Annotated in this window: 97 protein-coding genes and 5 pseudogenes; 45 read left to right on the top strand and 57 right to left on the bottom strand. The window is 59.2% G+C overall.

The window, feature by feature from the left end; all coding sequences use genetic code 11:
- From HMPREF2935_RS13155 to HMPREF2935_RS03175, 5 genes are all read right to left on the bottom strand, one after another.
- Positions 1 to 628, bottom strand: a 628-nt coding sequence (locus tag HMPREF2935_RS13155; RefSeq protein WP_168166285.1) for a siderophore-interacting protein, incomplete at its 3' end; no start/stop codon positions are given.
- Positions 629 to 1,429 carry an ABC transporter ATP-binding protein gene (locus HMPREF2935_RS03190; RefSeq protein WP_061920704.1) on the bottom strand — a complete coding sequence of 267 codons (801 nt, stop codon included), beginning with the start codon at positions 1,427 to 1,429 and terminating at the stop codon, positions 629 to 631.
- A 15-nt stretch (positions 1,430 to 1,444) separates the two neighbouring features.
- A complete protein-coding gene (locus HMPREF2935_RS03185; protein WP_070731965.1) occupies positions 1,445 to 2,449 on the bottom strand; it encodes a FecCD family ABC transporter permease in 1,005 nt (334 codons plus the stop codon).
- Positions 2,449 to 3,441, bottom strand: a complete 993-nt coding sequence (locus HMPREF2935_RS03180; protein ID WP_070731962.1) for a FecCD family ABC transporter permease — start codon at positions 3,439 to 3,441, stop codon at positions 2,449 to 2,451. Before HMPREF2935_RS03180 ends, HMPREF2935_RS03185 begins: the two co-directional genes overlap by 1 nt.
- A 4-nt stretch (positions 3,442 to 3,445) precedes the next feature.
- Positions 3,446 to 4,327 (bottom strand): ABC transporter substrate-binding protein, encoded by an 882-nt coding sequence (locus HMPREF2935_RS03175; protein WP_070731960.1) that lies wholly within the window; start codon positions 4,325 to 4,327, stop codon positions 3,446 to 3,448.
- Between the two features lie 373 nt (positions 4,328 to 4,700).
- On the opposite strand from HMPREF2935_RS03175, the gene HMPREF2935_RS03170 reads away from it, so the two are divergent.
- The 6 genes from HMPREF2935_RS03170 (at position 4,701) to HMPREF2935_RS03145 (ending at position 10,333) form a co-directional block, all read left to right on the top strand.
- The gene (locus HMPREF2935_RS03170; RefSeq protein WP_083313171.1) at positions 4,701 to 5,873 is read left to right on the top strand and encodes an MFS transporter; all 1,173 of its coding nucleotides are present in this window, start codon (positions 4,701 to 4,703) and stop codon (positions 5,871 to 5,873) included.
- A 102-nt stretch (positions 5,874 to 5,975) separates the two neighbouring features.
- Positions 5,976 to 6,902, top strand: coding sequence for an exodeoxyribonuclease III (locus HMPREF2935_RS03165; protein ID WP_070731958.1), 927 nt, complete (start codon positions 5,976 to 5,978; stop codon positions 6,900 to 6,902).
- 55 nt (positions 6,903 to 6,957) lie between these two features.
- The gene (locus HMPREF2935_RS03160) at positions 6,958 to 7,149 is read left to right on the top strand and encodes a hypothetical protein (RefSeq protein WP_049147434.1); all 192 of its coding nucleotides are present in this window, start codon (positions 6,958 to 6,960) and stop codon (positions 7,147 to 7,149) included.
- A 98-nt stretch (positions 7,150 to 7,247) separates the two neighbouring features.
- Positions 7,248 to 8,267, top strand: coding sequence for a tryptophan--tRNA ligase (trpS, locus tag HMPREF2935_RS03155; RefSeq protein ID WP_061920716.1), 1,020 nt, complete (start codon positions 7,248 to 7,250; stop codon positions 8,265 to 8,267).
- Positions 8,268 to 8,362: 95 nt separating this feature from the next.
- Positions 8,363 to 9,445 carry a YhjD/YihY/BrkB family envelope integrity protein gene (locus HMPREF2935_RS03150; protein ID WP_070732141.1) on the top strand — a complete coding sequence of 361 codons (1,083 nt, stop codon included), beginning with the start codon at positions 8,363 to 8,365 and terminating at the stop codon, positions 9,443 to 9,445.
- Between the two features lie 51 nt (positions 9,446 to 9,496).
- Positions 9,497 to 10,333 carry an RDD family protein gene (locus HMPREF2935_RS03145; RefSeq protein ID WP_062042072.1) on the top strand — a complete coding sequence of 279 codons (837 nt, stop codon included), beginning with the start codon at positions 9,497 to 9,499 and terminating at the stop codon, positions 10,331 to 10,333.
- On the opposite strand, the gene HMPREF2935_RS03140 is transcribed toward HMPREF2935_RS03145, so the two are convergent.
- Positions 10,302 to 11,588, bottom strand: a complete 1,287-nt coding sequence (locus HMPREF2935_RS03140; protein ID WP_070732139.1) for a D-alanyl-D-alanine carboxypeptidase family protein — start codon at positions 11,586 to 11,588, stop codon at positions 10,302 to 10,304. The genes HMPREF2935_RS03145 and HMPREF2935_RS03140 overlap by 32 nt on opposite strands.
- A 40-nt stretch (positions 11,589 to 11,628) precedes the next feature.
- Here HMPREF2935_RS03140 and HMPREF2935_RS03135 point away from each other — a divergent pair, with 40 nt between their 5' ends.
- Positions 11,629 to 12,513 carry an amidohydrolase family protein gene (locus HMPREF2935_RS03135; protein WP_246817770.1) on the top strand — a complete coding sequence of 295 codons (885 nt, stop codon included), beginning with the start codon at positions 11,629 to 11,631 and terminating at the stop codon, positions 12,511 to 12,513.
- A 99-nt stretch (positions 12,514 to 12,612) separates the two neighbouring features.
- Here HMPREF2935_RS03135 and HMPREF2935_RS03130 read toward each other — a convergent pair whose 3' ends face one another.
- From HMPREF2935_RS03130 to HMPREF2935_RS03115, 4 genes are all read right to left on the bottom strand, one after another.
- A complete protein-coding gene (locus HMPREF2935_RS03130; protein ID WP_070731954.1) occupies positions 12,613 to 13,851 on the bottom strand; it encodes a hypothetical protein in 1,239 nt (412 codons plus the stop codon).
- Between the two features lie 68 nt (positions 13,852 to 13,919).
- Entirely contained in the window at positions 13,920 to 14,408 is a 489-nt protein-coding gene (locus HMPREF2935_RS13815) for a C40 family peptidase (RefSeq protein ID WP_371326228.1), read from the bottom strand.
- Entirely contained in the window at positions 14,377 to 14,847 is a 471-nt protein-coding gene (locus HMPREF2935_RS13810) for a hypothetical protein (RefSeq protein WP_070731952.1), read from the bottom strand. The genes HMPREF2935_RS13815 and HMPREF2935_RS13810 overlap by 32 nt, the downstream gene beginning before the upstream one ends.
- Complete coding sequence (locus HMPREF2935_RS03115; RefSeq protein ID WP_061920725.1) at positions 14,844 to 15,128, bottom strand: hypothetical protein; 285 nt, start codon at positions 15,126 to 15,128, stop codon at positions 14,844 to 14,846. Before HMPREF2935_RS03115 ends, HMPREF2935_RS13810 begins: the two co-directional genes overlap by 4 nt.
- Positions 15,129 to 15,180: 52 nt before the next feature.
- Between HMPREF2935_RS03115 and upp the strand changes: the two genes are divergently transcribed.
- The 4 genes from upp to HMPREF2935_RS03095 all read left to right on the top strand — a co-directional run bounded on the left by upp (position 15,181) and on the right by HMPREF2935_RS03095 (position 19,000).
- Positions 15,181 to 15,816: a uracil phosphoribosyltransferase gene (upp, locus tag HMPREF2935_RS03110; RefSeq protein WP_070731950.1), complete on the top strand. Its 636-nt coding sequence runs from the start codon at positions 15,181 to 15,183 to the stop codon at positions 15,814 to 15,816.
- A 51-nt stretch (positions 15,817 to 15,867) separates the two neighbouring features.
- The gene (locus HMPREF2935_RS03105) at positions 15,868 to 16,191 is read left to right on the top strand and encodes a helix-turn-helix domain-containing protein (protein ID WP_062035772.1); all 324 of its coding nucleotides are present in this window, start codon (positions 15,868 to 15,870) and stop codon (positions 16,189 to 16,191) included.
- A gap of 113 nt (positions 16,192 to 16,304) precedes the next feature.
- A complete protein-coding gene (locus tag HMPREF2935_RS03100; RefSeq protein ID WP_062042062.1) occupies positions 16,305 to 17,486 on the top strand; it encodes a M20 family metallopeptidase in 1,182 nt (393 codons plus the stop codon).
- A gap of 65 nt (positions 17,487 to 17,551) precedes the next feature.
- Positions 17,552 to 19,000, top strand: a complete 1,449-nt coding sequence (locus tag HMPREF2935_RS03095; RefSeq protein WP_246817769.1) for an NAD(P)H-quinone dehydrogenase — start codon at positions 17,552 to 17,554, stop codon at positions 18,998 to 19,000.
- A gap of 111 nt (positions 19,001 to 19,111) precedes the next feature.
- Here the strand turns inward: HMPREF2935_RS03095 and HMPREF2935_RS03090 are convergent, their stop codons facing one another.
- From HMPREF2935_RS03090 to HMPREF2935_RS12590, 3 genes and pseudogenes are all read right to left on the bottom strand, one after another.
- Positions 19,112 to 19,378: a hypothetical protein gene (locus HMPREF2935_RS03090; RefSeq protein WP_160330553.1), complete on the bottom strand. Its 267-nt coding sequence runs from the start codon at positions 19,376 to 19,378 to the stop codon at positions 19,112 to 19,114.
- A gap of 94 nt (positions 19,379 to 19,472) precedes the next feature.
- A complete protein-coding gene (locus tag HMPREF2935_RS12940) occupies positions 19,473 to 19,988 on the bottom strand; it encodes a hypothetical protein (RefSeq protein ID WP_141756003.1) in 516 nt (171 codons plus the stop codon).
- A gap of 61 nt (positions 19,989 to 20,049) precedes the next feature.
- Positions 20,050 to 20,196: pseudogene (locus HMPREF2935_RS12590) on the bottom strand (short-chain fatty acyl-CoA regulator family protein); the annotation flags it as partial.
- A gap of 2 nt (positions 20,197 to 20,198) precedes the next feature.
- Here HMPREF2935_RS12590 and HMPREF2935_RS03085 point away from each other — a divergent pair.
- Positions 20,199 to 21,023, top strand: a pseudogene (locus HMPREF2935_RS03085) (citrate/2-methylcitrate synthase); the annotation flags it as partial.
- Here the strand turns inward: HMPREF2935_RS03085 and HMPREF2935_RS03080 are convergent.
- Together HMPREF2935_RS03080 and HMPREF2935_RS03075 are read right to left on the bottom strand one after the other, a co-directional pair.
- Complete coding sequence (locus HMPREF2935_RS03080) at positions 21,020 to 23,455, bottom strand: hypothetical protein (RefSeq protein ID WP_070731949.1); 2,436 nt, start codon at positions 23,453 to 23,455, stop codon at positions 21,020 to 21,022. The pseudogene HMPREF2935_RS03085 and the gene HMPREF2935_RS03080 overlap by 4 nt on opposite strands.
- A complete protein-coding gene (locus tag HMPREF2935_RS03075; RefSeq protein WP_062042040.1) occupies positions 23,445 to 24,131 on the bottom strand; it encodes an ABC transporter ATP-binding protein in 687 nt (228 codons plus the stop codon). Before HMPREF2935_RS03075 ends, HMPREF2935_RS03080 begins: the two co-directional genes overlap by 11 nt.
- Positions 24,132 to 24,528: 397 nt before the next feature.
- On the opposite strand from HMPREF2935_RS03075, the gene HMPREF2935_RS03070 reads away from it, so the two are divergent.
- Entirely contained in the window at positions 24,529 to 27,960 is a 3,432-nt protein-coding gene (locus tag HMPREF2935_RS03070; protein ID WP_070731947.1) for a pyruvate carboxylase, read from the top strand.
- A 53-nt stretch (positions 27,961 to 28,013) separates the two neighbouring features.
- On the opposite strand, the gene HMPREF2935_RS03065 is transcribed toward HMPREF2935_RS03070, so the two are convergent.
- Together HMPREF2935_RS03065 and HMPREF2935_RS03060 are read right to left on the bottom strand one after the other, a co-directional pair.
- Positions 28,014 to 29,783 (bottom strand): acetyl/propionyl/methylcrotonyl-CoA carboxylase subunit alpha, encoded by a 1,770-nt coding sequence (locus HMPREF2935_RS03065; protein ID WP_070731945.1) that lies wholly within the window; start codon positions 29,781 to 29,783, stop codon positions 28,014 to 28,016.
- Between the two features lie 151 nt (positions 29,784 to 29,934).
- A complete protein-coding gene (locus tag HMPREF2935_RS03060) occupies positions 29,935 to 30,786 on the bottom strand; it encodes a sulfurtransferase (protein WP_070731942.1) in 852 nt (283 codons plus the stop codon).
- 398 nt (positions 30,787 to 31,184) lie between these two features.
- Here HMPREF2935_RS03060 and HMPREF2935_RS03055 point away from each other — a divergent pair, with 398 nt between their 5' ends.
- On the top strand, positions 31,185 to 32,237 hold the full coding sequence (locus HMPREF2935_RS03055; RefSeq protein WP_070731941.1) for a Cj0069 family protein: 1,053 nt from the start codon (positions 31,185 to 31,187) through the stop codon (positions 32,235 to 32,237).
- 163 nt (positions 32,238 to 32,400) lie between these two features.
- Positions 32,401 to 33,483: a DUF4282 domain-containing protein gene (locus HMPREF2935_RS03050; RefSeq protein WP_070731939.1), complete on the top strand. Its 1,083-nt coding sequence runs from the start codon at positions 32,401 to 32,403 to the stop codon at positions 33,481 to 33,483.
- A gap of 88 nt (positions 33,484 to 33,571) precedes the next feature.
- Here HMPREF2935_RS03050 and HMPREF2935_RS03045 read toward each other — a convergent pair whose 3' ends face one another.
- The 16 genes from HMPREF2935_RS03045 to HMPREF2935_RS02970 form a co-directional block, all read right to left on the bottom strand.
- Positions 33,572 to 33,994 (bottom strand): DUF3151 domain-containing protein, encoded by a 423-nt coding sequence (locus HMPREF2935_RS03045; protein WP_061920742.1) that lies wholly within the window; start codon positions 33,992 to 33,994, stop codon positions 33,572 to 33,574.
- Positions 33,995 to 34,044: 50 nt separating this feature from the next.
- Positions 34,045 to 34,641 carry a Maf family protein gene (locus tag HMPREF2935_RS03040; RefSeq protein ID WP_070731938.1) on the bottom strand — a complete coding sequence of 199 codons (597 nt, stop codon included), beginning with the start codon at positions 34,639 to 34,641 and terminating at the stop codon, positions 34,045 to 34,047.
- A 23-nt stretch (positions 34,642 to 34,664) separates the two neighbouring features.
- Positions 34,665 to 34,859, bottom strand: coding sequence for an acyl-CoA carboxylase subunit epsilon (locus HMPREF2935_RS03035; RefSeq protein ID WP_061920746.1), 195 nt, complete (start codon positions 34,857 to 34,859; stop codon positions 34,665 to 34,667).
- Positions 34,860 to 34,872: 13 nt separating this feature from the next.
- The gene (locus HMPREF2935_RS03030; protein ID WP_070731936.1) at positions 34,873 to 36,207 is read right to left on the bottom strand and encodes a carboxyl transferase domain-containing protein; all 1,335 of its coding nucleotides are present in this window, start codon (positions 36,205 to 36,207) and stop codon (positions 34,873 to 34,875) included.
- 80 nt (positions 36,208 to 36,287) lie between these two features.
- Complete coding sequence (locus HMPREF2935_RS03025) at positions 36,288 to 37,589, bottom strand: metallophosphoesterase family protein (protein WP_070731934.1); 1,302 nt, start codon at positions 37,587 to 37,589, stop codon at positions 36,288 to 36,290.
- 119 nt (positions 37,590 to 37,708) lie between these two features.
- Complete coding sequence (locus HMPREF2935_RS03020) at positions 37,709 to 39,322, bottom strand: acyl-CoA carboxylase subunit beta (RefSeq protein ID WP_062042020.1); 1,614 nt, start codon at positions 39,320 to 39,322, stop codon at positions 37,709 to 37,711.
- A 161-nt stretch (positions 39,323 to 39,483) separates the two neighbouring features.
- Positions 39,484 to 39,735 (bottom strand): hypothetical protein, encoded by a 252-nt coding sequence (locus HMPREF2935_RS03015; protein ID WP_061920751.1) that lies wholly within the window; start codon positions 39,733 to 39,735, stop codon positions 39,484 to 39,486.
- A gap of 206 nt (positions 39,736 to 39,941) precedes the next feature.
- On the bottom strand, positions 39,942 to 40,244 hold the full coding sequence (locus HMPREF2935_RS03010; protein WP_061920753.1) for a hypothetical protein: 303 nt from the start codon (positions 40,242 to 40,244) through the stop codon (positions 39,942 to 39,944).
- 8 nt (positions 40,245 to 40,252) lie between these two features.
- A complete protein-coding gene (locus tag HMPREF2935_RS03005; protein WP_061920756.1) occupies positions 40,253 to 41,557 on the bottom strand; it encodes an inorganic phosphate transporter in 1,305 nt (434 codons plus the stop codon).
- A gap of 346 nt (positions 41,558 to 41,903) precedes the next feature.
- Positions 41,904 to 43,418, bottom strand: coding sequence for a maltose alpha-D-glucosyltransferase (treS, locus tag HMPREF2935_RS03000; RefSeq protein ID WP_062042017.1), 1,515 nt, complete (start codon positions 43,416 to 43,418; stop codon positions 41,904 to 41,906).
- Positions 43,415 to 43,600: a hypothetical protein gene (locus HMPREF2935_RS13460; RefSeq protein WP_061920760.1), complete on the bottom strand. Its 186-nt coding sequence runs from the start codon at positions 43,598 to 43,600 to the stop codon at positions 43,415 to 43,417. The genes treS and HMPREF2935_RS13460 overlap by 4 nt, the downstream gene beginning before the upstream one ends.
- A complete protein-coding gene (locus HMPREF2935_RS02990; RefSeq protein ID WP_070518461.1) occupies positions 43,600 to 43,965 on the bottom strand; it encodes a hypothetical protein in 366 nt (121 codons plus the stop codon). Before HMPREF2935_RS02990 ends, HMPREF2935_RS13460 begins: the two co-directional genes overlap by 1 nt.
- On the bottom strand, positions 43,965 to 44,786 hold the full coding sequence (locus HMPREF2935_RS02985; RefSeq protein WP_061920765.1) for a carbohydrate ABC transporter permease: 822 nt from the start codon (positions 44,784 to 44,786) through the stop codon (positions 43,965 to 43,967). Before HMPREF2935_RS02985 ends, HMPREF2935_RS02990 begins: the two co-directional genes overlap by 1 nt.
- The gene (locus HMPREF2935_RS02980) at positions 44,786 to 45,742 is read right to left on the bottom strand and encodes a carbohydrate ABC transporter permease (protein ID WP_062035752.1); all 957 of its coding nucleotides are present in this window, start codon (positions 45,740 to 45,742) and stop codon (positions 44,786 to 44,788) included. Before HMPREF2935_RS02980 ends, HMPREF2935_RS02985 begins: the two co-directional genes overlap by 1 nt.
- A 199-nt stretch (positions 45,743 to 45,941) precedes the next feature.
- Complete coding sequence (locus tag HMPREF2935_RS02975) at positions 45,942 to 47,225, bottom strand: ABC transporter substrate-binding protein (protein ID WP_061920769.1); 1,284 nt, start codon at positions 47,223 to 47,225, stop codon at positions 45,942 to 45,944.
- A gap of 174 nt (positions 47,226 to 47,399) precedes the next feature.
- A complete protein-coding gene (locus HMPREF2935_RS02970) occupies positions 47,400 to 48,392 on the bottom strand; it encodes an ABC transporter ATP-binding protein (RefSeq protein WP_070731932.1) in 993 nt (330 codons plus the stop codon).
- Between the two features lie 47 nt (positions 48,393 to 48,439).
- Between HMPREF2935_RS02970 and HMPREF2935_RS02965 the strand changes: the two genes are divergently transcribed.
- Together HMPREF2935_RS02965 and HMPREF2935_RS02960 are read left to right on the top strand one after the other, a co-directional pair.
- A complete protein-coding gene (locus HMPREF2935_RS02965) occupies positions 48,440 to 49,060 on the top strand; it encodes a hypothetical protein (protein ID WP_070518533.1) in 621 nt (206 codons plus the stop codon).
- A gap of 54 nt (positions 49,061 to 49,114) precedes the next feature.
- On the top strand, positions 49,115 to 49,945 hold the full coding sequence (locus HMPREF2935_RS02960) for a biotin--[acetyl-CoA-carboxylase] ligase (protein ID WP_070731930.1): 831 nt from the start codon (positions 49,115 to 49,117) through the stop codon (positions 49,943 to 49,945).
- Between the two features lie 110 nt (positions 49,946 to 50,055).
- Here the strand turns inward: HMPREF2935_RS02960 and HMPREF2935_RS13680 are convergent, their stop codons facing one another.
- On the bottom strand, positions 50,056 to 50,190 hold the full coding sequence (locus HMPREF2935_RS13680) for a hypothetical protein (protein ID WP_256365606.1): 135 nt from the start codon (positions 50,188 to 50,190) through the stop codon (positions 50,056 to 50,058).
- Between the two features lie 45 nt (positions 50,191 to 50,235).
- Between HMPREF2935_RS13680 and HMPREF2935_RS02955 the strand changes: the two genes are divergently transcribed.
- The gene (locus HMPREF2935_RS02955; RefSeq protein ID WP_062042001.1) at positions 50,236 to 50,676 is read left to right on the top strand and encodes a hypothetical protein; all 441 of its coding nucleotides are present in this window, start codon (positions 50,236 to 50,238) and stop codon (positions 50,674 to 50,676) included.
- Here the strand turns inward: HMPREF2935_RS02955 and budA are convergent.
- Positions 50,673 to 51,393 (bottom strand): annotated as a pseudogene (gene budA, locus HMPREF2935_RS02950) (acetolactate decarboxylase). The gene HMPREF2935_RS02955 and the pseudogene budA overlap by 4 nt on opposite strands.
- On the opposite strand from budA, the gene HMPREF2935_RS02945 reads away from it, so the two are divergent.
- Together HMPREF2935_RS02945 and purE are read left to right on the top strand one after the other, a co-directional pair.
- Positions 51,379 to 52,659, top strand: coding sequence for a 5-(carboxyamino)imidazole ribonucleotide synthase (locus HMPREF2935_RS02945; protein WP_070731928.1), 1,281 nt, complete (start codon positions 51,379 to 51,381; stop codon positions 52,657 to 52,659). The pseudogene budA and the gene HMPREF2935_RS02945 sit on opposite strands and share 15 nt — an antisense overlap.
- 77 nt (positions 52,660 to 52,736) lie before the next feature.
- Positions 52,737 to 53,237 carry a 5-(carboxyamino)imidazole ribonucleotide mutase gene (purE, locus tag HMPREF2935_RS02940; protein ID WP_061920781.1) on the top strand — a complete coding sequence of 167 codons (501 nt, stop codon included), beginning with the start codon at positions 52,737 to 52,739 and terminating at the stop codon, positions 53,235 to 53,237.
- Positions 53,238 to 53,260: 23 nt separating this feature from the next.
- Here the strand turns inward: purE and HMPREF2935_RS02935 are convergent, their stop codons facing one another.
- Entirely contained in the window at positions 53,261 to 54,238 is a 978-nt protein-coding gene (locus HMPREF2935_RS02935) for a LacI family DNA-binding transcriptional regulator (protein ID WP_062041992.1), read from the bottom strand.
- A gap of 31 nt (positions 54,239 to 54,269) precedes the next feature.
- Here HMPREF2935_RS02935 and HMPREF2935_RS02930 point away from each other — a divergent pair, with 31 nt between their 5' ends.
- From HMPREF2935_RS02930 to HMPREF2935_RS02900, 7 genes are all read left to right on the top strand, one after another.
- Complete coding sequence (locus HMPREF2935_RS02930) at positions 54,270 to 54,746, top strand: YdcF family protein (RefSeq protein WP_062041989.1); 477 nt, start codon at positions 54,270 to 54,272, stop codon at positions 54,744 to 54,746.
- Between the two features lie 104 nt (positions 54,747 to 54,850).
- A complete protein-coding gene (locus tag HMPREF2935_RS02925; protein ID WP_070731927.1) occupies positions 54,851 to 55,699 on the top strand; it encodes an aldose epimerase family protein in 849 nt (282 codons plus the stop codon).
- Between the two features lie 17 nt (positions 55,700 to 55,716).
- Complete coding sequence (locus HMPREF2935_RS02920; RefSeq protein WP_070518453.1) at positions 55,717 to 57,372, top strand: sodium:solute symporter family protein; 1,656 nt, start codon at positions 55,717 to 55,719, stop codon at positions 57,370 to 57,372.
- A 13-nt stretch (positions 57,373 to 57,385) separates the two neighbouring features.
- Positions 57,386 to 57,667 (top strand): LPXTG cell wall anchor domain-containing protein, encoded by a 282-nt coding sequence (locus HMPREF2935_RS02915; protein ID WP_061920792.1) that lies wholly within the window; start codon positions 57,386 to 57,388, stop codon positions 57,665 to 57,667.
- Positions 57,667 to 58,758, top strand: coding sequence for a galactose-1-phosphate uridylyltransferase (galT, locus tag HMPREF2935_RS02910; RefSeq protein ID WP_070731925.1), 1,092 nt, complete (start codon positions 57,667 to 57,669; stop codon positions 58,756 to 58,758). Before HMPREF2935_RS02915 ends, galT begins: the two co-directional genes overlap by 1 nt.
- The gene (galK, locus tag HMPREF2935_RS02905) at positions 58,751 to 59,989 is read left to right on the top strand and encodes a galactokinase (RefSeq protein ID WP_070731923.1); all 1,239 of its coding nucleotides are present in this window, start codon (positions 58,751 to 58,753) and stop codon (positions 59,987 to 59,989) included. Before galT ends, galK begins: the two co-directional genes overlap by 8 nt.
- Positions 59,990 to 60,091: 102 nt before the next feature.
- The gene (locus HMPREF2935_RS02900; RefSeq protein ID WP_053085486.1) at positions 60,092 to 60,484 is read left to right on the top strand and encodes a hypothetical protein; all 393 of its coding nucleotides are present in this window, start codon (positions 60,092 to 60,094) and stop codon (positions 60,482 to 60,484) included.
- A 584-nt stretch (positions 60,485 to 61,068) separates the two neighbouring features.
- On the opposite strand, the gene HMPREF2935_RS02895 is transcribed toward HMPREF2935_RS02900, so the two are convergent.
- Positions 61,069 to 62,109 (bottom strand): ribonuclease HI, encoded by a 1,041-nt coding sequence (locus HMPREF2935_RS02895; protein WP_061920849.1) that lies wholly within the window; start codon positions 62,107 to 62,109, stop codon positions 61,069 to 61,071.
- 289 nt (positions 62,110 to 62,398) lie between these two features.
- On the opposite strand from HMPREF2935_RS02895, the gene HMPREF2935_RS02890 reads away from it, so the two are divergent.
- Both HMPREF2935_RS02890 and HMPREF2935_RS02885 read left to right on the top strand, forming a co-directional pair.
- Complete coding sequence (locus HMPREF2935_RS02890; protein ID WP_256380766.1) at positions 62,399 to 62,908, top strand: RNA polymerase sigma factor; 510 nt, start codon at positions 62,399 to 62,401, stop codon at positions 62,906 to 62,908.
- The gene (locus tag HMPREF2935_RS02885; RefSeq protein ID WP_070731921.1) at positions 62,901 to 63,962 is read left to right on the top strand and encodes a hypothetical protein; all 1,062 of its coding nucleotides are present in this window, start codon (positions 62,901 to 62,903) and stop codon (positions 63,960 to 63,962) included. The genes HMPREF2935_RS02890 and HMPREF2935_RS02885 overlap by 8 nt, the downstream gene beginning before the upstream one ends.
- 3 nt (positions 63,963 to 63,965) lie before the next feature.
- Here HMPREF2935_RS02885 and HMPREF2935_RS02880 read toward each other — a convergent pair whose 3' ends face one another.
- On the bottom strand, positions 63,966 to 64,523 hold the full coding sequence (locus HMPREF2935_RS02880) for a TetR/AcrR family transcriptional regulator (protein ID WP_070731919.1): 558 nt from the start codon (positions 64,521 to 64,523) through the stop codon (positions 63,966 to 63,968).
- Positions 64,524 to 64,617: 94 nt separating this feature from the next.
- Between HMPREF2935_RS02880 and HMPREF2935_RS02875 the strand changes: the two are divergent.
- Positions 64,618 to 65,792 (top strand): annotated as a pseudogene (locus tag HMPREF2935_RS02875) (acyl-CoA dehydrogenase family protein).
- A gap of 346 nt (positions 65,793 to 66,138) precedes the next feature.
- Positions 66,139 to 67,089 (top strand): DUF559 domain-containing protein, encoded by a 951-nt coding sequence (locus HMPREF2935_RS02870; RefSeq protein ID WP_070518204.1) that lies wholly within the window; start codon positions 66,139 to 66,141, stop codon positions 67,087 to 67,089.
- An 84-nt stretch (positions 67,090 to 67,173) separates the two neighbouring features.
- Here the strand turns inward: HMPREF2935_RS02870 and HMPREF2935_RS13735 are convergent, their stop codons facing one another.
- Genes HMPREF2935_RS13735 through HMPREF2935_RS13800 form a run of 3 tightly spaced genes read right to left on the bottom strand, consistent with a single transcriptional unit; the run spans position 67,174 to position 70,520 of the window.
- Positions 67,174 to 69,357 carry a 3-hydroxyacyl-CoA dehydrogenase/enoyl-CoA hydratase family protein gene (locus HMPREF2935_RS13735; RefSeq protein WP_070731917.1) on the bottom strand — a complete coding sequence of 728 codons (2,184 nt, stop codon included), beginning with the start codon at positions 69,355 to 69,357 and terminating at the stop codon, positions 67,174 to 67,176.
- Positions 69,358 to 69,888, bottom strand: coding sequence for a thiolase family protein (locus HMPREF2935_RS13805; protein WP_371326226.1), 531 nt, complete (start codon positions 69,886 to 69,888; stop codon positions 69,358 to 69,360).
- A complete protein-coding gene (locus HMPREF2935_RS13800) occupies positions 69,885 to 70,520 on the bottom strand; it encodes a thiolase family protein (RefSeq protein ID WP_371326225.1) in 636 nt (211 codons plus the stop codon). Before HMPREF2935_RS13800 ends, HMPREF2935_RS13805 begins: the two co-directional genes overlap by 4 nt.
- Before the next feature lie 297 nt (positions 70,521 to 70,817).
- Between HMPREF2935_RS13800 and HMPREF2935_RS02855 the strand changes: the two genes are divergently transcribed.
- Together HMPREF2935_RS02855 and HMPREF2935_RS02850 are read left to right on the top strand one after the other, a co-directional pair.
- The gene (locus HMPREF2935_RS02855) at positions 70,818 to 71,981 is read left to right on the top strand and encodes an NRAMP family divalent metal transporter (protein WP_096336535.1); all 1,164 of its coding nucleotides are present in this window, start codon (positions 70,818 to 70,820) and stop codon (positions 71,979 to 71,981) included.
- A gap of 12 nt (positions 71,982 to 71,993) precedes the next feature.
- Positions 71,994 to 72,788 carry a putative hydro-lyase gene (locus HMPREF2935_RS02850; RefSeq protein WP_070731915.1) on the top strand — a complete coding sequence of 265 codons (795 nt, stop codon included), beginning with the start codon at positions 71,994 to 71,996 and terminating at the stop codon, positions 72,786 to 72,788.
- 216 nt (positions 72,789 to 73,004) lie between these two features.
- Here HMPREF2935_RS02850 and HMPREF2935_RS02845 read toward each other — a convergent pair whose 3' ends face one another.
- From HMPREF2935_RS02845 to HMPREF2935_RS02830, 4 genes are read right to left on the bottom strand one after another with little or no spacing between them, the layout of a single operon-like run.
- Positions 73,005 to 73,619, bottom strand: a complete 615-nt coding sequence (locus HMPREF2935_RS02845; protein WP_061920869.1) for a GntR family transcriptional regulator — start codon at positions 73,617 to 73,619, stop codon at positions 73,005 to 73,007.
- 57 nt (positions 73,620 to 73,676) lie between these two features.
- Positions 73,677 to 75,437 (bottom strand): acetyl/propionyl/methylcrotonyl-CoA carboxylase subunit alpha, encoded by a 1,761-nt coding sequence (locus HMPREF2935_RS02840; protein ID WP_070731912.1) that lies wholly within the window; start codon positions 75,435 to 75,437, stop codon positions 73,677 to 73,679.
- A gap of 9 nt (positions 75,438 to 75,446) precedes the next feature.
- Entirely contained in the window at positions 75,447 to 77,000 is a 1,554-nt protein-coding gene (locus tag HMPREF2935_RS02835) for a 5-oxoprolinase subunit B/C family protein (RefSeq protein WP_061920872.1), read from the bottom strand.
- Positions 77,000 to 77,761, bottom strand: coding sequence for a LamB/YcsF family protein (locus tag HMPREF2935_RS02830; protein WP_061920874.1), 762 nt, complete (start codon positions 77,759 to 77,761; stop codon positions 77,000 to 77,002). Before HMPREF2935_RS02830 ends, HMPREF2935_RS02835 begins: the two co-directional genes overlap by 1 nt.
- 231 nt (positions 77,762 to 77,992) lie before the next feature.
- Here HMPREF2935_RS02830 and HMPREF2935_RS02825 point away from each other — a divergent pair, with 231 nt between their 5' ends.
- Positions 77,993 to 79,033, top strand: a complete 1,041-nt coding sequence (locus HMPREF2935_RS02825) for an amidohydrolase (RefSeq protein ID WP_371326224.1) — start codon at positions 77,993 to 77,995, stop codon at positions 79,031 to 79,033.
- A 180-nt stretch (positions 79,034 to 79,213) separates the two neighbouring features.
- On the opposite strand, the pseudogene HMPREF2935_RS02820 reads toward HMPREF2935_RS02825, so the two are convergent.
- Positions 79,214 to 80,136 (bottom strand): annotated as a pseudogene (locus HMPREF2935_RS02820) (ribokinase).
- 272 nt (positions 80,137 to 80,408) lie between these two features.
- Positions 80,409 to 81,776 (bottom strand): hypothetical protein, encoded by a 1,368-nt coding sequence (locus tag HMPREF2935_RS02815; RefSeq protein ID WP_070731910.1) that lies wholly within the window; start codon positions 81,774 to 81,776, stop codon positions 80,409 to 80,411.
- Positions 81,777 to 82,300: 524 nt separating this feature from the next.
- On the opposite strand from HMPREF2935_RS02815, the gene HMPREF2935_RS02810 reads away from it, so the two are divergent.
- Positions 82,301 to 82,852: a hypothetical protein gene (locus HMPREF2935_RS02810; protein ID WP_061920882.1), complete on the top strand. Its 552-nt coding sequence runs from the start codon at positions 82,301 to 82,303 to the stop codon at positions 82,850 to 82,852.
- Positions 82,853 to 82,894: 42 nt separating this feature from the next.
- Here HMPREF2935_RS02810 and HMPREF2935_RS02805 read toward each other — a convergent pair whose 3' ends face one another.
- On the bottom strand, positions 82,895 to 84,865 hold the full coding sequence (locus HMPREF2935_RS02805) for a fructose-specific PTS transporter subunit EIIC (protein WP_070731908.1): 1,971 nt from the start codon (positions 84,863 to 84,865) through the stop codon (positions 82,895 to 82,897).
- Positions 84,866 to 84,996: 131 nt separating this feature from the next.
- Here HMPREF2935_RS02805 and HMPREF2935_RS02800 point away from each other — a divergent pair, with 131 nt between their 5' ends.
- From HMPREF2935_RS02800 to HMPREF2935_RS02790, 4 genes are all read left to right on the top strand, one after another.
- The gene (locus tag HMPREF2935_RS02800; RefSeq protein WP_129720980.1) at positions 84,997 to 85,245 is read left to right on the top strand and encodes a hypothetical protein; all 249 of its coding nucleotides are present in this window, start codon (positions 84,997 to 84,999) and stop codon (positions 85,243 to 85,245) included.
- 10 nt (positions 85,246 to 85,255) lie between these two features.
- Complete coding sequence (locus HMPREF2935_RS13795) at positions 85,256 to 85,471, top strand: IS1096 element passenger TnpR family protein (RefSeq protein ID WP_080970051.1); 216 nt, start codon at positions 85,256 to 85,258, stop codon at positions 85,469 to 85,471.
- 27 nt (positions 85,472 to 85,498) lie between these two features.
- Complete coding sequence (locus tag HMPREF2935_RS02795) at positions 85,499 to 85,909, top strand: hypothetical protein (RefSeq protein ID WP_223197716.1); 411 nt, start codon at positions 85,499 to 85,501, stop codon at positions 85,907 to 85,909.
- 62 nt (positions 85,910 to 85,971) lie between these two features.
- On the top strand, positions 85,972 to 86,442 hold the full coding sequence (locus tag HMPREF2935_RS02790; protein WP_070732135.1) for a gluconokinase: 471 nt from the start codon (positions 85,972 to 85,974) through the stop codon (positions 86,440 to 86,442).
- A 50-nt stretch (positions 86,443 to 86,492) separates the two neighbouring features.
- Here HMPREF2935_RS02790 and HMPREF2935_RS02785 read toward each other — a convergent pair whose 3' ends face one another.
- Positions 86,493 to 87,887, bottom strand: coding sequence for a GntP family permease (locus HMPREF2935_RS02785; protein WP_062039114.1), 1,395 nt, complete (start codon positions 87,885 to 87,887; stop codon positions 86,493 to 86,495).
- Positions 87,888 to 88,193: 306 nt separating this feature from the next.
- Here HMPREF2935_RS02785 and HMPREF2935_RS02780 point away from each other — a divergent pair, with 306 nt between their 5' ends.
- Both HMPREF2935_RS02780 and HMPREF2935_RS02775 read left to right on the top strand, forming a co-directional pair.
- The gene (locus tag HMPREF2935_RS02780) at positions 88,194 to 91,550 is read left to right on the top strand and encodes an exonuclease domain-containing protein (RefSeq protein ID WP_070731906.1); all 3,357 of its coding nucleotides are present in this window, start codon (positions 88,194 to 88,196) and stop codon (positions 91,548 to 91,550) included.
- A gap of 140 nt (positions 91,551 to 91,690) precedes the next feature.
- A complete protein-coding gene (locus tag HMPREF2935_RS02775) occupies positions 91,691 to 92,962 on the top strand; it encodes a Fic family protein (RefSeq protein WP_061920892.1) in 1,272 nt (423 codons plus the stop codon).
- On the opposite strand, the gene HMPREF2935_RS12935 is transcribed toward HMPREF2935_RS02775, so the two are convergent.
- The gene (locus tag HMPREF2935_RS12935) at positions 92,881 to 93,246 is read right to left on the bottom strand and encodes a hypothetical protein (RefSeq protein WP_141756002.1); all 366 of its coding nucleotides are present in this window, start codon (positions 93,244 to 93,246) and stop codon (positions 92,881 to 92,883) included. The genes HMPREF2935_RS02775 and HMPREF2935_RS12935 overlap by 82 nt on opposite strands.
- Positions 93,247 to 93,649: 403 nt before the next feature.
- Between HMPREF2935_RS12935 and HMPREF2935_RS02765 the strand changes: the two genes are divergently transcribed.
- The 3 genes from HMPREF2935_RS02765 to HMPREF2935_RS02755 all read left to right on the top strand — a co-directional run bounded on the left by HMPREF2935_RS02765 (position 93,650) and on the right by HMPREF2935_RS02755 (position 97,152).
- The gene (locus HMPREF2935_RS02765) at positions 93,650 to 94,489 is read left to right on the top strand and encodes a PTS sugar transporter subunit IIAB (protein WP_070731902.1); all 840 of its coding nucleotides are present in this window, start codon (positions 93,650 to 93,652) and stop codon (positions 94,487 to 94,489) included.
- Between the two features lie 9 nt (positions 94,490 to 94,498).
- Complete coding sequence (locus HMPREF2935_RS02760) at positions 94,499 to 96,073, top strand: PTS ascorbate transporter subunit IIC (RefSeq protein ID WP_070731900.1); 1,575 nt, start codon at positions 94,499 to 94,501, stop codon at positions 96,071 to 96,073.
- A gap of 104 nt (positions 96,074 to 96,177) precedes the next feature.
- On the top strand, positions 96,178 to 97,152 hold the full coding sequence (locus HMPREF2935_RS02755) for a nucleoside hydrolase (protein ID WP_070731898.1): 975 nt from the start codon (positions 96,178 to 96,180) through the stop codon (positions 97,150 to 97,152).
- Here the strand turns inward: HMPREF2935_RS02755 and HMPREF2935_RS02750 are convergent.
- The 7 genes from HMPREF2935_RS02750 to HMPREF2935_RS02720 all read right to left on the bottom strand — a co-directional run bounded on the left by HMPREF2935_RS02750 (position 97,149) and on the right by HMPREF2935_RS02720 (position 103,838).
- Positions 97,149 to 98,465, bottom strand: a complete 1,317-nt coding sequence (locus tag HMPREF2935_RS02750; protein WP_061920901.1) for an amino acid permease — start codon at positions 98,463 to 98,465, stop codon at positions 97,149 to 97,151. The two genes, HMPREF2935_RS02755 and HMPREF2935_RS02750, sit on opposite strands and share 4 nt — an antisense overlap.
- Positions 98,466 to 98,480: 15 nt before the next feature.
- Entirely contained in the window at positions 98,481 to 99,758 is a 1,278-nt protein-coding gene (locus HMPREF2935_RS02745; protein ID WP_070731897.1) for an arginine deiminase, read from the bottom strand.
- Positions 99,759 to 99,918: 160 nt separating this feature from the next.
- Positions 99,919 to 100,212 carry a hypothetical protein gene (locus tag HMPREF2935_RS02740; RefSeq protein ID WP_145914850.1) on the bottom strand — a complete coding sequence of 98 codons (294 nt, stop codon included), beginning with the start codon at positions 100,210 to 100,212 and terminating at the stop codon, positions 99,919 to 99,921.
- Positions 100,213 to 100,235: 23 nt separating this feature from the next.
- Entirely contained in the window at positions 100,236 to 100,463 is a 228-nt protein-coding gene (locus HMPREF2935_RS02735; protein WP_062041909.1) for a hypothetical protein, read from the bottom strand.
- A gap of 88 nt (positions 100,464 to 100,551) precedes the next feature.
- Complete coding sequence (locus HMPREF2935_RS02730) at positions 100,552 to 101,166, bottom strand: cation efflux transmembrane domain-containing protein (RefSeq protein WP_070731894.1); 615 nt, start codon at positions 101,164 to 101,166, stop codon at positions 100,552 to 100,554.
- An 11-nt stretch (positions 101,167 to 101,177) separates the two neighbouring features.
- Entirely contained in the window at positions 101,178 to 102,530 is a 1,353-nt protein-coding gene (locus tag HMPREF2935_RS02725; protein ID WP_070432400.1) for an MFS transporter, read from the bottom strand.
- 183 nt (positions 102,531 to 102,713) lie between these two features.
- Positions 102,714 to 103,838, bottom strand: coding sequence for a helix-turn-helix domain-containing protein (locus tag HMPREF2935_RS02720; protein ID WP_070497582.1), 1,125 nt, complete (start codon positions 103,836 to 103,838; stop codon positions 102,714 to 102,716).
- 112 nt (positions 103,839 to 103,950) lie between these two features.
- Here HMPREF2935_RS02720 and HMPREF2935_RS02715 point away from each other — a divergent pair.
- Positions 103,951 to 104,491, top strand: a 541-nt coding sequence (locus HMPREF2935_RS02715) for an amidohydrolase family protein (protein WP_141756012.1), incomplete at its 3' end; no start/stop codon positions are given.

The following is a 104,491-nucleotide window of genomic DNA, read 5'->3' as shown; positions in this document are numbered from 1 at the left end:
GGTGGGCGAGGGCGCCGATAAGTGAGGCTTCGTCGTGCGGGAGGAATTCCACCTTGACACCGGCTGGAGCAGCGAGTGCTTGGGCATCCTGGAAGTAGGGCACCGCAATGTGCACGGTGCCGGTCAGCCCCGCCGGCCATTCGTCGAGGATGCGGGCGATTGCAGGCAGTGCGGTTTCATCGCCCAGAATGTGGATTTCGCGGGACTCGCCGGGCTGGAATTCGATGCCGGGGCCTGGGGCGTCGGTGGCGTGGGGAGCAATCACGTAAATGCTATCGCCGGGTTTGGCCGCGTGTGCCCAAGAAGATGCTGGCCCGGTTTGCCCAGGGGCAGTATGCAGGACGAAGTCGACGGTGAGGATGCCGTTTTCGCGGTCTAAATCGCGTACAGAATATGTGCGCATCGCTCCGCGGGTAGCCGGGTCGAGCTTTTGCCAGGAACTGAACCAATCTTCTGCGGCAGGCAGTTCAGGCAGGCCGGCAGGGCCGGGGATGATCAGCTTGATGCGCAGATCGTGGATCGCACCTGCAGGGCCCATTTCTTTCAATCCAGACAGGCGTACGCGTTGAAAGCTTGGCGAAATCCGCGTGGAGTCGACGACGGTCGCGCGGAATGGTTGATAGGCCACTTATTTCACCCTCCTTTTCCCAATCGGCATGACAGCCGGCAGCCCCGAGACTGGATCATCAACGATGACCGAGTCAACACCGAACACGTCGTGCACGGTCTGGTGTGTCAAAACTTCCTGCGGGGTGCCTTGAGCGTAGACCGTGCCATCTTTAACAGCGATGAGCGCATCGGAGTACCGGGCAGCCAAGTTGAGGTCATGGATGACCATCACGATGGTGGTGTCATGCTTTTCGTTCAAGTCCACCAGCAGGTCGAGGACTTCGAGCTGATGCTTGATATCGAGATAGGTGGTGGGCTCATCCAAGAGCAAGATGTCGGTGCGCTGGGCTAGTGCCATGGTGATCCACACGCGTTGGCGTTGGCCGCCCGAGAGCTCATCGATGGAGCGCTGCGCCAGGCTGGCGACGCCCGTCAGCTCCATCGATTCTTCCACAATTGCGTAGTCTTCCTGACTCCAGCGGCCAAGCAGCCCCTGGTGCGGAGTACGCCCGCGGCCGATGAGGTCCGCGACCACGATTCCGTCCGGCGCGATTGGTGATTGCGGTAGCAAGCCCAGCGACGTGGCGAGCTGTTTGGTCGGGATGTCGGCAATCTCCTTACCGTCTAGGAAAATGTCGCCGTGTGTTGGCTTTAGCAGGCGGGAGAGCGAACGTAGGAGGGTCGACTTACCGCAGCCGTTTGGGCCGACGATGGAGGTTATCTTTCCTGGGGCGAGCGAGAGGGATAGATCGCTTAAGATGTCGTGCTCGCCGTAGCTTAGGGTGATTTCCTGCGCGGAAAGTTGTGCTGATTGTTTCATTGTGGCGACGGTGTCCTAACGGTTGGTACGGGTAAGCAAATAGATAAGGAAGGGAGCGCCGAGCGCACCGGTGACGACTCCGACCGGATAGCGGGTGCCGAAGAAGTATTGTCCGGCCATGTCCGCAGCAAGAACTAGGATGGCGCCGATGGCACCGGCGGGAGCGATCATCGAAGGTCCCTGACGGAAAAGCCGGGTGGCGATTGGCCCTGCCATAAATTCCACGAATGCAATGGGGCCTGTCGAAGCGGTGGCCACTGCGATGAGGATGACCGCACCGACAATTGCCGTAACGCGTACAGCGTTAAGGCGGAGGCCGAGTCCGACGGCGAGGTCGTCGCCAAGCCGTAGCACGTTGAGTTTGTGGCCGAGCATAACCATGACCGGCGCGATGACTACTACCGCCACGAGGAGGGGGAGGCCACGCTGCCAAGACATGGTGTTGAGTGAGCCCGTAATCCACCGTGTGGCCGTGGGCAGGTTATAAGACGGTGCTTTCGATAGCACGAAGTTCGTCCAGGCCTGCAAGATTGCGGACATACCGATGCCGATGAGAATCAGGCGGGTGCCAGTAAAACCTGACTTGAGCGACAACAAATAGATGGCTCCGGCAACAGCGAGGGAACACAGCAGCGACCAAATCGAGACTGTGGTTTGGGAAGCATTGAAAAAGACGATTGCCGTAATGCCTGCGGCTGAGGCGCCGGAGGAGATGCCGATGATATCCGGCGAGGCTAGCTGGTTGCGCAGCATGGTTTGGAAGGTCACACCGGCGATGCCGAAAGCGATTCCTGCAGCCACGGCCACGGTGGCCCGCGGCAGGCGTAGTTCGCCGACGGTAAAGGAAGCGCCGGGAACGGTCTCTCCGAGTAAGACCTGGAGGATCTTCTGGGGGCCGTAGAAGGTCTCGCCAAACATGAGTCTGGCGGCCCACAACACTACGATGAGAGCGATGAGCGCGCTAAGGCACCAGGCAAAAGAACGAGTGCGGGCACGGCGCTGCTGCTGGAGTGTTTGCATTAGAGATCACGCACCTTTGTGCGACGGACGATCCAAATAAACAATGGCGCTCCGATAAGCGGGGTGAGGATACCAACGGCAATCTCGCTGGGGCGTGCGACGATGCGGCCCAAAGTATCGGCTGCGACGAGCAGGAAGGCGCCGGCGAGGCCGGTCATCGGCAGGAGAAGTCGATGGTCGGTTCCTAGGGCCAAGCGCATCACGTGCGGGACGATAAGTCCCACAAAAGCGATGGGGCCGGCGAGCGCCGTGGCCGTGCCGCACAAGATGACTGCCCCGACAACGGAGATTAGGCGCGCACGCAGGACGTTGATGCCGAGGCCGGTGGCGACGTCGTCGCCAAGCGCAAGTGCGTTGAGCGCTGTCGAACAGGCCAACACGATGACAAGACCCAGCACTAGGAAAGGCAGGGCCATAGCGATATGCGGCCACTGGGCGCCGCCAACGGAGCCAATTTGCCAGAAACGGAACTGGTCCATGACATCGGTGCGGGGCAAAAGCACGGCGCTGACCAAGCTCGAGCAGGCCGCGGCTGTAGCGGCGCCGGACAGCGCGAGCTTTAGGGGAGTAGCGCCTCCGTGGCCTAGGGAACCGACGAAATAAACAAACGCCGCGGCCGCGAAAGAACCGATGATGGACACAATCATCGTCGGAACAGGGCGCGAGAGTCCGAAGAACGCGATACCCACGACCACAGCGAGGGAAGCACCAGACAGGATGCCGAAGATGCCGGGGTCGGCGAGGGGATTGCGGGTCATGGCTTGCAACGTGGTGCCCGACATGGCGAGTGCAGCTCCGACGAATAGTGCCAAAACGGTGCGGGGCACGCGCAAGTAGGCGGCGGCCTCACTGGCGGTGGCAGTGGAACCGCTAAGCGCTGAGAGGGCGTCGGATAGGGAAATCGTGCGCACGCCAAACATGACCGAAGCCACCACTGCGGCAACAGTGGCGGCCAATAGTCCGATGCTGACGGCGGTCTTTTTAGCCGTCATGGAATTAGCCCTGCAAACCGGAGTTCAAGCGCTCGAAGTATTTATCGATACCCCATGGAATAGAAAGCGGAGATTGGTTAGCAGAAGCACCAAGTGGGCCGTTGTCGAGGAAAACAACGTGGCCAGCCTTGACGGCCGGAATCTTGCCCTTAAGTGGATCCTTTTGCATTTCCTCCAAAGCCTTCTTGTCATCCGCCGCGTTGCCGGAGGAGTAGGCCACGACGAGATCGACATCGTTGAATTCTTCCGGCTTTTCGGCCGAGACCTCAACCCAGAACTGCTTCGCGCCCTTGGAGTTCTTCTCTACGATGTCCGGGGTTCCGAGACCGTGTTCAGCAAGGAAGCCCATGCGCGGATCCTCAGTGGTAAAGAAACCAATCTTGGAGGCGTCAGTGGTGCCGCCGAATGCGGTGAACAGGAGCTTCTTGTCCTTTAAGTCTGGATATTTGCTCAGGGCCTTTTCGGTTTGCGTCAAGCCAGAGTAGGAGGCCAGAATGACGTCCGGCTGGGTATCGGCGACCTGCTCGAAGGGGATGCCGTCGGTTTCATCGAAAAGCGTCGGGGTTTCAGCACCGAGCTCCTTTAGCTTTTCTTCGGTCCACGGCATGATGCCGTTGCCGTTGTCATCGCCCCAGGTGGACTTGGACATGCCCACTGGTGCAACGCCAAGGGCAAGGGGGACCTCGTGGTTGGCCCAGCCAACGGTGGCTACGCGCTCAGGCGCCTTCTCGATAGTGGTCTCACCGAAAGCGTGCTCGATGGTGACGGGGAAAGCGGCCGAGTTCGCGTTGTCTGCAGAGGAGACAGACTCGTTGCTGGTCGATTCTTCGGACGAGCAGGCGGTGACGCTGAATAGCGTGGCTGCCGCTGCGACGGAGGCGATGATGCTTTGTGCACGTACGAGGGGGAGATCTCCTTGCTTGGTGGATCAGCAGTGATTACTGGCTAAGGTAATCCTGTTCTAACTCAGGCAAGCCTATTATGCAACGACTATGTTGCGCAATTTCTGCGCTGTGAGCTTTGACATAAAAGTCCGACGGTGTGGGAATAACCCAGTTCAGTCTTTCCGACTTACGCACACTGTCTGCCCCGCGCTAAGGTCTCCGCACGTGAAACCTGTCTCTTCTACCGCCGCGTCCGCCGATAGTTCGCGTGCCGATGCTTCGCCTGCCGATGCTTCGCGTGCCGATGCCTTGCTTGCCGACGCCGCACCCAAGCCCCGCGTCCCCCGCCAAACCGAGATTTCCAATGCCCGCCGTATGCTGGTTACCCTCGCCCTTGCGCTGGGTGCGTTTTCGATTGGCACCACCGAGTTCGTGTCGATGGGCTTGCTGCCGCTTATCGCAGGTGACTTCGGCATTACGGAGGACGCTGCCTCGACGCTGATTTCGGTCTACGCGCTCGGCGTTGTGGTCGGTGCGCCGGTGATTTCTGCGGTAACGGGCAAATTCCCGCGCCGTCGACTGATCATTTTGCTGATCGCATTTCTTCTGATTGGCAACCTACTGACGGCACTGGCGCCGAACCTGGCGACGTTACTTATTGCCCGTTTTATCGCAGGCTTGCCGCACGGCGCTTATTTCTCCGTGGCCAACCTCTCGGCTGCGGCGATGGCGCCGAAAGGCGCTCGCGGTAAGGCGATGGCCGCAATCGGCATGGGTTTGGCCGTTGCCACGGTCGTCGGCGTGCCAGCAGCCCAGGCGCTGGGCCAGAGCTTGGGTTGGCACGCGGCTTACTTCCTTGTCGTCCTGCTCGCTTTGGCGACGATGATTCTGCTGTTTTTCCTTTTCCCACACATGACCCAGATGCCTTCGACGGATATCTCCACTGAGCTGGGCGCTTTGAAGAACCTGCAGGTATGGCTTTCTGTCATCATGGGCATCGTCGGCTTCGGCGGCATGTTCGCCGTCTACACCTACATCACCTGGACGATGACCGAAGTTGCGGGAATGCCAGAGCACTGGACCTGGGCGGTGCTGATGATTTACGGCATCGGAATGACCATCGGCAACGCGGTAGGCGGCGCGCTTGCTGACCGCAACACCGAATACTCCATCGTCTTCGCCCTCCTCTGTTTGGTTGCGACCTCCCTCATCTTCTTCTTCGGCGCCCATAATCTGTGGGTGGCCGCCACCGCGTTCGGTTTCCTAGCCTTCTTCGGCTCCGTCCTTATCCCATCGCTGCAGCTGCGCCTCATGATTGTTGCCAGCGATGCTCAGACCCTGGCTTCCGCGTTCAACCAGTCCGCGTTGAACATCGCGAACGCCTCGGGCGCGGCTTTGGGCGGACTCGTCGTCGGTGCGGGCTTTGACTACAACGCCACCTCGCTTGTCGGTGCGGTGCTCGCATCGGGCGGTATCGTCGTCTGGTTCATCACGCAGGTAACCGCCAAGCGAAGCGGTGTTTATAGCAAGATCATCGAACAAAGCTAGAGAGGCTATGAGCTCTCAGGCATCCACCGGCGCTGGCGGGCACGGCACTAGCCGCGGTGGCGGTTGCGGTTTGTCTGCTCGCGCGTAAGTAGACTGGCGCGCATGACTTTTACTATCGCAAGCGTTAACGTCAACGGAATTCGCGCCGCCTGCAGGCAGCGCAATGAAAACAACCCAGGCATGAATGCGTGGCTTGCTGAGACTGCGGCGGACGTTGTCCTCATGCAGGAAGTCCGCGCGAATCCGAAGGAGACGGAGAAGGCGCTTGCCCCAGCTTTGGAGGCCGGCTGGCACCTCGAGCAGGCAGAGGCTGCCGCTAAGGGGCGCGCGGGCGTGGGAATCTTGTCGCGCACGCCGCTTAGCGACGTCACCGTTGGCTTCGGTTCCTTCCTCGATGCCGGTCGCTTCATTGCGGCTACCGTTAAGGACCCAGAGGGCAAGGACGTTCGAGTGGCGTCGCTGTACCTGCCTTCGGGCGATACGGATTCGCCAAAGCTCGATGAAAAGTACCTTTTCCTCGACGAGTTCTCAGGCGTGTTGTCTGAGCTGGCAGAGGCTTACCCGCAGGCAGTTATCGGCGGTGACTGGAATATCTGCCATCGCGCGCAGGATCTGAAAAACAACAAGGCCAACGAGAAGAAGTCGGGCCACCTGCCGGAAGAGCGCGCTTTCATGGATCACGTCTTTGGCACCTTCCCGGACGACGCGCCGCAACCGAAGAAGGGGTTGGGCGATTACCTGGGCGTCGTGGAGTATGCGACCAAGACTGACTGGTCCACCCGCGTGCCGGGGGAGGGAGACGTCAAATGGTACGACGTTGCAAGGCGCTTGGCGCCAGAGGCTGATGGTCCATATACCTGGTGGACCTATCGCGGCCAGGCTTTTAACAATGACGCAGGCTGGCGCATCGATTATCAGGCGGCGACCAAGGACTTGCTCTCCCGTGCAGAAAAAAGCTGGGTGGAAAAAGCACCAAGCGTGGAGGAGCGGTGGTCGGATCATTCCCCTTTGCTGGTGCAGTATCGCTAAGCGGTGTTAAACTGACTCAGTCTTTAAACCCTTAAGTTCGTATACGGAGAACCTAATGACCCGCGCAATTATTTACTTCGTGCTCGGCGCCGTACTGCTCGGCCTGGGTATTTGGTGGTGGACCATCGTAGGTCCGTCCTTCGCCTTCCTGGCTCCTATTATCCTCCAGGGCGTCGGCGGCGCGTTCATGGTCGCTGGTTGGGCAGTTATGCTCGACGTTCATGCGCCAACCTCCCGCAAGCTTTAAAGCCTGCGCATTTTTGATGCCTCTTTCCCGTCTTTGGGGAAGGGGCATTTTTGATCTCTTGGGTGCGCGTTGCAGCTGCCGGGGTAGAGTGAATAACCATGAATGAGCAGAATCCATCCCGCGTACTGTCTGGCATCCAACCCACGGCTGATTCCTATCACCTGGGTAACTACTTGGGAGCGCTGAAGCAGTGGATCGATCTGCAAAACGGCTACGAGGCCTTCTACTTCATCCCTGATCTGCACGCGATTACCGTCGAGCAGAATCCGGAGGAGTTGCGCAACCGCACCGTCGCGGGTGCCGCACAGCTTATTGCGCTGGGCATTGACCCGGAAAAGTCCACGCTTTTTGTTCAGTCCCACGTTCCGGCACATACGGAGCTGACTTGGGTGCTGCAGTGCCTGACCGGTTTCGGCGAGGCCTCCCGCATGACCCAGTTCAAGGATAAGTCTGCAAAGCACGGCTCGGATCGCACAACGGTTGGCCTGTTTACTTACCCAATGCTGATGGCAGCCGATATCCTCCTGTACTCCCCGGACTACGTGCCGGTGGGCGAGGACCAGCGCCAGCACCTGGAGCTAACCCGCAACCTGGCGGAGCGCTTTAACAACAAATACGGCGAGGTTTTCCGCGTTCCGGAACCATTCATTCCGGAAGGCGCTGCGAAGATCTATGACCTGCAGGAGCCGACTTCGAAGATGTCGAAGTCGGGAGATAACCCAAAGGGCCTTATTAACCTGCTGGATCCGCCTAAGACTTCCGCGAAGCGCATCAAGTCTGCGGTCACCGATGACTTGGGCGTTGTGGCCTTCGACCGCGAAAAGCAGCCGGGCGTGTCTAATTTGCTGGTCATCCAGTCTGCGCTCACGGGCGAGAAGATTGATGCGCTGGTGGAAAAGTACGCCGATAAGGGTTATGGCCACCTCAAGGTGGATACCGCCGATGCGCTGGAGGCGTTTACTACTCCTTTGAAGTCTCGCTACGACGAGCTCATGGCGGACCGCGGCGAGCTGGAACGCCTGCTGGCTAAAGGCGCAGAGGCGGCTTCGGAGATTGCAGAACCGCTCGTGGAGAAGGTTTACGAGGCAGTCGGATTCCTCCCCCGACTGCGTAAGTAAAAGCCAGCAATTCTGCGCGGTGGTGGTATGACACGCTAACCTGGGTAGTCTGAACTTATATGTGAAAACTCATACGTGAAAAGGACATGTTGCCCGTGGCTACCACCACCCAAACAGACTCTTCCAAGACGGACGACTACGGCATCGAACGCGCCTACGCTGATGACCCAAGTCCGGTAGACAAGGTGCGGGATAAGTCGCCTTTCATCGACCACATCATGCGCATGCTGGGCCGCTACGGCGAAAACGGCGGCAACCAGTTCGCCGCCGGCATCACCTATTTCTCGGTGCTGGCAATATTCCCGCTGTTCATGCTTACGGTGGCAGTTGCCGCAACGGTCTTGGCGAGCCGCCCTGACCTCATGCAACAGGTCCAGGATTACATTTCCAACTCCGTATCCGGCGACCTTGGCGGCACCATCAACGAGGTCCTAGAAACCGCCATCGCTCAGCGCGGCGCGATGTACGGCATCGGTGGCCTTACCACTCTCTGGTCCGGCTTGGGCTGGATGAATAACCTGCGTATCGGCATTTCTGCGATGTGGGATAAGGATCCGAACGAAACCCAGGGCAACTTCTTTACCCAAAAGTTGAGCGACCTTCTGGGCCTAATCGGCCTGCTGGTGGCGCTCATCGTCGCCTTCGGCGTTACCGCCGCGGGCTCGTCCGGTCTTACTCAGAAAATCTTTGAAAAGGTCGGTATCGCCTCCTTCCCGGGCATGGACGCCGTGATCATCCTGGCCGGTATTGCCCTCGGCCTGCTGGCGAACTTCCTCGTGTTCTGGTGGATGATCGTCTTCCTTCCACGCACAGAGGTCCCTACCAAGTCCGGCCTGAAGGGCGCGGCAATCGGTGCGGTGGCATTCGAGGCCATCAAGCAGCTTTCCACCGTGATCATGTCTTCTGCCTCCGGCAACCCCGCGGGTGCGGTATTTGGTCCGGTTATTGTGCTTATGGTCATGATGTACCTGGTTTGGCGCGTCGTACTTTATGTCTCCGCGTGGACCGCCACTACCGAAGAATCCATGGAGTTGGCGGAGCCACCAGTGCCGGAGCCTGCCGTGATCCGCGTGCGCAATGAGGTCAAGAGCGGACCGTCGACTAGCGTGACCCTCGGCGCAGGTGCGGCGATGGGTGCTGTGGTTGCCGGCATCGCGGCACTGCTACGTCGGAAGTAACATTCCCCGTCCCCGACACTATAATTTAGGCTCTGATTTAGACTACTTATTATGACTCCAGAATCCTTCGCGCCGAACCTGTACGAGCACTTTTCCCTCGACCATCGCAGCACTTCCCGAGAGCTGGGAATCTTGCTTGCTGCCAAGGACGCGCGTCTGGAGCAGATGGGCTTCGAGCTTGGCGACGACCGCCGGCAAGAAGCACAGATTGCCCACACAATCTTGTCTAACCCGGAAAACCGCGCCACCTACGATCAAGGCTTGGAGGATAGTTTCCAGCCCACCTGGGCGCAGCTGAGTGAGCTTGCCGCTTACGGCGAGTGGCCGGCGCAAATGCAGCGCCCTCAGCAGCCTTATGGTTTCGCTCCAACTGCGCAGGCCCAGGCTTCGCCCTTCGATCCTTTCGCGCCGCAGAATAAGGCGGCCGCTCCGGCACCGTTTAGCCCGTATCAGCCAGCGCAAGTTAACGCCGAGCGCCCGTTGGGCAGCACCCGTGCGCTGATGGCTATTGCGGACCTCGTCCTATGCGGCATGGTTTCTGCTCCGATTGCGGCAATAAGTGCGGGGGCCTCGGAGCTGTCAATGTCTCTTATCTTCGGGCTGTGCACGATTTTGTACTGCGTAGGCTTCGAAGTTTCATGGGGTGCAACGCCGGTAAAGAAGCTGTTGGGCTATGAGGTCCGTGACCGGACTTCGGGTGACAAGCTCAGCGTTATCCAGTCTTTGAAACGGCAGTGGTGGCGCGTTGTCACCCTCGTTCCAGGTTTGGGTGGGGCAGTCAGCTTCTTCGCCGCGATTTTCTACGCCACCACTATCAATCAGGAAAATGGTTTACTCGGTGCGCACGATAACCTCGCTAATGCCGAAGTAGTGAAAAAGCAGCGATAACGATAACCAGCAAGGCCACTGCTGCAGCGATGGCCCAGCCGGCCCAGCCCTCGATTTTCTCGAGGGCTGATTTTTTAGTTTCGGGGGCCTGCTGCGTGGTCTGCGGTGCGGGGCGAGGAGTTTCTTTCTGCGGGGCGTCGCCAAGCTTGCCGACGCCCGAGCCAGCCGGGACTTTATACGCGGCGTCGAGAAGCATCTGCGCCTGCTGCCACGCGCGGAAGCCGTGCTCGACGGTGGTATCTAAGATGACGGCCTGCAGGCGGCGGCCATCGCGGTCGAGTGCGCCAACGAAAGTGTGGTGTGCGTCTTCGGTGTAGCCGGTCTTACCGCCGATTCCGTGGGGATCGTTTAAATAAAGGCCGTTGTCGTTCCATAACTCGTAGCCAGGCAGTTCGCCCCAGCCGGGAAATTTGACGTGTTCGGTATCGACGATGCGGGCGAAAGTCTTATTTTGGAACGCCGCGCGGTAGATGATGGAGATGTCTTCCGCGGAGGTGGACATGCCGGCTGAATCGAGGCCCGAGTAGCTTGCCGCGTGGGTGGAGCGGGTGCCGAGCTTCTTCGCGAGCGCGTTGACTTTGCGTAGGGCCTTCTCATCGCCGCCAACTTGGCCGGCGAGGGCGTGGGCGGCGTCATTGCCGGAGGCCATCAACAGGCCCTCGAGGAGTTGTTCAACGGTGTATTCGCCGTCGGGGCCGATACCTACGGCGGAGCCTTCGACGGATGCATCTTCCATGGTGGCTTTGACTTTTTTGTCGAGGGGGACTTCCTCGATGACCACGAGTGCTAGAAGGGCCTTGATGATAGAAGCCGGCCGGTAGCGGCCGTGCGGGTCTTTCATGGCGATGATCTCGCCGGTGTCTAAGTCGCTGACCATCCAAGCGGAGGCGACGACGTCCTTATTGAGATCGAATCTTGGGGCGGCGGTGACACCACAGCGCTGCGTGGACTCGACAGGCGGCAGGGGAGTTGGGGTGGGCTGGCCCGGCGCGAGACGCTCCGAGGTGGAGACGGGCTCTCCGGGGCTAAGCGAGTGGGGGCAGTTATCGGTGTTTGGCGCTTCGGTCCGGATGGCCGAGGATTCGGCGTCCGTGCTCATTTCTGCGGCGTCTGCGTTGGTCTCGGCGCCTTCAACGTTTGGCTCAGCGTTGGAGTCAGGTTCGGACTCTGCGGGTGCAAAGTCTTGGGCCGAGGCAAGCGGAGCACTAGCGACGAGGCAGGCGGAAGCGAGGAAGGTAGCGATAACGTTTTTCATGGCATGGAACATCTTAGGCACAGTGCCTAGGATGTGTCTTATGCATGACGCACCATTAATTAGCCCAGAAAATAAAGATTCCGCGCCGGAGCTTATCGCTCGTCTTCCCAAGGTCGAATTGGATGCGGTTTTCGCGCCGGAATCTTTGCCCGCAGATAACGCCGCCTTAACCGCGGCGATGCGCGAATATGTTCAGGAATTGGCCGCGGCGAACGTGGTGTATGCAGAGATTCGTTTCGACCCACAGGCATTTGCTTTTGGTGCGGAAGCCGCTCTCGAAGCAGCGACAGCCGGCCTCGACGTTGCCGGAATTGATGCGCGTTTGTTGCTGACCAACGCCCCGCAGTCCGCTAGCGCCCGTTTGGGCTCGCAGGTCGTCGGTTTTGTGCTGGAAGGCGAGAGTGATCCGCAGGTTGTTGCGGATCTGCGCGCGAATTTCGTGCCTTTCGTTTTTGATGTCCGCGGCCTCGAATTCGGGGCGGTTGCTGCTGCTGTGCAGGCCGGTGCCACTCGTTTGGCGCATGCGACCCAGCTGCCGGATGATTTCTCCGCCGATCTCGAGGGCATCCAGCCAGGAACGGTCTCGAGTTGGATTCGGGATCGCCATCTGGCAGCTACCTTTGAGCCGCTGTCTTTTGAGGAATTCAGCGACCATCCGCTGCCGCTGCTACAGCAGCTGGGCTTTACCTGTGCCGTAACCGCCGGTTCGGGCAATCTCAATGAGGTGTTCCTGGCTTTAACCGAGCACTTTGGCTACGGGTTGGAGGAGTTTTTCGATTTGAGCGTGAAAGCGCTGGAGAACTCGTTTAGCACTGAGGAGGAGCGTCAGCACTTGCTGGAGACTGTCATCCTTCCCGCATACGAGGAGCTTTCTGACCCTGAGCTTGTAGGACCAGACACCGAAGAGTCCGTCGCCGCGGAATAGTTCCCCGGAGCAGCCGGCGAAGTAATGCCAGCACAAGCAAAAGACCCTGCATCGTAAAAGACCCTGCATCTTGCGATGCAGGGTCTTTTCACGTTGAGGCTAGAAGCGGGAGAAACGCTTGATGAGCATTTCCTCTAGGCCCTTCCATGTCTCTGCGTGGTGGTTATAAGGCTTCGAGGGGACGTAGCCTGCGTGCTCGGTGGAGCCCAGCATGTAGCCCAAGTAATCCTGGAAACGTGGGTTTTCGAGCATGTAGGAGTTAATAGAGTCGTCGCCAGCCCAGTCTGCGGCATCTGCGCAAACCTCGTAGCAGCGGCCCATCTGGTCTTGGTCGACTGCCTCGGGGCCCTTCTCGATATCGCGGGTAAGCCCGTTGAAGGTGTACTGATTATCCGGGTGAACGCTAAGCTCCAGCTCGCCAGCGTTGGCCGCGGAGACGAGTTCCTCCCAAGTGGAAACGCGGGCAAGATCATGCTCGTCGTTTTCCATAATCCAGCGAACGAGAGTCTTCGGGGAGTTGAAGGTGAAGATTTCGCCCCACTTGCCCAAGAACACGGGTTTGCCGTCTAGGTAGGTGCGCAGCGTATAAACCGACTTCATGTCTGCGGTGATTTTGACCGGATCGATGCCCGCCGCAGCCCATGGGGAGTTGTCATACGGGTCCGCTGCCGCCGCCGCAGCTTTGCGTGCCTCTGCCTTTTCCTTTCGTTCCTTCTCGGCCGCCGCGGTTGCGGTTGCGATGCGCTCTTCGGCTGAAGCGACTTGCGCCGAGTCTAACTCGGAAGAATCTACTACCTTGACGTTGGAATCGAGGTCCTCGATTACTTCCTTCCAGTTAGCAAGGATTACGCGGCCTACACCAGACCATTCGCTCATGCCTTGCTCGCCCGCGTAGTGGTCTGCACCGCGCGGGACGTTGCGCAGGATGGAGTGGGAGGCGAAGAAAATTACGGTGTGCTCGGCGCCGGCTACGTTAGCGAGAGACTCGGCTACCTCTAGGCAGCGAGCAACCGCGCTAACGTTTTCGTGGCTGGGGCGGCCGGCTAGGTGCGCCGGCATTCCGATGAGATCGAAGACTTCCTTCTTTGCTGGGCTGACGCGGTCTTCGGCACGCGCAGCGAACTCGGACCACTGTGGATGGTCGAGGAGATCATGGTGCTTTCCGGACTCCAGGTAGCACAGCATCTCTGCTTCGGAGTTGAACACGAGGACTGATTCCGCATCCCCCAAAAATGCCTGCCACTCGGAGCCATTCTGGCGCCACTTTGGCGCCCACAGGGTGTAGAAATCGCCCTCGGTCAAGGAGAGCTGGACTGGAACAATTGCGCGTGTGCTCATGGGCAAACAGTCTACCCAAACATTTTAGATTCGCCGTATTCGCATATCCCGAGTCCAGCGAGATACTTTTAGCCGGTGGGCCGCCAAAAGCCCTTGAAGGCCATACCCATATTGCTGGTGCGTAACGGACTCGTCTCCACCGGGCTGCCGGCTTCAATCATCTCACCGCTGCCTTTGTACATCGCGACGTGCCCGTCCCAAACCACGAGGTCTCCCGGCTGGAGCTCATTTGCGCTAACCTGCTTGCCCACGGTCTGTGCTTCCGCCGTGCGTGGAATCTCCACGCCTGCCTGGCGCCACGCCCATTGGGTAAGACCGGAGCAATCGAAGCCGCCGTTACCCGTACCGCCCCAAACATAAGGCGTACCGAGCTTGCTCATCGCCGCAGCGACTGCGGCCTTGCCCTGTGAGCTGCCCTCACCTGCGCTGGAAGAACCCGCCGCAACGGTAGAAGAAAGCCCAGCGACCGGCTTAACCTCGCTTGGTTTCTCACCATTTCCCAGCGCTATCTGCGGCTCGGCAGGCTCAGAGCTGCGGCCAATGACAGTCTTTTCCACCGCGCGCCGGGCAATGGGCAATAGCCGGCTGAGCCGCCGCCAACAGTTCGCTCAATAGCTGTTTTAAGCGCGCAAAAGCTTGTGCCAGATGGGACGCGATCAAACCTTGTATGTGCGCCCGAGCTGCCGCATTGATTGCCGGGTTCGGAACGAGCATGCCCAAAGCCACAGGGGCGGCCTTGGTCAACAGCGAGATTCCAATACCAATGAGGTCGCGGCCTGCAGCTTTAATCAGTTGTTGCGCCTGGGATACCGCGTTTTCTATGGTGGTGCGGTCTTCTGCAAGGACATTCGCGGCGTCGAGAAGCTTGGAAGGGTCACCGTGCGCAATTTTTGCCAGCGCCGGGACAGTCTCTAAATCCGGGACCTTTGGCAGCTCTACCGCCGGTAGCGCAGGAGGAGCCATCTGCGAAATCTGCCTTACTGCTGCCTCAATCATGAAAGAACACCTCCCAGATGAGCGGCAGTCGCAGAATCAGCGGCGTCCGCCTCCTCTGCCATGGCTACCGACGCCGCGGCTACCTCTTCCATATCCGCGCGCAGAGATTCCGTGCGGGAGTTGAGGTTGGCAACGGCGTCACAAAGATGAGCACCAAATGCAGAAAGTGAACCGTCAGGTATATGCGGAAGTGGAGGAGTGGTCTCTTGCGTAGCGGCAAAAAGTTCGCGGGCTAGATGTCGGGTGAATTCGGTATCAATCGTGAAAGTCGTCATAGTCATTTGGACTGCCCCAAAACCCAAACGGTTCCCAAAAGTTCTAAAGTGGGAAACCATGGACATCCACGTAGTAGATCACCCGCTTGCTGCTTCCCGCCTGACCATCATGCGCGATGCACGCAGTGATAACTCCACATTCCGCGCCGCCCTCAAAGACCTCGGAACCATGCTTGTTTATGAGGCCGCCCGCGAGCTTGACGTCGAGCACTTCGATTGCGGGACCCCCGTGGCAACAGCCGAAGGCACCCGCCTGCTCGACCCGCCCATCATCGTTCCGATTATCCGCGCTGGACTGGGCATGATTGACCCAGCTCTCGCCATGATCCCAGACGCGCAGGTGGGCTTCATCGGCATGGCCCGCAACGAAGAGACCCACGAGCCGGTCCCTTACCTAGAGGCACTGCCAGAGGATCTTTCCGGCCGCACCGTCTTTGTGGTGGATCCAATGCTGGCCACCGGCGGTTCCTTGCTGCATTCCCTAAAGCTGCTGGCAGACCGCGGAGCCACCCACATCACCGCAATCTGCATGGTTTCCGCGCAGGAAGGTGTCGATGCGCTGGCCAATTCTGGTCTGCCTGTGCGTCTGGTTACTGCCGCGATTGATTCGCACCTGAATGAAGACGCCTACATCGTTCCTGGTTTGGGCGACGCCGGTGACCGCCTCTACGGCCCGCGCAACATCGATTTCTAATCTGCGCTAGGCTAGCGGCCACGAACTACTTTTGGGGGAAAGGAAAGATTCGTGGCCAACAAAACGTGGGCGTTAGTAGGGCATGACTTTGCGGCGCGGCTACGGGGGATTCGTGCACGGCGCCGCATGTCCCAACAGGCTTTGGCGGAAATCTCGGGGGTCTCGCGCAGCCAAATCTCAAACTTGGAGCGTACGGATAAGGCGCTGCCGCTGCGAGCGGATCCGCAGCTTTCAACGATGTTTAAGTTGGCATTCGCGCTGGAAGTGCCACCGTCTGCGTTGCTGCCCGATGCGGAGCACATGCTTGACGAAGTCACCCCGTTTGCGCCCGAGTATATCGACCGGCGTCGCTTCGCTGCGGCCGCAGAATTTTAAAGAAGAAAAACTGCACCACTTGGTATATTCCGGCGCTGAGCTGCGTGGCTACCTGAACCGCTTTGTCTAGTTGTAGACTTTGAGGTCAGTAGAAAAATTTTGGGAGGTGCCGAGTGATTTCCACATTCGTGAATGAGTGGTTCGACAATCATCGCGCGGAAGTAATTGCATGGCGCCGCCATATTCATCGGCACCCGGAAACGTCCAACAATGAAGTTGAGACCACCAACTTCATCGCCCGCAAGCTCGAAGAATATGGGTTAAATCCGCAGCGTTTCCCGCAGACTGGCCTGATGGTTGATATCGGCCCTGATACCGAGCAGGGCCGTTTGGCCTTTCGCGCCGACATCGATGCACTTCCGGTTACCGAGGTCACGGGGTTGGAATACACCTCCGAAAACCCCGGTGCTATGCACGCTTGCGGCCACGACGTGCACACCACCATCGCTCTGGGGCTTGCGTGCGCTCTGGCGGATTTCGAGCGCGCGCATTCCTTGCCGTTGGGTGTACGCGTTATCTTCCAGCCAGCGGAGGAAGTATGGGTTGGCGGCGCCACGGATGTGATCGAGTGGGGCGCTCTTGAAGGGGTTAACTCCATCTTTGCGGTACACGTGGAGCCGAAGCTGCGCGTAGGCCGAATTGGCGTGCGTGCCGGGGCGATTACCTCTGCAACCGACGTCGTCGAGCTCGAGATCAAAGGCCCAGGAGGTCATACCTCCCGCCCGCACCTTTCTGCAGACGTCGTCTACGCTTTGGGCAAGGTCATCACGGAGCTGCCGGCCCTGCTGTCGCGCCGGGTGGATCCGCGGACGGGAACGGTCTTGGTCTTCGGACAGGTCAATTCCGGCTATGCGCCGAACGCAATGCCGGAGTCCGGCACGCTAACGGGCACCATGCGCACCGCGGACATCGGTATCTGGCGCGGCATGCAAGCGCTATTTTCGGAGCTCGTGGAGCAGGTATTGGCGCCGGTTGGGGTGGAACACGAGCTCACGTATCACCGCGGCGTTCCGCCCGTGCTTAACGACGACGTCTCTACCGCACTGCTAGCATCTGCCGCACAGGCCATCGACCCGCAGTCCGTCGTCCAGGCCCCGCAATCCTCCGGCGGCGAGGACTTCTCTTGGTACTTAGAACATGTGCCGGGCTCCATGGCGCGTTTGGGCTGCTGGTCTGGCGAGGGCGAGCAGCACGATCTGCACATGGGGGATCTCAATGTCGACGAGCGCTGCATCGGTGTAGGCGTGAAGCTTTTCGGCTCCGTGGTGGAGCAATTTACCAAGGTGCAGGAATAGGGGAGCAACCATTACACTGTCTTAAGGATTAGGTCCTTAAACACTCTATAAAGGAGCATTAGACAGTGACGAAGGAAACGCTAGACGCTGCAATCGAAGATGCCCCGCGCATCGTTATCATCGGTGGCGGCCCAGCAGGTTACGAGGCGGCCATTGCCGGAGCCAAGTACGGCGCACAGATTACCCTGGTTGAAGAGCAGGGCCCCGGCGGTTCTTCCGTCTTGCTGGACTGCGTTCCTTCCAAGTCCTTCATTGCTGGTGCAAACCTGCGCACCGACTTCCGTCGCGCTGAAGCCATGGGGCTCAACGAGCAGCTCGGCTCAATGCAGCTGAAGCTGCAGGCCCTGAACGAACGCGTGCAGGCGCTGGCCGGCAAGCAGTCGGCAGACGTTCGTGCAGGTCTGGAGAAGATCGGCGTCAACGTTATTGACGGCCGCGCGAGCTTCAGCGAGGACCAGCATGGGGTGCAGGGCGCGGCGCACAAGGTCGACGTCGTCAAGCGCGAAGGCGAAACTGAAACCCTCGAGGCAGACCTCGTGCTCGTGGCTACCGGTGCCACCCCGCGCATCCTGCCGGGCGCGCAGCCAGACGGCGAGCGCATCCTGACCTGGCAGCAGGTCTATGACTTGAAGGAAGATCCGGAGCACCTCATCGTGGTCGGTTCTGGCGTGACCGGTGCGGAGTTCGTTTCTGCTTTTGCAGAGATGGGCGTCAAGGTAACCATGGTGGCTTCCCGTGACCGTATTCTGCCGCATGATGACGCCGACGCAGCCGACGTCCTCGAGACCGTTCTGGCTGAGCGCGGTGTTGAGCTGGAGAAGAACTGCCGCGTTGAGACCGTTACCCGTACTGAAGACGGCAATGTTGTGGTCAAGACGCAGGACGGCCGCGAGATTCATGGCTCGCACGTCATCATGTCCATCGGCTCCATCCCGAATACCCAGGAACTTGGCCTTGAGCACGTTGGTGTGGCTACTCAGAAGTCGGGCCACATCAAGGTCGACCGCGTTTCTCGCACCAACGTCGCGGGCATCTACGCAGCCGGTGACTGCTCCGACCTGTTCCCGCTGGCTTCCGTGGCCGCTATGCAGGGCCGTATCGCGATGTACCACGCACTTGGTGAGGGCGTTTCGCCGTTGCGTTTGAAGACTGTCGCCACGGCCGTCTTCACGCGCCCGGAGATCGCAGCTGTGGGCTTTACCCAGGCTGAGATTGAGGCTGGCGAGGTTTCCGCGCGCACCATTACGATGCCGCTGAACACCAACCCGCGCGCGAAGATGCGCTCGCTGAACCACGGCTTTGTGAAGCTGTTCTGCCGTGCTACCTCCGGCCGCGTCATTGGCGGCGTGATTGTTGCTCCGACTGCCTCCGAGCTCATCCTGCCCGTCGCGGTTGCCGTGACCAACCAGCTCACCGTGAACCAGCTGGCGGATTCCCTGGCGGTTTACCCGTCCCTGTCCGGCACCATCACCGAGGCCGCCCGCCGCCTGGTTGCCCACGACGATCTGGAGTAGACACTGCTCAAACGCCCCCGAGGGCGGCCCCGGCGGCACAAATTAAAGGCAGCTGGTCAGACCAGCTGCCTTTTTGCTGCGCTTTCTCCGTGCTTTTGCCGCTCCCGCGGCCTAGGCCCGGGCCAGGAAGAGGTAGGCCAGCAGCGCGATAAAGCCCACGGCCAGGGCCGCCAGGCCCGTCAGGTTGATGGACGCGGTGCCGGTCAGCGCGATGAAGGACCCCACTCCCGCGATGATGAGCGCGGCGCCGAGGCCGCCCACAATTTTCGGCATCCGCGGCGCCTGCGGGCGGGCCAGGATGGCTACGAGTGCTGCCACCGTGACTATCAACGCTACCCATTCCATTACTCGAAAAGCCGTACCAAACTCCATGGACATGCAAGCGATCGCGACAACAATCGATACGAGCGAGAGAAAGCTTAAAACTCTTGCATTTGTCACCTAAATCATCTCCAATCCGGTGCTCAAGGGGCTAGTCGAAATAAGAAGCGGCAGTGACCGCACCATAATAAACATCGGCGGTGGCTTCACAGGAGCCCCGGGTAGCTCCGGGGCCGTAAGTCGCACGGCAGTTGTTTTTCATGTTGTCACGCAAGGGGCCGTCGCACGCGTGATCGTGGTGACCAGCGGCTTCAATGCACATGTCGTGAATTGCGCAAGGTCCGTGGAATGGGGCATTTGGCCCGATCGGATTCGGAAACTCGTCGGGGGAGTTGGAGCAATAGTCGTGAAGACGCTTCTGAGGATGGTTTGGATCGAATAGGTAATTTCCGGGAACCCCAATCACGTCCTCATAGTTGACAGTAGAGTCCTGGCCAAGGTCCTTGGCTGGAATGAATACGAGGTCAACGGTATCCGCAGAATCAGAGTTTTGGAGTGAGATTTCGCTGTCGGATGACGAGAGCCGTACTTCCGATAATGCACCGCTCGCGTCGACCGCTTTTGCAATCTCAACGACTCCTAGAAGTTCTCCGGACGTATCTACCAAGTTAACTGAATCGGCATCAGTAGTTTCGATGAATGAGGAGTTTGATGCAAATGTTTTGTGCCTATAAGTGCAGGTCGCTGGGGCTGGCGTTGAGATCGTGGTGCGCCTCGACGCCGGACTGCGGGAAAGCACGCTGGGGGCAGGCGCTGCGCGGGCAGGTGGTGCACCCGGGCCCGATAGGGGTGGCGGCGGCCGGGTTGAGGTTGAGGCCAGGATCCGGAGGAGTACACCAAAGACTCCGAGCACATCCGCCGCACCGCGCTGGAGCTTATGGCGAAGCTGCCGACTATCGTCGCACTAGACATCCGCCGTCGCCGCGGTGAAGGCTACATCGAGCCTTCCCGCAAGAAGGGCTTTGCGGAGAACTTCCTGTGGATGGTCTTCGGTGAGGAAGAAGGATCGCCGGCTACGTCCCGCTCCGACATCGAAGCTTTTGACAAGTCCCTCATCCTTTACGCTGAGCACTCTTTCAATGCCTCCACCTTCGCCGGCCGCGTTGTGACCTCGACGATGTCGGACACCTTCTCCGCCGTCACTGCCGCCATTGGCGCACTGAAGGGTCCGCTGCACGGTGGTGCTAACGAGGCCGTGATGAAGAACTTCCTCGAGGTCGGTGACCCGGCCAAGGCGGAGGAGTGGACTCTAAACAAGCTCAAGAACAAAGAGCTCGTCATGGGATTCGGTCACCGCGTGTACAAGAACGGTGACTCCCGCGTTCCGACCATGGAGGCTGCCTTCCGCGAGCTGGCCAAGGACCACGGCCAGGAGCAGTGGGTGGAGATGTACGAGAAGATGGCTAAGACCATGTACGAAAACACCTCCATCAAGATCCAGCCGAACCTGGACTTCCCGGCTGGACCTGCCTACCACATCCTGGGCTTCGACATTGAGTTCTTCACCCCGATCTTCGTGATGGCCCGCATCACCGGCTGGACCGCACACATCGTGGAGCAGAACGAGAACAACTCTCTCATCCGCCCGCTGTCTGCCTACAACGGCAAGGAGCAGCGCTCCGTTCCGCCGAAGGAAATCTAGTTAGCAGTTGCGCTGGACGACGGGCGCTGCACGTAGCGAAGGCATGTCATGCCAACGCCACCTGCAGCGCCTAGTGCTATTGCGCCTGCAGCCACAAAAAGTGCCTTCCAATCGATGGCGAAAGTGAGGCCATCTCCCATTGCGTAGGCCATTCCGGCAAGTGGGAGAATTCCGCCGAGACAGCCAGTAATGATCGCAGCACATGCCAGTGCGCTCGCGGTGAGTACAACAATTTTTAGGTGCCAGGAAGAATCGAGGCCCAGTACTCTAAAGGTGGTCTGGATTGCTTCGGTAGCCCGAGCGAGGTGCCGCGAGAAAACAAAGGTTACGGCTAACGCGCTGAGCAGCGCGGCTGCCAAACTGATGTAGAACGCCTGCGGTGTCGAAGAGGTTTGAACCAGCGGCAGTAGTACGAGCTCGTGGGGGATACGGGCTTGCGCAGCGCTATCAAGAAAGCGCTTTTCTTGGTCTTCCTGGAGACCCGTAAAGACCCATTGTGTCCTACCTGCCGGTGCATCTAGTTTCTGCGCCGTGGATTCGAGGATAATTCCTCCAGCCAGCTTCTCCCAGTGAGGTCCGAAGTCGATACTCACCGCTGGAAGGGTTGTGGGACTGGGATTTCTGCTCGTGCTGATTGAAGCATGGTCATGGTCGATGAATCTGTTATCGCGGACCAATGCTCCGGTCGCAAGGACATCTTTTTCCGAGGCAGTAAGCTCTCGGTCTAAGAGCCGTTCTACGTCATGAACGGATTCGACGCCCAGTACACCAAAAGTCCCCGACATCTCCGTGGGCATTTCCAGCGTGGCTTGGACATAAGAAATACGAACTGGGGCGGGCACACCCAACGCAGTGGCGACGTGCTGAACGGAATCAGCGTTTGTAGCTAGGCCATCATCTGTCTTCTTTAAAACGTGTGCCTGGTTTGGGGCGATTGTCGACGTCAAGCTGTCGTTCTCACTGGCTGTAAAACTGGCTGACATCGAACTACTGAACACCGCGGTTCCCATGCACAGGACCAACAACACCAGACCCGTACCAATGAGTTGACGGTGTTTTTCGGCAAATCTCAGGGCCACGCCTGCTGGAGTGTAGGGCCGGCTGGTTCGCGGACAGCGTGCGAGAAGAAGAGAAAAGACGATGCACATCGCCACGGTTGGCGCTGGCGCCCATGTTTCGAATACGTCGGGCCCCAGCAGTGCTGCAGCGAACGTGAAGAGGACAGCGACAAGGACAATAACGACTGCACCCCAGCGTAAGAATGATGCCGATGGGGTCGGTGTCGGGAAGTCCTTCCAGAACGGATGAGGTTGAGCCGACGGCGCGGTGGCAATAGCACCAATCAGGAGTGCTGCTAGCGAGCTAGCGAGAAGAAGCACTAACCATTTCCATGGAATCAGGACTCCAGGATCAGGCAAACCTCCAAGTCCAGAAATGAAAGGGCGCGCACATTGTGCCAGACCTGCACCCAATACGAGTCCTGCGACGGAGTACATCAAGGCTGAACGAAGCAGGATGAATGCGCTGGACTTCCACAATAGGAAGGGCGAGATTCCTAGCTCGAAAAACCGCTGGCTCAACGGGCGAAGTACCTGGTAGGTAATCCGCCACAGGAAGAAGATCAAAGCGCATGGGATGACAACGGCGAACAGGCCGAAGAAGAAGGAATAGCTATCGGCGAATCCTGAAGGCGGCGTTGCGAGCAAGCTTTCTCGGGTGAGAAGCGATGCCGAGAAGGCGTCGTCAAGCGCTGCACGATCGACGAGGTCTGCATCCCCGATCTGACTCCTAATGAACTCGGTGAGGGCTGCAGGAGTCTTTCCTTCGGAACCGAAAACAATTGGCCGGACCGAAGCGGAGGTCATGGAATAAGCGTCAGCGCCGATGGTGTTCCACGTTCCCGACGCGCCGTACACAGCTTCTTCATGCTTGTGGAAGGAATTCGATGCAACGCCAACGATACGGAGAGGTAGCGTGCCGTTGAATGCAGTTGTGTTCTCTCCAAGACTAAGGTTCACGTCCTCGGTGACTACTACCTCGCCAGGAGCGCTAGGCCAATGGCCCTGAACCAATGCCAACCCAAAATCGGGAGCTTGATCTTCCCAGTGAGACTCCTTGTAGACAAGGGAATTTGAAGGATCGCTATCGACATAGAGATCGTAAGTCTCGAGCTGGGCAGTAAATCCCCGCTCTGGGGAATCAAGTTGTGGCAGCGTCTGCTCAACCACGCCCGCCCGCGTGTACACAGGCACGTCCACGCGCACGGCGTTGTTTCCCAATTCTGACTGCGCCTTCTGCTGCGGGGACAACGTCATGAAGAGAACGGCTGAGACAGCAAATGCGAATAATCCTAAGCACACTGCGATAGCCGCTGCGCCGAAACGATATCTTTTCGAAGAGTGCACGACTTTCGTGATCAGTTCATTGAGCATGCGGGGCTGCTTTCCCAAGCTGACCATCGATCAGTGTGTAGGCGGTGCTGCAATAGTCCAGCATGATGGGATCGTGGCTGGTCGCTATCACGGTTGTGCCAGTTGATGCGAGCTTTTTGAAGAGTCGAAAAATGCCATGGGAGTTCTCGGAATCGAGCGCAGCAGACGGCTCGTCAGCCAAGAGAACTTGCCGGGCACCGGACAGCGCTCGGGCGATTCCTACTCTTTGGCACTGTCCGCGCGACATCTCTGCGGGAAATCGTTGAGCGAGTTCTGCAAGTCCTACCTGGGCTAATGCCTCGGAAGCCTTGTCGCGTGCTGCCTTCTCATCGAACCCCGCTGCTGCAAGCACAAGCACGACATTTTCGAGCGCGGTGAGTTCATTCATCAACAGGTCGTCTTGGTGGACGAAGCCGATTACGTTGCGGCGCAAGGCAAGTAGTTCCTTGGGAGCAGCGGTGGATACACAGGTATCGAAGACTGAGATTGAGCCTTCATCGATAGGTAGAAGACCTGCAACCGCGCGCAGGAGAGTGGTTTTACCGGAGCCGCTCTTTCCCGAAATTCCGAGAAACTCGCCTTTATTGACCTCTAGACTTGCGCCCTTGAGAACATGCGTGCGCTGGGCGCCTTCGCCTAAATACTTGTGAACGTTAGAAATGGTGACTGAGTTCATGAGTTCTTTACAACAGAGAGGCTCACGTCAAGGTCGTTGACCGAGGCTTGAGTGGGAACAGGAATGGCTGGTGGCGAGACCACAGCCTGCAGCTGGTATCCGTCATTCAAAATGAATCCTTCAGAAGCGAAGGACGAAGTTGGTTTGTTAACTTTATCGAAGTATAGCAACCCTGAAGAATGTATGTCACGAGGTTTATATCTTTGCGGCAGAGGGGTAGTTTCCGCCCGCTTTGATTCTAAAACGATATGGGTTGGGGTGTTTAGAGGTATGCATGGTGAGTTTAGTGAGAAACTGAACAATTTCTGTTGAGCTATATGTCGAGTTTTGCCTCACGTGAGTACGAAGGGCACTACTCTGAGATCTGTATCGTGCTTATCTGAAAGGATTACTCCCAGTGTCTGATACCGCCCACAAATCCTTCTCCAAAGTCTTGGTGGCAAACCGCGGCGAAATTGCCGTGCGTGCTTTCCGCGCGGCCTTCGAGGTTGGTGCCAAGACGGTCGCCATTTACCCCAAGGAAGACCGCAACTCCTTCCACCGTGCGTTCGCTAATGAGGCAGTGCGCATTGGTACCGAAGGCCAGCCGGTCAAGGCTTACCTGGACATCAATGAGGTGATTCGCGCCGCCAAGAAGTCCGGTGCGGATGCCATTTACCCAGGCTATGGCTTCCTTTCGGAGCGTGCCGATCTGGCCCGCGCATGCCGCGACAACGGCATTAAGTTCATCGGCCCCACCGCTGAGACCCTGGACCTGACCGGCGACAAGGCTGCCGCAGTGGCTGCGGCCGAGGAGGCGGGTCTGCCGACTCTGAAGGACTCGAAGCCCTCGACGGACGTCGACGAGCTGGCGGAATACTCCAAGGACTTTGAGTTCCCCGTCTTCGTAAAGGCAGTTGCCGGCGGTGGCGGCCGCGGCATGCGTTTCATCGAGAACGAGGCGGAAGTCAAGACCAAATGCGCAGAGGCATCCCGCGAGGCAGAGGCCGCCTTCGGTGACGGCCACGTCTACCTTGAGACCGCGGTGATTCGCCCGCAGCACATTGAGGTGCAGATTCTGGCTGACTCCCAGGGCAACGTCATGCACCTGTACGAGCGCGACTGCTCCGTGCAGCGCCGCCACCAGAAGGTCGTGGAGATTGCCCCGGCGCCGACCCTGGATCCGGAGCTGCGTGACCGCATCTGTGCGGACGCCGTGAGGTTCTGCGAGCACATCAATTACGAGGGCGCCGGCACGGTTGAGTTCCTCGTGGATGAGAAGGGTAACCACGTCTTCATCGAGATGAACCCGCGCGTGCAGGTCGAGCACACCGTGACCGAGGAGGTCACGGGCGTGGACATCGTGAAGTCCCAGATGCAGATTGCCGCGGGATTCTCCCTCGAGGAGCTGGGCCTCAAGCAGGAGGACATCCACATCACCGGCGCGGCCCTGCAGTGCCGTATCACCACTGAGGATCCTTCCAACGGTTTCCGTCCGGATACCGGTACGCTGACCCAGTACCGTTCGCCGGGCGGTGCGGGCGTGCGTCTCGACGGTGCAACGGCGGTCGGCGCAGAGATCTCCCCGAACTTCGACTCCCTGCTGGTGAAGATGACCTGCCGTGGCGCCACTTTCGAGCAGGCCGTAGTCCGTGCGCAGCGCGCGCTCAACGAGTTCACCGTGGCCGGCGTGGCCACCAACATCGGCTTCCTGCGCGCCCTGCTACGCGAGCCTGACTTCGTCAACACCCGCGTGGACACCAGCTTCATCCCGGAGCACCCGGATTTGCTCAAGGCTCCGCCGGCCGTCGATGAGTCGGGTCGTATCATCGATTACATCGCTGACGTGACCGTCAACAAGCCGAATGGCGAGCGCCCGACCACCCTGCGTCCCTTCGATAAGCTGCCGGATCTGGACTTTAACTCCGAGCTGCCACGCGGTTCCCGCGATGAGTTGCTGGAGCTCGGCCCGAAGAAGTGGGCAGAAAAGATCCGCAAGCAGGACGCCCTGGCGGTCACCGATACCACCTTCCGTGACGCCCACCAGTCCCTGCTGGCCACCCGCGTGCGCGGTACCGACTTGGTTACCGCTGCAGAGGCCGTCGCTCGCATGACCCCGGAGCTGTACTCCGTGGAGGCATGGGGCGGCGCTACATACGACGTCGCCATGCGCTTCCTCAAGGAGGACCCGTGGGTCCGCCTGGACCTGCTGCGCGAGGCTATGCCGAACCAGAACATCCAGATGCTGCTGCGCGGCCGCAACACCGTCGGCTACTCCCCGTATGCAAACGACGTGTGCAACGCCTTCGTGCAAGAGGCAGCGAAGTCCGGCGTCGATGTCTTCCGTATCTTTGACGCGCTTAACGACGTCACACAAATGCGTCCTGCCATCGATGCCGTGCTGGAGACTAACACCACCGTGGCCGAGGTTGCGATGGCATATTCGGGCGATATGTGTTCGCCGCAGGAAAAGCTCTACACGCTGGATTACTACCTGAAGCTGGCCGAGGAAATCGTGAACACCGGTGCACACGTGCTGGCCATTAAGGACATGGCTGGCCTGCTGCGTCCGGAGTCCGCTTCCAAGCTCGTCATGGCGCTGCGCAAGGAATTCGATCTGCCGATTCACGTGCACACCCACGACACCGCGGGAGGCCAACTGGCCACCTACTTCGCGGCGGCGCTGTCGGGCGCAGACATCATCGATGGTGCCTCTGCGCCGCTGGCCGGCACTACCTCGCAGCCTTCGCTTTCTGCCATCATCGCGGCCTTCTCCAACTCCTCGCGCGATACCGGCATCGACTTGCAGTCGGTCTCTGACATGGAGCCGTACTGGGAGGCCGTGCGCCAGCTCTACCGTCCGTTTGAAAAAGGCATCCCGGGACCTACCGGCCGCGTGTACCACCACGAGATCCCCGGTGGACAGCTGTCCAACCTGCGCGCGCAGGCCACGGCCTTGGGCTTGGAGGACCGCTTCGAGGTCATCGAGGACACCTATGCCGCCGTCAATGAGATGCTTGGCCGTCCGACCAAGGTCACCCCGTCCTCGAAGGTCGTCGGCGATCTCGCGCTGCACCTCGTGGGTGCGGGCGTTAACCCAGCAGACTTCGAGGCTGACCCGACCAAGTACGACATCCCGGATTCCGTCATCGCGTTCCTCCGCGGCGAGCTCGGTACCCCTCCGGGCGGCTGGCCGCCGCTGCGCGACAAGGTGCTAGAAGGCCGCACGCCTGGCGACGTCTCGGTCAAACCGATCCCAGAAGAGGAAAAGGCGCACCTAGCTTCTGCCGATTCCAGCGAGCGCCGCGCTAGCCTTAACCGCCTGCTTTTCCCGAAGCAGTTCGAGGAGTTCAACGAGTTCCGCCGCACTTATGGCAACACGGAGGCGCTGACCGACACCGTGTTCCTGTATGGCCTCGAAGAGGGCAACGAGTACATCGTGCATTACTTCCCGGATGGCTCTAATGACCGCGCGGATCTGAAGACGATCACTTTGCGCCTTGACGCCATCGGCGAGCCGGACGAGAAGGGTCTACGCAATGTGGTCTTCAACGTCAATGGCCAGATTCGCCCGATGAAGGTGCGCGACAACAACGTCGAGTCCACCGTGGCCACGGTGGAAAAGGCAGATCCTTCCAACGATGGGCACGTGGCGGCGCCGTTTGCGGGCGTCGTTAACGTCACCGTTCAAGCCGGAGACGAAGTCAAGGCGGGAGATCAGGTGGCCGTCATCGAAGCGATGAAGATGGAAGCTTCCATCTCCGCTACCAAGGACGGCAAGATCGAGCGCGTGGCTATTGGTAAGGCCACCAAGGTCGAGGGCGGAGATTTGATCGTCGTCATCGACTAAAACACAAAAATCGCTCCGAATACGCGCTGTATTCGGAGCGATTTTCTTATTGGCTACTTAATCTCGAGCATCACTGCGCCCTTGTTGACCTGAGCGCCCTGCTCGACGCTGAGGCCAGTGACGGTGCCGGCCTTGTGGGCCTTGACTGGGTTTTCCATCTTCATGGCTTCGAGGATGAGCACGACGTCGCCTTCTGCGACTTCCTGGCCTTCTTCGACGCCAACCTTGATGACGGTGCCCTGCATCGGTGCTACGACGGCGTCGCCAGACGCGGCGGTCTTAGAACTAGAGCCGCGGCGCTTCTTGGACTTCTTGCGGGGTGCGCCGCCGCCCAGCAGGAGATTGCCTGGGAGTGCTACCTCGATGCGGCGACCGCCGACTTCGACGACGAACTTCTGGGAGGCTGCTGCCTCCTCTTCCTCTGGGGTTTCAACGTCGACGTAGGCAGGCAGCTCGCCCACCCACTCTTCCTCAATCCATTTGGTGTAGACATCGAAGGAACCGTTCTCGGCGCTAAACGCAGGGTCGTTGACGATGGCCTGGTGGAAAGGAATGACGGTCGGAAGGCCCTCGACGGTGTACTCAGCCAGAGCGCGGCGTGCACGCTGCAGCGCGGTCTCGCGGTCTGGACCCCAGACGATGAGCTTGGCCAGCATGGAGTCGAACTGGCCGCCGATGACGGTGTTCTCGCGCACGCCGGAATCCACGCGGACGCCTGGGCCGGAAGGTTCGCTGTAGGAAACGATGGTGCCCGGTGCTGGCATAAAGCCTGCTGCGGCGTCCTCGCCGTTGATGCGGAACTCGAAAGCATGCCCGCGCGGGGTGGGATCCTCGGTGATAGAAAGTTCGCCGCCCTCTGCAATGTTGAACTGCTCGCGCACCAGGTCTAGGCCGGTGGTTTCCTCAGAGACTGGGTGTTCCACCTGCAGGCGGGTGTTGACCTCGAGGAAGGAGATCAGTCCATCGGAGCCGACCAAGTACTCGACGGTGCCAGCGCCAAAGTAGCCAGCCTCGCGGCAAATGCGCTTGGCCGACTCATGGATGGCGGTGCGCTGCTCATCGCTCAAGAACGGCGCAGGGGCTTCCTCCACTAGCTTTTGGAAGCGACGTTGCAGGGAGCAATCGCGGGTGCCGACGACGACTACGTTGCCGTGCTGGTCAGCCAGTACCTGTGCCTCGACGTGGCGAGCCTTGTCGAGATAGCGCTCGACAAAGCACTCGCCGCGGCCGAATGCGGCAGTGGCCTCGCGGGTAGCGGACTCGAAGAGCTCTGCTACTTCGTCACGCTCGTAGGCGACCTTCATGCCGCGGCCGCCGCCACCGAAGGCGGCCTTGATGGCAATTGGCAGGCCGTGTTCGTCGGCGAAGGCTTCTACCTCGGCTGCATCCTTAACCGGGTCTGGAGTGCCCGGCGCCATCGGGGCGTCGGCACGCTCTGCAATGTGGCGAGCGGTGACCTTGTCGCCCAAGTCGCGAATGGACTGTGGGGAAGGGCCGATCCAGATAAGTCCGGCGTCGATGACCGCTTGCGCGAAGTCGGCGTTTTCAGACAGGAAGCCATAGCCTGGGTGGATGGCGTCTGCGCCGGACTTGGCGGCGGCGTCGAGAATCTTGTCGAAGACAAGGTAGGACTCGGCGGAGTTTTGCCCACCTAGGGCGAAGGCTTCGTCGGCAAGCGCAACAAATGGTGCGTCGGCGTCTGGCTCTGCATAAACGGCGACGGAGGCGATGCCAGCGTCGCGCGCAGCACGGATGACGCGGACTGCAATCTCACCACGGTTAGCAATCAACACCTTGGTGATCTTCTTGGTTTCAACTGCCACGGCAGGAACCCTCCTGATAAAAATTGTATTGGACTGTCCACTATTCTTGCACACAAAAACATGAGCAAACCGTCAAGTTCCGGTTTTGCTCTCAAAAATACTCCCGCACCAGCAAGGATACGGGAGTAAATCGGCGTGTTGAACCGAGAAGTTACTTCTCGATTGGCATGCGAACCATGTTTCCCCACTCGGCCCACGAACCGTCGTAGACCTTCGTGGACTTGAATCCCAGCAGGAAGGTTAGCACGAACCAAGTGTGGGCGGCCTGCGCGCCAACATGGGAGTAGAGGATGGTCTCGGTTTCTGGCTCGAGGTTGCCATAGTTGACGCTGAGCTCAGACAGCGCGCGGAAACAGCCATTCGGGTAAACGGAGCGATCCCACTCCAAGTTGGCGGCGCCCGGAATGTGTCCGTGGCGCATGGTGGTGCCATAAGCGGACTCGCCGGTGGAAGGCTCGCCGCCGTACTCCTCAGGCGTGCGGGTATCGACGAGCTTTGCTGAGGTCTCGCGCATCTGGTCTACAAAGACGCGGAAGGTGGCGTCGTCGCGCTCTACCTCTGGGTAATCGGACTCCGGGAAGTCTGGAACCATGAAAGAGGTGTCGCGCTCTTCGGTAACCCATGCGTCGCGGCCGCCGTCGAGCAGGCGGACGTCAGGGTGGCCATAAAGTTCAAATACCCACAGGGCGTAGGCCGCCCACCAGTTGGCTTTGTCGCCGTAGATAACAACGGTGTCTTCGCGCTTGATGCCCTTGTCTCGCATGAGCTGGGAGAAGGAGGCTGCATCGACGACGTCGCGGGTGAGGGGATCGAGCAGCTCGGTCTGGAAATTAATGCGCGAGGCGGTCGGGACGTGTCCGATGTCGTAGAGGAGGGAATCCTCGTCTACTTCGATAACGCGCAGGCCCTTGGTGCCGAGCCTAGCGGAGAGCCAAGGTGCGGAAACGAGGCGCTCTGGGTGCGCATATTCCTGGAATGGGGGATGTGGATCGAACTCGGCCACGGTCCGGTTTCCTTTCTAAATGGGGTTTATAAAAGAGATCTCTCTAAACACAACAACTCTAACGCTTAAGCCCTTAAATTGGTCACCTTGAGCTGAACATTGTGGCGTTGCATACATTTTCTTGCCGATTGCCGTGGCTCACAATCACTGGTTATAACAAGCCTGCAGGTCAGATGCCTAAAATGTATCTTGAGCGGCCAAAACGTACCGGGGTTAATGCGGGGTTAACAACCCAGCGAGGAGGTGCAAACCTGCGTTATTTTTAAGGTGTGGTGCGGTACAAAACGCTGCGTAAATCGCTTGAATCGCTTAAATACTGTCTAAAACACGAAGCGTCCACAAAAAGCCGCTGGCGTACCGGACCATCACCCACACCCCCCAAACGAAAGGGAATTGCTGTGCACAAGGCAATCGTCGTCTTCGAGGTCGAGGGCGGATCTGACAAGCAGCTCAACGGCCACCGCAAGGACACCATGCCCATCGTCGAGTCCATCAAGGACGCAGGCTGGCACTCTGAGGTCGTCTTCTTCCGTCCAGAGTGGTCTGAGCGCATCTTCGAGTACGTCACCGAAAACTTCGACGCTTATATCTCCCGCGTAAACCCGGGTAATATCCCAGGCGGCGAGAAAGGCTACTTTGATCTGCTGACCAAGCTCTCTGAAGCTGGACTGGTTGGCATGTCCACTCCGTATGAGATGATGGCCTACGGTGCCAAGGATGCATTGGTCAAGCTCAATGACACTGAGCTTGTGCCTTCCGATACTGCGGCATATTACGACGTTGAGGCGTTCCACGACACTTTCCCCACCTCGCTGTCTTATGGCGAGCGCGTGCTGAAGCAAAACCGCGGTTCGACGGGCGAAGGCATCTGGCGTGTCCAGCTCGAGGACAAGTCCCTCGAGGTAGAACCTGGCACCGCACTGCCGCTAGAGACCAAGCTTAAGTGCACCGAGGCAGTGGATAACCACACCGAGGTTCGCGAGCTCGGTGAGTTCATGGATTTCTGTGACCAGTACATTGTCGGTGACAACGGCATGTTCGTTGATATGCGCTTCATGCCGCGCATCGTCGAGGGAGAAATCCGTATCCTCCTAGTCGGCCCTGACCCAGTCTTCGTGGTGCACAAGAAGCCGGCTGAAGGCGGCGACAACTTCTCCGCCACATTGTTCTCCGGCGCTAAGTACACCTATGACAAGCCCGAAGCTTGGCAGGAACTTGTAGACATGTTTGCCGAGGTTCGTCCGGTCATTGCAGAAAAGCTTGGCGGTGACAACATCCCGCTGATCTGGACTGCTGATTTCATGCTTGCCGACGGCGAGAATGGCGAGGACACCTACGTCCTCGGCGAGATCAACTGCTCCTGTGTGGGCTTTACTTCCGAGCTTGACATGGGCATTCAGCAGAAGGTTGCCGCTGAAGCCATCAAGCGCGTTGAGGCAAAACACGCTTAAGGTCTCCTCTTACTTTTGCAAACCCTGTTTCCCCGAAGGTGGTGGAAGCAGGGTTTTTATATGCCCCTTATAAAGGGAGTATTTCCCATTGGGCTGCCGAATCGTGCAGCGTGTTGTAGTTTCTTTTGTGCGTACTTAATAAATTGAAAGGAACGTCTCTCATATGACCAACCCAGACAAGTTCGGAGAAAACAACTCCGACCAGAATCCACAGCACGCTGCTGAGGACGCAATGAGCTCCTCTTCCTTCGGTAATTCCGACTTCGGCAACTCCGATTTTGGAAACTCTGATTTTGGCAAGTCTGACTTTGGCCAGTCCGATTTCGGTGCTTCTTCCTTCGGCGCTTCTGATTCCTCCGAGGCATCGAGCTTCGGCGGCGCGCACAGCACCGGCAGCGAAGAAACCGTGAACTTCGGTGAGACTTCCTCTGATTTCGGCCAGTCCGACTTCAACCGGGCCTCCTACAACAGCTCCGACTATGCCCAGGGCTTTGGCTCTGAGAACGCTCAGGCTGCCAGCGCTTCCGCCGAGCCCGCAAGCTCTGCATTGGGCTCCCACAGCGCTGATAGCGCAGGTAGCGCAAACGGCGTGAACAACACAGGCAACAGCAACGCGGGCAATGGTTTTGGCCAGTCCAGCTTTGGTCAGCCAGTTCCGCCGGCCGGCAACTTCAACCAGGGCGGCTTCAACCAGCAGTTCCAGCCGCAGGGCCAGCCACAGAACCAGCCAGGCCAGCAGAACCAGCAGGGCTTTGGCGGCTTCCAGCCACAGGGTCAGCCGGGCCAGCAGAACCAGCAGGGCTTCGGTGGCTTCCAGCCACAGGGCCAGCCAGGCCAGCCGAGCTACAACCCACAGATGCAGGGCTTCAACCAGTACCCGCAGGCGCCGAAGGATAACTTCTTTAAGTCCCTGTTTGACTTCAAGTTCTCCAGCTTCATCACCGTGAAGTTTGCATCCATCATCTACGTGATCGCAGTTGTGGTCGGTGTTCTGTCCTGGATCGGTGGCCTCCTCGTGGCCGTCACGGGCGGCTCCTTAACCGGCATCATGGGCGATCTTGCAGGCTCGTCCTATGCTGGCGGTGGCATGGCTGCAATGATGATCCTGGGCCACCTCATCTTCGGCACCCTGGGTCTGCTGATTTACCTCATTCAGGTTCGCCTCGTGCTTGAGTTCTTCGTCTCCAACATCCAGACCACGGAGAACGCTAAGAAACTCGTCGAACTGGCAGAAGCGGATAAGTAAGCCCTTCATCTGCCAGCTAAAAAGCCTCGGTCTCATGTGCTCTTTTCAAGAGCCGAGACCGAGGCTTTTTAAGTTTTAGCTATTCGATTTAGTCGAGGAGGCGGGCTACGCAGTCTGGGTCGGCGTCGGAAAGCATCTGGCGGAGGCGGTCGTACTCGTCTTGCTCACCGATTGCCTGTGCAGCGTGCGCGAGAGCCGCGATGGCGCGCAGAACGCCCTGGTTCGGCTCGTGGGCATAAGGAACTGGGCCCCAGCCCTTCCAGCCGTTGCCACGCAGGCGGTCGAGGCTGCGGTGGTAGCCCGTGCGTGCGTAGGCATAAGCGGTGATGTAGGCAATCGGCAGGGCCTCGTCCTCACGCAGGCGGGTTAGCTCCTGCTCCGCCAGCAGCGCCCACAGCAGTGGGGAATTAGGGTGTGCGACGATTCCGGCCTGCAGGTCGGAAACGGAATCCGCGCCTGGATCGGCAGGCAACTCAATAGGGGCAGGGGCTAGCATGTCTTTCATTTCCATGCCCGCAACCCTACCGCCAATCCGCTTGGTGGTGCAGATGGCTAGGGAAACTAAGCCGCGTTCCAGAAGTCCGAGACATGAAGATCAAAGGAATATAGCGCGCGCCGGACTACCGGCAGGGAAAGCCCGATGACGGAGGAGGGATCGCCCTCGATGCGGTCAATGAACCAGCCGCCGAGAGCCTCTAAGGTGAAGGCGCCGGCGCATTCCAAGGGCTCGCCCGTTGCCGCATAGGCGGCGATGTCATGCTCGGTGGCAGATGCAAAGAAGACCTTGGTACGGGAGGTCTCCACGTGGCGCTTTTCGCCATGGATGATGCAGTGACCGGTTAACAGCTCGGCGCAGTGGCCGGCTTGGGCGCGCCAGCGCTCCACGGTGGCCTGCTCGGTGTGCGGCTTGCCTTGCAGCTGGCCATCCAAAAGCAGCATTGAGTCGCCGCCGATGACAACGTCTGCGGGGTAATCGGGCGCTACCTTTTCGGCCTTTGCGGTGGCAAGGGCCGCGACGACGTCGGCAGGCGGGGTGCTGCTTAGCGACGCCTCGATGGCTCTTTCGTCGACGTGTGCTGGGGCTAAAACAGGTTCAACCCCGGCCCCGCGCAAGATGGAGGCGCGGGATGGGGATTGAGAAGCGAGGACAATTCGCATGAATTCGGCTTCAACCTTGGCGCTTAGTAGTAGCGCACGTTACGGAACGCGGACGGGTTATAGGTCTGTCCCGGTTGGCCCCAGAGATCGCGGGTAGCGCGGGTATCTGCGGCCTTGGCGCGGGCATCGGCATCCAGCTGGGTCAAAACTGCGGAAAGCGCTGCGACTTCTTCGTCAGAGGGGTTACCCTTGAGGACCTTAATCAGGGGAGCAGTCATGGTGTTTTCCTTATTACAAGACGATGTTGCCGTGCTTCTTCGGCAAAGTAGGGACAATTTTACGTTCCAGGAGACGCAGTGCTTCGATGATGGAAGCGCGGGTCGCGGCGGGAGTGATAACCGCATCCACCAGGCCGCGCTCGGCTGCCTGATACGGGCTTAGGTACTCGGCTGCTTCTTCCTCAGAAATCTCGAGCTCCTGGGCCAATGCGGCGGCGTCGGCAACTGCGATTTCGGCGGTCGGCCAGGCGTAGGACAAGTCTGCGCCCAGGTCCTTGGAGCCGAAAGCGATGTAGCCGGTACCGTGCGCGCGGCCCACGATGATGCTGAGCTTGCCGACGCTCGCTGCGGAGTAGGCATGCACGAACTTCGCCAGCGCTGCGGTTTCAAGCTGCAGGGCAGGAGCATCCACGAATTCGAGGATTGGCGTATTGAAGGCGTCGCAGAGGCGGACAAAACGTGCGGCCTTGGCGGAAGCCGCGGCGTCGAAAGTTGCACGGTTGGCGATGATGCCGACGGTGCGGCCCTCGACGCGGCCGAAGCCGGTAAAGACGCCTTCAACTTTAGCTTCGAGCTCGAAGACATCGTCGCAGACTGCTTCGAGGACTGCGTGCAGGTCAACTTCGCCGGAATCGTCGACGATGCTGTTGAGGGCTTCGTCATCCGCAGACATATTTTCTTCGACGGAGCCCACCATGAGCGGGGCATCCGTGCGCGGGGCCTCAGCGCGGTTATTCGCCGGCAGGTAGCTCAAAACCTGTTGGATCAAGGCGATCTCATTGGCTTCGGAGCTGGCGTTGAGATGGCCGTCGGGGGCAATGGTTACGTCGGCAAGCGCGGCGACCAGCGAAGCATCCTTGGAATCGGCGTAGACCGCGGTGACCTGCGGGATAAGGCCAGATGCCGTGGTGGCGCGGGCCAGGATGCGAGCCTGCATTGCGGAGGAAACGATGCCTTCCTGGGCACGGGGCTTGTCTCCGGCGACCATGGCTACGATAGGAACGCCGGTCTTAATGGCAAGGTCATAAAGCTTGGTGATCTTCTCGCCGTAAACCTCGCCCATGGTGCCGTCAAAGATGGTTGCGTCCTGTGCATAAGCACATACCTTGCGGCCGCCTACCGTGCCATAGCCGGTGATAACGCCGTCGGTATAAGGGCGGTCATACTCGCGGCCGAAGTCGGTGGAGCGGTGACGCGCCAGTGCGTCGGTTTCGACGAAGGAGCCGGCATCGAATAACGCGGTAATCGCGCTACGTGCGGCAGGGACCTCGCCCTGTGGCGCTCGGGACTCGGTGAGTTTATTGCTCAGGTCCTCAATCTTGCCAGCGGTGGTCTTCATGTCAGTCATAGATATGCAGTCTACAAGCTTGGGCGCCATACGCTCACCTCGCGGTGAACGCATGGCGCGAAATCATATGGCGCCCAGTGCTAGGACGAACTCGAGCTTAGGCTAGAAAGCCCCCACGAAGATTGCGAAGATCCGTTTTCTTCAGGTTCGCCTGGGGAACCGGAAGCATCATCGACTTCCGGAAGCTTCACGTATTCCGGAATCGCCGCTGGTTCTTTAAGCGGCTGCTTGGCAGGGGCCATGTCCATTCCAATGTCTTTGGCAAAGATTACTCGGGTGCCGGTATAGACAGACTCAGCATTGGCGGAAAACTCAAACACGCGTGCGCCACGCAGTGAGTGCTGCGCTAATGTGCCGTCGCGGAGACCGTAGGCCCCGAAACCGGTGCCCGGGCCGTAGCCCAATTCGATGCCGTAATAGTTGCCCATGTAGGTGTTGATGTGGTCGTGGCCGCAGTAGATTCCGCGAATGTCGCCACGGGCTTGGGCCGCGGCATAAATGCCAGAATTGAACGCGCCTACATAGCAGTCTTCGTTCTTTTCTCCTTTGATTCCATGCTTCTCTACCGCTTTCGCGTGGTCAAGCAGACCGTTCTTGAGCGGGCCGCCGAACCACATGTCGCGGTGCTCATAGGTAGGAATATGGAAGAACATAAGCCCTTCGACCTGAGAACCTGTCGCCGCGGCCAGCGCATCCGACTGCTGTGCGTACCACGCAATCTGCTCTGGGTGAATGTAATCATAGGCCGGCAAATCTGCTGCATCTTGCCCACCGATGGTCTCCGGGTGATAGCGGCCAGAATCGAGAAGCCAAAAGCTGAAGCGAGCAGTCGCGGCGTCGTAAAGCGCAAGATGCGTATTCGAAGCACCATAGCCGCCGGACGAGGCAGGCGCATTTCGGTTGTGGCGGTAGGAACGCACGAACTGCGTCATGTGCTGGTGGCGCACACCAGTGCCGCCCTCCTCTGCGGAATCTTCGTCGTGGTTGCCAAAGGTAACGGCCCAGGGGATACCACGGCTTTCCATTGGCAGCACCACGTTATTGATGGCTTGGTAGACCTGCTTTGGGGTGGTTGGGCCGGCGGAAATGACATCGCCGTTGATAAGCACAAACCCTGGCTTTTCTGCGTCGAGAACGTGCTCCATGAACTCGATTGTGCGCTTATCAGCTAGGTGATCATCTTGAGTGTCATTGAACTGAATGACTTTAAAGGAACCGTCGGAATTGAATTCCAGCCGAGACGGCGTTTGATCGTCTTGCGAGGGGCTATCCAAGGGAAACGAAGCATCTTGCGCGGCTGCTGTGCTCTGGTTTGAAGTTACGGCGCCAAGCCCGAGAAGAGAGGCACCTGAGAGGAAATTGCGGCGTTTAATCTTGGACATAGCGCTTTCCTAGTCTCCTTATTAAATAAGAAATTTTTGAAATACAGTTGGAGACTAGGGCGCTTTGGTATCCGGGCAATGGCCGCCAGATGAAGAATAGGAGAATAGAGAGAAACTATCTAGAGCGGGACGTTGCCGTGCTTGCGCGCCGGACGGGGGACGTTCTTGTCAGCGTAAAGGCGCAGGTTCCGAGTGATAGCACTGCGGGTTTCAGAAGGGAGGAGCACTGCGTCTATTAGTCCGCGTTCTGCCGCCTTGTAGGGGTTTAGCATGTGGTCTTCGTACTCGCGTTCAAAGGACTTGGCGAGCTCTTCGACGTCGAGGCCTTCTTCACGGGCCTTCTTGAGCTCCTTGCGGTAGATGAAGCCGATGGCGCCGGCGGCGCCCATGACCGCGATTTGGGCGGTCGGCCATGCGAGGTTGACGTCTGCGCCAAGCCCCTTGGAGCCCATCACGCAATAAGCACCGCCGTAGGCCTTGCGCAGGGTGACAGTGATCTTCGGTACGGTGGCTTCGCCGTAGGCGTAGAGAAGCTTGGCGCCGCGGCGGAGGATGCCGTCGTGTTCTTGGGAGGCACCGGGCAGAAAACCCGGGACATCGACGAGCATGACGATGGGGATGTTGAAGGCGTCGCAGGCGCGGACGAAGCGCGCCGCCTTCTCGGAGGAGTCGATATCAAGGCAGCCAGCGAAGACCTGCGGCTGGTTGGCCACGAAACCGACGGTTTGGCCTTCGACGCGGCCGAAGGCTACGACGACGTTTTCGGCGCGTTCTGCCTGGATTTCGAGGAATTCGCCGTCGTCGGTGATGGCTTCGATGACGTGCTTGACGTCGTAGGGCTGGGTAGGGGAATCAGGGATGATCTCGTCGAGAATGAGGTCATCGGCGGTTTCATCGCCGAGTTCTTCATAGGGCTCAAAAGGTGCGCGCTGGCGGTTATTGGAGGGGAGATAGGTCAAAAGGTCGTGGACCCAGTCGAGGGCTTCTTCATCGGTGGCGGCGGTGAAATGGGAGTTACCGGCGGATTGCATGTGAGTGGAGGCGCCGCCGAGTTCCTCCTGGGTGATTTCTTCACCGGTGACGGTCTTGATGACGTCGGGGCCGGTGACGAACATCTTGGACTTTTCCTCGACCATAACGACGAAGTCAGTCAAGGCAGGGGAGTAGGCGTTGCCACCGGCACAAGCGCCCATGATGACGGAGATCTGTGGGACCACGCCGGAGGCCTTGACGTTTTGGTAGAAGGTGCGCGCGATCCAGTCGAGGGAGACTGCGCCATCTTGGATGCGGGCACCGGCACCTTCATAAAGGCCGATGAGCGGGCGGCCGGTGGTTACGGCAAGCTCCATGATTTTTACCATCTTTTCGCCGTAGACCTCGCCGAGCGCGCCACCGAAGACGGTGCCATCTTGGGAGAAGATGCAGACCTCGCGGCCATCGATGGTTCCCCAGCCGGTAACGATTCCGTCGGTCAATGGCTTTTTCGCGCCCATGCCGAAATCGGAGGTGCGGTGCACGGCGAGCATATCGGTTTCGACGAATGAGCCTTCATCGAGCAGATAGTCAAGGCGCTCGCGTGCCGTCAAACGGCCAGCGGCGTGGACTTTCTCGTAGGCCTTTTTGCCGAGCGGAGCGGCGGCTTGCTCGCGGCGTCGCTTAAGTTCGGCGATTTTTCCGGCAGTGGTGGCAGCTTGCTCATCCTCGAGGGAGGTCAAATGTGAGGAAATAGTCATGTTTTCAGAGTTTAAAGAATGCCCTCGTGGTTTTACACCTCGAAACACAGGTGATTTCCCTCACAAAACTAGTTTGTGCTGCTAAGTGATGTGGGGCAAAGAAAAGTGCCTAGCTTCCCTTCGCAGAAAAGCTAGGCACTTTACGGTTTGAGGCTGGGGGGTTAGGCTGCGAGGCCGAAATCCATGAGGAAGAGCTCCACCTCGTAGACCTCTTCGGTGCGCGGTGCGCGGCCGGCAATGGAGTTGAATACGGAAATGATGTCATCCGTCGTGGCCGGTGTGGTGCCACGGTTGACGAGCTCCTCGGTAACGAGGGCTTCCATAGGGGTTGCGTCCAAGGCGTCAAGGCCCGTGCCGGTGGCGCTCTTGAATGTGGTTGCGAACGAGTTAATCAGTCCGTTGATGGTATTCATTGATGCTCACCTTCTTTCGATCTGGACAATGAATCTTCGGCCGCTAGGGGTAGGGAAAATAAATGTAGGTAAAAACAAAGAAACTAGCGGACGAGCTGATAAGTACTCGATGGTACGCTCGGTCCGCTAGTTTAGCAACCTTTAGTTCCGTGTTAGTTAACTTTTCGTTAACTTAACGCTTGAGGAACTTTGTTTTAAGTCCTGTCTTAATGCTTGCTGGAAAGACCCGGGAAGAGCTCAATTCCGAAGTAATTGTGAATCGAATCCTTAGCAATCCAAGAGATGGCAATCAGGATGATTACGCCCAAGACTGCGTAGACGGTCCAGCCCAAAACCTTCATCTGGGCGGAGGCCTCGGTGTCGCCGACGATGACGCCGTCGCTGTTGCGGATTGGGTCACCGGTCATGCAACGCATGCCCAAGGCGAAAAGGAGCGGGATGCCAGCGCCGAAGGCTAGTGCCAAGCCGGCGACGCGGGTGATGGCGACGAGAATTTCCATTGCGGTCATGGCGATTCCTACTTTCCTTGGGAGACTTCGTGGGCGGAGCTGGAAGCGTCGTCGACGACGCCGTGTGCGCCATTCGCGGCGCCCGGAGCGTTGCCGGTGGCAACGCCGGCGGCAACCTTGTCGTGAGCCTGCATGGAGGAGTCAACAGACTCAGCGTCAGCGTCCCAGTCATCGTTGACGTTGGATGCATCCACTGGGTTGCGGCGAGCGCGCAGCAGGATTACGGCGACCATGGCGAGCAAAATGATGGCGTCGACGATGGCGCCAGTCAGGGTGTTGGTTGCACCGCTAACCAGGCGTGCAATCCACCAGGTGGCGAAGCCGACTGCAGCAGCGCAAGGCAGGGTGATTAGCCATGCGGAAACCATGCGCATTGCAACGCCCCAGCGGACCTGTGCGCCCTTCTTGCCCAGGCCGGTACCGAGGATGGAACCGGTGGAAACGTGGGTGGTAGACAGTGCCATGCCGCCAGCGGCGGAGGTGAGGATGATGGCTGCGGAAGAAGCCTCGGCGGCCATACCCTGTGGGGACTCGATTTCCACCAAGCCCTTGCCCAGGGTGCGGATGACGCGCCAGCCGCCAGACATGGTGCCGGCTGCGATTGCCACTGCACAGGCAATGATGACCCAGGTTGGGATGCGCTGATCGGCATTTGCCTCACCAGCTGCGACGAGGGCCAAGAAGATTACGCCCATGGTCTTCTGTGCGTCGCCTGCGCCGTGTGCCAGGGAAACTAGGCATGCGGTGACGATCTGGCCGTGGCGGAAGTGCTCGTTCTTTACGCGCTCCGGGATGGTGTTAGTAACCCAGTAGACCAGCGCGGTGCCGCAGGCCGAAACCATGGCGGCGATGAAAGGGGATGCGATTGCTGGGATGATGATTTTGCCGGCGATGGAAGACCATGCAACGCCGCCGCTGCCGAGGGCTGCAAAGGCTGCACCGATGAGGCCGCCGAAAAGGGCGTGGGAAGAAGAGGATGGCATTCCGAGGAGCCATGTAAATAGGTTCCAGAAGATACCGCCAATGAGGCCGGTGAATACGACCATTAGGAGTGCTTCTCCATCGGTTGCGACAGAGAGATCGTAGGAATCAAGGTTGACGATGCCTTTTGCCACGGTTGCGGCAACATGAACGGAAAGAAAGGCACCGAGCAGGTTGAGCAATGCGGAAATGGTGACTGCGGTAAATGGCTTTAGAGCGCCGGTGGCAATGGAGGTGGCCATTGCGTTAGCGGTGTCGTGGAAGCCGTTGGTGAAGTCAAAGGCAAGGGCAGTGACGATCACGATGGCCAAGATGATTAGTGTCGCTGTCACGGGCGCGACCCCTTTCCAAGGTTCTTCGGTTCTTCTCGAGCGAGGGAGCGTGGCGTGACGGCCGAGGTTAAACTCGGCGACAGTGTCGCAACCGCGTTCCTAACTAACAACGGTATAGAGTAGGCCCCTCATGGGATTGGGTCTAATCTCTCAATGGTTGCCATGACCTTGGGTTTTGCGCTTTATGTTCGGTATTTAAATCATTAGATAGCCGGTCTTTGGTGAAGATTCCCGCTGTATACATATCGCGTTAACCTATTGTTAACCCAAGACGGGGGAGTGCACCCCCGGCCGATATGCATTTTCCGTTTAGATCCTATTTATTCAGTCCTATTTATTCACTGGCTTATTGGTCCTCGATGGGCAGCCAAGCGTAGCCAAATGGCCCTAATTCCACCGGGCCCAGATCGACGGCGTCCGCGGTGAAGTTGTGCAGACACAGAAGGCCGCCCCGCTGGAACGCAAAGATGCCTGCTTCGCCCGTTTCAACCGCCTCGAAGGGGGCGCTTGCTAGCTCGGGGAAGGCCTTTCGCTGGGCAATGAGTTCGCGCACGGTATTGAGCAGCGATGTCGGATCCGTTTTTTGCTCTTCGACGTTGATCTTCGTGCCGCCCACGATTGGGCGGCGCGGGTGCGGGGCCGTGGTGAAGCCAGTGCCGTCGCCAGGGGCCCATTGCATAGGGGTGCGCACTGCGTCGCGGTCTGGAAGTGAAGGAGAATCCGCCATGCCGATTTCATCGCCGTAGTAGAAGAAAGGCGAACCCGGCATGGAAAGCAAAAGCGAGAAGAAAAGCTCAATCTTGCGCCGGTCATTTCCCAGAAGCGGAGCCAAGCGGCGGGCAATACCCACGTGGGCGCGCATCTGCTCATCCGGAAGGTAATGGCGATACATCAGCTCGCGGCTGGCATCGTCGACCATTTCGAGCGTCAGCTCGTCATGGTTGCGCAGGAAGGTGCCCCACTGGCAGCCGGCAGGTAGCTCGGGGATTTCATCCATGATGGCGTAGAGGGGGGTGGCGTCGCCAAGCGCAAGTGCCTCATATATGCGCGGCATCAGGGGGAAGTTGAAGACCATGTGGACGCGATTGCCGGTGCCGAAGAACTCCATGGTTTCTTTCGGCGGCTGGTTGGCCTCGGCCACCATGACGGCCTCCGGATAGTTCTCATCCATGAAGGCACGTAGCTTCTCGACGAACGCGATGGTCTCCGGAAGGGATTCGCCTCCCTGGCCATCACGCTCATAGAGATAGGGGATGGCGTCCAAGCGGAAGCCGTCTAGGCCCTTGTCCATCCAGAAAGAAACGATGCGGAAGACTTCCTCGTGGACGGCAGGATTGTCATAGTTGAGATCCGGCTGGTGCGAGTAGAAGCGATGGAAGTAGTACTGCTCGCGCACCTCATCCCAGGCCCATGTGGAATCTTCGACGTCGGTGAAGATGATGCGGATTTCGGGATACCGGTTCGGATCGTCTCCCCACACGTAGTAATTGCCGTAAGGGCCCGCAGGATCGCGGCGGGACGCTTGAAACCATTCGTGCTCGGTCGAGGTGTGATTGAGAGCGAGGTCCGTCATTAAACGCATGCCGCGCTTGTGGGTCTCGGCTACGAGCTGCTCGAAGTCTTCCATTGTGCCGTAATCGGGGTGGATGGCGTAGTAATCGGCGATGTCGTAGCCGTCATCCTTCAAAGGGGAGGCATAGAAAGGCGAAAGCCAGAGACAATCGACGCCGAGCCACTGTAGATAGTCAAGCTTTTCGATGACGCCTTGGAGCGTGCCGACGCCTTGGCCGCCGCTGGGACCCGCGTCCTTAAAAGAGCCGACGAGGGCCTGGTAGAAGATGGCGTTTTCGTACCAATTCATGCGAGGTCCTTTCTTTTTGCGCGCCAGAGTAGATATTCAATGGTGCATAGGCCGCCGGCCAATAAACCGGGCCAGATGGCGGGAGAGACAGAGAAGAGATTGATTACTGCTTGGATTAAGGCAAGGAAGGCAAAGAAGCCAACAAAGCCTAGAGCAGTGTCCCACAATAAAGCCCGACGCATTAGCTGACTTTGAGGTTGAACGCGGTTCCGTCGGACAATTGGATGGCGGTAGCGCCTTCCTTTAATGCGCGAACGCTGGCGTTGTATTCCGTGGCGCCATCAGTGCGCGCCGGGGAAAATTCAGCGACTTCGGGATTGCTAACCTCGGCATCGAGACCTGCGGACTCGGTGATGACGAGGACCTCATCGATTTTTAGGTCGAAGGTCTGACCAGATAGCTCCTTTGGGCTCAAGATGAGTGGGGCAGGCATGCCCACGGACTCAGCTTGGCTTGCTGCGACTTGCTCCTCCTCCGAAGGCGCGCACGCAGCGCTGGCTAGAGCTAGACAAGCAGAAAATACGGCAATCCCTAGGTTTTTAAGCATTAGGCCTTTACACCTCCGGCGGTGAGACCGGCGACGATGCGATGCTGGAAGATGAGCACCATGATGATGAGCGGGATAGTGACAAGCGCGCCGGCGGCCATGGTAGCGGCATAAGGGTATTCGAACGCGGAAGGGCCGGAGAAGCGGGCGATGGCCACGGTGACCGGCTCAGTGGAATCATTCGAGAGCTGGCGCGCCAACATGAACTCATTCCACGTGGTGATGAAAGCAATGATGGCGGTGGTAAACAGTGCCGGTGCCGCGAGCGGGAGCAGAACCAGGCGGAAAGCCTGGCTGCGGGAAGCGCCGTCGACGCGGGCGGCTTCCTCTAGCTCCCAGGGCAGCTGCCGGAAGAAGCTTAGCAAGGTATAAACCGTCAGCGGCAGCGCGAAGGAAATATTCGGGATGATCATCGCGCGGTAGGTGCCGATCCAGTCGAGGTTGCCAAACATCTGGAAAAGCGGGGTAACCAAGGCGATGGCGGGGAACATGGAAGCCGCCAGAATTATGCCGGTAACGATGCCCTTGCCAGGGAAGTTATAGCGCGCCAAAGCATAAGCAGTAAATACGCCTACTGCTACGGCGATGGCGGTGGTGGCCAGTGAAATAACCAAGGAATTGCCGAGAGCGGCAAGGAAGTTATTGCCCTTATCAGTAGCCAGTGCATCCTGGAAATTCTCCAAGGTGACATGGGTAGGCCACGGCGTGGTGTCGAAAGTGTGGTCTTTATTGCGAAGCGCAGTAATGACCATCCAGTAGAAGGGCGCAAGCCCCCAGAACATGATGAAGATGATGCCTGCGTAGTGTCCGAACTTTTTCATTACTTGGCCGCCTTCCTATTCGCACCGCGCTTACTGCCAGAAACATCGGCCCCCAAGAAGCGAACCAGAATGAAGGCCACGACGAAGATGAGCAAGAAGATGAGTGTGGACAGCGCAGAAGCCGAGTTGAAGTTGCCTTGGCGCATATCCTCAACCACTAGCTGGGAGATAGTGGCAGTAGGGGCGTTGGAAGAAGCCGAAATCATGATGACAGGAAGGTCGTACATGCGCAGTGCGTCGAGCGTGCGGAACAAGATCGCAACCATCAGCGCCGGGCGCACCAGCGGCAGCGTGATCTTGAAAAAGGTTTGTACGCGGCTTGCGCCGTCGACGCGGGCTGCGTCGTAGACATCCCGCGGAATCATCTGCAGGCCTGCCAAGATAAGCAGGGCCATGAAAGGGGCAGTCTTCCACACGTCAGCGATGATGACTGCCAGACGTGCGTAGAAAGGATCGGTGGTCCAAGCGAAGTCAGTGCCGAGCAGGGAGTTAACGATGCCATCTGGTGCGAACATGAACTGCCACAGCTTTGCTGTAACGGCAGTAGGAATAGCCCACGGCACCAGGACTGCGGCGCGCACTAGGCCGCGGCCCTTGTACTCGCCATTCATGATGATGGCCATGAACATACCGAGGATGGTCTCAAGCAGGACGGTGACCACGGTGAAAAACAGCGTGATCTTCAGCGCCGGCCAGAAATCCGTGGCAATCACGCCCGGAGGACATTGCGCTATCTGCCCAGTGCCGGAAACACACCGGTTATTGATCCAGTACAGGTAGTTCTCAAGGCCTGCAAAGCCGCCTTCTTCAAAGATTCCCGTCTTGGGGTTGAGGTGGCGGTTTCCCTGGAAAGAAAGCCAGATGGCACGCAAGATTGGGTAACCGATGACGACGGCGAGCACAAGGAGAGCTGGCGCGATTAGGCCCGCGGCATGCAAATTCTGCTTGCGCTTCATGGCGGTGGGCGTTGTTACTGCCACGCTGGGGACGCCTTTCTGCTGGAGATTAACAGGTTGGGTAAGAGTCTAACTGGTGTGCCTGACATCAAAGACAATGCGGGGCGTGCGCGAGCACACAAGCTCACCCACGCCCCGCATGGCACCTCCTTCTTGAGCCTTCCTACAAGAAGAAAGGAGCTGCAAGGAGCTTAAAAATTTAGCCCTGGGAAGCAGCCTCGATGGCGGCCTTCATGTCCTTGGTTGCATCGTCCACGGACTTGTCAGCGGTCAAAGCTGCATAAGCGTTATCCTGCACGGCCTTGGAAATAGCGGTGTAGAACGGGGAAACCGGACGCGGCGCTGCGTTCTCGAGGGATTCCTTGAGAGCTGGCAGGTACGGGAACTGCTCAATGAGGGCTGGGTCATCGTAGACGGAAGCCAGAACCGGCGGGAAGGAAGCCTCAGCGAAGGACTTCTGGTTTTCCTCGTTGATGATGAACTTCATGAAGTCCAGCGCGGTGGCCTTCTTCTCAGAGTTGATGTTGATGCCGTTGTTGTAGCCACCCAGGGTGGAAACACCGACGCCGTCCTTGCCCACCAGCGGCTGGACTTCGAACTTCACGCCCGCATCTTCAGCGTTGGTGTACATATAAGGCCAGTTGATTGCGAAAGCAGATTTGCCCTCGGTGAAGGCCAGATTGGTCTCCTCCTCGGTAGCGGCGGTGGAGTCCTTGGAGATGACGCCGTCCTTATAAGCGTCGACAAGCGCCTGCAGGCCGGCCTTGGACTCTGCGGAATCCACGGAAGGAGCGCCATCATCAGAAAGAACGGAGCCGCCCCAGCCCTCCATGAAGCCGGCGGTGTTAACGGTCAGACCCTCGTACTGCTTGAGCTGGGTGGTCAGGCAGGAGGTGTCCTTCTTGAGCGCCTCACACGCGGACTTCAGATCAGCGAACTTCTCCGGAGCCTTGTCTGCCAAGTCGGTGTTACGGAACAGCAGCTGGCCGTTGGTGTTCTGCGGCAGTGCGTAGAGGGTGTCGTTGTAGGTTGCAGACTCAACGGTGGAATCCAGCAAACCATCGGTATCAACCTCAAGGTCATCGGTCAGCGGCGCGAGCCACTGGTTGGCTGCGAACTCTGCGGTCCAGACGACGTCGAGTGCCATGACGTCGTAGTCAGAGTTGCCTGCCTGCAGGGACTGAACCAAGGTGTCGCGCTGTGCGTCAGCCTCACCGGCCAGTTCCTTCAAGGTGACCTTTTCTTCTGGGTGCTCCTTGTTCCACTTTTCAATGATCGGCTGGATCTTGTCAGTGTCATTCTTACCCATCGCGAAGGTGATAGGGCCGCGGCCGTCGGCACCGTCTACGGAGCCCTGTGCGGCGGAATCGGATGAGCCTTCGTCGGAGGAGCAGCCTGCCAGAGCCAGCGCGAGAGCAGCGGTGGTTACGACGGCGCCCTTCTGGACGGTACGAAGTTGAGAGCGAAGTACGGACTTCTTCATGGGCAATAAACCTTTCGGAAAACTTCTTGTGCCTTAAAAATAAGTTACAGTGTCCACACTTCGTGGAATTTTTGACCTAATTCACTAGGTAGAAATGAGCCTTCCTGCAAAAGGCCTGCAGAAAAGGAAAAGTTGGGGGTGGCTATTACCCCCAACAACTCTTTGCAGTTTGGATTAGCGCTCGATGCGTTCGCCCGTTTCGGGGTCGAAATGGTGCGCATTTTTCGCATCAAAGGAGAGAAGGACTTCCTCGCCGCGCTGTGGAGTGCGGCCCTTGTCAGCGCGGGCCACGAAGCGCTGCTCGCCCACATTGATATAGACGAAGGACTCGGCGCCGAGTTCCTCGACGATGTCGACGGTGCCGGGGATGCCGACCGGGCCGTCGATGATGTGCATGTCTTCTGGGCGAATGCCGATGCGGCCGCCGTTGTAGTCAAAGATATTCATCGCAGGCGATCCGATGAAGCCAGCGACGAATTCGTTGACCGGGGCGTCGTAAAGCTCACGCGGGGACGCCACCTGCTGCAGGACGCCATCTTTGAGCACAGCAACGCGATCACCCATGGTCATCGCTTCAACTTGGTCGTGCGTGACATAAACCGTGGTGGTGCCGAGGCGTTGCTGCAGGCTGGCTAGCTCCGAACGGGTCTGCACACGCAGTTTGGCGTCAAGGTTGGACAAAGGCTCATCCATCAAAAAGACCTTTGGATGACGCACGATGGCACGGCCCATGGCCACACGCTGGCGCTGACCACCGGAGAGATCCTTCGGTTTGCGGTCCAGGTACTCGATAAGGCCCAAGATATCGGCAGCTTCTTCTACCTTCTTCTTAATCTCATTCTTTGGCATCTTCGCCAGCTTTAGCGCGAAACCCATGTTCTCAGCCACGGTGAGGTGCGGATAAAGGGCGTAGTTCTGGAAGACCATTGCGATATCGCGATCGCCAGGTTCCAAACCGGTGACATCTTTATCGTCGATCAAGATGCGGCCACTCGAGGTCGGCTCCAAACCTGCAAGCGAACGAAGCGTCGTGGACTTTCCGCAGCCTGAGGGGCCGACCAACACCAAGAATTCGCCGTCTGCGATTTCCAGGTCAAGGTCTTTGACCGTGGGGGCTGCGGCGTTGGGGTAGGTGATGTTGACCTTTTCAAAAGTGACCTTTGCCATGCGCCTACACTAGCACCCCCGCTAAATCACATATGCTGGTTGGCGCCATGAAAAAGCTTATTCCTCTCTTTGTCCCCCTTTTTGTTCTCCCCTTAGCCAGCTGCTCCGGCGCTGCTTCTGAGGACGTTGCCGCACCAATGACCACCGTCGCCGCATCCCAGACTTCTTCCGAATCCGCTCAAACTTCTGCCGCGCCGAGTAGCGAGCCGACGAAAGAATCGGAAAAGCCTTCCAGCTCTGCGACACCCGCACCGCGCGATACCACTTTCAAAAAGATCTTCGGTGAGCAGGCTGATGCCAACGGCGCGCGCGGCTATTTGGAAGAAAACGGCCACTTCGATCGCGCCCTTATGAAGGACAGTCTTTCTGCCGCGGGGCTTAACATCTCTGATTCTGAGGTCACTGAATATGGCCAGTGGGTTTGTGAATGGGTGGATCCTGAAATTCGCTACACCGCCGTCATGGAAGGCGATGGCCGCTCGCTGACGGGGGATAAGCGTTTTATCTACGACAAGCTCATTGTTGACACCGTGGAATGGCTGCCGGGCAACCGCGGCATGACCATCTCCCCGGAACAGGTGGAAAAGGCGCTGCCGCAGGCAGTCTTGACTAGCTGCTTGGATGAAAGGTCCGCGCAGGAAATCCTGCATAAGCCAAACTGGTTCTAGCCTTTGTTCTGTGTGTAAACATGCATGCGGCATAGTCGAGTACTCTCTTAGGGCATGACAGCTGCACTTGATATTGAACGCATTCGTACCGCGTTGGCGGATGACTTTGCTCTAGTTGAATATGTGGAGCAGACCGGCTCAACCAACACCGATCTTATGAAGGCTGAGAACGTTGCCGATGGCACGGTGTTGCTGACCAACGAGCAGGTTTCCGGTAAGGGCCGGTTAGGTCGGACCTGGGTAAGCCCTGCTGGTTCGCAGCTTATTCTTTCTGTTCTTATCCTTCCGGATTCCCTCGAGCACCTAGGCACCCTGCCACTGGCATCGGGCCTGGCCGTCACCGACACCGTCGAGGGCTCCGTTCTGAAGTGGCCGAACGACGTTCACATCAACGGCAATAAGCTCTGCGGCATCCTTGCCGAGGCTGGCCCCGTTGGTGCCGCCTTCAAGTCCGCGCCCAAGACCGAAGTCAGCAAGGCTGAGGTAAACAAGGCTGAGGTCGCCCCGAAAACGCAGGCCGCGCCGGCGCCTTCCGCGCGCGTGGTTGTGGGCATGGGCCTAAACGTCACGCTTACTCGTGAGCAGCTGCCTATCGAAAAAGCCACTTCGCTCATGCTGGAAGGTCGCGATACGGATCGCACGGAATTGGCGATTGCCCTGCTCAAGAACCTGCGTCGTCGCATCACCCAGTGGGAGAACCAAGACCCACAGCTCATGGCGGATTACCGTGCGGTGTGCTCATCGATCGGCCAGGAAGTTCGCCTCGAAGCGCCGACTGGCGACGTCGTGGGTGTCGTCGAGGGCATTGGCGACGACGGCCGCATCAACGTCGGCGGCGAATATTACTCGGCAGGCGATGTCACCCACCTGCGTCCCGTGCAGTAGCGACTCGTTGCTGCGCTGAGTGGAGTGGCGGGGCGCTTTAAAGCACAATTTGCCAAATAGGGCCCGCCGCAGAGCGTGGTAGGCATTCCTATTTGGCAAATTGCGTCTATTTAGGGGCATTGTCCGCTCATCGGACCGCCGCCCATTCCCTGGGAGACCTCACCGGCAGTCGCCTCAGCGACAGTGCCGCCGACGGTGACGGTGTAGGAATCGCCGTTGGTGATTTCAGCCGCGGAATAGGCCACGTTGCTGAAGTCCTTCGCCGTCTCCGGCGGGTATCATGCACCCCTATGGGACTGATGAAGATGGGGCGCGGCGAAGTAGTCCGCGTGGATATGACAGCGCCGTTTCGCGCGCTGATCTTTCCTTTCCTTGAGCTCATCCTCATTACCGGCGTGGCATGGATGGGCATCGGCTGGGCGGATGTCCACGGCCTAGATAGAAACCTGCGTAATGGCATCGTTTTAATCTGGGCGCTGCTATCGCTGTGGCGTTTCGGTATGCCGCTGTACCGCGCGCGCCGGCGCCGCTTCATCGTTACTAACCTGCGCGTTATCGCCCGCGAGGGCGGTCACATTGATTCCATCCCGCTGCAGGATATTCGCGGTGCTAGGCGGCGCCGCGGTGGGATATCGCTGGCCATCCACGGTTATGAGCGGCCAATGTATTTCTCTTCCATCCCCAGGGCCAAACGCGTAGAAGAAATTCTCAACGAGCAGGAGCTCTTCTAATTCTTAACCTCTGTGGTGTGCAGCTGTTGGTCAAGGTCAGCCGGGGGCGAGGTTGGCTTGCTCGAATTCCTGGGTAAGCGGCAGCCGCATTTCAAGATCGGTGCCGGGGCAGAGCTCGATGGTGGCTTCGTCGACGACGTAGTCCAGTACGTGCCCGCCGGAGCAACGCGCGGCGTCGATAAAGTGAACGTGGCAGCCTGGCACCGAGATTCCTTTTTCAAACACTGGGGTGCGGAAACCGCCGATGATGCCCTCGACGTTTTCAAAGTGCAGCTCCTTATCGCCGCCCACCGCCTGCGCCATGGGAGGGTAGGGCTTGGACTGTTTGACCACGGTGCGCGTGCGCACTGACTTGAAGCGCCCCGTTATCCGCACCGCGTACATGTAGTTGGCGGAAGGCTCGACTTCATCGACGAAGGCCGAAAGCTCTTCGCGGCGCATTCCGCGCGGTGCTTGCACTTTGATGCGGGGTACGAAATTGGTGGCCACCGCAAAGGGTGTTCCCTGGTCCAGGTCCGCGATGGTGGCAGTTCCGTCGCCGCGCAGCTGGTAACAGATGCCGTCGAGAATCAACATTTCGCCGTCGAGGGCATCGAAGGTACCGATGCCAAAGTTGCCCTTGCCGAGCAGCTCACCGATGGTCATTTCGCCGTCATAAATGCCGTCCAACAGAGCGGTCATGAGGGAGTTCTGGAAGATGGTATGCCTGACGATCATAAGGTTAAGGCTAGTATTGGATGGGTGAGTCATAAAGCAAAGCCCATCGTTACCGTTTATGGCGACGGCCAGCTCGCACGCATGATGCAGCCGGCTGCCGCCGAGCTCGACATCCACCTGCGCATTCTTGCCTCCTCGCAGGAGCAGTCCGCAGCGCAGGTCATTCCAGACGTGGTCTTGGGTGATTACCATGCCTACGAGACGCTGGTTTCTGCAGCCAAAGATGCCGATGCGCTGACCTTCGAGCACGAGCACGTGCCCACCGATCACGTGCAGGCGCTTATCGACGCCGGCTATAACGTACAGCCGCAGCCTTCCGCGCTCCTGTATGCCCAGGACAAACTCTTTATGCGCCAAAAGCTGGCAGAGCTGGGCGCACCGGTTCCGCGTTTTGCACAAATCGCCTCTGTTGAGGATGCGCGTAATTTTGCCGAGCTTGTAGAAGGCCGCGTTTGCTTGAAGGCCCGCCGCGGTGGCTACGACGGCCACGGCGTGTGGTTCCCCGCTGCAGAGGAGCTGGATTCCCTGGTCGCTGAGCTTCTGGAAGCCGGCACGCCTTTGATGGCAGAGGAGAAGGTTAACCTCACCCGCGAGCTTTCGGTTCTAGTCGCCCGCCGTCCTTCCGGCGAGGTGAAGGCTTGGCCGATTACCCAATCCGTGCAGCGTGATGGCATCTGCGCCGAGGCCTTCGCGCCCGCGCCGGGCCTGAGCCCAGAGCTGGCGCAGCGCGCCGCCGAGGTCGGCGAGCTCGTGGCCACGCAGCTAGGAGTGACTGGCGTGCTGGCAGTTGAACTTTTTGCTTACTCCGTCGCTGAAGTGGACAACTGGGGTAGCGCGGCCTCGGCTGCCGCAGCCTCCGCTGCTGGTTTCCCAAGCGATGGGGTAGTAGAAGATATTGCTGTAAATGAGCTCGCGATGCGTCCGCACAACACGGGTCACTGGACTCAGGACGGTTCCGTTACCTCTCAGTTCGAGCAGCACCTACGCGCAGTCTTGGATTTGCCGCTCGGTGAGACCACAGCGCTTGCTCCCGTCACCGCCATGGCTAACGTCCTTGGTGGCCCGGAAGATCCAGAAATGCCAATGCCGCAACGCGTACGTGCCGTGATGGAGCGTTACCCGCAGGCCAAGATTCACCTTTACGGCAAGGACTACCGCGCCGGCCGTAAGATTGGCCACGTCAACGTCGTGGGTGAGGACGTCGAACAAACCCGCCACATCGCGGCAGACGCTGCGCACTTCCTCGTGCACGCGGCCTGGCTCTAAAGGCTCTGCCTGCATAATTTTCCACAGATTCCCGCAACCTTCTTGCTGCCCCCAGTAACAACTATCTAGGAGAAGATATGGAACCGCTCGTTGGCCTCATCATGGGTTCTGATTCAGATTGGCCTACCGTAAAACCTGCTGCCGAAGTCTTGGCGGAGTTCGGCGTGCCTTTCGAGGTGGGCGTCGTCAGTGCGCACCGCACCCCAGAAAAGATGCTCTCTTATGCCAAGGACGCGCATAAGCGTGGCCTGAAGGCCATCATCGCCTGCGCCGGCGGTGCTGCGCACCTGCCGGGCATGGTTGCTGCGGCGACTCCGCTTCCGGTCATCGGCATTCCGCGCGCGCTGAAGGACTTGGATGGCCTGGACTCTTTGCTGTCCATCGTGCAGATGCCCGGTGGCGTGCCGGTGGCGACCGTGTCTATCGGCGGCGCTAAGAACGCGGGCCTTCTTGCCGTTCGTATCCTCGGCGCAGGGGAACCCGAACTAACCGAGAAGATGGCGCAGTACCAAGAAAACATGGCCGCCGAGGTGGAGAAGAAGGACGCAAACCTGCGCGCCCAGCTGCTGGGGGAGTAGGCGATTTCCTGGAGCTACCGCCCTTAGGAGAACTGCCGGGCGGTGGAAACGCGGGGGATATAAGAGGTGGGAATCTTTACCCCGGTCGGTGTTGAGTTATGCGTAATCGCCTTGGCCAGGTGCTGGACTGCTAGCCGGCCCAGCGCCGCCATGTCCTGGTCCACCACCGAGATCGGCACCGGTTGCAGGCGGAAGAGATTTAAGTCGTCGTAGCCCACCAACGCGATGTCTTCACTGATGGCCTTGCCGGCGTTATAGCAGGCGGCCAGCGCACCAGCCGTCATCATGGAATCGCCCGCCACGATGGCGGTAACGCCCTTTTCAAAGAGCTCTAGTGCTCCCACGTAGCCGTCCTTGCGGCGGAAGCCGCCTTGTGCATAATGCGTGGAAAACTCGCTGCTTGCACCGCGGAAGACTTTAAGCCGCTGCCTGCCCGTAGAAGTTTGCTGCGGGCCTGGAATATAGCCGACCACGCGGTGACCCTTTTGACGCAGCTGCGTTAATGCCGCGAACATGCCCGGGCGCGGGTCTGAGGCAACGGCGGGGAAGAGCGGCAGCTCTCGGTCGATGAGCAGCAGTGGCCGGGATTTCGCGGCGTCTTTTAGCGCTGCTTCGGCGCCTTCAACTGGGACGGTGATGATGCCGTCTACCTGCCGCCATGTCAGTGCGTCGAGTGCTTTGGCTAAGCGCTCAGGTGACTCAGAGCAGGTGGTCATGATGGCGGCGATGCCAACGCGCTCGGCCTCGGCCTCAATCGCGGCAGCAATGAGTGCGAAATAAGGATCCGCCAGGTTCGGAATCACCACGCCGATAGCATCGGAGCGTGAACCGCGCAGCGCGCGTGCCTGCGCATTTGGGCGATAGCCCAGTTGCTCGGCCGCAGCCTTGACCTTTTGCGTGGTCGCTGGAGAAATCGCAGGGTGATTGGCCAGCGCGCGGGAGACGGTGGAGATAGAAACCCCCGTGGCTGCGGCGAGGTCCTTCAAGGTCGGTGTGGCCACGGAAGTCCTTTCTCAATTAGGCTTTTGCACTATGTTCGGCCCTAGCTTAGTCCCCATTTTGGTCCTGGGAGCCCGCGTGCAAGGCGGCGTGCCTGGCCCCATGCTTGAGAGCAGGCTCGAGCATGCTTTTCGTATTTGGAGGGGACAAGACATCATCGTCTCCGGTTATGGCGAGGCCGAAGTCATGGCCGAGTACTTGGTGGGCAGGGGAGTCCCGCGCGAGAAGATAATCGTCGAACCACGTGCCACGAGCACTAATGAGAACCTCGAAAATGCCTATGCGATGAGCAAGCCGCCTTACTTCGACGTAGTCACCAGTGATTTCCATGCACTGCGTACCAAGCTGTGGTCGTGGCACCTCGGAATCCCGATTCGCGTGCATCCTGCTTTCACGCCATGGGCGCTAAAACCAGAAAACTATTTGCGTGAGGTCCTTGCCACTCCGCACTCCGCGGCACGGATTATGTGGCGCCGTTTATTACCAGTCATCAGCGCTTTTGGACGTTAGCAAATTCATTATGCAAGTTTATGCAAACGTTTGACTAGCGTTTGAGCAGCGTCTTAACCTAAGCCACGTAGTGGGTTACACACGGAAAAGGAAGGCCTTAGGTTATGACCGGTCAGGCACCTACTTACCGGATAGCGCATGGCGCATACGAGGCAGAAATTGCCAGCTTCGGCGGCGGTATTAAATCGCTGACCTTCGCCGCCGAGCCGCTGGTCGAGACCTATCAGGATCTCCCGCCCATGTGCGCCGGCGTAGTTCTTGCCCCGTGGCCTAACCGCACTGCAGATGGTCGTTTTAACTGGCGGGGGAGCGTTTACTGTCTGCCCGTCAACGAGCCTGAGCGCAACAACGCCATCCATGGCTTTGTATGCGACAAGGCTTGGGAATTAAAGCGCTACTGCGTGAACCAAGTTCAGCTCACCACCCAGATCGAGGCCCCTTGGCCGTGGCCCATTCAGCTCACCGCCACTTACAGCCTCGATCAAACTGGGCTTCACGCCCGCTTTGAGGCCCGCGCGGAGCAGGATTGCCCCTTCGCGTTTGGCCTTCATACCTATCTTTCTGCCCGCGGCGCGGCTGCCGACGCCTCAATTCTTAGTCTCGGCGTCACCGAACACCACCTTCTTGATACCCGGAACTTGCCCACGGGCGTGGTGGAAAGCGTCGTCGTCAAGCAGCAGCGTATCGCTGACGTGGCTTGGGATGATTGCTTCCGCGGACAGGGGCCCCTCACGGCGGATTACGTTTCCGCAGGCAAAGGCGTTCGCCTTGCAATGGGGCCGGGCCTTGACTGGGTACAGATGTATACCCCGGACAACTACCCCGGCCGCGGCCGTGCACTCGCAGTGGAACCCATGAGCGCTCCACCGAACGCACTGCGCAGTGGCATCGACCTTGCCGAAATTAACGCACATCAACCGATTGCCTACGAGCTCCGCTTGAGCGCAATCTAGTAAAGAAAGCTCTCCACATGGAACCTTCAGTATTGAGACTCGACGCAACCTGGGTGGACTACCTGCTCGTTGCCTTGTACTTCCTCTTCGTCCTGGGAATCGGCTGGGCTGCCAAAGCCCGCGTTTCCTCCTCCATCGACTTCTTCCTCTCCGGCCGCGGACTGCCCGCATGGGTGACCGGCCTGGCATTCGTCTCGGCGAACTTGGGCGCGGTGGAGATCATCGGTATGTCCGCGAACGGCGTGGAGTATGGCTTCCAGACCATGCACTATTTCTGGATCGGCGCTATCCCGGCCATGGTGTTCCTGGGCATCGTGATGATGCCGTTCTACTACGGCTCCAAGGTGCGTTCCGTGCCAGAGTTCATGCGCAAGCGCTTCGGTAGCGCGGCGCACCTGGTCAATGCCATTTCTTTCGCCGTAGCCCAGCTGCTTATCGCAGGCGTGAACCTGTACCTGCTGGCCACCATCGTCGAGGCTCTGCTGGGCTGGCCTATGTGGGTCGCGCTCGTTGTTGCCGGCATCATCGTCCTGTCCTACATCACCCTGGGCGGCTTGTCCGCTGCCATCTACAATGAGGTCCTGCAGTTCTTCGTCATCATCGCTGCGCTTGCACCGCTGACGATTATCGGCCTGAACCGCGTCGGCGGCTGGCAGGGGCTGAAGGATTCCGTGGCGAACGATTCCCACTTCCACACCTGGCCGGGCACTGACATATCTGGCTTCGAGAATCCGGTCTGGTCCGTCATCGGCATCGTCCTGGGCCTAGGCTTCGTCCTTTCCTTCGGTTACTGGACCACCAACTTTGTCGAGGTCCAGCGCGCCATGGCATCGGAGTCGATCTCTGCAGCGCGCAAGACGCCAATCATTGGTGCTTTCCCGAAGATGTTCGTGCCCTTCCTCGTGGTTATCCCGGGCATGATTGCCTCCGTCTCCGTCGCTGACTTGATGGAAGAGACCGCCAAGCCAAACGACGCCATCCTGCTGCTGATGCGCGACCTGCTCCCGAACGGCCTTTTGGGCGTCGCAATTGCGGGCCTGCTCGCTTCCTTCATGGCCGGAATGGCCGCCAACATCTCGGCCTTTAACACCGTTATCTCTTATGACATTTGGCAGACCTACGTGGTTAAGGAGCGCGAGGATGGCTACTACCTGAAGTTCGGCCGCATCGCGACCGTCGTCGCCACCGGCGTGGCCGTCTTTACCGCACTTTTGGCCCAGAACTTCGGCAACGTCATGGACTACCTGCAGACGCTGTTCGGCTTCTTCAACGCTCCGCTGTTCGCCACCTTCATCCTGGGCATGTTCTGGAAGCGCATGACCCCGCACGCAGGTTGGTCCGGCCTCGTTGCAGGTACCGCATCTGCAATTACCTTCTGGTACATCGCAACCTTTACTGACGCAACGGCTTCCATCTTCAACCTGCCAGGCCAGGGCACCGCATTCGTGGCCGCCGGCGTGGCATTTACGGTAGATATCATCGTCTCCGTCATCGTCACCATGTTTACTCAGCCGAAGCCGGACGAGGAGCTCGTGGGCTTTGTTTCTTCCGTTACGCCGAAGGACCACTTCGAGGATTACACCGAGAAGAACCTTCCGTGGTACAAGCAGACCGTTCCGCTCGGCGTCATCTGTTTGGTCATTGCAATCGGCCTGAACGTCATCTTTGCCTAAAGGAGCAACCATCATGACTCAAAAGACTTCTCCTCAGCATGCAGGCGCTTTCGATCTCCGCAACGTTATCGGTGCCCTGCTTGGCCTCTACGGCATCGTGCTTATCATCTGCTCCTTTGCCCTCGACCCAGGCGTAAACCCGGAAACCGGTATGGCGAAGGATTCTTCCGACAACCTCTGGGCGGGCATAGCCATGGCAGCCGTAGCAGCAGGTTTCATGCTGTGGGCTAAGCTGCGCCCCATCATCGTTGACCCTTCCAAGATCGACGAGTCGAAGCTGACGGAGGCCAAGTAATGGTAGAGATCACCAAGGCGACGCTTGCCGACGGCCGCGAAATCATCTACTTCGACGACACCCCACACACCGATCGCGTCCTAGAAGACAGCCGCGATCTGCCGCAGGTCACTCCGGCCTCAGAGATGCGCCGCGATCCGCTCACTGGTGACTGGGTGGCTTTTGCCGCTCACCGCATGAACCGCACGTTCATGCCGCCAGCCAACGAGAACCCGCTCGCCCCAACACTGCCTGGCCAGCTGCCTACGGAGATTCCCTCGCCTTCTTATGACGTCGTTGTCTTCGAAAACCGCTTCCCGTCCTTTGCCATGGGTATGGAGGATTACGAGGAAGACGTAGACGAGATGGGCCTAGTCCCGCGCCTGCCGGCGAAGGCCCGCTGCGAGGTGGTCTGCTTTACTTCTGACCCGGAGCTGAGCTTCAAGGATCTCACGGTCCGCCGCATCCGTACCGTGATCGAGGCGTGGGCACACCGCACCTCTGCGCTGTCTGCGCTGCCTGAGGTGGCCCAGGTTTTCCCTTTTGAAAACCGCGGCGCCGAAATCGGCGTGACGCTGCAGCACCCGCACGGCCAGATCTATTCCTACCCGTTCCTTTCGCCGCGCATGAAGGCTATCGTGGCCAGCTCCCAGGCTTACGAGGGCGACCTCTTCCAGGATATCTTGGACAAGGAACGCGAGGCGGGAACGCGCATCATTGCCGAGACCGAGCACTTCACCGCGTTCGTCCCAGCTGCCGCGAAGTGGCCGCTGGAGGCCATGGTCATGCCAAACGAGTACGCGGCTGATTTCACCGAGCTTTCCAGCGCGCAGCGCGACGACCTCGCCGCCCTGCTCAAGAAGCTGTATACCGCTGTGGACCGTTTCTTCGACGGCGTGGAAAAGACCCCGTACATCGCTGGTTGGAACCTCGCGCCGGCCGACCCTACGCTGCGCGGGGACGTGCGCATGCACCTGCAGCTGTTTTCGCTGATGCGCTCGCCGAACCGCATGAAGTACCTCGCCGGCTCGGAGTCCGCGCAGGCAGTGTGGATCAATGACACGACCCCGGAGCGCATCGCCGCCCGTTTCAAGGAGGTCTGGGATGCTTAACTGGATTTCCACTCGCTCCGACGCCGCGCTTGCCGACGCCGCGACCGCACTCTTCCGCTCCAACTTCGACGCTGCACCGGCTGGTGTGTGGGCCGCGCCGGGCCGCGTGAACCTCATCGGCGAGCACGTCGATTATGCCGGCGGCGCCTCGATTCCTTTCGCGCTGGAGCAGAACACGGCCGTGGCCGTGGCTCCGCGTTCGGATGGGCTCGTGCGCATCGCCTCGGAGTTTGGCGGCCAAGTCCGCCGCGTGGACGTTTTTCTGGATGAGGTTGGCCCGGGTTGGGCCAACGGTACCCCGGATGCCTGGGCTGGTTACGTCGTGGGCTCGCTGTGGGCTGGCTTGGAAGATGGCAGCATTTCCTCCTGCACCGGCTTGGACATCGCGATTGTCTCTGACGTTCCGGTTGGCTCTGGCCTTTCTAGTTCCGCTGCTCTTGAATGCTCGGTGACCGTGGCTGCTTACGAGCTGGCTTCCGGAAAGGCTCCAGACGATGCCGCGCGTGCGCGTTTGGTGGCCAGCTGCATGCGCGCGGAGAACGAAGTCGTGGGTGCCTCGACGGGTGGCTTGGACCAAAACGCCAGCTTGTTTGGGCAAAAGGGCAAGGCGCTCGTCTTGGACTTCTCCACGGATGAGGTCCGCCGCGTGCCGTTTAACATCGCGGACCGCGACATGGTGCTGCTCATCGCAGATACCAATGCGCCGCACACGCTCAACGACGGCCAGTATGCCTCCCGCCGTGGCGTCATCGACGCGGTTCAGTCTGCATTGGCGGGCTCTGGGGCCCGCGGCGGAACTATCCGCGATATTCCCGATGCCGTTGCGGCCGCCACCCGGTGGGCAAGGGAAGCGGGGGAGGATGAGGGCGTCGTTAAGCGCCGCGTCGCCCACGTCGTGGAGGAGACCGCCCGCACCTTGGAAGCTGCCTCCGACTTGGAGGCCGGCAACCTTGACCGTTTCCGGGAGCTCATGCGCGATAGCCACATCTCGCTGCGCGACCAGTACGAGGTCACCACGCCGGAGCTGGACTGCGCGTTCGCGGCGGCCGGTGAGGTGGGCGCGCGTATGACTGGGGGCGGCTTCGGCGGCGCGGTGATTGCGCTGGTCAAGCGTGCCGATGTGGAGTCTACGGCGGAGGCAATCGCTGCTGCCGCAGCTGAGCGCGGCTTCCCGGCGCCGACCTTCCTTGTGGCCAGCCCTGGCGACGGCGCGCGCCGAATCGCCGGCTAAGCCCCCTACTGGCGGCTGGAAAAACTTTCTGGTCGCCTGTAATAAACGCGACGGTAGTGCAACTAACTAGGTGAACACCAACTTCCTAGTTAAGGAGTCATCATGAAAAAGACCCTCGTTGCTGCTACCGCTGCTTGCGCTATTTTGGCTGGTGGTGGCGCTGCAGTTGCTACCGGCTTCAATCCGTTCAGCGAGGATGCGAAGACCACCGCTGGCACTCAGCTGACCAGTACTGTTGACGGTCAGCTCAAGCCGGGCCAGGAGCTGCTTATTGCGGCAAACTGTCCGGGCACTCGCGCGAACCTGACCACGTCATGGGGTGCGACGACGGTGATGTCGCCGGCAGCTGACCTCGGCCAACTGGTGGGCTACGTTACCGCGCCGGACAACATCGGCCCCGGTCCTGCCGACGGCTATCACACCTACACCGTGACCTGCGATTCCGGTGAGACCGATACCTTCACCTTCGCGTCCGGCGGAAACGGCGGCCACTAGCGCCCTGTGCGGCCTGGCCTCCGCCTGGCTTCGCCTCTGCCCTCCGCGGCCCCGCGCGGCCTGGCCTCCGCTCTGGCCCTCTCCGCATGAGGATTCCGCACGTCCCAGACTGGTCTCATTGGTTGGCTCCCATTGGTTGGGTTTCTTTAGGGGGTAATGAAACCCAACGGGCCGTATTCGTCGCCAACGCTACTCGTAAAGGGACCATTAGAGGGAAACCCGTAGAGGGGGACCAACACGAAAGCGTCGAAAACATCCCCGCAAACGCAGTCTTTCCAACCAGCGCTAGTAGACGAGCCAAGCGAAGCCGTACCAGCTCAAACCGAAGCTAACGAGCCAGAGCCAGCAGAGGCAGATGGCAAGTTTTACCTATTTTCTTGGTGGAAAGCTGGCCTGTCAGCGTTTCTCCTTTTAATCGGATTTACTGATTTAGCGCGGCCCCAGGAACCAGTTTCTTCTTTATTATCCCGTCGGCGTGGTACCTGTTAATGTCCGTCATCTATCGCGATAAACTGCACAAACGCCGTTGGCTGTGGGGGTGGGCGGTGGCGTTTGCCTGCCTGATCATCTTTTCGCGGCTAAGCCTAAAGCTTGGCCAGCGCCTTGGTGATGCCCTCCTGCAGCGTGGCCCGCGACTGCTTCATCGGATGCGCAATCGCACGCAGCCCCATGTACGCAATCTGGTCCGCCGCGCGGTTGAGCGGATCGCCCGCATGGCCAAGTACGCGGCGGATTTCCACCTCGCATTCGCCTTCGACGTCGTTCCAGGCCTGCTGGAAACGCGACCGCGCACCTGACGTTACGCCGCGCCACGTCCGCCGCGAGCGCACCGCCTTCGACTGCTTATTGCGCAACTGCTCCACTGCTTCGAGCGCCGCGACCGAGTCGCTTTCAATAATCGCCTTCTTTGCACCCACCTTGAGCAGGTACTTCAGCGCCAAGGTCAGCGATTCCAGCTCGAGCTCGTCAGTACCCGCCTTAGTCTCGCGGGTGCGCAGCCGGTAGTCGCCATTGCCCGCCACGAAGCACATGGAGCCCTTGAACACGGTGTCGGAGGAGGCGTCGGTAGCAATGCGCACCGTGGCGCCCTCCGGCCATGATGACGCCTGCGAGAAGTTTGGCCACCAATGTGCCTTCGGGGTCTCTACCTGCGTGGACTCTTTCTTCCGTGGTGCCTCGCCCAACTTCTTGGCCTTACGCGCGGTCAGGCCCGCTTCCTTGCGGCGCACAGAGCTCGCGCTTTTCGACGCCCTATTTTCCTCCGCAAAGCTGCCCGTCACCGTATAACCGCGCCGTTCCAGCGCCGACCGCAGCGCATTTTGCCGGCGCCCCGTGACAATCCAGACTCGGCCCTTCAGGTTCTTCGTGGCCTTCTCGAACTCGCGGATGGCAATCTCCACCACGTCGCCGCTCTTGGTCTGGCCCTTGCGTATGAACCGAGTCTGCCTGGTGTTTACTGCGATGACCCAGCCATCAACAGTACCGCCCGGCGCGGAGTCCCAGCGCTCGTCCCATAGTGCGATCGCCACATGGACCGGTGCGTTCACCATAGAGTCGGTGATCTTCCGAGTGCCATACGTACGGGACTGCGTGCCGGTGAGCGCGCTGAGTTCGAGCGGTTCCATCGTCTACTAGTAAACCATCTGCGTCCGACACCAAGCACAACGGACTTTTCAATCAGCCTCAAAGCGGCTCTTTAGTCCCAAAAGAACGGCGCTCCTCCTTGGTTGTTTGCGGCTGAAATGGCCTCATGATCATCATTCCGTTGGCTGCGGTGGGCGTCGACGCCGCGGGCATGGCCGCCTCCCTGGCCAAGACAGTGCTGATCCCGGTTAAGGAAAAGTCGCGCACTAGTCTGTAATAATTCCGAGCCTGCTGCAACATACTCTATGTGAAGTATGTTGCAGCAGGCTCGTGGAGTTTTATTTGTCCGTCTTAACCTTGCCCGGTGCGCGAAAGCGGGAGTTCTCTCGGCATTTTCGCGCGCATTATCCTGTCGTCTTGGCGTTCTTAAGGCGTCGCGTGCCGCAGGAGTACGCTGAGGAGCTGGCTGCCGACGTCTTCGAGCGCGCCTGGGCCAACTTCGACACCCTGACAGGGGAGAACCCGCTGCCATGGCTCTATGGCATCGCACGCAACGTGATGCGCGAGTTCTATCGTTCGCGCCGCGAGTTCGAAAACCTCGACGACTTTGACGGAGCCCTTCCCGACGAATCCGCCGCCGTTGACTTGTCTCTCGACATCAACCGCGCCCTGCTGCAGCTTCCTTATGCCGAGCGCGAGATCCTCACTCTCTTCGCCTGGGAGGAGCTCACGCAGGCCGAGATCGCCGAGGTCCTCGGCATCACCCCTAACAACGTCCGCGTGCGCCTGCACCGCGCCCGCACCCACCTTTCCGAGCTCACCGGAGGCCACGATGACTGATCCGCTTTCCCAATTGCACGCCGCAAATCCGGTGCCAGACGCTGCGCTTGACGACGCCGCCCTTACCCGCTCCGAGGCGGTCCTCAGCGGCATCGTCGATTCGGGGTCACGCACGCCGTGGACGGCCGTGGCCGCGGGCGTCGGTGTCTTAGCTTTGGTCGGCGGGGTCATCCCGTTTGTGAACCGCAGCGAGCCGGTCGCCGTGGCGGAGGTGCTCACGCACGCGGGCGCGGCTGCCGCCGCGCAGCCCGACGCCGCGGACAAGGGCGTGACCTCAAAGGAGTACCTCAAGCGCGTGGACACCGATGGCTCGTCTACTGTCACGACCGAGTATTCGGTGGGCGTCGACGGCACCGTGAACATCTCCTCCCAAGGCGAGCTGCCAGGGTTCGACCCGCAGCCGGCCATCCCCGCAGAAGACCTCATGGCGGCCACCGACCGCGCTGGGCTAGAAGCTCTTGCGGATCGTTTCCCCAACCGCGCCCTCGGCGCGCTGCAGCTGCTGCTGCAGCCGGGTTTGAGCAGCGAGCAGCAGAAGATTGTCTACGACATCCTGGCCGCCACCGACGGCAACGACCTGGCTTCGACCTCGCAGGGCTCCGACGACGGCGTGGGGGAGGACGGACTCATCAGCGTCATTCGCGACGCTGACCACATCAGCTTCTCCATCCTTCCAGCAACCGGTCAGCTGGTCCGCGTGGTCGGTCTGGTCGGCCCCAACGTGACCACCACCGTGGAGGCCACAGCCATCTTGGGCTGCGTGTCCGTCACCGGCCTGGAAGGCCCCGACAGCATTTCGCTGGCCTGCGGTGATAACAACTACCTGGTCAATGACCTCAAGTGGTCCAACTGGGGCGCCGATGAGGCCACGGCTGAGGGTACGGCCGTCGAAAACGACTGCGACCCCTTCTGTGCGGAGGGCAAGTTTAAGCAGACGCCGGTGCGGGTGGTCGTCGACAAGCGTGAAGCGTGTGGCTACAACGCCAAGGTGTACTCGCGCATCCGTGTCATCTACCCGGACCACGAAGAGGTCGAGGAGATTGGCTGCGCGTAGCGGCTAGGTCAGCTGGCGGAGCGCGAACTGCCCGTACATGTCACCGAGCTCCTCGGCGGTGTACGGGCCATCGGGGCTAAACCACGTGGCCACGCCGATGCCCATGTCGATGAGCGCCCAGCAGGCAATCTTGAGGTTCTCGGCTTGGAAGCTGCCCTCGTCGACGACGTTCATCCAACGCGCCACATAGTCGCGGCGCAGCTGCAGGACCACGGACTTGTGGGGGTCTTCGAGGTTGTTGAGCTCGTTGTTGACCACGCGGACGCGCTTGGCGTGGGTGGCGTGGAAGATGACGTGTGCGCGCATCGTGGCGAGGATTTTTTCCTCGGAACCCGTGACCCCGGCGAGCGCCGCGGCGTTGGCACGAAGGAGTTCCTCCATGGCGGAGACGGTGACCTCGGCGAGCAGCTCTTGCTTGGACTTGTAGTGGTTGTAGAGGCTCGATGCCCGCATGCCCACTGCCTTTGCGATGTCTTCCATGCCGGTGCCGTGGAAGCCGCGCTGGTCAAAGAGGTCAAGGGCGGCGGTGGCGATTTGGCCGCGGCGCTTCTGGTTAGCCATGGTGGTGTGCCTTTCGCTGGGTACGTTCTCTTGACAGGCGGTGAGGCGTGTATCACAATAGCAGACTAATAGTGATTCGTTTCGGAGGCCCGCAATGTCCAATAATCTCTTTGATTCTACAACTGACTTTCTCGGCGCGTTCGACGGCATCAGTGCCCAAGACGCCGAGGTCTGGGCACGTGCTCGCTCGTTTCGTGAAGATTGCCTTCCGGTTATCAATGAGCATTGGGAGAAAAGCGAATACCCCCTCGAACTTGTGCGCCGCTTAGGCGAGCTCGACCTCATGACGGACGGCCTTGACGTTCCTGGCCACGAGTCCATGACCTCACTCGGCGCGGGTTTGGCGCTCATGGAGGTCACGCGTGCCGACGCCTCGATGGGCACTGTCGTTGCCGTGCAGGCCGGCCTGGCCATGCGCTCCATCGCGATGCTTGGCTCGGAGGAACAGCGCTCCCGCTACCTGCCGGCGATGGCATCGTGTTCGCTGCTCGGCGCGTTTGGTCTGACGGAACCGTTGCACGGTTCTGACTCCATTGCACTGGAGACCACCGCGGTCCGCGACGGCGATTCCTGGGTTCTCAACGGCGAAAAGAAATGGATCGGCAACGGTGCTTCCGGTGGCGTGACCGTGATTTACGCCCGTATGGAAGACGGAAACGTGGGTGGCTTCATCGTTCCGCAGGACGCGCCGGGCTACTCGGCCACGGTGATTACCGGCAAGCTGTCACTGCGCGCTATCCACCAGGCGCACATCGTCTTGGAGGATTGCCGCATTCCTGCCTCCAACCGGTTGCCCGGCTGCCAAACGTTTAAGGACGTCTCCCGTGTGCTGACTGCAACGCGCATCGGCGTCTCGTGGATGGCGTTGGGCTCGGCCGTGGCTTGTTATGAAACCGCACGCAACTACGTCATGGAGCGCGTCCAGTTCGGCCGTGAGCTGGCAAAGCGCAGATCATCCAGCAGCGCTTGGCCAACATGGTGCTGGACCTCAACCAGATGATGCTGACCTGCCGTGAGGTTGCCGCCCGCGAGGAGGCCGGCACGCTCACCCCGCCCCAGGCTTCCGCGGCGAAGTTGCACAACACCCGCGCTGCGCGACGCATTGCTTCCGACGCCCGCGACATGCTCGGCGGCGTGGGCATCCTGCTAGAAAACGACATCGCGCGCCACTTTGCCGACATCGAGGCCATGCACACCTACGAGGGGACCGACACTGTTCAATCGCTGATCATGGGCAAGGTAATCACTGGCTTCTCGGCCTACAAGTAGCAGCCTGCCCGCGCCCCGCTTGGCGCGCGTTCCACCCCTCTCCGGGTTTGGTCCCATTGGTTGGGTTTCATTAGGGGGTAAAGAAACCCTTAGGAGGCATTGCGCGGGAGTCGGTTCTCGTAAAACTACCCAACCAATGGGACCGCTAGAGGAGGACCAAATCGCGGCAGCTGAAACCGCCCATTCGCCAGTAAGAGGCCAGCCGCTGAGGCACCAGCCGGCAGACAGCCTCGAAAGCGCCAACTCCCCCTAGGAAACATTTCCCCTAGCTGCGCAAATGCAGAGTTATCCACAGGTAAAAAATTGACTCTAGACACGGGCGCACGCGCTTGGCGAACATTGTTGTATGACTCAAACACAACGACTCATTCACTTACGTCCACTGTCCAACGATCACCACGTGTGGGAGCAAATAGCCAATGGCGAGCTTCTGCGAATAGCGCCCTGGGTCGCAACCCCGCGGGATTACTTCGAGCAATTACCCACTTACGAACGCCAGCGTCTCAAAGTGATTGCCGCGGGCAAAAGCGTGCACAAAGCCATCATGATAGGAAAGTCAGCAGCCAGGCTATGGGGCCTTTGGGTCCTCCCGCCTTTCGACGAAAAGATTGAAATGGCCAGGCAGTCCAAATCGCTGCCAGTAAAGACGAAGATTCCAGCCGATTACGATTACCGCAAGACGCACCTGCCAGACAACATGGTTTCCAAGCAGCTCGGCACCCGTTGCACAACTGTGGCACGAGCGTGCATCGACATCGCAAGGCACCATTCCTTCGAAGAGGGACTCGTTGCCATGGATTCGGCGCTCGCGAAGGAACTCACCACGAAGGACGAGCTGCGCCGCACGCTGATCGCCATGGGTCGCGTGCACGGTGCCCCGCAGGCGCGGAAGGCGATTGAGCACGCCATCGCGCATTCGGAATCGCCTTTCGAGTCCTACTTTCGAGGCATCGCCATCGCGGAGAAGCTGGGAGAGAAGGTGGTTGCGCAGTACTTCATTCCGCCGAACTTCCGCGCAGACACATGCATTGACGACGCCGTCGTGATCGAGATCGACGGTGCCGTCAAGTACGACGGCTCGTCGTTTGGCAAGAGTGCCGAGCAAACAATCGTGGAGGAGCGACGACGCGAGAAGCTGATTCAGAACCGTGGCTTCATCGTGCTGCGATACAGCCCACGGGAGCTGCTCACGGAGAGAGCCCGTGTAGTGCGGGAGGTGCGCCAGGCGCTGGAAGCTGCCCAACAGCGAGGATGGTCCCAGTCTACTGGTCCCTTTACGAGTAAGAAGGCCGGCTAAAACCCGCTAGGCGGTCCCTTTACCCCGTAAAGGGACCCAACCTATGGGACCAATCCGAAAGAATGGTTGGGACAGGTCCGCGGGCTAGTTGTGCAGCGGCTTACGCGTCGCCGCCATGTGCTTGGCGCGCTCGACGTTCGCGGGCAGTAACACCAGCGGCACGTCGAATTCCACCTCACGGTCGGCGAACTCGTTAAAGCTCAGCGAGCCCTCACCGGTGTACATCTGCGCCAACTTTGCTGCGATGACGTGGTCGTTTTCAGTGGCATTCTCCAGGGGCCACTCGCGGTCGAGGGCAGGGCCGGAGTAAAGGTCAATCGCGTCATCGGCAGGCGGGGCGTAGCCCTCGATGAGGGACTGCGCCTCAGCAATCGCGCGAGCGAGCACGTGATCCGGCGACATCAACACGACGTCGTCTGCCGCGAGGAAGCCCTGTTCCTTGGCCACGAAAGCGTTAGGGAAGGGCTTGGTCGAGGTGATGAAGTCGAAGGCTTTCTGGTGGTAGTCCGCCACGCCAGCTGTGCGGAGACGCTCCAGCGCGGAAATCGTGCCCGACCAGCCCGGGTAGAGACCCACGTTGAGCTCTGGGAAAGCCAGCTGGCTATCTGCGTGCGCCACGATTCGGTCGCAGGAAAGGGCTAACTCTAAGCCGCCGCCCAGGGCGACACCGCGTACCGCTGCGACCACGGGAACCGGCGCGAACTTCAGCTGGCGCAGCGTGTTTGAACCGTCCGCAATGAGCTCCTCAACGCGCTCCGCCGAGCCCGACTCGCCCGCTGCAGCAATCGACGCCAAGTCCGCGCCCGCGCAGAACACCGGCGCATCGTTGCCCACGACCAGCGCCTGCAGGCCGTGTTCGTCTACCGCAGAAACCGCAGCACGAATGACCTCAAGAGCGGTGGTCGGCAAGGAGTTCATTGGGGTATGGAAATCCACAATGCCGATTCGTCCCGCTTCGGTTTCTAAAGCATGCACCGCGCCGGCGGGCAATGACACTACGGTCTCCAGCGCCAGCGAACGCAGACTCTCGACGCCCTCGCGGGCAGGCAGTGGCTGCAGCTTGCCGTCAGCGCTAAGCGCCTGACCGTCAGCAAAGAATCCACCGGCCTTGGCTGCCGCGTCTACCAACGCCGGCACGTCGTCACCGTAGGCGGAGGCAACCCACTCGATGCCGATGGCGTCGGCAAGCGCGAAGATGCCCTTCTTCCAGCCGAAGCCGAGGGTGAGGCCGTCGTCGATAAGCCCGACGTGCGCGGCGATTTCCGGCGCTACCTCGCAGCAATAGCGCAGCGTATCGAGGAAAACCGCGCGGGCAAAGCGGCCGCCCGGCGAATCTGTGTCCATGACCTCGCGCGGATCCTTGAGCCCTATGACTGGGTCGTCCGGTTGGGTGCGTGCCACGTACTCATAGTCGGAGTTGATGACCTCGTCGCGCCCGCGGTAGAAGCCGCCTTCGCCAGTGCGCCCGGTCAAACCGCGCTCGACCAGACCCGCGATGAAAGCATCCTCGCCGAGCGGAACCTTCAACATCGGGTCGTCGGCAGGCAGCGCGGTTTCTAATGAGTTCCAGATAGGCCTCACCAGCTGCAAACCGATGTAGTCCAAAAGCCCGAAGATACCGGTGCGGGGGATGCCGAAGGCGCGGCCGAAGGAGGCGTCGGCAAGCTCGTAGCTCACGCCATTCTCGCGCGTACGGGCGACGCCGGCTGCCATCCAGTAGCAACCCACGCGGTTGGCAATAAAGCCTGGGGTATCGCGGCACTCGAGCGCAATCTTGCCTAGGGTTTGTTCGATGGTCGAGCGCAGCGTGGCCTCGGTCTCGCCGGAAGCGATGAACTCGACCAAGCGCATGACCTTGGGCGGATTGAAAAAGTGGGTGATGGCGAAGCGCTCCTGGCGTGCGACCGGAACGCCGTCCTTGAGGCGAGCGAGCGGGAGGGTGGAGGTATTCGAGCTGAGAATCGCTGAAGGCTTCAGATGCGGCTCGATGGCTTGGTACAAGGAGTGCTTGGCTCCCAGGTCCTCGAAGATAGCCTCGATGATCCAATCGCGGTCTTCTAACAACGCATAGTCGGCGGAAGCGCGCACGCGTTCGGCGTCTTGGGGGAGATAAAAGCCGCGGCGCTTCAACTGTATATCGACGCCTTTCTGCGCGGACTCGGCGTTTTGATCGAGCAGGACGACGTCGAGGCCTGCCGACGCACATAGCGCCGCGATGCCCGAGCCCATGGAACCCGCTCCGATGACGGCAACCTTTGTGATTGACATTTACTTTGCTCCTTCGTTCTCTATGATCAGCGCGATGCCTTGCCCGCCGCCGATACACATGGTGACCAGGCCATATCGCTTGTTCAGGCGGCGCAGCGCATAAGCCAAGCGGGTGACAAGTATGACGCCGGTGGCGCCAACCGGGTGGCCGTGGGCGACGGCACCGCCGTAGATGTTCGTTATAGCCGGGTCGAAACCAAGCTCGTCCTGCACCGCGATGGCCTGGGCAGCAAAGGCTTCGTTGGACTCGATGAGGTCGATATCGTCCAGCTTCAGACCGGCCTTTTTCAGGGCTTTTGGCACCGCGGCGATGGGGCCTAAGCCCATGCGGGTGGGGTCGACGCCTGCGATGGACCAGCTGACGATCTTCGCCAGAGGCTTTAGTGAACGCGCCGCCAGCTCCTCTTGGCCTGCGAGCACCACTGCGGCCGCGCCGTCGTTAATGCCGGAGGCATTGCCTGCGGTTACGGTCCCATCCTTGGCAAAGGCCGGCTTGAGACGCGCCAGCTTGTCGACGCTCGTCTGCCTCACGTGTTCATCAAATCCAGGTCGCCTACGGGGACCAGTTCCTCGGCTTGGATGTTTTCTGCTTGCGCCGCCGCGGCGCGGCGCTGTGATTCCGCTGCGAACTCGTCCTGGCGCTCGCGGCTAATACCGTAGTCACGGGCAATATTTTCTGCCGTTACACCCATGTGGCCTGTCCCGAAAGGACAGGACAGCGCGCCGGTGAGCCAGTCGTAGAGTTTGCCGTCACCCATCTTCTTGCCGCTGCGCATTCCGTCGACGGAATAGGGCGCCTGGCTCATGGACTCGACGCCGGCGACTAGGGCGGTGGTGCCGTCACCAGATTGCAGAAGCTGGGCCGCGGAGATAATTGCCTGGACACCTGAGCCGCACAAACGGTTGACTCCGAGCGCGGTTGAGGAGTCCGGCATCCCAATGCCGAGGGCTACCTTGCGGCCGATGTAAAGGTCGCTTGGAACTACCGGCAGGACGTTGGAGGCCACTGTCGTATCGATGTCTGCGGCCGGAATTCCCGAACGGTCAATCGCTTCGCGGGAAGCGAGCGTGCCGAGTTCCGTCAGTGATAGACGAGAGAGACTGCCACCGAATTTACCGATGGGCAAGCGTGCCGCGCTGGCGATGTAGACGTTCTTGGTCATGTGTAGCCCCTAGGAATACGAATCACTATTAGTTAAAAGTGAATCCTAGGTCACAATTTTGGATTGTGCAATGGTGCATCGGAAATAAAGTTAGTGGGCTGGGGTAGAGGGGGCACCTGCCCATAAGGCTGTGAACTGCAGATTTAGAGTGAATGACCGTTTTTCTTTCCAAATTGTTCAACAACGCCTTAAGATGATGCGCATCACATAACGGTGCGACCCGCGTCACGAAAGGACAGCCTAGTGAGTGCTGAAACAGCTGTAGCCGTCAAAAACCCGCCCAAGGGTATTGGTGCCATGGCCGGCGCCATGTTCCTCATGGCCACTTCCTCCATCGGTCCAGGCTTTTTGACCCAGACCTCCGTCTTTACCGTCCAGATGGGCGCGGCCTTCGCCTTCGCCATTTTGTTGAGCATCGTCGTGGATATCGCGATTCAGCTCAACGTGTGGCGTGTCTTGTGCGTCTCCGGCATGCGTGCCAACGAACTGGGCAACACCGTTCTGCCAGGCCTCGGCTGGTTCCTTGCGGTGCTCGTCTTCTTGGGCGGCATCGTCTTCAATATCGGCAACATCGCCGGCACGGGTCTTGGCCTTAACGCGATGCTTGGCATCGATGCCCGAATCGGCGGCGTCATCGCAGCGGCGATTGCCGTCTTCGTCTTCCTGTCCAAGCGCGCCGGCATCGCGCTTGACCGCTTGGTGGCTGCCCTCGGCGCCATCATGATTCTGCTCATGCTCTACGTTGCCATCGTCTCCCAGCCACCAGTAGGCGAGGCGCTCAAAAACACTGTGATGCCAGAAGAGATTGACTTCTTCGTCATCACCACGCTGATCGGCGGTACAGTCGGCGGCTACATCACCTTCGCCGGTGCACACCGCCTCATCGACAGTGGAATGTCTGGTAGCGAGCACATCAAGAACATCACCACTACCTCCGTCATGGGCGTCATCATCACCGGCATCATGCGTGTGCTGCTCTTCCTGGCGGTCCTCGGCGTCGTCAGTACTGGCGTAGCACTGTCTGAGGACAACACCGCGGCAGATGCGTTCCGTCAGGCGGCCGGCGAGTTCGGCCTGCGTGCCTTCGGCGTGGTGCTCTTTGCGGCAGGCCTGTCCTCGGTCATCGGTGCGTCCTATACCTCGATCTCCTTCGTGACCACACAGAAGGTTGCCCCACGTACCCGCAACTTCCTGACCGTTGGTTTCATTGCGGTCTGCACCTTGCTTTTCCTGCTTCTAAACTCCGCTCCGCAGAAGCTGCTGATTTTCGCCGGCGCATTCAACGGCATCATCTTGCCTATCGCGTTTGCGATGGTGATGTGGGTTGCTTACCGACGCCGCGACCTCCTCGGCGATTCCAAGTACCCCACCTGGTTGCTGGTGCTGGGCACCTTGGCCCTGCTCCTAGAGTTCTACATCGGTTTCAACTCTTTCTCCGGAATCATGAAGCTCTGGGCTTAGGGGCCATAGCCGATGTCTTACACAGCGCACCCTTCCTCGATGCAGCCTGCTAACGTACGGGCGCATGCACGGCAGAATCACATGGTGACCACGGCAGGCTTCGCTGACGGCTTCATGCAGGCGAACCTGCTCGCCGTGCCACAGGAATACGCATTCGACTTCCTGCTGTTTGCCCAACGTAATCCGAAGGCGTGCCCGATTGTGGGCGTATTGGAGGCAGGCCAATACAGCTCGGAACTGCTCGCCGGTGGCGACATCCGCACTGACATTCCGGGCTACCGCATCTTCCGCGACGGTGAGCTGACCGATTCTGTGGAAGACGCCACCGAGTTCTGGACTGAGGACATGGTTGCGTTTCTCATCGGCTGCTCGTTCACTTTTGAGTCAGCGCTGCAGGAAAATGGCATCACGCTGGCCCATATCGAGCAAAGGCGCAACGTTGCGATGTACCGCACGAACATCGCGACTGTGCCGGCAGGCATTTTCAGCGGACCGCTGGTGGTCTCCATGCGGCCGATTCCCGCAGATCAGGTTGCCGACGCCGTGCGCATTACCTCGCGTTACCCGTCGGTGCACGGGGCGCCGGTGCATGTGGGCAACCCTGAGGCTATTGGCATTGAGGATCTTTCGCGGCCTGACTTCGGCGACGCCGTGGACATCCCAGAGGGTCACATCCCGGTGTTCTGGGCATGCGGCGTGACACCACAAGCAGTGGTGATGAACTCGAAGCCGCGCTTGGCGATTACCCACCAGCCCGGCAAGATGCTCGTCACCGACGCGCGTGACGTGGACTACCAGGTGCCTTAAGCCCGGTCTGCGGCTGCGCTTGCGGCTTCCTCCGCAACTGCTACGACCGGCCGCGCGGTTTGGTTCCATTGGTTGGGTTTCATTGGTTGGGTTTCTTTACGAGTGGCCGGTGCCGGAAAACTCGGCTTACTGGTCCCTTTACCCCACAAAGGGACCCAACCTATGGGACCAAACCGCAAGGGGGGCAGGGAAGCCGCCCCGCCAAGCCACCCCAAGCTAGATGACCGCGAGCATCTTCTCGCAGGTGCGCAGCAGGCTGTCGTGCAAGAGCGCGGCAGCTTCTTCGCGTTTTCCTTCGGCAACGAGCTGGGACAAGCGAATGTTTCCCTCAATGTGCTCAGCATGCAAGGTGGGGTAACGCGGGATGACGAGCAAGAAGCTCAGCCGCATCCGTGCGAGCAGGTTGTTCATCTGCTCGTTAAGCGTCGGGGATTTAAGCGACGCCACCAGCGTGCGGTGAAAACGCTGGTTGATGTTGGATACTTCTTGGTCCTCACCGCGTTCCTGCGCGGCGCGAGCAGAAGTGACAAGCTCAATCAACGCTGCTGGGTCGGCGAATTCGCCCCACAGCACACCGGATGGCTCGATAGCGGCGCGTGCGATGAACAGGTCGCGCACGTAATCGGCATCCGGCGTCGCAATGAAGACGCCTCGGTTAGGGATGCGCTCCACGAGGCGCTGCGCAGCGAGCTCGGTGAAGGCCTCGCGGAGAGTATTGCGGGAACAAGAGAAGCGCTCAGCGGCTTTCACCTCGCTGAGCTGTTGGCCAGGCATGAACTCGCCGGCCGAGATGCCATCGCGAATTTTCGACGCCACGGACTGAGAAAGCATGCCAGACAGCTTAACTCATTGGGTGCGGAGGCCGCTCGAAAAAGAAGGTCACGGCCACTAGTCGATAGTCGCGATAACCTTCGACGGATCCAAGCGGTCGCCTTCCTTAGCCAACAGCTTGATGGTGCCGCCGCATGGAGCCTTTACGGCAGATTCCATCTTCATAGCCTCGATGGTGGCGATGTCATCGCCTTCTTCGACGGTGTCGCCGTCGGCGACGTTCCAGGCCACGAGGTTGGCGTCGTAAGGCGCGGTGACAGCACCCTCCGTGCTGCCGCCCTCACCGGCAGATGCTGCGTTGCCTGCCGCGCCAGATGGTGCAGCGCCGGCAGCCACACCGGAAAGCAGACGCTCTGGCAGACCAACGCTAACCAGCTTGCCGTCGATTTCGATGGCCACCTGGGTGCGCTTGGCATAGATGGCTTCCACCGGCGCGATGTGGCTTGTAGCCTCTGCAGAAGGGCGGTAGTTGTGGTCCAACCAGTCGGTGTAGATGCCAGCTTGTGCCTCAGCATCGCCGTGATCGGCCAGGACCTGGGAGGAGACCATGTCGCGGTGGAAAGGCAGGACGGTGCGCACGCCTTCGATATCGAACTCCTCGAGCGCGTGCTTTGCACGAGCCAGGGCGATCTCACGAGTTGGGCCCCACACCAGCAGCTTGGCAATCAGTGAGTCGTAGTAAGGCGGCACGATGGAGCCGGAGCGCACGCCGGCGTCAACGCGGATGCCAGGGCCCGTCGGCGGCTCAAAGCGCACGATGGTGCCAGGGCATGGCGCAAAGCCGTTCAGGATGTCCTCGGCGTTGATGCGGAATTCGAAAGCGTGGCCGGTGGATTCCGGATCAGTCGAGATGGAAAGTGGCTCACCCGCTGCGATGCGGAACTGCTCGGCAATGATGTCGACGCCGGTGACCACCTCAGTGACCGGGTGCTCAACCTGCACACGGGTGTTGACCTCGAGGAAGGAGATGGTGCCGTCCTCAGAAACGATGTACTCCACGGTTCCAGCGCCGGTGTAACCCACCTTGGCGCAGATGGCGCGTGCGCCTTCGTGGATGCCCTTGCGCTGTTCGTCACTAAGCGCTGGGGCAGGGGCTTCCTCGATGAGCTTCTGGAAGCGGCGCTGCGTGGAGCAATCGCGGGTGCCAAGCACGGCGACGTTGCCGTGGGTATCGGCGAGGATTTGCGCCTCGACGTGGCGTGGGTGAGTCAGGAACTTCTCCACGTAGCACTCTGCGCGGCCGAAGGCTTCCTTAGCCTCGCGGCCTGCAGAGTTGAAGGCTGCCTCAATGTCTTCCAGGTTTTCCACGACCTTCAGGCCGCGTCCACCGCCACCATATGCAGCCTTGATGGCAATCGGTAGACCGTGCTTTTCAGCGAAGGCCCGGGCCTCCTGCCAGTCATCAATCGGATCCGAGGTGCCCGGTGCCAGAGGAGCGCCGACCTCCTCGGCTACGCGGCGGGCCGCAATCTTGTCACCGAGCAGCTCGATGGATTCTGGGGTTGGGCCAATCCAGGTCAGGCCCGCACTGGCGACGGCGCGGGCAAAGTCAGCGTTTTCAGAAAGGAAGCCATAGCCCGGGTGGATGGCATCGGCGCCGGCGCGAACCGCAATGTCCAGCAATGCCGGGACATTCATATAGGTATCGGCCGCGGTGTTGCCGGGCAGGGCGTAGGCCTCGTCGGCCACGCGGGTATGTAGGGCGCCTGCGTCTGCCTCGGAGTAGATGGCGATGGAGCGAATGCCCAGATCACGGGCGGCGCGAGCGATGCGGACGGCGATTTCGCCGCGGTTTGCAATAAGGACTGCAGAAATCATGATTAACCTTTAAATAGTTGTAGCGAGTTCGAAGCGGACCGTGGCTCCCGGTGGAAGCTGTGCGGCGATATCAATGTCTTCTTCGAGGACGGTGGCAATAACGGGGTAGCCGCCGGTGACGGCGTGGTCACGCAGGAAGACTACCGGCTCACCCGATGGCGGAACCTGGACGGAGCCGGCGACCATTCCTTCGCTCGGGAGCTCGCCGGAGCGCGCACGTGACAAGGTCGCATCGTCGCTGGCCCTAAGACGCAGGCCGACGCGGTTGGACTGTGGAGTAACTTCCCATTCGGTATTTAAGAATTTCTCGAGGGATTCCTTGGTGAACCAGTCATCACGCGGGCCCAGCACGCAGCGCAGCACGCCCTCGGTCTGGCCACGGGACCCTTCGGTCACGCGCAGCGGGTTCGTTAGCTGCGCGTCGGTCATGGCGGTAGAACGCGGCAACACGCCGATGATGTCGCCTAGGCGCACCGGCGCCGGGCCCAGCCCGGAGAGCACGTCGGTGGACGCGGAGCTCAACTCGCTATCGGCAACGATGCCGCCGCGGATGGCGATGTACGAGCGCATGCCGTAGGTGGCGGGCTCGACGCGCACGGTGGAACCCGCGGTAACTAGCACGGGTCGCGCGAGGTGCACCGGCATCTCCTCGAGGACCACGCGGGCTTGGGCGCCGGTGACGCAAATGACGGTATCGGTGAGGGCACGCAAGCGAATACCGCCGATGTTTTCCAGCACCGTCGCACCGCGCGGGTTTCCCACCGCGACGTTGGCGGTGGCCGCTGCTGCCTGGTCAGCCGCGCCCGAAGGGGTAACGCCTAAGTTGCCACGGCCCGGGCGGCCTTGGTCCTGGAAGAGGGTGACAAGGCCTGGGTCGATGACTTCCATACGTGGCAGGCGCGCCGGGGTACGGCGGCCAAACGGGGTGGTGGACACGATGTCTGGCAGGGAGCTGACGGCACGGTAGCGCACGCGGTCGCCGGGCTGCACCAGCGCCGGCGGCTGCGCATCCGATTCCCACATCGGGGTCGAGGTGGTGCCTAGCAGCTGCCAGCCGCCGGGGGAGACGCGCGGGTAGACCGCGGAGAAGTTACCGGCGATGCCTACCGCACCATTTGGCACCGCGGTACGCGGGGTAGAGCGACGCGGGATGTCGACGCCGCGGGAGGCATCTGCCGGGGTGCAATACGTAAAGCCTGGGGCAAAGCCGCCGAAGGCAGCAAGCCACTCGGTCGAGGTATGCCAGTCGATGAGCCCCTCGCGGGACATACCGAGTAGGTCGGCAGCTTCGTCCAGATCCGCGCCGTCGTAAAGCACGTCGATCTCCACTAAGCGTGGCTCCTCCACGGAGCGTGCGGAAGGGTGGAAATCCTCCAAGAATTCGGCGGCGGCATGCGCTGAGTTCGGGGTATTAAAGGTGAGCAATAGGGTAGTCGCTGCGGCAATCGCATCGACTTGGTCTTTCAGTGGCTGCGCAGTAAGTGCCTCGTGCCAGGTCATGACCTGGGAAAGGTCATCCAACTCCACGAGCAACGCGCGGGTTCCTACGGGGTGAATGTGCATTAGATAAAGCTCCGGATCTCAATGCCACGGGCATCCAGCTCGGCTACCACGCCGCGCAGCATCTCCACGGCGCCCGGGGAGTCACCGTGGGTGCAAACGGACTGCGCATCCACGCTAAGGACGCTGCCGTCGATGGCGGTGATGGCGCCGGTTTCTGCCACCTCGAGAACGCGCCTTACGACGTCGTCTGCCGAGTGCAGCACAGCATTGTCCTGTGTGCGCGAGACCAGGGTGCCGTCGGGGTTGTAGTTGCGGTCGGCGAAGGCCTCGCGGATTACAGTCAGGCCGCGTGCCTCGGCGACCTCGACTGCCACGCCGCCCGGCAGTAGCATGACCGGGATATCTCCAAAGGCCTTGATGCCGTCGATGACTGCCTTGGCCTGGGCCTCGTGGTAAACGATGGCGTTGTACATCGCGCCGTGCGGCTTGACGTAGCTCACGCGAGTGCCGTGTGCGCGGGCCAGCGCTTCAAGCGCGCCGATTTGATAGGTGACTTCGTCCGCCAACTCAGCCGGGTTGTAGTCGATGAAGCGACGGCCGAACGCGGCTGGGTCGTTGTAGCCCACGTGTGCACCAACGACGACGCCCGCCTCTTTGGCTGCGCGGACGGTGCCGGCGATGGAGTGCGGGTCACCCGCGTGGAAGCCGGTGGCGACGTTGGCAGAGGAGACCAGTTTGAGCATCGCTGCGTCGTCTGCGACTGGATTGCCTGCGGTGGTCTCGCCGAGGTCGGCATTGAGATCAATAAAGAGCTGGCTCATACACTCAAATCCCCTTTTAAAATTGTTCAACAATCTATAGGCGGATAGTGTATCGTGCGTCACGTCACTTTGTGAAGTGGGACGCCATTTTTAAGGAAAGGCGGGGGTAGTCACGGCGCGTCGATGTGCGTGACTACCCCCCGATGATGACGGTGGTGGGGTTGGCGGGGGATGCGGCGTCAAGAGTGCGTTCTCTGCAACCGGTGACCGGGCAGGCATAAGGTGAGATCTATGCCGCAGCTGTTTGAATCTTTGGAAACGTATCTGGAAAAGACGAAGACGCAGCGTGAGGAGCTTTATAAGTGGTTCCACCAGCACCCGGAGCTCTCGCTGCAGGAAGCCGAAACCAAGGCACGGATTATCAAAGAGCTGGAGGCGCTTGGCGACGTCGAGGTAGTCGACGTCGGAGCCGGCGTCGTCGGAATCCTGCGCAACGGCGATGGCCAAACTGTGGCGATGCGTGCCGATTTCGACGGCTTGCCAGTCAAGGAAGACTCCGGTGTTGAGTACGCCTCGACTGCCACTCAGGTCTCCGACAAGACTGGCCAGGAGGTGCCGGTCGGGCACATGTGTGGCCACGACATGCACACCACGTGGCTTTTGACCACCATCTCTTATCTGGCGGAAAACCGCGAGCAGTGGTCCGGCACTTTCGAAGCAGTCTTCCAGCCCGCCGAGGAGATCGCTGAAGGCGGCAAGGACATGGTTGCGGCGGGAATCACGGGCAAGATTCCAGTCCCCGATGTCATGCTGGGCCAGCACGTCATGGGTGCATTGCCACTGGGCCATGTTGCGACCAACGCGGGCATTAGCTTCTCCCAGGCTTCCACTGTGAAAGTAACTGTGCGCGGCGTCGGCTCGCATGGTTCCATGCCGGAGAAGGGCGTCGACCCAATCGTGCTTTCGTCCTCAATCATCATGCAGCTGCAGACAATTATCTCCCGTGAGCTACCGGCCAGCGAGCGCGCGGTGGTCTCCGTGGGCACAATCCACGGCGGCACGAAGTCCAACGTGATTCCGGATAAAGTCGTGTTCGAGCTCAATACCCGCTGCTACTCGCAGGAAGTCGAAGACCACATCCATGCCTCGATCGAGCGCATTGTGAACAATCAGGCCGCCGCGGCGGGCGCGCCGGAGCCTTCCTTTGAATACTCCGAACGCTTCCCGGTGCTGGACAATGACCGCGATGTAACTGCCAAGGTCACCGAGTCTATGCAGACCTTGTTGGGGGGAGGAGCGCACGGAGACCTTCGCGCCTTTATCGGCCTCTGAGGATTTCCCGGACATCCCGAATGCCTTTGGCACACCGTATTGCTTCTGGGTCGTCGGCGGCTTCCCAGCTCCGGAGAATGCACCGGGCAATCACTCTCCGCAGTTCGTCCCTGAGCTGCACCCCACCCTGGAAGCAGGTGCCGAGGCCACGGTTGCTGCGCTTTGCCCTTGGCTGGCGGTTTAAGGAAGCTGCGCTTTTAGATCCGGGTAGGAAGGCTGGGCGCCGCGGCCCAGCGCGGCGAAGGCGCCGACGCAGGCGGCGTGATGGGCGGCGTCGGTAAGCGTGGCCCCTTGTAGGAGCGCTTCGCCACGAGCGCGCCTGTGAACGCGTCGCCAGCGCCCGTTGTGTCCACCGCTTTGATCTGTGGGGTGGGAATCGGCGTGGTGCCCTCGGCATCCGCCACGATGGCCCCGTGCGGTCCAAGCGTTAACACCACCGCGGCAAAGCCTTCGGCGCGCAGGCATTCTATGAGTTCTTCTGGTTCATCGCCCGGCGTCTGCGCCCCCAGTTGCTTGAGCACCAACCCCGCCTCGTGTTCGTTAACCACGAGTGGGTCTGCCTGTAGGAGTGCCTGCTTATCGACGTCCACCACCGGCGCCAGGTTCACCACCACGCGGGCGCCTACCGCGCGTGCGAGTTCGACCGCCTTCTGGAATCCTGCGGCGGGAATCTCGCCCTGTAGCAGCACCAAGTCCGCCTTGTGCATTGCCCGCGCGTGCTGTTGAACGAACTCAGCGTCTACCCGCGCATTCGCGCCGGGGACCACGACGATGGTGTTCTCGCCATCGGCTGCGACCTCGATTACCGCAAGGCCCGTGGTGGTGGAATCGAGGTGTTCGACGTGGCTGAGATCGACGCCCGATGCTTCTAGCAGTTCCATGGCTGGGCCTGCATACGCATCATCGCCGACTGCGCCCACGAATGAGACACTGGCGCCTTGGCGTGCCGCAGCTACCGCTTGGTTTGCGCCCTTGCCGCCGGCGAGGATGTCGCCGCCACCGCCTATCAATGTCTCGCCCGGGGTGGGGTGGCGTTCCACGCTAATCATCAAGTCGGCGTTGATCGAGCCGACGACTACGCATCGCGGCTGTTTTGTAGTCATGGAGTTTCCTTTGCGTTTGTGCCTTTTGTGTGTTCCCTTGTGTGGTCCACTCTAAGAGTCCGCGTCCAGGCTTGGGGCGGCGCAAGGGTGCAATTTGCCAAATATTGGGGTGATTTCGGGAAGTTTTGGCGCCTTGTTTGGCAAATTGTGCTGGATTGACCCCGATGGGCGTGCGCAAAACTGGGAAAGCCGCTCCCTATCTTCCAGCCCCTGAGAAGGGAGCTGAAGGAAGATGTGGAGCGGCTTATCTAAGCAGCGGATGCTTGCAGGGCTTAGAAGGTGCCCTTAACCTGCTTGCCGAAGTCGTTGACGGTTGCCTTGCGGGAGTCAACGTTCTGGTCGTTAGCCTGGGAGTTGTCGCCTTCCAGACGGCCAATCTGGGTGACCTCGATGTAGTTGTGGATGCGGCCTTCCTTGGTGTCGCCATCGCCGAAGTCGAGGTTTGCAACGCGAACCTTCTCGCCAGCGTTGATTGGGTTAGCCAGGGTGACCTCGAAGGTGCGGGTGGAGGTCTTCTCGTTGAAGCCCAGGTCACGGATGTGAGCGCCGTTGGAAGAACGTGGGGTGATGAGGCGGTCAACGCCCTTCGGGCCCTTGTCGGTCTTCACGTCAACGCGGTACTGAACTGCAGGGAAGGTGCCGTAGTAACGGTCAGAGCCAACGTTTTCCAGCTGCAGAGCAACGGTGCCTGCGAAACCGGAGTGCTTAGCGCCGGAGGTGGTGAAGAAAGGCTTCAGGTCGAGCTTCTGCTTCTCGTCAGACTTCTCGTCCTTCTTTACCTCTTCGAGCTTTGCCTTGTCAGCTTCCTCTTCCTTCTTAGCTTCAGCCTCGGAAACAGGTGCCTCGGTTACTGGAGCCTCGTTGTCCTTGACAACCTCAGCGTCAGCCTTCGGATCCTTGTCCTCCTGCTTAACCTCTTCGGTGTTCTGTGCGTCCTTGTTAGGAGCGAAGGAGTCAGCGAGGTCGTCGTACAGCTTGACGCGAACCTCGTTCTTGACTGGCTGCAGTGCGGACCAAGCGGTCGGGGTGGACCAGGTACCGTTGGTCTTGCAGTACTGCTGGGTGCCGGTCATGTTCAGAACGCGGAAGCCGTAGGTTGCTTCGCCGGTGTGGTTTGGCGGAACGTCGTAAGGTCCGATGGACTGGCCAGCCTCCCAGGACAGGGAGTAGGAAGCGGAAGCGCCGAGCTTGGTAGCGATCTCGTGGGAGATGCCTGCGGAGCCCTTGGAGTTCTTACCGGAAACGTCGCCGCCCAGGTTCATGGAGGTGGTGCTGGTGCGGTCGCCGTTGACCTCCAGCTGGATGGACTGAGACTTGGACAGGTCCTGCTGCAGCGGAATGTCCTTCTTAGTCTGGTTGGTGGTGGAGATGGTGCCAGCTGGCATGAAGGTGTCAGTTGCTTTGTAGACAACGGTGCGGTGGTCTTCCCATGGGTTGCAGACCGGGCGTGGGTTAAGGACGTTAGCCTTCATGTGGTCGGAACCGTGGGTGGTGTGGATGATTGGCAGCTTGGCGTTGATGGCCGGAGTCTCTGGGTAGGACTCGGTGATGGTTTCAGCGTTAGCTGCTGGCATCATGAGCGTGCTGCCGGCGATGGCAAGGCCGGCGAACAGGCCGGCGGAGCGACGACGGATAGACATGTTTAGTTCTCCTCGAACGACTGGAGGTGGACGTATTTTTGGCGAGTTACGCACGGCGAATACGTTGGCGGTGCGTGACGAAGACCTACGCTAGCGACTGTCTTTCAGTGACGCACGATAGAGATGTATTGACAATTAAAGATAGAAATTCACATAAGTGTCATGAACGCTGTAAACAGCTTCGGTGGAAAATTAACGCTGACTGGGAATTTTCCAAATTAGGACTACATCGTGCGAAAAGTGTTCTTGTCCGAACGATCACAAACTAAAGTATGATTACTTTCAGGGGTGATCCTTATGTGGAAAATGGCTAAATGGCGGTCCTCGAAAGGCGGAAAATCCGTTTTGCTGGCTCAGCCCGCGCTTCACCTTGGGATAGCCTGTGCAAATTAATGACTGGGATGTATTGTCACGTGGCTTATCGCGCCCAGTGGTGAGGATAACACCATGCGGGCTTATGTGCTCGGCTAACAGCATTTGGAAACCAGACAACCTTAATAGTTCAAATGCCATAACCTGAAATCATGAGCGCCAAATCCCCAGAAAACCTCTTGCTTTATCTTTCTGAAGAGCAAGAACGGGCCATCGCCGAGCTATTCGACGACCTCGTTCGGCGTGGCCTGCCACGCCAGAATCAGCGCCCGCACATCACTATTACTTTCGCCCAATCCATGGCCCCCGAGGCAGTGGAACTGGCCGCTGAACTGCTTCCGCCGCTATTGCCAGCAACTTTTCAACGGGTGGGAACCGTAGTATTCGGAACGCGCTCGAAGCAATCAATCGCTTGGCTTCTGGAAACAACCGATGAGTTCGAAGCGGCCGCTCGGGAGATTAGCGCGGCCAATCCTGAATCACGAGGGGCCCGCTGGACCCCGCATATAACGATGGGACTTCGCATCCCGCGCGACGAGGTCGGCCGCTATATCGACGTCCTCGATGCCGCTACGAACGAGGCCACCCGCACCGCTGCACGCAGCGGCGGGCACTTGCTGAAGGAATTTACTGCGGCCCAAGCTGCGTACTGGCGGCCGGCGACTGAGGAATTGCGGGTGCTATGGGGAGATCGAGTAGCGTGACGAGCACCCGCTAAGCGGGGGATTTAGCGTTTAGTTCAAGAACTATTGCGCCGGGGTGGGAACAGCGACTGCATCGCCCACCAGGTCGATGACCTCTTCGCGAGTGCCCGCAGCACGCAGTTGTGCGCGGAAATCTTCCTTCATCAGGCGGCGGGCCAGCTTCGACAGAATCTTGAGGTGCTGATTGCCGGAGCCTTCCGGAACAGCGATCAGGAATACTAGGTCGGTTGCCTCCTCGCCCTCGGCCCACTGAATGCCGGGCTTGGGAAGACGGGCGAAAGCCAAGGTTGGGCGCGTGACCCCTGCAGTGTGGACGTGCGGGATGGCAACGCCATTGCCGACGCCGGTGGAGTGTTGCTCTTCGCGGGCTAGTGCGGCGTCGACAAGCGCTTCGGCGTCGGAAGCGCGACCAGTGGCTGCGATGGAAGCGACGAGCTCGCGAATGATGTCCTCGCGGTTGGTACCACGCGTGGTCTCAAGCGCGACCGTATCGGGAAGAAGCAGGGCATCGCTATCGCTGGCGCCTTCAGTAGGAGTTGCTTCCGACGCCGCGGCACCCTTCTTGGCGGTGATACCGACGAGCAGGAGGATAAGCGCGGCGTCGACAAGAATGCCGGCCGCCAGGCCGATGATGAATCCGCCAACGTTGTCGACGGCGCCCAGCAGCGCCACGATCGGGCCGCCGTGCATGACGTGATCCTCGACGCCGAGCTGTCCCGCGATGGCGCCCGCGACGGCACCGCCGATGACGTTAGCCGGAATGACCTGCAGCGGACGAGCAGCGGCGAGCGGAATCGCGCCCTCGGTAATTCCGAACATACCCATGAAAAGGGCGGCGATACCGGAATCGCGCTCGGCCTTGTTGAACCAGCTGCGGCGAACCAAGGTGGCGACGCCGACGGCTAGCGGTGGCACGGCAATCGCCGTTGCCGCCATGCCCATCGGTGCCGCGTTGCCAGCCGCGATGAGGCCGCCGCCGAAGAGGAAGGCGGTCTTGTTGAAAGGCCCGCCCATGTCGAAGGCAATCATCGCGCCGATGACAGCGCCGAGTATGAGCACGGAGGAACCCTGCATGCCGGCGAGGTAATCCGTCATGGCCTCGAAGGCAGCGGCGACTGGATGACCGATGATGTAGATGAACGCCAGGCCCACGATAAGCGTGGTGAGAATCGGAATGACAATAATCGGCCAAATCGGCGCGACGTACTTGCCCACTGGAATCTTCTTGATGGCCAGGGCAACATAGCCGGACAAGATACCTGTGATGATGCCGCCAATGAATCCGGCACCCGCATCCGATCCGTAGAGCGAACCCGTCGTGGCGATAAGGCCGGTGATAAGTCCCGGTGCAAGGCCCGGCCTATCCGCAATGCCCACGGCGATGTAGCCGGACAAAATCGGCACCATCAAAGAAAACGCCAGGGCACCTAGCTGATTAATGGTGAACCAGAAGCTGCCTTCCGGAATGGCGATGCCCTCCGGGGTTGGCGTGCCGCCGATGGACAGCGCGACCGCGATGAGCAAACCGCCCGTGACTACGAAGGGGATCATGTGGCTCACGCCATTCATCAGGGATTTATACAGCGTCTGGCCAAAGCCGCGCAGACCCGAATCGGCAGTACCTTCTGTGCGGCCTCCCGCCGGGGTGGCGCTCTCGGTGGAGTCACGCCGGGCCTCAGCTGTAGTTAGCGCCGTTGCCTCCAGTGCACGGCCCAGTAGCTCCTCCGGGCGGCTAATGGCTTCGTCGACGCCGGTAGCTACGAGCCGCTTGCCGACGAAGCGGTCCTTAGCTACCACCGTATCCGCCGCGATGACAACGGCGTCTGCCGCATCGATGTCTGCCTGCGAAAACTTCCCTTCGACTCCGATGGAGCCGTGGGTTTCCACCTTAAGCTCGTAGCCCAGCTTCTGCGCCGCGGCCTCAAGGTTTTCCGCCGCCATGTAGGTATGTGCGATTCCCGTTGGGCAGGCCGTGATGGCAAGCAGCCTCGGCCTTGATTGCGATGTACTCATAACTGTGATCTAACAGGACGGGGAATCGGGAATCTAGCGGCGGTGGTATTTGGCCTGAGAACTGAAGCGAGGGAAGAGGGAACTGAATTGCGATAGTGTTTCGGATGTACGTGCTAATTGGGAAAGGGAAAATGAAGATGATCAAAAAGGGCGACAAATTGGACTTGTCAGGCGTATTCGACGATGTAGGCATTACGCTAAAACGCACTGATGATAAAGATGTCGGCGAATATCAGTACTCAATTCCACTATCTTTCAGTGACGATCCAGCATCTATTGCTGGTGCTGTGGATGTGTCATCTTCCGGCGAAATCTTAGGAGTCGAGCTCGTGATGATTCAACAGGCTATAGCTAATCCGAAGCCTTCAAATCATGAGTAGCTAGTAACTTTTGGCCACACTGGAAGTCGGACAATTCCGAGTCACTCGCGAAATTGCTGTTGATGCAGGCATGACGTTGTCGGGCTTGAACGAGGTTTTGCAGGTGGCTTTTGCTTGGGAGGACTGCCATCGGGATCAGTTCACGCATCGAAATTGTGCTTTAAGGGATAGTTGGGTCCACCGCGTTGAAGCGCTGTTAATAACGTGTGGAAAAGCCACTTCGTGAGACTGATTAGCGTGGTAGGTTGCGTTTATGAATAAGTTCTCTCGTGTTTGTGCTCGTGCTTTGACAGTTGGGCTTTTGTCCCTTGGCGTGGTTAGTGGTGGTGGCGTGGGTGCGACTGCGCCAGAGGCTGCCGCGTTGACGCCGGAGGAGCAGCATCAGTTCCTAGTTGATCCGGTTGGGGCAGTCTTGTGGCAGGGAATCAAGGGTTCCTCTGATGCGCTGAACAGCAATCGCGGTGCGGCGATGGCAGCGTCGTTCTATTCGATGAATTCGCCGGCACCCGGTATCGGCTTGCCTGCCTTTGATCGTTGCGTGCAAGGCGTGGGTTCCTCCACCACGGTTCCCGGAGTCCGTTACGTGGTCGGCGGATTGTGCGCGATGTTGGACCCGGCCGCGCGAGCGGAGATTGAACGTATCAACTTCACCCCGCAGTACTAGGCTTGAAGGCTGTGAACTCTACTAAGGTGAACACGGAACTTGCCCATAAACACGTCATCGTGATGGGAGTGTCCAGCTGCGGGAAATCCACGGTGGGGCAGCTGCTGGGAGGCCAGGTTGGTCTCGCCTTTAGAGACGGCGACGACATGCATCCGGCCACCAACATCGAAAAGATGTCCGCGGGGCACGCGCTTAACGACGCCGACCGCTGGCCCTGGCTCGAAGCAATCGGGCACTGGATGCAGGGGCAAACCGAAGGCGCCATCGTGGGATGCTCAGCGCTTAAGCGTTCGTACCGGGATCTGATTCGCACCCATGCGCCGGATACATTCTTCGTTCATCTGCACGGCAGCTACGAGCTTTTGCTGGAGCGCATGCAAAACCGTGCAGGCCACTTCATGCCGGTATCGCTTTTGCAATCGCAGTTCGAAACGCTTGAGCCGCTCGATGAGGATGAGCCGGGGATCGTGCTCGACGTAGCACAAAGCCCCGCAGAACTAGCTGCCGAAGCAGCGAGGTATCTGCGGGGCTAGATGCCCTAAAACGTTGTGGCTTGGCTTTCTTGGACTGAGGCTAACTGGGGCTAAAGCGCTGCAGTAATCCCAAAGATAATAAGTACGAAGACGAAGCCGACGAAGGAAACGAGTGCCTGGTTGAGGGTCCACGTGCGCAGCGTGGTTGCCACGTCCATGCCCATGAGGCGGCCGACCAACCAGAAGCCCGAGTCATTGACGTGGCTGCCAAAGACCGAACCCGCGGCGGTGGCAAGCACGATAAGAGCAAGCTGCACCGCAGAGTAGTCTGCTGCCTCTACAGCCGGGACCATGAGCGCTGCTGCAGTGGTAAGAGCCACGGTGGCAGAACCCTGCGCAAGACGTAGCGCGACCGCAATGAGGTAGCAGGCAAGAATGACAGGAATTCCGAGGCCTGCCATCGAATCAGCCAGAGCATCGCCGATTCCAGAAGTACGTAGCACGCCGCCGAACATGCCGCCGGCACCGGTAATCAGCACCACCGAGCAAATCGGCCCCAGGGAAGACTCCATGGTCTTTTCGATCGCGGTCTTATCCATTCCGCGTTTGAGCCCGAGCGCAATCATCGCGGCAATCGCCGTGAGGAGCAGTGCGATGGGGGTCTGGCCTAAGAAAATGAAGAACTTCACCCAGGTGGCATCGCCGGAAATGTGACCGGCGGAGGAAAGCGCCGACAAGCCGGTGTTGCCAAAGATAAGGAGCATTGGGATAAGAAGAATTCCGATGACCGTCGCCGGTGAAGCTGGCTTTTCCGGAAGCTTTTCATCCGCCACGCGTTCGCCGGTCAAAATATCGCCGACAACGAAGGGGTACTTCTTGCCCAAGTGCAGGCCCAGGCGGTAGCCGGAGAGATACCACGTAGGAAGCGCGACCAGCAGGCCGAAGACCAAAATGAGACCGATGTCAGCGCCATAGAATTCGCTGGCAGCGACAGGACCCGGGTGGGGCGGAAGGTAGATGTGCATTACTGAGAACGCGCCGGCCGCGGGAATACCGTAGGCGAGAACCGGGCCGTTAAGACGCCGCGCCACTGCGAAGATCACCGGCAGCATCACGATTAAGCCAGCGTCGAAGAAGATGGGGAAACCCATAATGAGCGAGGCAACGCCTAGCGCAAACGGTGCTTTATCTTCGCCGAAGAGTTTAACCAGGGCGTCGGCAAGCGATTTAGCGCCACCGGAGGTTTCAACCAAGCGCCCGATCATGGCGCCCAAACCAACCAACAGCGCAACGGAACCAAGCGTTGAACCAAAGCCCTTGGTTAGCGTCGGTACTACGCCTTCAAGAGGGATACCGGCAATAAGCGCAGTCAGGGTAGAAACTATGGTCAACACGATGAATGCGTGAACCTTGAAGTAGATCACCATGACCAGGATCAAGGCAACCGCGGCAGCTGCTATCCCCAGCAGAGGGCCGGTTGTAAGCACCGGCTCCCAGGTTTCCATGACGTCCATGGAACTAATCCTTTCTTAAGTTACGGCCTTGCTGTCAAGCCGTAGTTGTGAGTCAGATTATCATCGGAAATAAGCGTGGATATAACCACTCAAATGTGACTTTCGTACCGTGCAGCTCAAATTGGAACCTAAGTGCCAGCGCTACCTCGAAGGAGGACGATGACGACGATTCCATTTATTTAGGACACCGATCTGGGCCAGGCCGACAGACTCGAGACATGTCGACACATATGATGTGGTGTGCAGCGCAATTGAATAGCCCAACGAATTGATCCGACAAGCTAGAAGGAAGGCCCCATGGTTGCCCCTAAGCGATACGCCGTCGTTGACTTCGAGACCACAGGCTTTGGCTCGACTGATCGAGTCATCGAGATAGGCGTGGTTTTGTTGGACCACAACCGGGAGGTGGAGTCAACGTGGGAGACCTTGGTGCAGCCGCAGCGGGATATTCCGAACTCATTCGTTCACCGCATCACACCGACTGGCGTTGTGGATGCGCCCCTTTTCGGCGAAGTCGCAGGGGAATTCTTCGAACTTCTCAACGGGCGCACGGTGGTCGCACACAATGCGCCTTTCGAGGCGCGGTTCTTGAAGAGGGAGTTTTCTAGTTTAGGGGTGGCGTGGCCCAACTACGGGGCGTGGGTGGTTGATACCAAGCGGTTGTTCCAGCAGACGTATCCAGGCGAGGGTGCAACCCTTGAGCACGCCTTGGAAGTTGTTGGGATTACAAACGCCCGTCCGCACTCGGCACTGGCAGATGCACTGGCGACTGCAGAGCTGTTTGCCCGGCTGGTTAGCCAAGGTACTGATGTGGTGATAAGCAGCAGAGCAATTACCCTCCCACCGCAGGAGTTTCCTGCTCGCGGCGCGCTTCTACCTCGCACCGCGTTGGCAGAAGATTTGACGCACAAGCGTGGTGAATGGCTGGTCCGCCTGGCAGATACTGCAGCACCTGAAGGCTCCGGAGATGCGGAGAAGTACAAGAAACTGCTCGCGGCAGCGTTGGTAGATAAGGAACTTTCCAAGTCTGAAATTGCCCAGCTGCAGAACCAAGCGCAGCAGGAGGGGCTCACCAGCAATGACGTGATGAGTATTCATGAAGAATTCATCCGGCAGCTCGCCGTGGAGGTTTGGCTTGATGGTGAGGTGACAGAGGAAGAACGTGCCACGCTGCTGTTGCTCAACGAGCAGCTGGGGCTGCCTGCCGATACCGCCGAGGCACTCCTTGCGGCACCACAGCGAGGGGAAAATGAACTGGGTATCAGCCTGTCTGCTGGGGACAGAGTGACGTTTACGGGGCAGTTCGATCTTCCCCGAGAAGAATGGGAACGTCGCGCAATGGCAGTAGGGCTAAGTGTCGGCGGCGTGACGAAGAAGTCCGTGCTACTCGTCGCTGCGAACCCTGACTCCATGAGTGGAAAGGCGCGCAAGGCCAGGGAGTACGGCGTCCCAATTATTGGTGAGACGGCCTTTGCTCGTCTGTTGGGCAATATGTCTGGGGGCGGACAACTCGTGGAGCAGGACCTGTCGGCGCAGCCTGCTGAACTTGATCTGACAGAAACCTACGGGATCTTCCCGTGGAGCACTGGCGTTTCTGGCACAAGTGCGCACACTGGCACAAAGGCATTGGCGGTGGAGTGGTGCGCCAAGCACCCAAGACGGAAACTTCTGGAGCTCTCACCCCAGTTGACGCCGTTTAGTGAGATCGAGGTGCAAAGTTCTTACAAGAGCGGGTACACACAGTGGTTTGCGCGGTTCCCGCAACCGCTGGAGGCAACCGTGGAGGACTTGCGTGACCTACCAGGAGTAGGCGAACACAAGCTTGTAGCCATGGTGGAAGCTGTGGTTCTTGCAGCCAGTGACAGTGGAAATGCCGCGGTGATCGATAGTATTGGTGCAGCGGAGAACCCTTATGGTGACATCCCCATTGGTGACAATCCTTTTATCGACGATGACTCCGCTGGGCGCGCTGCTGAATTTTTGGGTCGAACGTCCGAAGAAATCCGCGCGTTGGACCAAGCCGCGTTGTACATCGGGTGGGCACAGCTAAATGGCGCGGTTGTAGAGGTTGCGTCGTTACCAAGTGCCGTCGCAGCCGAGGTCCCCATAATTTCTGCACACCTTGAGCACCAATCCCCAGTGCGGGCTTTGTTCCAACGCGCCGTGGATGAGCTCGATCGAGCCATCGGCGGTGATGAACGCAAACGCGGAATCGCTAACAGCCGGTGGCTTGGTGAGGCGACGTTGGATTCCATCGGTACCGCGTTTGGTCTCACGCGCGAGAGGATCCGTCAGTTGGAGCGACAATTGGCGGAAGATTTTGAGAAGGATAGTGCTCTCTTTAAAGAAGTCGTGGCGGCTGTGGGTAAGCGTGCCCGTCCAATCTTGCCTGTGGATGAGCTCCGAAGGGAGCTACCTGATCTCGTACGAAAGCCAGCAGGGTTTGACGCAACGTTCGGTGAAATTTTCACGGGCATTGGCAAGCAATGGGAAGTTGTTAACGGCTGGTTGGTGTTCAATGGCTTCACTCAGGCATTGTCAGAGAAGCTAACAACGCTGGCGGACGACCACGGTATTGTTCGGATTGATGAACTCGCCGTGGGCTTGGAAGTTACGCCGGAACGGCTGGAGCAGTACATCGTGACCAACGAGGAACTTAAGGTCGCAGTCTTAGACAATTACGTGCTGACAAAGGTCGGCAGCTACCAAGACCGTGCTGTGAGCGTGCTTGCTATAAACGGTGAGCCGATGACTGCAGAGGCGATCATGGATACCCTCGGGGGCGGCAGCCCACGGTCTGCTTCTAATCAATTCTCCATTGATCCTCGTCTGACAAAAGTCTCTGCCGATCAATGGGCGCTGACGGAGTGGGGACACGAGGAATTCAAGAGTATTGCTAGCTGGATTTCTACGCGCCTGGCCGCTAGCACCCGAACTCATACGGTTGTCGATGCCGCAGGCTCCTCGCAGGAAGTCCCTGCGATTGCTTTGAATGAGCTGCTAGCGCAGGCAGAGAGATTGCGAATTTCAGAACTCTCGATCCGCCAATATGCGGCCAATGGAGATTTTGAGACTCGCGACGGCATGGTTATTGCACGAGTGGATGAGTCTGGAAACGTCATGGAGGGCGATATCGCAGATGCCCGCGATGCCTATCTCCGTGACGGCGAGTGGAACCTCTTGCTGACAGTTAACAAGGACCACCTGCGTGGCAGCGGCTTCGCTGTGCCCGCGCCCATTGCTGCGTACTACGGAGTAAAAGTGGGCGAGAGCTGTGCGCTGAGTAGCCGGTTAGGTGAGGAGTTTGTTCGTGTCAATCGTCTTAAGCAAGTCTCGTTGTCAACGATAAAGCGGTTCCTCGACGAGCTCGGTGTCCGCGAGGGCCAGCGGGTGTGGCTCAAGCTGGGCAAAGAAAGGACCTTTGATGTCTCGATCGCACCTGCTGTCCAGCATCATGAGGCTGGGTTGGCTCGCCTCTATGACTTCGTGGGACTTGACGGCACGCTGATGCAGCCTGGTGAATCGACGGAAGATTCGCTAGCTCGAGTTAACGAGATACTGGGACTGAGCCCGCAGGCGCCGCGCCGGCGAACGGTGGCGGTCTTCCGTCATCGCCACCAGGACGAGATCGCTGACCTTATTCAGGAGCTCTAGGGGATTTCATGGAGCAAGGGGGCTGAAATAACGCAGTCCCGTGCATTGCTTAAGATTAAAAAGGGCGAATTTTTCATTTTAGGCGAGTTTTGGGGTAGCTTAATTACAAAAATCGCGATTTTTAACGTTTAGGCGGTGTAATGCCTGTGGAAAAATACGAACCACTGAAAAAGGTGTTTTATCGTGCTACGAGCGGTGGCAGGGAGCTTGTTGCTGAGCAGCTCCGTGTGCGGCGTTCAAGTCCTGCTGCTTTTACCTGGCCCTATGAGGTGGGCAAGCACGGGCTTTTCTACGTTCACACCCGTGGTCTCGCAGAAAGGGTGGAGCGCGTCTGGCGCCAAGAGGTTCAGATTGCTGCGTTGTGGCAGAAGCTTCCAGTGACGGCTAGGGAACACTATTTTCACGAGCTGGTGGTCGATGAAATAAAGGCGACCAACGATATTGAGAACATTTCCTCCACCCGCAAAGAAGTCGCCGCCGCGGTTGAGGCTGAACGCAGCATGGGAAAGGCGTCGGAAGGCGCGCCAGTGCGACGATTCCGGGAAATGGTGCGGCAATACTTGGCCCTCCCCGGCGAATTTTTGGGGCGAGATGACCTTCCACCATTGGGGTTTCCCTCGAACCTTTCTGAGATTCGCTCGCTGTACGACTCCCTCGTTGGCGAAGAAGTAGACAAAGCCGATGTGCCCGATGGCGAGCTCTTCCGAACTGGCGATGTTTCGCTAAACGATGGAGTGCGTGAGCTTCATGCGGGCGCACGGGGCGAGTCCGCCATTCGGGCGCGCCTCGAGGTGATGCTCGATTCTGTTCATGAGTCTCGCGGGGTTCAGCTCTTCGCGGCCTTTGTGGAACACTTCATGTTTGAACATACCCATCCGTTTTACGACGGAAACGGACGCATGGGGCGATTCCTCCTGAGCATTCGGCTATCACGGCTGCTTTCTACCCCGACAGCGTTGTCGCTCTCGGCGGAAATCTTTAGGCAGAAGAGGCGCTACTACGATGCCTTCACTACGGCAGAAGACCCCATGAACTATGGTGAGCTGACTTTCTTTGTCGAGGATATGGCTGCGATGGTCAATGCTGCCCAGGCCCGTTTGTTGTCCTCCCTCGAGGAAAGAAGCGACCGACTGAATAGGCTGGAACAGAGCCTGCGTGCGCTAGAGAGCGAAGGAGCTGCAAGCGAGCTGGCATTGTCAATCGCATTCTTGCTTGGACAGGTCGCGCTTTTTGGTCCACGTGCTGGCCTGAGCTTGGACGAGGTAGCCGGCGTTGTCCGAGTGTCTAAGCAGACCGCGCGTAAAGGGATTGCCGAGCTCGAGAGCATGGGCTACGTCGAGTTCTTGTCGCGGCGCCCGCTCGTTACGGCACTTACCGCGCCGGGATTGACGTGGCTTGGGCTCGTAGAGTGACGAGCCCAGAAATCTTCGCTGCTGAGGTTGGTTACGCCCAAGGACTCGGCGGCTTCATCGAGGGTCTCGAAGATGTTGATGCCGTCGATGACAAGCTGGCCGTCGTCGTTGACCACAGCATCGACAACCCACTCTGGATCCACGGGATCGAGGAGGTCGCCGGGCTTGAGGAGGCCGGCTTCGACGAATGCGATGAGTTGGCTGCGCTCTGCCAAGAAAACGTCGTAGTCGAGGTTTCCCAATTCTCCGGCATCGCATGCCAATACATTTGATGTGCCAGCCACTCATCGCCTTGCGAGCGATCTGCAACCAATTCAGGCCAGTAATCGTGTGATGCACGGTCTGCGATGTGAATGTTGGTTGATCAGTCGGTGGGCGCGAAATTCGCGGCTTGGTTAATACGGCTAAAGCGCCAGAAGGCATCAGTGAGTTGTGTGCCGATGATGTGATTGGGAGCGTTTTGAAAGCCACGGCGTAAAAACTTTCGGCCTGCTCTGCCTGAAGGTGTGCAGTTGCGAATGCGGCTTCCATTCTTGGTTGCGTGATAAAGGCAGCAACGAGTGTTGAGTGGCATGTGCCTAAATCTTCGTCAACGACTAGGTAAACGTTTGCATACCTGGTAATTACTTTAGCTAGGGCTGGTCATATCTTTCGTGGCCGGCAAAGAGTTAAGGTAGGAGGACACGTATGTCCATGCTGAATGCGTTACTCGCAGAAGGTGCAGTTGACCTGCACGGCCGCGCGAGTGACTGGCGTGAGGCTATTGAGTTGGCGGGCGGTTTGCTCGTTGCGGCGGGCAAGACGAGCCCGGCATACACCGAGGCGATGGTGCAGTCGGTGGAAGTAAATGGTCCATACATTGTGGTGGCGCCGGGCTTCGCCTTTGCTCATGCGCGGCCGTCGGAGGCAGTGCGCGAAACGGCGTTGTCGTGGGTGCGCTTGGATACTCCGGTGGAGTTTGGCTCCAAGGCCAATGACCCGGTGAGTCTTGTCGTAGCACTTGCGGCGAAGGATTCGTCCGAGCATCTGAAGGCTATGAAGGAGCTGGCCGGGCTGCTGGGGAAGAAGGACGTGCGTGCGCGTCTGGATTCTGTAGCAAGCGAAGCTGAGCTGCGCCAGGCGCTTGTGGATGTTGCGAACGGTGGGGCAGGAGCGGCGTCGGCAAGCGCGGCTCTTGCAGCTGATCACAGTGACGCGCGCGATGGCGCCGAGCACCAGACCGCGGCTGATTCGGTGGCCTCAAAGGGCAAAATCTACACCGTGTGCGGTAATGGCCTGGGCACGTCGTTGTTCCTGAAGAACACGCTGGAGCAGGTTCTTGATGAATGGGGCTGGGGCAAGTACCTCACCGTCGAGGCCACAGACACGATTTCGGCCAAGGGGCGTGCGAAGGAAGCTGATTTCCTGCTGACCTCCGGGGAGATCGCTGCAACGCTCGGCGATGTCGGAGTGCCCGTCCACGTCATCGAAGACTTTACGAACATGTCCGAAATCGATTCTGCTCTGCGCGAGCTTTACGACGTCTAAGGAGCGCTCATGGATGTCCTATTGAACATTGCCAACTTCTTGGTCAATGAAATTCTCTCAGTGCCGGCGTTCCTAATCGGCATCATTACCGCGGTGGGTCTCGCCGCGATGGGCCGTGGCGTGGGCCAGGTCCTCGGCGGCGCCATCAAGGCCACACTCGGCTTCCTTCTGGTGGGCGCGGGTGCCGGCTTGGTCACCTCCTCCCTTGAGCCGCTCGGCGCCATGATCACCGGCGCCACCGGCGCGCAGGGCGTGGTGCCCACCAACGAGGCCATCGTGGGCATTGCCCAAAATCAGTTCGGCTCCCAAGTGGCCTGGATTATGATCCTGGGCTTCGTGGTCTCGCTGATTCTGGCCCGGTTTACCCCGATGAGCTACGTGTTCCTGACCGGCCACCACGTGCTGTTCATGGCCACCTTGCTGACCATGGTCCTTGCACCTGCTGGATACTCTTCGTGGATCGTGGTTGCCTTCGGCGCCGCGTTGCTGGGTATCTTGATGGTCTCCCTGCCTGCCATCGCACACCCGTGGACGCGCCGCATCACCGGCGACGACTCCATCGCAATTGGTCACTTCGGTACCGCCGGCTACCTCGCTGCCGGTGCCGTGGGCAAGGCAGTTGGCGGCAAGGGCGAGAAGATGTCTAAGTCTACGGAGGAGCTCAAGCTTCCCGAAGGCCTGCGCTTCCTGCGCGACTCTATGGTGGCTACCGCACTGTCCATGGCTCTCATGTACATCGTGCTCGCCGTCATGTTCATGGTGCGCGCTGGTACCGAGGAGGCCTTCACTGCATTCGAAGGCGGTGCCACCAACGTGGGTAACTACCTTATGCAGTCCTTTACCCAAGGCCTCCAATTCGGCGTGGCCGTGGCCGTGATCCTCTTCGGCGTGCGCACCATCCTGGGCGAGCTCGTCCCTGCATTCCAGGGCATCGCTGCCAAGGTCGTCCCCGGTGCCATCCCGGCTCTGGACGCGCCTATCGTCTTCCCGTATGCACAAAACGCCGTGCTGGTGGGCTTCATCTTCTCCTTCATCGGCGGCCTCATCGGCCTCGCTGTTCTGGCCGCATGGCTCGGCCCAACATTCGGCGTGGCGCTGATCCTGCCAGGCCTCGTGCCGCACTTCTTCACAGGTGGTGCAGCGGGCGTCTACGCCAACGCAACCGGCGGACGCCGCGGCGCCATCTTCGGTGCGTTTGTTAACGGCCTCATCATCACTTTCCTACCGGCTTTCCTCTTGGGCGTGCTCGGCTCCTTCGGCGATGCCAACACCACCTTTGGCGACGCCGACTTTGGCTGGTTCGGCCTGCTTTTGGGTTGGTCCTCCAAGGCCGGTGGAGCGTTGGGCCTCGTGCTCATCGCTGTACTTGGCTTGGTCGTCTTGGCCCTGGGCTGGTTCTCTCAGCGCAAGCTTGTGGCCACCAACTGGGACCCCACCCCGTGGCGTGAGCAGCCGGGCGCTGCCACCCCAAAGGCTGAGGAATCTGGCGTTAAGCCGCTTGCCGCTGGCCAGACCGCAGCTTCGAAGAAGTACCCCAAGGTGCTTCCTCCGAAGGGGGCTCCGGTTCCTCCTTCTCGGGTCTAACCTACAAAGCGCGCAAGGATGTCCTTGCGCGCTTTTTTGCGCGCCCGTGCACAGGATAAATTGGAGGCCTAACTAGCCGATGTCCACACTGCTTAAGGAAGATAATGTCTACCGTTCCTTTCATTCTCGATACCGATACCGCCCAAGACGATTGCGTAGCAATCTTGGTTGGATTGTTGGACAAGCGCGCGGATTTCCGTGCCATCACGATGGTGGCTGGCAACGTGGGCTTTGAGCAGCAGATTAAGAATGCACACATGACCTTGAATGCGGCGGGCAAGCTGGGCGAGGTGCCTATTTATGCCGGTTGCTCGCAGCCGATGCTGCAGGAGTGGACCTCGGCAGAAGACGTGCACGGTGACGGTTCGGGAGGCCTCAGCATGGACTACTCGGGCTGCGAGGTAGAAAAAGAGCATGCTGTCGACGCCCTGTTGCGTATCACCGCGGAGAACCCAGGCGAGGTATCCGTGGTGGCAATCGGGCCGCTGACGAATATCGCAACGGCAGTGGTCAAAGACCGCAACTTTGTGAAGAACGTGAAGTCGCTCTACATCATGGGCGGTTCCAACAATGGCCGTGGAAACATTACGCCGGCCGCGGAGTTTAACTTCTACGTCGACCCGGAAGCGGCGCAGATTGTCTTCAGCGCCGGCTTCGCGGACATCGTCGTGATGCCGTGGGATCCAGTGACCTTCAATGACGCCACCATGCCGCGTGCAGAGTATGACCAAAAGGTCGCGGTGGGTACCCCGATTGCCAAGTTTTTCAAGGCCATGTGCGATACCACCTTGGACTTCGATGAAGCCGCCGGTATTGGCGGTTCCACCCACCCGGATTCGATGACGCTAGCAACGCTGTTGCACCCAGAACTCATCCAAGAATCCGGGCGCTACAAGGTAGACGTGGTCACGGGCAACGGGATTACGCGAGGCTATGCGGCAATGGCCTGGGAGACCTTTGGCTTGGAAGCTAACGCGACGGTCATCGAAAAGGCGGACCGCGAAAGCTTCTTTGGCTTGCTTGACGACGTCCTGGAAACCCAGACCAACCCAAACCGTCCGATTCAGAAAGCGGACTAGAACAGGTCCCAGATGGTGACTGCCAGAATCACCGAACCAAAGAAGAACACAAAGTAGTTCCACGGGTCATGGCGGTAGGCCTTGTACTCCTTGACCCGGTGGAACATGTAGACCGGAAGCAGGAAGATAAGCACCGCATCGAAGACGCCACCCACCAAGTAGATGAGGTTGAGAATTGGCGGATTGAACACCGAGACCAGCGTGCCGGTGACAAAGATGAACGTGTAGACGATGGTGAGCAATCCGCGGCGGTTCAGACGGTTCGCAGTGCGTGGCGCGATGAGGCGCACCATGTAAGAGGTGCCCTCCTCAGCGCCGAGCATGGTGCCGAAGTAAGAGGTAATAATCGCGAAGATAACGACCATCGGGGCCAGCCAGGCAAGCAGCGGTACGCCGGTGACGTTGGCGAAGTAGGACAGCACGGGCAGGTTCTGCTCCGTTGCTTCCTTCATGCCATCGGCGCCCAAGGCCAACACGCAGGACCAGACAAAGAACATCGTGAAGATGACCAGCAGAGCGGCGGTGTAGAGCTCGATGCGGGTAACGCGCTTTTCCGTCTTCTCGCCGTAGGTTGGCTGCATATCCACGGAGAATTGGGAAAGGCCGGCCATGTGCGAGAAAGAAAAGGCAAGAACCGGCAGAATCAGCACCGAGCCCAGCAGAATATAAGGCCAGCTGCCATCTTGATATTCCACTTCCATGAAGGAACGCAGGTCCCACTGCGGGATCAGATAAATCGAGGTAGCAGCCAAAGAGATGATGAGCGGATAGACCAGTGCCTGCGCCAGCCACAGCATGGGCTTGCGGCCGATGGCGAAGATGCCGGTCAGGATGCCCACGCACAGGACCGAAAGAACCCAGCGGTTAATGGATGGTCCGTGGAGCTGATTGACAATGAAGCTGTCGATGGCGTTGGTCAACGAGATGGCGTAGATGAACACCGTGGGGATGTTCGCCAGCGAGTACATCAATGCCACGAAGAGGCCGGTATGCCGGCCCAAGTACTTGCGTACCAGCTCGAGGACGTCAAGCCCGTGGTCTTTGACCGGAGCGCCCGAGACGATGCGCGCGTAGGTGCGGTGGGAGAAATAGACCACTGGGAAGATGATGGCCGTAGCAAAGGCCAGCGGCCAGAAGCCAAAGGTGCCCGCCTGTAGCGGAAGGAAGAGGATACCTGCGCCCATCGCGGTGCCGAAGAGCGCGAGCACCCAGCCCAGCGCAGTACCTTCGGTCTTCTTTCCCTCGCGACCTACTGGGGAGGCAGTAGATGCGGTCTCGTCCGCGGCGGGCGCGGCAGTGTCAAAAGTTGTCATCGGCTAGTTCTCCCCTTAGTAGTCCACTGCATCGCGCACGATAGGGCAGGTCATGCAGTGTCCGCCACCGCGACCACGGCCCAGTTCGGCGGAGCCGATCTCGATGACTTCGACACCGGCGTCGCGAAGCTTGGCATTGGTGTGTTTGTTGCGATCGTAAGCCACGACCACTCCGGGCTCCAAGGCAACCACGTTGTTGGCGTCATCCCACTGCTCACGCGCCGCGGCATAGGAATTGCCGCCAGTTTCTACGATGTGGAGCTTATCCAGGCCGAGCGATTCCTCGACCACCGTGACGAAGTGCTTGTCTGGGCTTTCGAGTTCCAGCTTCTTCTGATCATCTGCAGGGCGCAGGATAAGCGGACGGATGGTATCCACAACGCGGGGATAGGCGGTGGCCTTGTCGACGTCGAGGAAGGTGAACACGGTATCCAGGTGCATCGAGGCGCGATCTGGGGCCATGGCTGCGATGATGACCTTTTCTGCCGCACCCGCCTTGAACAGATTGCTGGCCAAGCGGCTCACACCCTGCCAAGTAGTGCGCTCACCCATGCCCACTAGGACCGCACCATTGCCCACCGGCATGATGTCACCGCCCTCGAGTGCAGCAAGGCCCGGATCCTCGTCGGTGTCGCCGTACCAGAACTCAAAGGATGCGTTGGCAAAGCGCGGATGGTAGCTGTAGATAGCACGCGTGAGCATCGTCTCCTGGTGGCGGGCAGGAAGGCGCATCGGGTTTAGGGAGACGCCGCCATAAATCCAGGCGGAGTTATCGCGGGAGAACTGGCTATTGGGCAGGGGGCGCAGCGCGAACTCGTCGGGAGCGTACACGTCGCGCATGGTGTCAATGACGCCGTGGCCGAGACCCTTGGGGATCTCGTTGAAGGGCACACCGCCGATGAGAAGTTCGGCCAGCGTCTTGTTGTCCAGCTCGCTAAACCACTCGCGCAATTCGCTGCCTACGCCCACGCCGACGTTCTTGTCCAGTAGCTTGTTGCCGAGGATGAACTCGCGGCCTTCCTTGGTCGCCAGCGTTTCTTCTAGCAGGATGCGCATGTGCAACACCTCGACGCCGCGCTCTTCCATGCGGGCGACGAACTCATCGTGGTGGCGTTGCGCTTCCTCGACCCACAGGACGTCGTCGAAAAGCAGCTCCTTGCAGTTGTTTGGAGTGAGCCTCTCGTGTGCCAAGCCGGGGCGGCAGACCATTACCTGGCGGAGTTTGCCTACCTCTGACCAAGCGCCGAGTTGCTGTCCGTCTTTGTTACCGGAGGTTTCAACAGAATCCATCATGTAAATCTGTGCCTTCCTTTTTCAAGTATTTGGTGCTGGAGGCAACAGTAACTAAACCCTTATGAGTTATGGGTCACATGATGAAATGAATAGTAATTTGAATCATACATATCATTCATGCTGCTGGTAGTGAATAAGATTTGCATAATTCGCAAAAGATTCAGGAATTTTGCGTTGCACCCGTCTGGGGGTAGGACTCGTCGTAGGAGGCGGGGAGAAGCGCGACGACGATAATCGTCGCGATGACGACGGCGCAGAAAACCAAAACCCACGGCCAAACCTTGATGAAGATGCTGATACCTACCAAGGCGCACAGCACGGCCAACAGATAGGTGGTGCCGCGTCCGGCCTCTTGTTCCTCCCGCTTGGCGTTTTCCAAAGCCTTTGCCATGCGTGCCGATTCGCGGGCTTTTTCCGCGAAGGCTTTGCTGCGGTATCGGTTGGGAATTTCCATCGTGGTCACCACGGCATTCCCACCTAAACCAAAGCGGCAGCCATCAGCGCCATGTAGACCAGCAGGACCCCAGACAGGATGCCTAGGAACACGGTATCTAAGTCGCGTTCCTGCTTGCGTGCCTCAGGCAAGGCTTCACGCTCGAGCTTGGCGACGCGCGCCATTGCCTTCTTGTTGGACTGAATCTGGGAGCGTTCCTGTGCGATGCGTTCAGGCATCAGGGCTGGCATCTGCGTGGTCTGGGACTGCATGAGAGATCTAGGTTCCTTCCTTATCGAGGTCAACGATTCTGATAAGGAGTATGGGGCAAAAGTCCCAAGTGCCCTCGGAAAATGGGGACTATTCCTCTAGCTCTAGTTCCGGGTCTTCTGCCTGGGCGGCTTCTAGAACTTCCTTCGCAGCGCTCAAGTTGATAGTGCCTACTACAATGCCGACAGCGATGTCCGGCCACGGGCTAAACCACCAGATGGTGATAACGCCAGCCAGCAGGATAAGAAGATTGGCCGCTACGTCATTACGGGCCGCCAGCCAGGCGCCCTTGGTCAGCGCGCTTCCATGCTTGCGCAGGCTGAGCAGCAATACCGCGCAAAGTAAGTTGATGAGCATAGCAAATACCGCGGTACCGGAAAGCAGGAAGGCTTCTGGCGGAGTGCCGCTAATCATCTTCCAGATTGCAGTGGCAAAGGCCGCGATTGCCGGAATGAGGATAAGTCCCGCAAGCCCGTAACTTGCTTTCCGACGCCCCGCTACCGACCATCCAAGCGCCGCCAAGACGAGTGTGTTGATGAGGAAGTCTTCGAGGAAATCCGCGGCGTCGGCCAGCAGCGAAGCTGACCCGATGTGCCAGGCCATGGCCACTTCAACGAAAAAGCCAAACAGGTTCAATGCTGCAACCCCCGCCACCACGCGCCGGGCGCGGGTGCCGAGGGTGGAAGAAGTTAGTTCAGAGCTCACGGAGCTCGATATTAGTCTTTAACGACCACGTCATCGGTACGACGGTGACGCTCAGCCCAGAATGAGCCCAACGCTGTAATCAGGGAGATTGCCACGAGGATGATAACTCCAGGAATCGAGCTTGGCGTCTCGTTTGAAGCGTTCATTGCAGTCGCGATAAACGGCAGGAGTCCGGAAATTGCTCCAGCGATGTTTGCAGCGATAGCGACGCCGGAATAGCGGACGTTCGCTGGGAAGATTTCGGACAAAAGAACGCCGGAGACAGAGTAGGTGCTCGTTACTAACGAGAGGCCGAGACAGACAGCCACAGTTAACAAGGCTGCGTTTCCAGAGTCGATCATTGCCCAGATGGGATAGGCCATGACAGCAGTTGCAATACCTCCCCAGCCCATTACTTTGCCTGGCCCGATCTTCTCGCCGAGCCGGCCAAAGTAAAGGTTGATGAAGATCTGGCAAACAGCGGCAGCGAGCGTCGCATTGACTACCGTTTGGCGCTCGAAGTTCAAGGTGATTGTGGCGTAACTGATGGTGTAGGTGGTCAATACGAAGAAGCCGCCGATTCCGAGCAGGGCTGCTGCAGCGGCAAGAACTATTTGCCCGAAGTGCTCGGTAAATAGTTCTTTGAGGGATCCTTTGTGTTTCGCTTCATCTTCTTCTGCTTCCTTCTCCAAGGCTTGATAGACCGGAGATTCCTCTACTTTTGTGCGGATATAAAGCGCAATTGCGAGGAATGGGAACGCGATCAAGAAAGGAATGCGCCAACCCCAGCTTGAAACTGCGTCATCAGGCAGCATGAGGATGAGGGAGAAGACGCCAGAAGAAAGGAGCGTGCCAGCGGGCGAGCCAATTTGGACGAATGCGGCGTAGCGCCCTCGCTTTTCTGCAGGTGCGTGTTCAATTGCCATCGTGGTGGCGCCGCCCCACTCGCCACCAACTGCAATTCCCTGTACAAGACGTAGAACGGTTAGCGCAATCGGAGCCCAAATGCCGATTGAATTGTAATTAGGTAATAGGCCGATTAAGCCCGTTGCTACGCCGATAGCGACAATCGAGATGAGAAGTGCTGGGCGACGTCCCATCCTGTCGCCGATCTGGCCGAATAAAATTGCGCCAAAAGGTCGAGCAAGGAAGCCAACGCCTAGCGTCGCGAAAGACGCGAGAGTTGCTGTGGTTTCGCTGGCGTCGGAGAAGAAGAGGTCATTGAAGACCAATGCTGAGGCGGTGCCGAACAGGAAGAAGTCATACCACTCAAGCGCGGTACCAATGAATGCTGAGCTAGCAATTTTGAATACGTCTTTGGAGTTGACTTCGACTTGCTCGGGGGTTGAAGACTGAGTGTCTAGGGGAGCGGTCGGGCCAGTCAAGATATTCCCTCCTGTCGTTAAGGTGTGGTGTGGATAACACAATAACGGTGGAGAAATTGTAGCGGGATGAAAAATATAAAAGTTGGGATTTTTTCCTGCGGATTGAACATGGGCTGTGCAATTGCACAGCCCATGGCTTGAAGGGCGTGTTTGCCGTGTGGATCGAGAGGCGGGGGAAGAGGATTAGAAAGTGGTTACCGGTTTATAGTTGAGCGCGAGAATGACTGCGGCAGCGTCGTAAGGACGCGTGACGTCGTAGCCTGTTGCATCTGCGAATTGGCTGAGCCGATTGATGACAGTGTTGCGGTGGCAGTAGCTGATGGCTGCTGTTTGTTTGATTGAGCCGGTGCGAAGATAAGCTTCTACAGTTTCTAGGGCCGGGGAGTTGGAATTGCGTAACTTCGTAATATCGGCGCTTAGCTCGTTTTGCTTCGAACCGGGAAAAGATGCGAGTGCGCTTCCTGCAATTGCCCAAGATAGTTCATGGGCTGGGGTCGGCTGTGTGGGCGTGCGTGAAGCCTCAAAGAGTTTGGGGCTAGCTAGTACTGCATCGCGGACATTTGCAAGCCCTTCGACCTTACTGAAAACAGCGCTGGGTAATGCTGGAATGTTCGGCTGATTCTCGGCGCTTATGGGCCAGAAAGCGGTGAATAAACCATTGTGCGGATAGCCGAAGATCTTTCCTTCCGCTGTTGCAAGTTCGAGTGCGTCTCGAGCTTTCAAGGCGCTGTTTGCGTGGAAAACGACGACTTTGAAATTGCTATGTGCGTCGCAGCCTATTGCTTGGGCTATTTCCTTGATTGTGATGGTGTCAATGGAGGCGGAGGAGAATAATTTGTCGAGATGGCGGGCGTTGGCTAGGCGTAAATCTTGCGCAATACGGGCATTTTCTCTCCGGAAGCCATCGCGAACGAAGAAATTGTATTTTGCGACCGCATTGTGCAGTTGGTCCACGTGAGAGATAAGTACTTCTTGGTTTCCTCCGGCGGCTTGACGGATGCGGTTCCAAATCACCAGAAAATCCAGTTGAACTGCATCTATGAGCGTGCTGATGGGGACGCCTTGCTGCGCGCGTCTGCGTCCTAAGGCGTCTGCATGCTGGCGAAAAGTCGTGTCGTCCAGTGTGCCTGCGATGGCCTCCATCAGCATGGTGAGCACCTCAAAAGCAGTGCGGCGAAGTTCTTTCTCACTGACAGGGGAGTTGCCATAGCTGCCAAGACTGCTGAAATCAGCAATGAAGTCATCGACCAATCCTGGGATGTCTGACTGAACTTCTTTGAGGATTCTTTCCCAATCGCCATCGTGCATATGCACAACACTACTGGCTAAAGGGTGGGAAAATGACTCAATTTGTGGGAAATGACTGTGCAGCTGCCCTTCTTCGCTTAGTGTGACTTGCAGCATAAGTAAGGAGGAGTGAATGAATCAGAATCAAATCACTATCATCTACGATGCTCATGTACTGACTCAGGATCCGTCTTACCCTGAAGCGCATGCGATTGCCTTCGCGAATGGGAAGATACTTGCCCTTGATGATGCTGCGTTAGCTCTTCCGGGTGAACGTTGGGATGCACAAGGAAAAGTCCTTACCCCAGGGTTTAACGATGTGCATTCGCACTCCGTGTGGTTCGGGCAAACGCTCATGGAAGTTGATTTGTCCAAGGTTGTTAGCGCGCAAGATGTATATGATGCAGTTGCCTCCGCTGAGCCTTCTGGCGAATGGATTATTGCTTCGGGCTTCGTCGCATCTAGCTTGGGTGGACAGACCCTTGAACTTAGCGAGTTGGATCGCGCGGCCGCTGGACGTCCGCTTCTTATCAAACACAACTCTGGCCATGCTTATACCGTTAATACTCGTGCACTCGAATTAGCGGGAATTGATCCTGCGGCGCCGCCGACAGTAGAAGGCGGAGAATTCGTTCGCGATTCAGCTGGTCGATGTACTGGTTTGCTGGACGAAA

The sequence above is a fragment of the Corynebacterium sp. HMSC076D02 genome (genome assembly GCF_001813815.1).
GTDB classification, from domain to species: Bacteria; Actinomycetota; Actinomycetes; order Mycobacteriales; family Mycobacteriaceae; genus Corynebacterium; species Corynebacterium simulans.
The sequence above is the reverse complement of the archived record's forward strand: the minus strand, read 5'-3'. Positions and strand labels throughout refer to the sequence as shown.

Bases quoted from the DNA above. Each gene is read 5' to 3' on its own strand.
- HMPREF2935_RS02735 (WP_062041909.1), bottom strand. From the start codon at position 100,463: ATGCAGTCCCAGACCACGCAGATGCCAGCCCTGATGCCTGAACGCATC.
- HMPREF2935_RS02765 (WP_070731902.1), top strand. From the start codon at position 93,650: ATGTCCATGCTGAATGCGTTACTCGCAGAAGGTGCAGTTGACCTGCAC.
- HMPREF2935_RS02815 (WP_070731910.1), bottom strand. From the start codon at position 81,776: ATGTCTATCCGTCGTCGCTCCGCCGGCCTGTTCGCCGGCCTTGCCATC.
- HMPREF2935_RS02825 (WP_371326224.1), top strand. From the start codon at position 77,993: ATGCCGCAGCTGTTTGAATCTTTGGAAACGTATCTGGAAAAGACGAAG.
- HMPREF2935_RS02915 (WP_061920792.1), top strand. From the start codon at position 57,386: ATGACTCAAAAGACTTCTCCTCAGCATGCAGGCGCTTTCGATCTCCGC.
- HMPREF2935_RS03135 (WP_246817770.1), top strand. From the start codon at position 11,629: ATGCATGACGCACCATTAATTAGCCCAGAAAATAAAGATTCCGCGCCG.
- purE (WP_061920781.1), top strand. From the start codon at position 52,737: ATGGAACCGCTCGTTGGCCTCATCATGGGTTCTGATTCAGATTGGCCT.
- HMPREF2935_RS02780 (WP_070731906.1), top strand. From the start codon at position 88,194: ATGGTTGCCCCTAAGCGATACGCCGTCGTTGACTTCGAGACCACAGGC.
- HMPREF2935_RS02845 (WP_061920869.1), bottom strand. From the start codon at position 73,619: ATGCTTTCTCAGTCCGTGGCGTCGAAAATTCGCGATGGCATCTCGGCC.
- HMPREF2935_RS02805 (WP_070731908.1), bottom strand. From the start codon at position 84,865: ATGAGTACATCGCAATCAAGGCCGAGGCTGCTTGCCATCACGGCCTGC.
- HMPREF2935_RS03080 (WP_070731949.1), bottom strand. From the start codon at position 23,455: ATGCTCAATGAACTGATCACGAAAGTCGTGCACTCTTCGAAAAGATAT.
- HMPREF2935_RS03090 (WP_160330553.1), bottom strand. From the start codon at position 19,378: ATGTCCATGGAGTTTGGTACGGCTTTTCGAGTAATGGAATGGGTAGCG.
- HMPREF2935_RS02930 (WP_062041989.1), top strand. From the start codon at position 54,270: ATGTTCGGCCCTAGCTTAGTCCCCATTTTGGTCCTGGGAGCCCGCGTG.
- HMPREF2935_RS02985 (WP_061920765.1), bottom strand. From the start codon at position 44,786: ATGAAAAAGTTCGGACACTACGCAGGCATCATCTTCATCATGTTCTGG.
- HMPREF2935_RS02965 (WP_070518533.1), top strand. From the start codon at position 48,440: ATGAAAAAGCTTATTCCTCTCTTTGTCCCCCTTTTTGTTCTCCCCTTA.
- HMPREF2935_RS02895 (WP_061920849.1), bottom strand. From the start codon at position 62,109: ATGGAACCGCTCGAACTCAGCGCGCTCACCGGCACGCAGTCCCGTACG.
- HMPREF2935_RS02745 (WP_070731897.1), bottom strand. From the start codon at position 99,758: ATGATGGATTCTGTTGAAACCTCCGGTAACAAAGACGGACAGCAACTC.
- HMPREF2935_RS02855 (WP_096336535.1), top strand. From the start codon at position 70,818: ATGGCCGGCGCCATGTTCCTCATGGCCACTTCCTCCATCGGTCCAGGC.
- HMPREF2935_RS02720 (WP_070497582.1), bottom strand. From the start codon at position 103,838: ATGCACGATGGCGATTGGGAAAGAATCCTCAAAGAAGTTCAGTCAGAC.
- HMPREF2935_RS03015 (WP_061920751.1), bottom strand. From the start codon at position 39,735: ATGAATACCATCAACGGACTGATTAACTCGTTCGCAACCACATTCAAG.
- HMPREF2935_RS13800 (WP_371326225.1), bottom strand. From the start codon at position 70,520: ATGACCAAGAACGTCTACATCGCCAGCGCGGCACGCTTGCCCATCGGT.
- HMPREF2935_RS03045 (WP_061920742.1), bottom strand. From the start codon at position 33,994: ATGGAAATGAAAGACATGCTAGCCCCTGCCCCTATTGAGTTGCCTGCC.
- HMPREF2935_RS02945 (WP_070731928.1), top strand. From the start codon at position 51,379: ATGCCTGACGATCATAAGGTTAAGGCTAGTATTGGATGGGTGAGTCAT.
- HMPREF2935_RS02920 (WP_070518453.1), top strand. From the start codon at position 55,717: ATGGAACCTTCAGTATTGAGACTCGACGCAACCTGGGTGGACTACCTG.
- HMPREF2935_RS03040 (WP_070731938.1), bottom strand. From the start codon at position 34,641: ATGCGAATTGTCCTCGCTTCTCAATCCCCATCCCGCGCCTCCATCTTG.
- HMPREF2935_RS03130 (WP_070731954.1), bottom strand. From the start codon at position 13,851: ATGAGCACACGCGCAATTGTTCCAGTCCAGCTCTCCTTGACCGAGGGC.
- HMPREF2935_RS03180 (WP_070731962.1), bottom strand. From the start codon at position 3,441: ATGACGGCTAAAAAGACCGCCGTCAGCATCGGACTATTGGCCGCCACT.
- HMPREF2935_RS02850 (WP_070731915.1), top strand. From the start codon at position 71,994: ATGTCTTACACAGCGCACCCTTCCTCGATGCAGCCTGCTAACGTACGG.
- HMPREF2935_RS03020 (WP_062042020.1), bottom strand. From the start codon at position 39,322: ATGACTATTTCCTCACATTTGACCTCCCTCGAGGATGAGCAAGCTGCC.
- HMPREF2935_RS03025 (WP_070731934.1), bottom strand. From the start codon at position 37,589: ATGTCCAAGATTAAACGCCGCAATTTCCTCTCAGGTGCCTCTCTTCTC.
- HMPREF2935_RS03035 (WP_061920746.1), bottom strand. From the start codon at position 34,859: ATGACTGCTCCCCTGATTAAGGTCCTCAAGGGTAACCCCTCTGACGAA.
- galT (WP_070731925.1), top strand. From the start codon at position 57,667: ATGGTAGAGATCACCAAGGCGACGCTTGCCGACGGCCGCGAAATCATC.
- HMPREF2935_RS02795 (WP_223197716.1), top strand. From the start codon at position 85,499: ATGAATAAGTTCTCTCGTGTTTGTGCTCGTGCTTTGACAGTTGGGCTT.
- treS (WP_062042017.1), bottom strand. From the start codon at position 43,418: ATGAATTGGTACGAAAACGCCATCTTCTACCAGGCCCTCGTCGGCTCT.
- HMPREF2935_RS13460 (WP_061920760.1), bottom strand. From the start codon at position 43,600: ATGCGTCGGGCTTTATTGTGGGACACTGCTCTAGGCTTTGTTGGCTTC.
- HMPREF2935_RS02800 (WP_129720980.1), top strand. From the start codon at position 84,997: ATGAAGATGATCAAAAAGGGCGACAAATTGGACTTGTCAGGCGTATTC.
- HMPREF2935_RS03190 (WP_061920704.1), bottom strand. From the start codon at position 1,429: ATGAAACAATCAGCACAACTTTCCGCGCAGGAAATCACCCTAAGCTAC.
- HMPREF2935_RS02835 (WP_061920872.1), bottom strand. From the start codon at position 77,000: ATGCACATTCACCCCGTAGGAACCCGCGCGTTGCTCGTGGAGTTGGAT.
- HMPREF2935_RS03030 (WP_070731936.1), bottom strand. From the start codon at position 36,207: ATGACTGACATGAAGACCACCGCTGGCAAGATTGAGGACCTGAGCAAT.
- HMPREF2935_RS03170 (WP_083313171.1), top strand. From the start codon at position 4,701: ATGCTGGTTACCCTCGCCCTTGCGCTGGGTGCGTTTTCGATTGGCACC.
- HMPREF2935_RS02980 (WP_062035752.1), bottom strand. From the start codon at position 45,742: ATGAAGCGCAAGCAGAATTTGCATGCCGCGGGCCTAATCGCGCCAGCT.
- HMPREF2935_RS02790 (WP_070732135.1), top strand. From the start codon at position 85,972: ATGGGAGTGTCCAGCTGCGGGAAATCCACGGTGGGGCAGCTGCTGGGA.
- upp (WP_070731950.1), top strand. From the start codon at position 15,181: ATGGACATCCACGTAGTAGATCACCCGCTTGCTGCTTCCCGCCTGACC.
- HMPREF2935_RS02775 (WP_061920892.1), top strand. From the start codon at position 91,691: ATGCCTGTGGAAAAATACGAACCACTGAAAAAGGTGTTTTATCGTGCT.
- HMPREF2935_RS02990 (WP_070518461.1), bottom strand. From the start codon at position 43,965: ATGCTTAAAAACCTAGGGATTGCCGTATTTTCTGCTTGTCTAGCTCTA.
- HMPREF2935_RS03185 (WP_070731965.1), bottom strand. From the start codon at position 2,449: ATGCAAACACTCCAGCAGCAGCGCCGTGCCCGCACTCGTTCTTTTGCC.
- HMPREF2935_RS02970 (WP_070731932.1), bottom strand. From the start codon at position 48,392: ATGGCAAAGGTCACTTTTGAAAAGGTCAACATCACCTACCCCAACGCC.
- HMPREF2935_RS02755 (WP_070731898.1), top strand. From the start codon at position 96,178: ATGTCTACCGTTCCTTTCATTCTCGATACCGATACCGCCCAAGACGAT.
- HMPREF2935_RS02750 (WP_061920901.1), bottom strand. From the start codon at position 98,465: ATGACAACTTTTGACACTGCCGCGCCCGCCGCGGACGAGACCGCATCT.
- HMPREF2935_RS03010 (WP_061920753.1), bottom strand. From the start codon at position 40,244: ATGACCGCAATGGAAATTCTCGTCGCCATCACCCGCGTCGCCGGCTTG.
- HMPREF2935_RS03075 (WP_062042040.1), bottom strand. From the start codon at position 24,131: ATGAACTCAGTCACCATTTCTAACGTTCACAAGTATTTAGGCGAAGGC.
- HMPREF2935_RS02840 (WP_070731912.1), bottom strand. From the start codon at position 75,437: ATGATTTCTGCAGTCCTTATTGCAAACCGCGGCGAAATCGCCGTCCGC.
- HMPREF2935_RS03145 (WP_062042072.1), top strand. From the start codon at position 9,497: ATGACTCCAGAATCCTTCGCGCCGAACCTGTACGAGCACTTTTCCCTC.
- HMPREF2935_RS13810 (WP_070731952.1), bottom strand. From the start codon at position 14,847: ATGATTGAGGCAGCAGTAAGGCAGATTTCGCAGATGGCTCCTCCTGCG.
- HMPREF2935_RS02975 (WP_061920769.1), bottom strand. From the start codon at position 47,225: ATGAAGAAGTCCGTACTTCGCTCTCAACTTCGTACCGTCCAGAAGGGC.
- HMPREF2935_RS02810 (WP_061920882.1), top strand. From the start codon at position 82,301: ATGAGCGCCAAATCCCCAGAAAACCTCTTGCTTTATCTTTCTGAAGAG.
- HMPREF2935_RS02885 (WP_070731921.1), top strand. From the start codon at position 62,901: ATGACTGATCCGCTTTCCCAATTGCACGCCGCAAATCCGGTGCCAGAC.
- trpS (WP_061920716.1), top strand. From the start codon at position 7,248: ATGAATGAGCAGAATCCATCCCGCGTACTGTCTGGCATCCAACCCACG.
- HMPREF2935_RS03160 (WP_049147434.1), top strand. From the start codon at position 6,958: ATGACCCGCGCAATTATTTACTTCGTGCTCGGCGCCGTACTGCTCGGC.
- HMPREF2935_RS02925 (WP_070731927.1), top strand. From the start codon at position 54,851: ATGACCGGTCAGGCACCTACTTACCGGATAGCGCATGGCGCATACGAG.
- HMPREF2935_RS13735 (WP_070731917.1), bottom strand. From the start codon at position 69,357: ATGTCAATCACAAAGGTTGCCGTCATCGGAGCGGGTTCCATGGGCTCG.
- HMPREF2935_RS02900 (WP_053085486.1), top strand. From the start codon at position 60,092: ATGAAAAAGACCCTCGTTGCTGCTACCGCTGCTTGCGCTATTTTGGCT.
- HMPREF2935_RS02785 (WP_062039114.1), bottom strand. From the start codon at position 87,887: ATGGAAACCTGGGAGCCGGTGCTTACAACCGGCCCTCTGCTGGGGATA.
- HMPREF2935_RS03165 (WP_070731958.1), top strand. From the start codon at position 5,976: ATGACTTTTACTATCGCAAGCGTTAACGTCAACGGAATTCGCGCCGCC.
- galK (WP_070731923.1), top strand. From the start codon at position 58,751: ATGCTTAACTGGATTTCCACTCGCTCCGACGCCGCGCTTGCCGACGCC.
- HMPREF2935_RS03050 (WP_070731939.1), top strand. From the start codon at position 32,401: ATGACCAACCCAGACAAGTTCGGAGAAAACAACTCCGACCAGAATCCA.
- HMPREF2935_RS02760 (WP_070731900.1), top strand. From the start codon at position 94,499: ATGGATGTCCTATTGAACATTGCCAACTTCTTGGTCAATGAAATTCTC.
- HMPREF2935_RS02880 (WP_070731919.1), bottom strand. From the start codon at position 64,523: ATGGCTAACCAGAAGCGCCGCGGCCAAATCGCCACCGCCGCCCTTGAC.
- HMPREF2935_RS02830 (WP_061920874.1), bottom strand. From the start codon at position 77,761: ATGAGCCAGCTCTTTATTGATCTCAATGCCGACCTCGGCGAGACCACC.
- HMPREF2935_RS02960 (WP_070731930.1), top strand. From the start codon at position 49,115: ATGACAGCTGCACTTGATATTGAACGCATTCGTACCGCGTTGGCGGAT.
- HMPREF2935_RS03115 (WP_061920725.1), bottom strand. From the start codon at position 15,128: ATGACTATGACGACTTTCACGATTGATACCGAATTCACCCGACATCTA.
- HMPREF2935_RS02955 (WP_062042001.1), top strand. From the start codon at position 50,236: ATGGGACTGATGAAGATGGGGCGCGGCGAAGTAGTCCGCGTGGATATG.
- HMPREF2935_RS03140 (WP_070732139.1), bottom strand. From the start codon at position 11,588: ATGAAAAACGTTATCGCTACCTTCCTCGCTTCCGCCTGCCTCGTCGCT.
- HMPREF2935_RS02740 (WP_145914850.1), bottom strand. From the start codon at position 100,212: ATGGAAATTCCCAACCGATACCGCAGCAAAGCCTTCGCGGAAAAAGCC.
- HMPREF2935_RS02870 (WP_070518204.1), top strand. From the start codon at position 66,139: ATGACTCAAACACAACGACTCATTCACTTACGTCCACTGTCCAACGAT.